This window comes from Salinivibrio sp. ML198, from assembly GCF_001996015.1.
Taxonomy (GTDB): domain Bacteria; phylum Pseudomonadota; class Gammaproteobacteria; order Enterobacterales; family Vibrionaceae; genus Salinivibrio; species Salinivibrio siamensis.
The window spans coordinates 1-88,966 of the sequence record NZ_MUEZ01000017.1 but is presented as its reverse complement, the minus strand read 5'-3'; the positions used below and the strand labels follow the sequence as shown (position 1 = coordinate 88,966).

The window sequence follows — 88,966 nt, the reverse complement described above, 5'->3', positions numbered from 1 at the left end:
TTATTCTGTGGGTGTGCCTATTAGTAACTTAATTGGCACCAACGAGCGAGTGGTGGAGTACCAGCGTCTTTGGAATATGATCCAGCGTTACATGGATGTAAGTCAACCGATGCCAGATCTGTTGGTGTTAGAAGAAGCTAGAGTCAAAGACCCTGTAACCGCTGCCCATGATCAACAGACTGGCCGCAATCCGCGTTACTGGCGAGATATGAGCGATGACACCTACAAGAAGACGCTAGCGGAAATAGCCGAAAAACAAAAAACATCACCCGCCACCGGCCCAAAAATCAATATCTTTGCGGATAGCTGATATGACTTTCATCACTGGTTTTCGTTATTGTACTCATAATTATCCCCATTAATAGGAGGCCTTTCTTTGTTGATTATATATACTATTCTTTTAATAGTTATGAGTGTGACGCTTTTCTCTTGGTTATATGATAATAGTGCCCGAAAAAAGGAGAGAGATGAATCTATTCTCAAATTTAGAGAACAGGTAGAAAAGTATAGCACTCTTTCTGATAATGATTTAACAAAAATGCGTAAACTATATAAGCGTAGGTTTAGTGAAAAATCAGTGTATCATTATCAGGGTAAATATAATTCTGTATGGTTGTCACCAGGTTTCCAAAATCGTTGGTTTGATCACTGTATTGATAATATACGAGTTGAATCTATATTCTGGCCGCCAAAAATTTATTCAGAACAAGAATCTCACATTAAGGTTAAAGGTCTTATTTATAAAGATGCTTTGTTTGCCACTCACATAAATGATATCGATCTGATTCATGAAAGGTTGAAAAGTGAACGATTGCCAAAAGAGTGGGTGATGAGGCCTGTTGATAAGGTCTATCTCGAGGCGTTTTTATTCTTACCTCTACCTATATCTATTTTTAGCCTCATTATGTCTACTGCTAACTTCCCTTTGGGGCTTTCTATTACATTGATATTTTTATTGATTGTGGTTGGATTAATAGCGTTTGCAATTATACGTATGCATCGATTAATGAAAATCGAGGGGGAGTGTAAACTTCCTCAGCGAAAAGAGGAGTTTGACTCTTATAAAGTTATTGATTCTATTCTTGTCAGAGATCCGCAAAAAAAATTATCCCCTGGCGAGTCATATATATTACACTGTTCTAAAACAAATGGTATAGCACTCAGCACTGAGTGTGTAAACTACAATGAATATATTAATGATGATAGGCTCTCACTTTTTGGAACGCCGTCATTTAAGTGTTTTTGGGCACTGCTTTTTCTCATTTTTCATGCGGCTTTTTTTTATAATGTAATATCTTCTCGCTCATACGATATATATAGTGCTGTTACTGAGTTTAAACAAGATATAAATATAGAAAAAGGAAACTTGGAAAGTATTGAATATACATCGGAAGGAGATTATATTCATATTCGAGGAGCACTCGCGATGCCGTTTAAATTTGGATTTATGTTCTGTATGAATGACTCTAGGATTAAGGATGACAACAATCTGTTGTCTGTCATTGGAAATGTTCGTGATAAAAGCTCAGGTTATCTCTCAAAATCTGATTATATTGAGAATTTGAAGTCTGAAAATATAGAGCAATGCCAGGTTAAAATTAAAATCAAGGAGCCAGTAAAAGATAATTCTCTGATGTCAGCAAAAGACATCTCTGATTGGATAATTTCTCTGCCTGATTCTAGAATAGATTATCACGTAATCAATACATTAATAGGATATATCTATGGAATTGAGTTTTCCAAAGACTACCCCTTGTCAGGACTGATAATAAGTAATCAAAATGATCATGATGGCTCCACTTTGATTACATTAGATAATACTCTTTCTCCGGTCACGGATGACAAGATCAAAAGCGTTAAATACAAGCTAATGATCCATGGTATATTGACGACTATTTACTTGATTTGTTTCGCTCTTTTTCTTTTAGGGATTGTTAGAGATAAACGCATGAGCCTGAATCAATATAATAAGTGAAACGCTCATAGTTAAACTGGAGAGATGAAGTCAACCACTGATAGTGATGCGCTTCTCATCGCTAAACTCAAGCGTGATTACCATGAGTTACCAGTAGTTGGTCGAAGGACAACGATATAAGTCTGGAATACTAAAGTACCGTAGGTTTAACTGCGATATTATACATAATAATAGACGCTGAAGGGCATTGCCGTTGAAATGCAGTCGGCTTCATACATCAGTATGATGGGCTTCATAAACGGTTATCAGGGTTAGGAGCATTAATATAATGAATTTCAGCCAGCGGGTTATTAGTTTTTGCCCACGAACCTATCGAACGCTTGCTCCGCACTCATGGGTTTGAAGAAATAGAACCCTTGAATTTCATCGACACGCCACACATTAACAATGCGCAGTTGTGAGGCGGTTTCGACACCTTCTGCTACGGTAGTCATTCCTAACTCTTGTGCCATGTTGATGATGCTGCGTACCAGTGTTTTTGCTTTTTCATTTGTCTCGATTTCACTCATATAAGATTTGTCGAGTTTGACAATATCGAGCGGGAAATTGCACAAAGAGCTGAAGGACGAGTAGCCGGTACCAAAGTCATCGAGTGCAAGCTGGACGCCAAGCGCTTTAAGATCGTGCATCCGTTTTATTGTTTCCTGATCGGCACCAAGCAAAATACTTTCAGTGACCTCTAATACCAGTTGTCCAGGCGCCAATTGATATTGCTGAATAAGCCGTTTGAGGTTGGTGACGAGGGATGTTGCGCCGAAGTGTGGGCTTGATAAATTGATGTGAATAGTCAGGCGATGTTGTGACTGTTTGCTCCAGTGTTGTTGAATTTGTTGTAAAAAGGCACAGGCTTTTTCTAGCACCAGCTCGTCGAGCTCAATGATGAGTTTGTGTTTTTCCGCTAATGGTATAAAGATACCAGGCGAAATCATGCCCAGGGCCGGATGATGCCAGCGAGCCAATGCTTCAAAGCCGATCACTTGATTGGATGTCGCATTGACAATGGGTTGAAAGAAAGCGGTAAACTCATGATTTTTGAGCGCCGCAACGAGGTTCCGGTTGATCACCAAGGTCTCTTGAGCTGCTTGAGCCAGAGCATCGTCTACGATAATGACATGTTGCTTGGGCCCATGCTGTTGTTCTATCGCATAAAAGCCACAGTGCACCAGTGCTTCGAAGTGCTCAAATTGAAGATGGGAATCAACGAACGCGGCTTTTAAACCAATATCAAACTCGGTATCGGTAATGGTCGAATGGTTAGTACTGTCTCTTAGCACATCGTTGGCTTCATTAATGAGTTTGTTATCGTCGTTGCTATGGCTAAAGATCACAAACTCATTTTCACTCAAACGCCCCACAGTAACGCCGTGAAAACGATGGCTCAGGCTGTCAGCAATGTGTTTCACGGCACCGTCATAAGCTGCATGGCCGTATATTTCATAGATTTCACGCAGCCGAGTGGCAATAAAGTAGATGGTGGATACTGGGTTAGGCCCTGATAAGGCCTCGTTTAATGCTTTAATGGTTGCGGGCCGATTGAGCAGCCCTGATAAGGTGTCATGTTGAGACAAGGTTTCAATCAAGGCGGCTTGTCGCTTCTGTTGACTCATGTCTTTTACGGCAAGCATTACGGCGCCGTTTTCTTGTCGTTCGAGGCGGATCACCTCTATGGCGCAATTTAAAGGTTGCCCAGAGGCACTTTGTAACGTGGTTTCAAAATGCGTTGTCTCACGCTCGGGGTGTTGCTCAAATTGCATTAGCTGTTTAAGTGCAGAGTCATCATTGATCACCAGTGTGGCAAAAGAGCGATGCAGTAAGGTATTACGCTGATGACCGAGCAATTGTAAAAGCGCCTGGTTGACATCAACAATCTTTTCTCCTTCTAAAACAATCATCCCCAAATGTTGGCTGTGATATAACGCATCGAATTTTGATAATGCTTCTTTTAATTGCTGCTCTGTTTGTGACGAAGACTGAGCTAGAGCTTCAATTTGCTGGGTAATGCGTTTGAATGTGTCTTTTGACTTGGATGGGGACGCAGTGTCTCCCAGTAGATCACTTACATCACGCTCGAAAGAGATAAACGGCTTAGTCACTTTTCGTCGATACAGGAGATACACCGAGCCGCCAATGAGCGCGCTGATGATAACCAACGCGAGAATCAAGTAATAAAACACTTGCTTACCTTGCTGGTAATAGCGGCGCGGCTCTTTTGTTTTTAAAATAGCGATAAGGTCGCCATTGAGATCGTGGAGCGGACTCAGGCGTGAAATGTAGGTATTATCCCGTGCGATGGAAGGAAGCTCGGTGTTTGCGTAAATTGACGTTGTTGTAACGAGGGTGTTTTTACCCGCCAAAATATTCTCATAGGCAGATGGAAAACGTCCCGTCAGTGCTTGGCCCCATATCATCCACCCAGCAGCTTCAGCCTGTCCTGAGCTGTCTCTGATTGGGCTGACACTGATCACCCATATTCTTCCGCGCAGTTCAAGTAAGCCAGCTAAGGATTGTCGTTGAGTTCTCCATCTTTGGGTGATGTGGTTGTGCACCGGCGCTGATTGATATATGTCGGAGATAAAAGCGTGCTCGTCCTTTTCATTCAATACTTTAGCTTCGATCACGTTCCCGTTTAAATCAGCAAACCCCATCAGGTTGAGTCCCAAAGACTCTAAGCTGGCGTCCTCTAGGTTTCTTGCTGCAAAGTCGGGATTGCGTCCGTTAACCAATTCGTAGGTATCGTCCCAATGCGCCCAATCGATAGCATATTCTGCTTGATTATTAATGAGCCGCTCGATAATGGCTTGAGCTTGATTATTGGATCGGGCAATCTCAATATCTTCTAAATGGCTGATACCGAACAGAAAAAAATACCGTGTCACCAGGAGGCTACTAATAAAAATGGCCAACAAGCCCAAAATAAAAATGAGTGCGGCTTTGCTATGCAGTGTGACAAACGGCTTACGAGTCATGCAAAAATCCAATTAAAAGAGGCAGGTGGCGAGTGCCATGGTTTGAAAATAGGCGAAGGGCTGCCAATGATCAATCTATTTGGTTTCACGGTGAGGAAAGCGTAACGTTTTACAGTGTAAACTGTTCAGAAGCGTGATTAACACGGCGCCACTGGGACGCCGCGTCGGAGTATCAAGACCGTCCACCCATTTATTTACGGCGGCAGAACTCTGCAATCACAAACAGGGTTTGGCCGTTTACTTTTCCTTGCACATGAGTAGGATCATCGGTCAAGTTAATGCCGCGTATCACCGTGCCTTGTTTGATCACTTGGCTTGAGCCTTTAACGGGCAAATCTTTAATCACGGTCACGTCGTCGCCTTTTTGCAGTGCCACGCCGTTAGCGTCCAATACTTTGACTTCTTCGATATCTTGACCGGTTTCTGCCCACTTACGGACATCGTCTTCCATATACATCATATCAAGATTATCTTGCGCCCAACTTTCGCTAGAAAGGCGAGAGAGCTGGCGATAGGCAACTACCTGTACCGCAGGCTCTTGGCTCCACATACTATCGTTCAGGCAGCGCCAGTGGTTCACATCCATATTGTCTGGGTGTTGCAGCTGGTCGTGACACTTGCTGCAAACCAATACGCAACTGTTCGCTGTGGTGTCGGGCGAGTACGGGACTTCATACACAGATAAGTTGTCTGGGCTGGTGCAGAGTTCACATTGGCCGCCACTGCGCGCCTGAAGCGTTTGTTCAATACTCATTGATTATCTCACGGTTGGCAGGGGATCCCTGCAGTTACAGTGCTGCAGAGTGTAATCGCTGAAATAATTTCTTACAAGTTGTAAGGGATTAGGTCATCGCATGACGTTGCTTTATGTAGGCTCAGTACGAACACAAAAATGCCACGCATGGGCGTGGCATGGGTAACGTCTATTGTTTTCAATAATTAGGCATTTGCCGTGTCTTGCTTCACCACTTCATGGTGATCGAAGATAGTCTTATCTTGGCCACCGGTCAATCGAGAGGTGAGGGTACCGGCCGTCATTGAGCCGCTCACGTTCACAGCGGTACGACCCATATCGATTAATGGTTCGATAGAAATCAACAGACCCGCTAGCGCGACTGGCATATCCAGTGCCGAGAGTACAATCAGTGCCGCAAAGGTCGCGCCGCCGCCCACACCGGCAATACCGAATGAACTGACAGTGACAATTGCAACCAAGGTGGCGATAAAGCCCGGATCGAGTGGATTAATGCCAATGGTAGGTGCAATCATGACCGCCAGCATAGCTGGATACAAGCCGGCACAGCCATTTTGACCCATGGTGGCACCGAATGACGCTGAGAAATTGGCGCTGGCCGGATCGTTACCCAAGTTCTTCATTTGCGAATCGATATTGAGCGGAATCGTGGCCGCGCTTGAGCGAGACGTAAAGGCAAACGTCAGCACAGGGAGCACTTTTTTGAGATATTGAATTGGGCTCATACCGACAAGGCCAATCAATACCAAGTGCATGACTAGGATGGCACCTAAGCCTACATAAGAGGCGGCAACAAAGTTGGCAAGTTCAAGAATTTCACTTACGTTTGAGCCAGCTACCACTTTGCTCATCAAAGCTAAAATACCGTAGGGAGTGAGGCCGATGATCATTCGAACCAACGTACGCACTAATTCTTGAGCCACATCCATAAAGCGCTCAAAACGCTCGCCAAGCTCAGGTTGAGTGCGCGACAATGTGACACCAGCGATACCCACGAGCGCAGAGAAAATCACCACAGCGATAGTCGAGGTTGGACGGCTACCGGCTAAATCTGCAAATGGGTTTTGTGGGAAGAAAGAGATAATCATATCAGCTAGTGATAAGTCTTCGACCGAGCCCAAGCGCTGCTCCAAGGCGGCACCACGCGCCATCTCTCGCGCACCTTGTACGATATCTTGCGCAGACAACCCAAATAGGTTGCTGACGAGTACACCAATGAGCGCAGACGCGGCGGTGGTGGCCAGCAAAATACCGATATTCAAGCTGGAAATTTTGCCCAGTGAGCCTGAGTCTTTCACTTTCAAAATCGCGCCAATAATCGACACCGTAATTAACGGCATGATGATCATCTTGAGTAGGCTGACGTAGCCTGAGCCGACGATATTGATATAGTTGATGGTCTCGCGCGTGATCGCGCCGTCAGCACCGTATAACGCTTGCAGCGCTGCGCCGAAGGCAACCCCCAAGCCGAGGCCAGTAAACACACGTGTGGATAAGGATTTTTGTTGCTTGTGCAATTTGACAAGCACCGCCAGCAACAGCGCAAAAGCGATCAGATTTAAAAGGATAACTGTCATAGTCGGCGTTCCAATCTAGAGAATTATAATGACGTGAAGCTCTAACCCCGTTCAATGTAATCGAGGATTAGCGATTGCTTGGCATCATATGCCGGAAGGTGCATGCAATGAAGACCTGTGTCACATTCTTGCTAGATAAAAAAAGCACTTATTAAAACCAAAAAGAATATGGCGCAAAATTTCAGCAATATTTGCTGAGTCAGTATGCAATAGCATGAAAGGTCTACCAATGTTGGAGGCGATGACACGGTCGGAGCGAATCTCAATTGGATAAAAACGAACGTTCGTACTATAAATGAAGGCATCGTTGGGTTAAAGTGAACCGACTGCGCCACTGTTATCAATAGATAGTGGCGTATCAACTCGGCTGCTTTGAGGGAGAGTGTCATGGCCGCTTCCGCAGACTCAACATACTCGCTGTCTAAGCGCGAGCAAACGAGATTGCGTATTCTCGAAGCCGCGTTTGAAGCTGCCAGTGTATATGGGTTGGAGAGCTTAACGATAGGTAGTTTGGCGCGCGACGTGCAAATGTCAAAAAGTGGTCTCTTTGCGCATTTCAACTCGCGAGAAAACTTGCAGATTGCGGTGGTGCATTTTGCCGGTGAGCGTTTTATCGAGCGGGTGATCACCCCGAGTCGTGAAGCGGACCACGCGAGTATTGAAGCCAAATTACAACACTTACTGCGTAATTGGATGGGTTGGCATCAGCACTTTCAGGGTCAGTGCTTGTTCTTAGATGCGTGGCATGAGCAGCGCGCGAGCAATGATCCCATCCATCAGGCGTTGCAGCGTGTTACTCGCCAGTGGCTCGATTACCTGGCCGCGCAATTTGAAAAGGGCAAACAAGCCGGAGAGTTTCGTGCCGACCTCGATACGTGGCAAGCTGTTTATCAGTTATATGGGCACTATTTGAGTAGCCAGTTATTTCTGCGTTTGTCACTTGAATCGCCGGAAGGAACACGTTTTTGGCATGGTGTCGAGCAGTTGCTCGCGCAAAGTCGCCGCTAATTTTCCCAATAAGACGAAGAGGGTGTCGGTATTGAAAACAACGACACTTTTCAGTGTAAAAACGAACACTCGTTCGATTTTAAGGATTCAATGACCATGAGTAAAAAAGTGTATTTTTCAACGCCGGGTCGCTTTAGCGCCAAACGCACGCTCGTGGGGGCGGTGAGCCGTTGTCATCACCGCTTGGCACCTCGACATGCTAGAAAAGTGGCGCGTAAGCTGTTTCTCACACCAACGCGCAGTCCAATGGTGAACGCAGAGCCTGAAGGTTTAGTGCGCTCTCAAGTGCAAAGCCAAGCAGGGGTCTTGCAAATGTATAGTTTGGGGGCGGGGCCAACTTGGCTGCTGACGCATGGCTGGTCTGGATCCGCCAGCCAGTTTTTCCCTCTGATGGCGCACATTGCCTCATTGGGCTTTCGTGCGGTGGCATTCGATCATCCCGCACATGGACAGAGTGAGGGGAATGAGAGCCATATTCCCGGTTTTGTACAGGCAATCAATGATGTATTAGATCAAGTCGATAATGTCTCTGGGGTGATTGCGCACAGTATGGGCGCTGCCGCGGTGTTGGAAAGCGAACACCCCCAGGTGGATGATTTACCGCTCTTTTTGGTCGCCCCCGTGTTGAATTATCGCGAGAATTTATACGCCACGGTCCGTAAATCGGGGTATTCACTGAAGTTATTTGATGAAATTGTCCAAGAAGTAGGCGATCAGCACGGGTATCCGATCGAGACCATTGAGCCGCTCGAAAAATTGTCGCGTCGCCGTCATCCGGTGGTGATTGCTCACGACAAAAACGACCGGTTTGCCTCCTTTGCCGTCACCGAAAAAGCCACTGACTACCCACATGTGACTGTGCTAGCTACCGAAGGATTGGGGCATGGACGTATTCTGACCAGTGACGTCGCCATGCAGGCATTTACCGACTTGGCGGCCAAGATGAATCCTGCGGTACACAGTGTGGAAGCACAAACCGAGAATAAAAAGGCATCAGCCTAAACCGATGCCTTTAGAAGATGCGCCGTTATTCACCCGCGATGGATAAGCGGGCGAAGCGGATGCGTGGCGCAAAGAAAGCGCGATCATAGTTGGGTAACACGGTATTGCCGATGGCATCTATCTCATTGAGCATGGTATAGAAGTTACCCGCCACCGTTATCCCGCGAACAGGACGAACGCGTTTGCCGTCCCGGCAGACAAACCCACTTGCACCGAAAGAGAAGTCGCCACTGATGGCATTCGCGCCTGAATGCACACCTTGCAGTGACACTAACTCAAGATATTCACCGGCATGCACGTCTGCATCACTATGTTTACCTGCGGCAATCACATCATGACGGGAGGTGACATCCAAACCGCCCTTGGGACTGCGGCCCGCGTTCGCCGTATGGGGAACACCAAAATGCTGTGCTGTGGCGCTGTTGTGTAAAAAGCCGACTAAGACGCCGTTTTCAATCAAAGGCGTGTCGGCGGTGGCAAAGCCTTCGCTATCAAAGGTTTTAATACGCATCCCGCCATCAAGTCTTGCCACATCGGTGATGGTGAGCGCCGTATCTGCAACGGACTTGCCGACTTTTTCACGCCACGGGTTAGTCCCGCGCTTAGCGGCATCGCCGGAGAAGCAGCTGCCAAAGGCGCCCAGCAATTCGCTGAGACAATCATGCTCAAAAATCACCGGATACGAACCGGTTTTCACTGGGCCACCCTCGAGCAAGGCGTCAGCGGTTTGGTAGGCCAGTTGAGTGGCATGGGCGCGATCAAGGTCAACAAAGCGGCGTGATACTGAGGCGCCGAGATGCATCGCTTGCTTACCGTCGTGATTGAGCAGTGCTGCGGTATAGCAGCTAAAGCTACGTTCGCTGTGGTAGCAGCGCGTGCCTAGAGTATTAGCAAGCAACTGATACTGGGTTTGCTCACTGTACCCATTGTAGGGCGCCCCCGTTGCGCGGGGTTGACTAACCACATCTTGCTCAAGGGCAAGCGCCAACGCGATCTTGTCTTCAATCGGGGTGTTATCTGCTTGCAGCAAGCTGGGATCTTGCTGCTCAATTTGCTGCCCCTCAGCGCGAATTTGCTGATCCGGGTCGGCTTTGGTAAAGCTTGCGTTGGTGAGCGCGGCGTTCACCATGCTGGCAAGGCTGTCGCTATCCAGCGATTCTGAATAGCTGGTGGCGACTTGATCCCCTTTGATCACTCGCACACCAATCACTTGACCGGCGGTGACTTTGTGCTCGGAGAGATCACCTTGGTCGGCTTTGAGTGACAAGCTTTCGCTGGCATTGGCAATCACGTCTGCTTGCGCACCTTGCTGTTTCACCAAGCTGAGGACCTGATCGACGGCATCGCTTAGGGTTGCTTTAATGGTTTGCTCACTCATGCGTTACCGCCTCCTACTAGGATATTGTCGACTTTCAATGCAGGTTGGCCCACGGTGGTGGGGACTGAGCCGCTTACCGAACCACACATACCGGCGGCGAGAGCAAGATCTTTGCCGGCCATGCTGATTTCTTTAAGCACCTTAGGCCCCGTACTGATTAAGGTGGCAGATTTGAGTGGCACGGTGATCTTACCGTCTTCGACCAAGTAAGCTTCTTGGACCGCAAAGTTAAACTCGCCGGTGCCGGGCTGTACTGAGCCGCCCCCCATCTTCTTGGCGTAGATGCCACGCTCCATGGAGCCAATCATGGCGTCTAAGCTGTCGTTACCGGGCTCAATAAAGGTATTTCGCATCCGCGAGGTCGGTGCGAATTTATAAGACTCACGTCGGCCAGAGCCGGTGCGCGCATAACCGGTTTTCAGGCTGCCCATGTGATCGACCATAAAGGAGGTGAGCTTACCGTCTTTGATCAACTGGGTATGCTGGGTTTCCATGCCTTCATCATCGATATTGATTGAGCCCCACGCATTCGCCAAGGTGCCATCGTCCACCGCGCTCACTACAGGGCTGGCAATCATTTCGCCCATTTGGTCATGGAAGACGGAAGCCTTTTTAGCAACCGAGGTGGTTTCTAACAAGTGGCCACAGGCTTCGTGGAAAATTACCCCACCAAAACCGTTGCCAATCACTACAGGCATTTCGCCTGATGGACAGGCTTGGGCACCGAGTTTAATCAGCGCTTGTCGTGCGACACGCTCGCCCAGCGCAACCGGATCGATATCCTGATGGAACTCCCAGCCTGTGAGTGCACCGGGGGCATCAAAGCCCGTTGACTGTTCTTCACCGTTAGTTGCGACCGCTGTAGCGGCAATACGCGTATAGTGGCGGGTATCTGTGACATGCAGGCCGTGAGAGTTAAAAATCTCGACCTGTTGCTCACGTTGGCCGACACGACCAATAATTTGGGCGATTTTATCGCTCTCGGCACGAATACGCGCATCCACTTGGCGTAAGAACGCCACCTTATCGGCCACATGTTGATCGGTCGATAACGGCTCAGACACCGGATGTTTGCCATTTAAATGGGACAAATTAAGTGGACCAGCGGTGGTGATTTGATCGCGCTTATCACGCGCACACAGCAAGCTGGTGACTTTTTTCAATTGTTCTTCATCGCGGCTGTTGGTGTAGCCATAAAGCACTTTGTGGCCGAAAAACAACCGGATACCGATACCAAAATCAATCCCTGAGCTGACTTTATCCACCTCACCAGACAACAGCTCCACGTTGCCTGAGTGATGGCGTTCGACAAAGAGTTCGGCGAAATCCGCGCCTAAAAACAGGGCATGGTCAATCACCGACTTTGCCGTTGATGGATTCAGCATACTTCCTCCTAAAGAAGTGTGTTAGCGAACCTTTTATTTTACCAAGCTTTTATGCGTAATGATCACCACTTGCAGTGAGTGCATGATATTTCATCATTTTTTGTGCTACTCACTGAGCTGCATATGGCTGGTTCAATGTGCTTTACCAAAAGGCGACGAGTGTGGCGCAATCCGTTACACTACGCCGATACAAGTAACGAACGGATAGAATCATGAGTCAGATCGCAGCCAATATTATCACTGGGTTTCTTGGCGTGGGGAAAACCACGGCGATTCGTCATTTACTCGCGAATAAACCCGAGCATGAGCGTTGGGCTATCTTGGTGAACGAGTTTGGCGAGGTAGGTGTCGATGGCGCGATCCTCTCTGAACAAGGTGCGCTGGTAAAGGAAGTGCCGGGAGGATGCATGTGTTGTGTGGCCGGCCTACCCATGACGGTGGGGCTAAATACCTTGCTTGCTGAGAAGCCGGATCGAATTTTGATTGAGCCGACGGGACTCGGTCATCCCAAAGATATTATCGGTAAGCTGACTCAGCCGCCTTTCGATACCACCTTGTTGCTGGGCGCGACCATTACTTTGGTGGATCCGCGTTGTATTGATGATGTGCGCTACCGTGAAAATCAAAACTTTCATGATCAAATCGCGCTCGCAGATGTGGTGGTGGCAAACAAGCTTGACCAGTGTAGCGAGGCGCAAATCGCCACCTTTTATGATTATGTCACCGCGTTTGATGGCGAGAAAAGCTTGATAACCGGCGTTGAACAAGGGGCGCTCGAGACCGCGTGGCTTGCGTTACCGCGTCACGATCGTCAAGCGCACTATCATCACCACCACAACGATGCCGAGCCCATGACCACATTAGCACTGGGTCCGGACGATACCTATACCCGCAAAGAAAACCAAGGGCAGGGCTATGTCAGCTGCGGTTGGTTGTTTGCCGCGCACTGTTGTTTTCCGTTTGATGCCTTGTACGGGCTATTGAGTAACATCAATGCCCAACGGATTAAAGCGGTGGTCAATACCGACGAGGGTTTTTACGCGTTTAACGTCGCTAATCAGGTGGTTACCGTAACGCCTATGTCGATTGAACAGGCCGAGTCGCGCATCGAAGTGATCGATACCGACGCCTTACCTTGGGATGAGCTGGAGTCGATCCTGCTTTCTTTTCTTACCCCGTCCAACTAACTGGCACCAACAGATCCTTGCCAGATAAAAAACCGGCCCAAGTGGCCGGTTTTTTGTTTGCTGAAACGGATCGTGTTTAGCTGGCATATTTAGCGGTGAGCACCTGCCAGCTACGTTTTTGTTGCTGAAAACGCACTTTCAGATCTTTGTACTGTTGCGCGAGCTCGGCGTTTTCGACTTTTTCGCGCAGCTTGTCACGCTCGAGCGCTAACAGCTGTTTTTTCAGCGTGTAGTAGTCCGCCATTTTAGTCACCAAGGCATCATACTCTTGTTGCAGGATTTGCAGACGATGCGATGCGTGTGGCTTGTCACTAAGCTGTTGTGTGACGCGCTGCAATTGCATGGTCGCACGCGCCTTTTCAATCTTCTCTTCGGGGGTTACGCGCAGTTTTTCCGCCAGGCCCAACCAAGATGCGGTTTTGATCAGCCATTTAGTCGGATCAAATTGCCACCAGCGAATGCCATTGCGGTAGTCGTTCTCAAAGATATGGTGAAAGTTGTGGTAGCCCTCGCCAAAGGTCATCAAGGCGAGCACGCCATTATCCCGCGCGGTGTTTTTATCGGTATAAGGCTGGCTGCCCCACACATGCGCCAACGAGTTAATGAAAAAGGTGGTGTGGTGGCTTAGCACTAATCGAGTAAAGCCGACCAGTAAGACAGCGCCCCAAAGATCGCCATGGAGCAAACCAAACGCGATAGGGAAGCCAAAGTTGGTTGCCAGTGTCAGCGCAAGGTAGTGCTTGTGTTGCCACATCACGATCTTATCTTTTTGCAGATCGCGACAGTTGCTGTAATCGCCATAGCGGCTGGGATGGTATTCGCGCAGCATCCAGCCAAGGTGTGAGAACCAAAAGCCGCGCTTGGCCGAATAGGGGTCAACATCGTTGTCATCGACATGGCGGTGGTGAATGCGGTGATCTGACGACCAATGAAGCGCACTGTTTTGCAGCGCAAATGCCCCACCAATGGCGAAGATAAAGCGCAGAGCTGGATGGGCCTGATAGGTTTTATGGGCCCACAACCGGTGATAGCCGGCGGTGATCGACAGGCCACAAAAGCTGAATGCGACGATCAGCGCAGTGATCTGCATCCAATCAAAACCATGGTGCCATGCCCATAGTGGCGTTCCTATCACCGCAATCAAAAAAGTGAGGGTAAACACGCTAATATTTAACCAGATTAAGCGTGGTTTCTGAGGGGGAGAGGTTGAAGCCTTGGTATCCATAACTCGTTATCTTTATTTAAGCGTACACTTGTACGCTAGAATAGGTGCGTGTTACCGCTTGGTCAAGTCCTCACTGTCGCCTTTGCGCGCAAAAATGTTTCAGGGTTTGTCGTGACTTGCCAAGTTAATGGAAGCACTATATTTTTTAGATTAGCTACATGTACGACGAATCAGCCACAGGTACGACGGCTTTTATCGCATTATTGTCCGCTCGGTACAGTTTCCCGTACGGAGGCCGATACCCTTCATAGGTGCTGGAGCACGCATTGATATCCGTGAACGATTGACACAAGGTTAGGAAACGATGATGTCCTATCCGGCCATTCCGCATTTTGTGAAAGCGATGGGCCACCGTGTGGTGAGTTACATCCTGAATGTCACAGAAGCGGAAGGCCGTTTAATTTTGATGCAAAAACTCGGCTTGAGCCGGATTCAGCGCGACACACTCAATCAATATATTGAGCTGTGTCGCCAGCTACGCGTGTCTGCGGTTGAGCAAGGGGAAAGTGAACAATCCTTCTTTTATCGTTTACCGCACGTGATGCAAAACGGCCGCCACGTCTTTAATGTTTGGCGTGCACAGCAGGGCGGTGAGCTGGCGACGCGAATTAACAGTTCAGACCCATTAACTAGTGCTTTTTGCCAACTGGCGGGTGAACTCTATCCTTTATTTCTTATTAAAGCGGGACAGCGGCCGCATCTTTTTTATCGAGGCGCCGGCTATCTCACCGCAGCCATTGAGCAATTCCCGGTCAGTAAGCAGGTTCAAAAACGCATGGCGGCAGACCCTGCTCTGTCTCGCCTATTCACAACGTCGGGGAAAGAGCCGCAGCAAACCTGTGGCGACTACAAAGATGCCAGTGGCCACCGCGGCGTGGTCAGCTTGGCCAGTTTACCCGTGTCGATTCTGGTTAATAGCTACGACCTGATGCGTATTCGTGGGGTTGTCAGCCCTGATACGTTCGTAGAAACGGTGCAAGAAATGTTGGAGATGGCACGTAGCTTAGCTGATGGTGAAGTCGCTCATATTCCGATGTTTGTGGGCTTTCGCAATGCGGCGCTCACGAACTTGGCCGAGCTGGATACCAAATGGGGCAGTGTGCGTCGCTATACCCCAGGGATTGCGGAATATGTCCTACAAGCGGCGAGTTTAATGGCTAAACGTCGCGATAATGGGTTCATGCTCGAGTCGGGGTATGCGTTTGCGATTAACTTTGGTGATTTTTTAGAGGACGATGATTGGCCAGAAGAGGTATTGGACGCCACGACTGAACAACAAACCACTGAGCTGAATATTGTTTTGTGTATGGCGCTTTGTTACCTCGGTGAACACAAAGCCTTTGTGGCGCCAGAGTGGGTTTGGCGTATCGATCCATTCTCGCTTGATAACCGGCGACAAGACTTTGGTTCAGTGGCAGAAACGGACGATCCTGTTGCTATCAGTGAGACAGACTTAGTCGATATTGAGCGTTGGAGTATGCTCGTGGATGACACCGACTCGAGGGGGATTCGCTTGGCAATGTCTCGTCTATATACCGCAGCGAAAAAGCCAGACACACAAGACGCATTGGTGGATGTGATTATTGCGCTGAGAAATATTTTTGCCGCGAGTGAAGATATTATCCCGATAAAAAAGGCCTTGAGCCATATTCTTGAGCGAGAGACAGACGTCACTCTGATCGATAGGCTTGCCGAGGATTGGCAAGCGTTACTGACCGGTGAATTTGACGCTTCGCCTGAGATCATCAGCGAAAAAGTGTACGAATGCGTTCAGCTTTGTTTAACATGTTTGCATTATTTCTACTTGCATGCGCCCAGCCTGATCAGTCGCTCTGATCGCCTTGCTCAATTATGCCAACGACAAGAGTAGCCCCCTGATATAAAAAGAATCATCGCATTTTGACTGGTTTGCCCTCATTCCTCGCGATATTGGTTTATGCTTACAGTGTTTACCCAGCCATACTCTCAGTAAAGATGTAGGAAAGGAGAGGCTTTTGACCACACAAATTCTGATCACTGACGATTCTGCGCTCGCGCGTAAGCAATTAGCGCGAACCTTACCCAACGATTTGGATGCCTACGTGCACTTTGCCGAAAATGGCAATGTTGCCCTGGATGTGTTGAGTAGTCAGCCGATCGACATCATGTTCCTTGATTTGACTATGCCGGAACTTGATGGGTATCAGACACTTGAAGCGATGCAAGAAGCCGGAATGACGGTGCCTGTCGTCGTGGTCTCAGGCGACATTCAGCCGCTTGCCCAGCAGCAAGTGCTGGAACGGGGGGCCAAAGACTTTGTTAAAAAGCCCATCAGTCGTGAGCGCGTCGATGCATTGATCAAGGCGTATTTACCCACTGCTTCTGCGTCAGAGACCGAGCGTTCACACGCGCCCAAAGAAAAACTCAGTCGCCGAGATATTTACATGGAAGTGGTGAACATTGCGATGGGGCAGGCAGCAGATAAACTTGCCCGACATTGCGGGGTGTTTGTCCACATGCCACTGCCACAGGTCAATGTGTTTGAAGTGACCGAGTTGACGATGACTATCCGGCACTTGGCCCAATCAAATACCATGAACGGTGTGTGTCAGGGTTTCAGTGGGGAGGGGATCGCTGGCGAAGCGCTGATGCTGATTAGTGATTCCAGTATTACCGAGATGGTGACATTGTTGGACTATCCCGAGGATGGGTCGGTCGACAACGAGCTCGAATTGCTGGTCGATATTAGCAATATTCTGATTAGTGCCTTTTTAAAGGGCTTAGGCGATCAAGGCGCGTTAGAGTTTTCGCAAAGCTATCCGGCGCTCTTGGGTCAGCACGCTGAAGTGGATCAGTTGATAGCGGCGATGAAAGGGTCATGGAAACGCACAGTGACCATTGAAGTCAGTTATCAAATTGATGGGACAGATATAAAATGCGATTTGTTACTATTGCTACTGGATGAGTCTTTGCCGCTGCTCGATGCGAAGTTGGCCTACCTAATGGATGAGGAGTAATGCGATGAGCACAGAAGATTTTGACCAATTCCATTGGATGCTCGATATGGTACAGCACATCGACATGGGATTGATTGTGTTAGACAGAGACTTCCATATCCAAATGTGGAATGGCTTTATGGTTCACCATAGCGGTAAACACGCTAAAGATGTGCAAAACCGCTCGTTATTCGAGGTGTTTCCGGAGATCAATGAGCCTTGGTTTCGTGCCAAGTCGCAACCCGTGTTCGATCTCCGTTGTCGCAGTTTTATTGTCTGGCAGCAACGCCCGTATTTGTTCCGTTGTCGTCATGTTCGCCCGATCACCGGTCAGCTCCCCTTTATGTATCAAAACGTCACCATGCACCCAATGGCGAATACGCGGGGTGAGGTCAATCACATGTTTATCTCCATCCAGGATGTGACTAATGAGGCGTTGGCGAGCCAAACGCCGCGTGCTACAGCACCATCACAACAAGCCGCGCCAAAATAAGCATCTCAAAATAGCCAACCGTGAGTGTCTAGAGTGATTGGTTCCCGCGGTTGTTATTCGTGGTTGCATGATTATCAGGGTCACAGACGGCATAAGTGCCGCCTTTTAGCGATTTCTTCGCATAATACATGGCGGCATCTGAGCAATTGAGCAGCTGTTCGACCGATTCTCCATGATCTGGATAGCAAGCGATGCCGATGCTGGCGGAAAGGTGTGCGTGTTGCTGGTCATCTATTGCAAATGGCTGATTGAGACTCGAGATAATTTTCTCGGCGACGCGTGCGGCGTCTTCTGAGTGGCTGGTATACTCTAAAATCACCGCGAATTCGTCGCCGCCCAGGCGAGCGAGGGTGTCTGAGTTACGGATGCTTTGGCCCATCCGCTTAGTCGTTTCCACTAACACACTGTCTCCGGCGTCATGGCCATAGGTATCGTTTATTTTCTTAAAGCCATCGAGATCGATAAACAGTAGGGCAAAATGTGCGCCTTGCTGACGTGCTTGCGCCAGCACAACATCCGCACGCTGCTTAAAGGCGACGCGGTTAAGCGCGCCTGTCAGGGTGTCGGTATGCGCCATATGCTCAAACTGCAGGTAAAGACGCTTGGTTTCGTTGATATCTTGGTGCGTGCCCGCCATGCGAATTGGGTTATGGTCGCGATCCCACTCCATGACTTTACCCTTGGCCAAGATCCAAACCCAAAACCCATCTTTATGCAGCATGCGAAACTCACATTCATAAAAAGGGTTAGAGTCGCTAAAGGCGGCATCAATTTCTTTAGACGCGCGCGCGAAATCTTCGCTATGACAAAGCTTTTTCCAGGTTTCAAATGAGGCAGGTATCAGCTCGTGTTTTTGATATCCCAAAATTTCTGCCCAGCGCTCATTAATAACCAGCTCTCCGCTAGGGATATGCCACTCCCAAGTGCCGACATGGGTACCGCGGATTATTTCATCTAAGCGTTTACGCTCCAGTTGCAGCTCATATTCGGTGCGTCGTGACTTAGCGAGAATAAACCACATTGTCGCGAGCCCTGCACCGAGCACAATGATAATCAAGGATGTAATAATCAGTTGGTGATTTTTTTGCGTGGCGATTTGCTCGGTCTGTTGTGCTACCATTTGCTCGAGTCGGTTTTGATAGTGCCACAGTGATGCCTGAGTGGCCCGATAATCACTGATATCGGTGATAATTGAAAAAAGGGTTGGTTCATCGCGGTAGATAATGGGTATCGAGGATACCCTTACGGTTTTGGTCGTGCCGTCCGATAATATATGGCTGAAAACGAAATAGTTTCGGTTTTCTAATTCCGCCAGCTTACGTTCTTCAGCGACGGCATCAGGGGGCAGGGCATTAATGCTGGCGATATTCATTTGGGTCAGCGTCTGCTGTGAATAGCCGTAAAAGTCGCTAGCTGCTGGGTTGGCGGCTTTGATTTCACCAGTATCTGGGTCAAGGAGAAGCATGACCAGTGCATGTTTCTCAAACAGCTGATCGAAAAGATCGTTTGTCTCTTGCGTCGTTGCGAACGCAAACGGCACCTGCAGTATAAAAAAAAATAAGATGAAAAACGGCTTCATCACGCGTGTCGTCACTCGTCCCCAATGAAAACTTAAGCGTAACATATAGGTTAATTTTTTGTGTGACGGGGACGGGCTGTTCTCACGCGACGACGCTTTGTCCGTGTTTGTATGCAGGCTTTGTGATGATGCTCACTATGTTAGTTAAATGTTTTTACTCTGTTTCTTTGATGGTGGTCGAGGGCACGACGATGTCAAGCGATGGGGCACGTTAGGCAGTTGATTGACACCTGTTTGTAACGCATTAATACGCGTGTCGGGTGATGGATGGGTTGAAAGCAACTCCGGCGGCGCGCCTTTGGATGCTTTTGCCATATTTTGCCACAGGGTAACGCTGGCGCTCGGGTCAAACCCTGCTTGATGCATTAACTGCAGACCAATCTTATCCGATTCTGATTCTTGAGCGCGGTTATAAGGAAGCAATATCCCCACTTGGACGCCAAGCCCAAGCCCTGCGAGGGCAAGATCGCCATAGGGGTTATCAGAAAGAGTGATGCCGGTAATGGTCAACCCCAAGGCAGTGAGTTGCGAGCGCGATAAGCGCTCGTTACTGTGATCGGCAAGGACGTGCCCAATTTCGTGGCCGATCACTGCAGCCAATTGATCGGGCGTTTTTGCAACGTCGAGCAGTCCGGTGTAAACGCCGATCTTTCCGCCGGGAAGTGCAAAGGCGTTGACTTGATCACTGTCGAATACCACCACTTCCCATTCCGAGAAGTTGGATTGCGGTGGCACCACTTTTAAGATGGCGGCGGTGACGCATTGCACGTAGGCGTTGATGGCTTTGTCGTCACTGATAGGTTGCGACTTTTTCATCTCCTCAAACGAACGCTGTCCCAGATTCGCCATGTCATCACCGGAAAAAAGCAATAACTGGTTTCGTCCCGTTGGCGAGTGAGAGCAAGATGAAAGCATAACCATCAGGCATAGAGATAGCATGACGGTTTTAGCAGTGCGTAGCATGGTCATTTCCTGTATCGTTTTGCGCCACAGTCGCAGTGAATATAAGCAAAGATATCAGAGTGCTAATGTACTGGCTTCTTGGCTTAACGTCTACTGGTGCGCGCAGGCAGCGTTAGGCGCGGCTTGATAGTCCGCGTTTCGCGCAGCGATTTCCTTTCCATCGGGATAAACAGCAATGGGTGAAAGTATTGTGAGTATTTGGAAAAAAGACATGTCGTTAGCGGGGTTAAATGCCTCTTCGACTAATACGTTGGTCGCGCATTTAGGGATTGAATATACGGCTTTTGATGCGCAGAGTTTAACGGGAACCATGCCGGTGGCACCGCATACGCATCAGCCGCTGGGCATGCTCCATGGTGGCGCATCTGTCGTGCTTGCTGAAACACTAGGCTCCTTGGCAGCAAACATGTGTGTGCCAGAAGGAAAGTACTGTGTCGGGTTGGACATCAATGCCAATCATCTGCGTGCGATGCGAGAAGGCACGGTGACGGGCGTGGCGACCCCAGTGCATCTCGGCGCAACCACGCAGGTGTGGAATATCACCATCCAAGATGAACGAGGCCGGGATGTGTGCGTGAGCCGACTCACTATGGCGGTACTCACTGATAAGCGCGCCGATAAATCCTTGGAGGACTGAGCAAGATGGTGGTCGATATAGAACACGGCAAGCTAATCGTGACCGCGCATGAGGTGGTGATCCAATTGCCCGCAATGAAATTGAGCATGCAGGTGCAATCTGACTCGTTACAGATTATCGCCGACGCCAATGTGCTGGTGGCTGATGCCGGTGATGTGCGTTGGTCACTGCCGTTAAGTGCACAACATATTGCGTTGATTTCAGATATGACGGGCATCCAACCTCAGTAGCCACCTTACCCATACCGTGCTAGTGGCAACGATCACTCGCACGGTTGGTTAGAGGCTAACTTGATGCGCCGTTAGCTGTGCGAGGTGCTGACTTCGTAGCTGGTGAATTTACGCACGTTAATCACGCCAGTATCGAAAATCAAATACTGTCCTTTAATGCCTTTCAAAACCCCACTCACCTCGGCATTTTTATCAAAGTTATGTGAACTTATTTTGGTTGGGTGCTCAGTGACAGGGTAACTAAAAGTGAGGGCGTCAAGTGCTGCAGGCAAGACCGCATCATTGCCAAATTGCAGACGGATATCCGCTAATTCTGGCTCGATCGCTTGGGTTAAACGTTCAGCCTCTGCGTGAAGATCAAGCGGGTCATTGTCGCCTTTTAGGAGCGCGCGCCAATTGGTTTTATCCGCGACATGTTTCGCCATCGCGACTTCAACTAGCCCGGAAATCTGGCGTGTTTTAACCCGAAACAACGGGAGAGCTTGCGTGGCACCTTGATCGTGCCAGCGTGTTGGCATCTGGTTAGCGCGGGTAATCCCCACTTTTAATCCCGAGGTGTTGGCGAGATAAACAATATGATCCGTCATGCAGAACTGTTCTCCCCACTCGGGCTCACGACAGGTTCCTTGCGCATAGTGGCAGGTTTCAGGCTTCATAATACACATATCGCAACGCGCGAGCTTTTTCATGCAGGGGTAACAATGGCCTTGCGAATAGCTTTTTTTGGTTTTTCGCCCACAGGCATCGCAAAAGATATTGCCAGTATGCGTCAGGGTTAATCTCTGCCCAAGCAATGGATTGAGGTGTAGCTCTTCATTACCCACCCGCAGAAAGTATTGTACGTCGGCGCCGGCTTCTGTGCGCATCTTATCTAGGGTTCCAATCACGACTTTGCTCATTATGGTTTTATTAAGAGCGGCAAGTGTAGCAAATGGGAGAGAGCGGAGTAAGGCAGAGAGGAAAACAGGCAAGCGACAACCTGCCTGTCTCGAAAACGGATTAGCCGAGGCGAGCTTCTATGCTTTTTTGTGTGTCTGTGGTGTGCTCACGATAAAGCGTAACGGAGACCACTAAGAGGTCTTTCTTGGTATCTTCGCTAACCTGATCGATCACGAAATAATCCGCCTCTTCTTTTTCCACCCCTCGTTCGGCCAGGCGTAAGACATCTTCTTGAATATCGCCTTGTATCTCCACGTTGGCCGTTTCTTCAAAATCACCAAACTCAAGCGTGGACTTGGCAATTAGCTCAGGCGCTGCAGAGGCGTGAAATGAAAAAAAAGAGAGAACAAATAGCGCAGTAGAGAGACCTTTTTTCATAAGACATCGGATACATTGGTGAATTTACTGACAACCTACTACGCAGCAGAAAAGGGGTTGTCAGCGTCATGTTAGAAACGTGATATCAACGCCTATCGTGTGGCGTCTTCGATATCGTCGCTAAATACGTCGTTGTCACTGCGTGCGTCTTGGCCTTGGAGCACGCCAATATCGCCGTAGTAGTCGGCTAATAGGTCGTCATCGGTTGGGATGACTTGATGTTGTAAACTATCCATTTCTTTCTCCTTGGGTGACTCTAACAGCCCACATGAAGGAAGGCTAACGACCCTTTATGTCATCACCATGACAGCTTGCTAGACTCTCGCAATCTTTTTGGTAGGTCAATGACTTTTAGCGCTTATTGGGGTTTGAACGTCGCCACGACGGGACAATGATCGCTGAGCCTGAATTTCATGACGTTATGATAGGCAAAATGATGCTGAAAACTATATTGCCACCGAGACGCCAACGATTCGGAGACTAAAACATGATCGATTAAGCGGCTGTACATCACTTGGTTCCAGGTCTGAGTCCGCCAGTTATAGCGTCGTGCTTTACAACGTGCGCGTACACTCTCTGTTACGTTGATGATGTTTGTTGGTCTCGAGGCATCGTCGAGAAGGGATTGGCGGAATTGTTGCCAAAACGGATCCTGCTTTTCACTGATATAGCGATTAAAGTCACCTGCAATGAGGATGTTTTTATCACCATGTTCACGCACCCAATCGGCTAACACACTGAATTGCTTGCGTAGCTTTTCGCAGCTTCGTGAGGCTTGCGCTTGCTTAAAACAGCCGGACTTAAGATGCACCGACAGCATATGAACCGGTTCTTGGCCCGGCGGTGTGACCACAACATAGGTGCCATATCGCAGAGAGGGCACGCCAAAAAAACCAGGTAGCGCGATTTGACGCAGATCGCGAGGGTCGTCTACTTTCCAGTCTTTACGGACGGCGAACCCCGTCAGTTGCTGACTTTGTGTGCTGTCTTTAAGGGCGGCATAACGATCGGAAAAATAGACATTATACGCCTCTGTGGGAATGACTCGTGCCAGTGCCTCAGGACTATCAACCTCCTGAAAAGCCAACACATCGGGGGCGAGTTGAACAAAGATCGACGAAAGCTGTTGATAATCGTCTTGATGACGGACGCCGGCTCGTTGATCACCCTTTAAGGTCAGCCACTCAAAATTCCATGTTGCCACTGTCAGTCCATAGCTAGGGGCTGAAAATACCCCAACAAGCACGAGCAGACCTAAAACTCGAAGTACGATGGTGGATACCTCATTATTACGCGTTCCACTGTGATCTTACTGGAAATGTTGCGCATGCAGTGGAGCATTGTAGCACTTTGCGGAGAACCTTTGATTTTAACTGATAACTATCATAACGAAGATCAGTGAGATTGCGGTACAGATAGGCATTTGATTCGTCAGTTGGACGTTATTCGAGACTTCGATGATCTGTGTCAACACAATGTGCCCCCTAGTTGCTATCTAATACCACATCTTGTGTTTTAGTGTATTTTGTATCCTATATATGGTGTGGAGGGCATATGCCAGCGGTAATTAAGCGCGATGGAACACGCGTCCCATTTGATGCAGATCGGATTGTCCAGGCGGTGACATGTGCGCGAGAGTCGGCGCAATCGATGCGAGAGGCTGAGCTGTGTCAACTGACCGACGCAGACATCCTCCGCTTAGCAGATACCATCGCGACGCAGTTTGCTGGCGAGGCCGAGGTGGATATTGATCATATTCAATATGCCGTTGAAGATTTCCTCATGACCGGACCGCATAAAGCGGTGGCACGTGCCTATATTGAATATCGCCATGATAGAGACATCGCTCGCGAGCGCCGTGGCCGTTTGAATCATGAAGTACAAGGGCTGGTCGGGCAAACTAACACTGAATTGCTGCACGAGAATGCCAACAAAGACAGTAAAGTCATCCCTACTCAGCGTGACTTGCTCGCGGGGATCGTCGCCAAACACTATGCCAAGCAACACATGTTGCCCAGTGCCGTGGTAAGAGCGCATGAATCGGGTGAAATTCACTATCACGATTTGGACTATTCACCTTTCTTTCCGATGTTCAACTGCATGCTAATTGACTTGGCTGGCATGCTGCAAAAAGGCTTTAAGATGGGCAATGCGGAAATTGCGCCGCCCAAGTCCATCTCAACCGCTACCGCGGTGACCGCCCAAATCATCGCACAAGTCGCGAGTCATATTTACGGTGGTACCACGATTAACCGCATTGATGAAGTGCTGGCCCCTTATGTTGAAGCCAGTTATCAAAAGCACTTGTTGGTGGCGCGTGAGTGGTCTGTCAGTGATCCCGACGCTTATGCCCGCGCCCGTGCTGATAAAGAGTGTTTTGATGCCTTTCAGTCGTTGGAGTATGAGGTCAACACGTTGCACACGGCGAATGGGCAGACTCCTTTTGTCACCTTTGGCCTCGGCTTAGGTAAGAGCTGGGCGGCACGTGCCGTGCAACGTGCTGTTTTAGCGAATCGGATTGCTGGTTTGGGTGAAAATCGAAAAACGGCCGTCTTCCCGAAATTGGTGTTTTGTATCCGAGAGGGCTTAAACCGTCGCCCGAGTGATCCCAATTACGATATCAAACAATTAGCACTCGAGTGCGCCTCTAAGCGTATGTACCCAGATATTCTCAATTATGACCAAGTGGTATCCGTCACGGGCTCCTTCAAAACCCCAATGGGGTGCCGAAGCTTTTTAAGCGCTTACGAAGAGGACGGTACACTGGTGCATGAAGGACGTAACAACTTGGGTGTCGTCAGCGTTAATTTACCTCGTTTAGCCATTGAGGCGGAGGGGGACGAAGACGAGTTCTATGCGCGCCTTGATGCAACGTTAAGCCTTGCGCGCCAGGCACTCGATACCCGGATTGCTCGTTTTAAAGGGGTGAAAGCGCGGGTGGCACCGATTTTATATATGGAAGGCGCATGTGGTATCCGTTTGAACCCAGACGATGATGTCAGTGATATTTTTAAACATGGGCGTGCGTCTATTTCGCTAGGTTACATTGGCCTGCACGAGACCATCAATGCGCTGTACGGTAGCGTGCCGCACATCTACGACAGCGTGGTGAAACAAAAGAAAGCCAAAGCGATTGTGGCTTATTTACATGATGCGACCGAGCGTTGGAAAGCCGAAACAGGTTATGGATTTAGTTTGTACAGCACCCCAAGTGAAAACTTGTGCAGTCGTTTTTGTCAGCTCGATACCCAGGCGTTTGGTGTGATTGAAGGGGTGACAGATAAAGGGTATTACACCAACAGCTTCCATCTGGATGTGGAAAAGCAGGTGACGCCTTACGATAAAATCGATTTTGAGATGGATTACCCGCGCTTAGCCAATGGTGGCTTTATTTGCTACGGGGAATATCCCAACATTCAACACAACCTAGAAGCGTTAGAGAACGTTTGGGACTACAGCTACGATCGCGTGCCATACTATGGTACCAACACGCCGATTGATGAATGCTACGAGTGTGGTTTTACCGGCGAATTTAATTGCACCAGTAAAGGCTTCACTTGTCCGGCTTGCGGCAATCATGACCCAGCACGTGTGTCAGTGACACGACGTGTGTGCGGCTATTTAGGAAGCCCTGATACACGACCTTTTAATCCGGGTAAACAGCAAGAAGTGATTCGTCGTGTGAAACACATGTAGGGGGAAGCGTGAACTATCACCAATACCTTCCCGTTGATGTGGTCAACGGGCCAGGCACACGTTGTACCTTGTTTGTATCGGGGTGCGAACACCAATGCCGTGGTTGTTACAACAAAGCCACCTGGCCGCTGAACAGCGGCCATCCTTTCACTGATCTGATGCAAGAGCAGATTGTTCAAGACTTACTCGATTCACGGATCCCTCGCCGAGGATTATCATTGAGCGGTGGTGATCCGCTTCATCCTGCTAATATCGACAGTGTAAAAGAATTGTTACAAGAGGTGGTGAGCCGCGCACCGAGCAAAGACATTTGGCTGTGGACAGGTTATACATTGGCAGAATTGTCATCAAAACAGCGAGATGTTGTCGATTTGGTTGATGTATTAATTGACGGCAAGTTTATCCAAGATGAAGCGGATCCTCATTTAGTGTGGCGGGGAAGTGCCAATCAATGCGTACACTTTCTGTCCGAGCGTGCCCGAAAAGGGCAAGAGAATCATGGTTAAGAGGTTGCCAATTTTCCCGCATGGGGTAGGGTATAGCGTATCTTGAGCATTCAGGCTTAAAAGGACGTAATACTATGTTAGATCTGCTCTCGCCTGCTCAGCAGGATCCGATTCTCTCCTTGTCATTGGCGTATCGTGATGATCCGCGTGAGCACAAAATGGACTTGGGCATTGGCGTATACCGTGACAGTCAGGGTCAAACGCCGATCATGCACGCCGTTAAAGCGGCGCAACAATCACTGGCACAAAGCCAACAAACTAAGGCCTATGTCGGGCTGGCGGGTAATGAAAATTTCAACCAAGCCATGGTTGACCTCTTGCTCAAAGGGACCGATGCTTACCACCGATGTGCGGCGGTGCAAACCCCAGGTGCGAGTGGCGCACTGCGCATGTTGGCTGATTTGATGAATCTGGCCAAGCCGGTGACCACTGTGTGGTTGACCGATCCTAGCTATGTGAATCACAAACCTGTCATGGAAGCGGCAGGCCTGACGGTCAAGTTCTACCCGTATTTTAATCGCGACACCAAAATGGTGGATACCGATGCCATGCTTAACGCGTTGTCGCAAGCTGGTGCGGACGATGTGGTATTACTGCATGGCTGTTGCCATAACCCCACGGGCGCTGATATCAGCTTGAAAGAATGGGAAGCGATTACCGAGCTTGCTAACCGTAATGGCTTTACACCGTTTGTGGATATTGCCTACCAGGGCTTCGGTGATGGTGTGGAGGAAGATGCGCGTGGTTTGCGTATTCTCGCCGACAACGTTGAGGAAATGTTGATTGCCACCTCGTGCTCTAAGAGCTTTGGGTTGTACCGTGAGCGCACTGGCGCAGCGATTGTGGTGGGTAAATCTGCTCAAGAAGCGCAAAATGCGAAAGGGCGTATCCTTCAGCTTGCGCGAAGCACTTATACCATGCCGCCTGATCACGGTGCCGCGATTGTTGAAACCATCCTCACCGACGACGCCCTCACCAAACAGTGGCGAGATGAAATTGAGGCGATGAACACTCGGATCAATACGTTACGTGAAGGGTTGACAGCAGCACTGCGCGACCGTACGGGCGATGGTTATTTTGATTTTATTCAGCACCACCGTGGTATGTTCTCTGTCCTCGGGTTAACGGTTGATCAGGTGAATCAGCTACGCGACCGACATGGCGTGTACGCAGTGGGTGATAGTCGGATTAACATTGCCGGCTTGGCTGAACGTCATATTGATAGACTGGCCGATGCGCTGGTGGATGTGACACGCAACGGCTAACTGCTGCGGCGCTAATGGTCGAAACTTAATAAAAAGGGGCTTTAAGCCCCTTTGTTCGTCTATATCTAAATCATCGCTTATTTTTGAGGTAACGTTTACGGCGGGCCTCTTTTTTAGCGGCTTTTTCTTGCTCTCGGCGGGCGTTGTCTTCTTCAACCTGTACCAGCTCGGTTTCAATCATATCCGGTTTTTCTAAAGTGAGGCCACCCAGCGCACCAGCGCGTAAGTCGTGCAACAGCACTTCTGAGGCTTTATGCAAGTCGACCCGTCCACCCGCGCGCAAACAACCACGTTTGGCACCAATCGCTTCCATTAACTCAATGTCTGTTTCGGGTAATACATCAAGCTGATAGCGTTCTTTAAGCCGCTCGGGATAGGCGCTCGCCAAGTATTCCACGGTATAAAAGGCGACTTCGTCATAATCCATTGCCGTGTCTTTAACGGCGCCGGTTGCCGCGAGACGAAAACCGCTGTGTGGGTTCTCAACCTTTGGCCATAAAATCCCGGGTGTATCGGATAGCACCACACCATTTTGCAGGTTGATCCGCTGTTGTTGGCGCGTCACCGCGGGTTGGTTACCGGTTTTTGCTATCACTCGGCCAGCAAGGCTATTAATAATGGTGGACTTGCCGACGTTGGGGATCCCCATGATCATCGAGCGAATGTTTTTTCCCATGGTTTCACGGTGTGGGGCGAGTGAGCGGCAGCGATCCATGATTTGATTGACTTCATGCGGGTGCGAGGTAGTGATTGCCATCGCCGACACGCCTTGCTCTTTTTCTAGGTGAGCCATCCACATTTCGGTCATCGTCGGATCGGCCAGATCGCGCTTATTAAGTACCTTGATCACCGGCTTTTCACCACGCAGCGTACTGATGAGCGGATTTTCGCTACTAAACGGAATGCGCGCATCGAGCACCTCGATGATCACGTCGATCTTAGGGATGACCTCTTCGATCTCCTTACGAGCTTTATGCATATGCCCAGGAAACCACTGGATTTTGTTGTTAACCATGTTTGTACAACCTTGCTGATGCCAGTGCGCCAACACGATATCAGTCAGTGGCGCAAGAATGGCGCGCATCATACCACTTAATCAGAGGGATGAGAAAAGCTGGGGCAGGTGTGACTAACTACGTATCTTTCTTTCTCGGGCTTAATTGCTTATCACACCATTTTTCAATAGAGGGGGCGTATAAGGTGAACAGGCCAATCATCATGGCGATGGCGCAGATTACATAGATAGCTGTCATTGCAACCCTCCTTATTGGTTAACTTTAGTATACACCTTGTTTCGCCTTTCCTCGGCCCCAGGTGCCGAGGAAAGGCGCGTGTTTGGATCAGGTCGATGAAGATGGTTTGGTATCTGTATCAAACTGCTTGATCAGGACCGAGGTGTCGCAACGTCCATAGCCGCGCGCTTGTAACTTGTTATACTGTTGATCCACCTGCTCGGTTAAGGGAAGTCCAACGCCTAACTTGGCGGCTTCTTCTAAACAAAAGCCCAGATCTTTACGCATCCAATCAATCGCAAAGCCAAAATCAAAACTGTCTTCTGCCATGGTCAAAGCACGATTTTCCATTTGCCAAGAGCCTGCGGCCCCGTGCTTAATGGCATTGATCATCTTTTCGATATCGAGATCAGCGGATTGCGCGAAGGTGAGTGCCTCGGATAAGCCTTGTAAGACGCCGGCAATACATATTTGGTTAGCCATCTTGCAGCGTTGACCACTGCCATGCGGGCCAATATGCTGGATTGCGCTGGCATAGACGTTCATTACTGGTTCAATGTCACCGAACACAGTCGGGTTGCCACCGACCATGATGGTGAGTGCGCCTTTTTCCGCACCGGCTTGGCCGCCTGAGACGGGGGCATCGAGAAAGCTCAGGCCTTGACGCTCGCATACTTGTGCCAACTCAAGGGCTAGCTCGGCAGAGGTGGTGGTGTGATCGACCAGCGTACTGCCTTTTTTCATATTGGCTAACACACCAATATCGCCATACACCACACTGCGTACGTCATCATCGTTTCCCACGCACATAAAGACGATGTCAGCATCAGCCACGGCTTCGGCTGGCGTTATTCCATATGTGCCTGAATAGGTGTCGCACCAAGCTTCGGCTTTGCCGGTGGTGCGGTTATAGACGCAAGTTGGGTAGCCGTGGCGCTGAAGGTGCCCAGCCATTGGAAAGCCCATCACGCCTAGGCCAATAAAGGCCACCTTGATATCGTTAACTTGCATGGTCATCTTGCTTCCTTGTCGTTTCGTTGTCGTTAATTTATCAGAAACTTAACCTTTCTTGCATGTGTCAATGTTAAGCTTGTATCATCCTTTTTTGTGTTGTAACACGGATAATTATGACAGCACGACAACCTTTCTCGTTAACGATTGCCCATATTAACGACACGCACTCTCACTTTGAGTCCACGCCTGTCTCGCTAAACTTGGATGATAATGCGACACCGGTTTATGCCAATAGCGGCGGGTTCGCACGCATTGCTTCAGCCGTGGCACATTTTCGTGAGCAGGCTAAGCAAGATGACCATGCATTCCTTTTTCTGCACGCAGGTGATTGCTTTCAAGGGACTCTGTATTACTCCTTGTTCAAAGGTAAGGCGAATGCAGATTTGCTGAATCGACTCGGTATTGATGCGATGGCGATTGGTAATCACGAGCTTGACCAAGGGAATGGCCCCGTGGCTGACTTTCTTGATGATATTCAATTCCCATTGCTTGCGGGGAATTGGCATGTGGCGGATGAGTCAAAAGACAAGGACAAGCGCGTCAGTGAGAAACCCGCTTTACTGCCATACATCGCCCCGGAGGAGCGCGCGAGTACACTCATTAAAACCTATGCCGGACACAAAGTGGGCATCTTCAGTTTAGCGGTTGAGCAAATGGCGGCATTGGCACACCCTGATCATGATACTCCTTTCTTGCCTGCAACACGCATCGCCGAAAACACCGTGGCTTTTTTGCGTCAACAAGGCGTGAACACCATTATTCTATTGAGCCACTTGGGTTATGACAAAGACAAGGAATTAGCGGCTGCGGTTAATGGGATTGATGTGATTGTGGGAGGACATACCCATGTGCTGCAGGGAGACTTTCAAAACCTTGGTTTGGCGAAAGAAGATCCCTACGGCTATAAAGTCAATGATACCTGGATTGTGCAAGCGGGTTGCCATGCGCAAGCCATCGGTCGCTTTACGTTATCTATCGATGAAAACGGTCGGCCAGTTGCCTTTGATGGTCAAAATTACTTGTTGCTCGGGCGCAGTCTCGCGATGGATGCCTCGCGGGAACAGCAATTGACTGAAGGCTCATATCAAGCAGTAAGAAGCTATCTTAACCGACAATACAATGTACTGATATTACCCAGTGATCTTGCATTGAAACAATATCTACAGCGCACCTACCGTCCCCATGTGGCGCAACTAGAAAGTGACGTTGTCACACATGTGCCGCAACGACTCCGTCATGTGCGCGTGCCTGACAGCGAGGGCGGCAGCGAAGTGGCGCCGCTGGTGACAGAAAGCTTTTTATGGGCGGCTCGTGAGCAAGGTATTGAAGCCGATTTTGCTATTCATAATGCGGGTGGCGTGAGAGTCAGTTTAAACGCCGGGCCGCTCTCGGCCGCTTTAATTGCAGGCGCGTTGTTACCGTTTGCTATCGACGTGATCGCCTACCAGGTAACCGGGGCACAGATCCGTCGTGCGATTGAAGGCGCAATCAACAATGCCACAGACAATGGCATGACGGGCCTCGGGTCAGGCAGTTTTCCGTATTGCGCCGATATACGCTATCGCTACGAAGCGTGGCAGCCGATGGGGGCGCGGGTAACACAACTCGAGATAAAGCGCGGTAATCACTGGATAGCCATAGATAATGAGCGACAATACACAGGTGTGTCGTCATCTTATACCGCCCAAGGAAAAGAAGGATACGATGCGATTCAAACCGGCCACCGTCGCTCGATTGGTTTATCCATGGCGGAGTGCTTTATTGACTATGCGCGTCAGCAGCCAGTGTTAGCGCTACCTACTGAGCCTTTAGTGTGTTACCTCCGAACGTCTAGTGAGAGAAAAACCTGCTGGGGTGAATAACTTGGCCTATCCCTTGCTTATTGATAGTCAGCTTGGTGTTTACGGCAGACAATTGCCGTTTAAGTTTTTGACAAGATTGTCGATACATAGAGTGAACCTGAATTGATCGACACATTATCGAAAGGTGAGGGGTTATGGAAAAACGTGATTGGTTTGATATCGGCTTGATCAGTTTTTGGTTGGTGGCTTGGGCATCGATTGTCTACTTTGTGCCGGTCATTTAACCCATTTACTGATCCGCGGATTGCGGGGGAACCTGTTTGAGCCGGGTTCCCCAACGCACTAACAATGGTTGTAAATAGATTGGCAGCTGTATCGCGCCGATTAATGGCAGAAATGCTGGCCCGAGCGCGGCACCGGCAACGGTGTACGTTAGCAGTACATTCCGATTGACCGCCGAAACGGCGGCGATCATGCTCGCCTCCCGCCCCCGTTTGCGATATAGCCCATACGCAATGATGAAAAAAAGTATGCAAATTGCAACTGAAATGGCTAAAAGTTCTAACGCATACCCAGAGTCGTTTTGCCACATTGCCCCGAATGGCCCTACTAGCCCTAATGGAAAACTGAACACCAGCACAATCGTAAACTGTGCCAGTTTGCTGTGAATGCGTTTGAGCTTTTCTGGTTTGATCAGCGCGTGAAAAAGCGCGGCAAACAGCATGGGCCCAAAAATGAAGATCACCAATCGCACGGCATAGCTTTGCAGGTCCAGTGAAAATGAGTCACCGGATAGCACCGTGAGATTAATAAACAAGACCACGGGCATCAGCAACGTTGAAGCAATGGTATATGCCATGGCGATGAGCGCATCCATTCCCAAAGAACGAATGATGGCTGGTGTTGCAAACAAAGATCCAGTAGCGCAAATACCACTGATGGCAAGTAACAAAGGTGCAGACGCGCCGAGTAGCCACGCGAGAGAACAAGTGAGTACGGTAAGTAGCACTGAGTGAACTAATGCGTACACCCAGACCTGCCATTGAGCTAACGCTTTCACTAATAGGCCTTGATGAATGCCAAGTAGGGTAAACAGCATCAAGGCGAATAGCACATAAGGTAAAAACGGAAATAAGGCTAACGAGACGCTCGGAAAGGCAAAGCCAATCAATGCGGCAATAAAAAGACACAACGCTGAATGTTTGGCGAGAAACGCGAGCATGGTCAACACCTTGGTCACATGTGTAACCACGATGTTATCAGGTTTACATAAGTAATCGAGTGAAAAATAGTCTTTTTCAATGATTAATACGCTTTGTCGTACAAAAAGTCAGACAGGATAAGGGAGCGAGCAGTGAATTCAAACAGACAAACTGAATTCATTGATGGTTTGTATGTCAGGTAAGTGATTAGCTTATTTTACTGCAACTTAACATAATGAATACGTGCTAACCGGCAAGCATGTTAGATTAGAAAAACTAATCCATTGATTTAATTTCCATCAGTTTAAATCTCGGGGCAGCCCCTTATAATTTGCGGCGAGTGATTAAGACAACAAAGCGAGGATCTTATGACGACTGCAACGGTTAATATGCCCCGTTCTCGTCGATCTTACGCGGTAACAATCAAAGGACTGATCGCTCACGCCATGGATGTGCTGTTCACTAGCAGCACACACGCCCCCGCTTATGATGCCAGTCGCTTACCGGCACATTTGCAGCGTGATATTGGTATAAACCGATAAGACGACTTAAAACGGATAGAACGCGAAACGCCACATCATCGAGATGTGGCGTTTTTTTTATGGTTTAATCGTTCTCGAATGTTTACGTAAAATGAGTGGCTTGCTAAGCCGACGAATGCGATCAATTGAGGAGTACAAAAGATGGGATGGTTCTCTGCACTGTTTTCCAAGGGAAGCGACAAACAACCACAGGTGTCAGTCACCCCCACAGAATACCAAGGCTATTTAATATACCCTGAATCGACCGCCGAAAACGGTCAATATCGTGTCAGTGGCCGCATTTGCAAACCGGTTGATGACAAGGTACTCACTCATACGTTTATTCGCTCAGATTTGCTGGGAAGTCAGGAAGATGCCAACAGCTTGATGGTCACAAAAGCAAAAATGATGATTGATCAAAACGGTGATCGGCTATTTGATTGAGGGGCGTCAACGAATCGCGCGATAGCAAAAATAATGCATAAATATGAGCAATTAATTCGGATAAAGTGTAGCCCAGATCACATTTATGCCCCAATGGCGATCCCCGCCCTGTGGTGATTAAGGAATAAACTCGTTAAGTTAACACTGTTGCGTTGCTAAGCACGAAATACTGACAACAGACCGCAACAGCGTGATAAGCGAATAAAACCGCTTGGAATGCTTATTTTTGTCAGTGAACCTATTTCAGGCCGCGGTTTTAGCGCCTGTGATAACCAAAAAAATTTCTTATAAGCCAACATTCAGGGAATAGCTATGCAGATTGGTGTTCCAAAAGAGAGGCTCGTTAATGAAACGAGGGTAGCTGCGACACCTAAGTCGGTTGAGCAGCTTATCAAGCTCGGTTTTGACGTCGTAGTAGAGAAGGGTGCAGGTGAAAAAGCAAGCTTTGAAGACACTGCGTACGAACAAGCTGGGGCGAACATTGTTGATACAGATGCTGCCTGGCAGTCTGACATCATCTTTAAAGTTAATGCACCAGGCGTGATTGAAGAGACAGGCCAAGATGAAGTGGCATTGCTGCAAGCAGGCACCACCTTGGTGAGCTTTATTTGGCCCGCTCAAAACGAAGAATTACTCGAACGTCTGTCAGCGCAGAACGTGAATGTGATGGCCATGGATGCGGTCCCACGTATTTCGCGTGCGCAGTCATTGGATGCGCTAAGTTCGATGGCGAACATCGCCGGTTATCGTGCGGTGGTTGAAGCAGCGCATGAGTTTGGCCGCTTCTTTACCGGACAAATCACGGCGGCGGGTAAAGTACCGCCTGCGAAAGTGTTTGTCGCGGGGGCTGGCGTTGCTGGGCTAGCGGCGATTGGCGCAGCCGGTAGCTTGGGGGCGATTGTCCGTGCTTTTGATGTTCGTCCTGAAGTGAAAGAACAAGTCGAGAGCATGGGCGCGGAGTTTCTAGAAGTCGACTTTAAACAAGACAACTCAGACAGTGGCGATGGTTATGCCAAAGAAATGTCTGACGAGTTTAATCAGGCGGCGGAAAAGCTTTATGCGCAGCAAGCAGAAGATGTCGACATTATCGTCACGACCGCACTGATCCCTGGTAAGCCAGCGCCCACGCTGATCACCAAAGAGATGGTTGACAGCATGAAGCCGGGCAGTGTGATCGTCGATCTCGCCGCAGCCAATGGTGGTAACTGTGAGTACACGGAAAAAGACCAAGTGATCACCACGCCCAATGGTGTAAAAGTGATTGGTTACACCGATATGGTCGGCCGTTTGCCCACCCAATCGTCACAGCTTTATGCGACTAACTTAGTCAACCTCACCAAACTGCTTTGCAAAGAGAAAGACGGCAACATCCAGATTGATTTTGATGATGTGGTCGTGCGCGGCGTTACCGTGATCAAAGAAGGCGAGGTCACCTGGCCTGCGCCACCGATTCAAGTCTCTGCGCAACCCAAAGCAGAGCATAAAGCGGAACCCGCTCCTAAGCCGGCACCCAAAAAAACCTCTCGTGCGACCAAGTATGGCCTGATGGCCGCTGCCGCAGGGGCGTTCGGGTGGATTGCCAACTATGCCCCCAGTGAATTCCTCTCACACTTTACCGTTTTCGTACTGGCCTGTGTGGTGGGCTACTACGTGGTATGGAATGTTACTCACGCGCTGCATACCCCGCTGATGTCCGTGACCAATGCGATCTCAGGCATCATCATCGTTGGGGCGTTATTGCAGGTAGGACAAGGCATTGGCTTTGTAACCTTCCTTGCTTTCATTGCCGTGTTGATCGCCAGCATCAATATATTTGGCGGCTTTACTGTTACAAAGCGCATGCTTGAAATGTTCCGTAAAGGGTAAGGAGAAAGAATGTCTGAAGGATTGGTACAAGCTGCGTATATTGTCGCTGCGCTTTGTTTTATTCTCAGTTTGGCTGGGCTATCAAAGCAAGAGTCAGCGCGCGCAGGCAACTATTACGGGATTACCGGGATGGCGATCGCTCTGGTTGCCACTATTTGGGGGCCGGAAGTGCAAGGTGTGGGCTGGATTATTCTGGCCATGGTCATTGGTGGCGCGATCGGTATTTATTACGCCAAGCGCGTAGAAATGACAGAAATGCCTGAGCTGGTGGCGATGCTACACAGTTTCGTGGGTTTGGCTGCGGTATTGGTGGGTTTTAATACCTACATCGATCACCCGCCGCTGACAGGCGCGATGCTTAATATCCACTTGGTCGAGATTTTCCTCGGTGTCTTTATCGGTGCGATCACTTTCACCGGCTCGATTGTCGCCTTTGGTAAGCTACGTGGCGTGATTTCTTCCAAGGCTTTGATGTTGCCACATCGCCACAAGCTTAACTTGGCTGCTGTCGTTGTCTCGTTCCTGTTGCTAATCAGCTTTGTCAACGCAGAAGGTTCAACAGCGGCACTGCTGATAGTGACCGTGATTGCGTTAGCGTTTGGTTATCACCTAGTGGCCTCGATCGGTGGTGCAGACATGCCCGTGGTGGTATCGATGCTGAACTCCTATTCAGGTTGGGCCGCCGCTGCAGCTGGCTTTATGTTGGCAAATGATCTCTTGATTGTGACAGGCGCGCTAGTGGGCTCATCGGGGGCGATTCTGTCTTACATCATGTGTAAAGCGATGAACCGCTCTTTCATTAGTGTGATCGCCGGTGGCTTTGGCTCTGATGGCACTGCGTCTTCTGGTGATGACGAAGTCGGTGAGTATCGAGAAAGCACAGCCGAAGAAGTTGCCGAAATGCTGAAAGAGTCTAACAGCGTCGTCATCGCCCCGGGTTATGGCATGGCGGTTGCGCAAGCCCAATACCCTGTTTACGAGGTGACAGAAAAACTCCGGAGTATGGGGATTGAGGTGCGCTTTGCGATTCACCCTGTTGCGGGTCGTTTACCAGGCCACATGAACGTCTTGTTGGCTGAGGCCAAAGTGCCTTATGACATTGTACTGGAGATGGATGAAATCAATGATGACTTCCCTGACACAGATACGGTTTTGGTCATTGGTGCAAACGATACGGTAAACCCTGCGGCGACGGACGATCCATCGAGTCCCATCGCTGGCATGCCGGTCCTTGAGGTTTGGAACGCCAAAAATGTGGTGGTATTTAAGCGCTCAATGAACACAGGTTATGCCGGGGTGCAAAACCCGCTGTTCTTCAAAGACAATAGCAGTATGCTATTTGGGGACGCGAAACAAAGCGTTGAAGCGATCTTTAAAGCATTATAAATGACGTCTATTGATTGGTGGCGTTGCTGAAAAGAGCCAGTTTCGACTGGCTCTTTTTTTTCGCCACGTCTTTTGGCGTGACGGAGAGTGCCGGGCGCGGCCTTGGAACTTACACGGCACTGACATTTTGATAAAAATTGATGGTAAGCTTGCGATCATGCGAATTCTGCTGCTACTCATTCTTACATTGACTGGCTGGCCAACCTTGGCCGCGAGCACGTTCTCGGAACAGATGACTGCCTTTCGTGCGCAGTTATTGCTTGCCGATCCCGTTGCACGCTATAACCTGATTGGTATTAACCGTGCGTTCCCTCGTGTGCTGCTTAGCCCCGATAGCTTGTTGCCGCAGAGCGCTAATTATCCTTTAAAAGATATTCGCCGCCTTTATCAAGCTGCACAAAAATGCCAAGGCCCGTGGCCCGTCAATCCGAAGGTGACAGAGCCGTTGGTGTTCACGCGAGCGATGTGTAATAACACCCAGCTTCCGGTGGCATGGTTCTCTCGGTCTGGCTTTATTCATCCCGGTGGGGGAAGTTACGCGGCAAGATATGCAGAGCAATTTCCTGAGCGGCGCAGCGAACTAATGCGTTTTTTTCATATTCAAGAGCGGCCTCAAGCAGAACCAGACAGCTTGTTGGGACGATTGCAGCGGATGGAGTCTAATGCCGTTGATGCTTTAAACAGCGGCGCTAAATCGTTAATCAGTCAGAATGAGATGTGGGTGCGCGTTGGCAGTTATTACCATTTATACCAAGCTTCGCAATGGCAGCCATTACTGGCCGAGTTTGATTTAAGGATCACCCCTCGTGGGGAGCAAGATTTCTGTTTGGCGCGAGTGGGCAACATTTGTTGGAATGAGGAAAAAGCGCCCAGTTATTGGCCCTACTTGGTCGGAGCATTAATCGTTATCAACCTTGTGGCACTGGGTGGTTGGGCGTTTAACCGTTGGACGGTGCAGCGCCGGTTGATGCAAGAGCGTATGCTGGTGTTGCAAATTCTCACCCATGAACTGCGCACGCCGATTGCGAGCCTCTCCATGACAGTGGAGGGCTTTCGGCGCAAATTTGATAGTTTACCCGATGAGTTTTATGAGGAGTTCCGCCGGCTTTGCGAGGATTCGCGACGCCTAAAACAATTGGCAGAGGCAAGTAAAGATTATTTACAATCCAACCAGAAACCTCTCAGTAAAGAGACGATCCCTTCTGTTGAAGAGTGGTTGGGTTATATTTGCGACGAGCACCAAGTTACGTTACACGTAAGCCAAGATGGTGCCGTGCGAGCGAATGTTTATTGGTTAGCAACATCGTTGAACAATTTGATTGCTAATGCGGTCAAATATGGCGTTGCACCCGTCGATGTTCATGCTCACGTGTCTGAGGATCGTTTTACGATCGCGATACGCGATCAAGGGGAACTCACGGCCAAGGACTGGAAACATATACGTAAACCTTTTGTCAGCCAAAGTGGACTTGGACTGGGGCTGACGATTGTAGAATCCATGATTGAGCGAATGGGGGGGAAGTTAATTTTATCTGGCCCACCCACCACATTTACTTTGGAGATTCATTGTGACGCAAGCGACGTTACTTCTGGTTGAAGATGATGCCAACCTGGCTGATGGTTTACTGGCAAGCTTGGAACAAGCAGGCTACCGCTGCTTATATGCAGAAAATGCGACAAAAGTGGCCGAATTATGGAGAGATGCCGATCTCGTGATCCTCGATCGCCAATTGCCAGAAGGCGACTCCATTGAGTGGCTAGCGGATTGGAATAAGCTTAAAACCATTCCTGTGATTTTACTGACGGCCATGGTCTCGGTGCGCGATCGTGTAGGCGGCCTGGACTCCGGCGCCACAGACTATATCACCAAACCCTTTGCGGAGGCCGAGTTGCTTGCGCGCGTGCGTGTGCATCTTCGCCATCCCGTGGGTGAGGTGGAAGTCTCGAGCGATGACCTCATTATCAATGATGTGCGTATTGATACCGCGAGCCGAGCGGTATTTTGTGGCGAAGAAGAGATGACTTTGACACGAACTGAGTTCGACCTTTTACACTTTTTGGCCAAGAATGCGGGACGGGTATTTACGCGTGATGAACTATTGGATCAAGTGTGGGGCTACAACCATTATCCCACAACTCGCACCGTCGATACGCACATATTACAGCTGCGGCAAAAGCTACCTTCGGTCAATATCGAAACCTTGCGTGGCGTTGGCTACCGTATGAAAGCATGATGAAAAAGTGGGTCGTTTCTGGAACATTACTGACGATTTTGACTGCAAGTGGTGTGCATGCAGCATGGTTTGATGGCAATGATGCATTAACCAGTGCCCATCAGCGCCTGTTAGAGGGGAAAACCGCGGCCAGTGTCGAATCGATGATTGAGGCGTGGCAACAGCCCAGTCTTTCAGCGTCGCGTCAGGATCATCTGGCTCAGTTATTGGCACTCGCCATTACTGAAGATTGTGGCCGTAGTTTGAGTCGTCAGACGTTGCCGGATTGGCTGAATAATGTCTCCATTCGTCGAGAAACGGTGCAGACTACCAGTCGCGTTTACTACCGCGTCCAAGTGGCGGGAGAGTCGCAGCCTGGTGTTGAGGCGTTTACACTGAAAAAATGGCCGGACGAAACCGTCATCAGTGACGATTTATCGACAGAGCAACAACATCGCTGGCGCCTTGTGAAAGATGGGCTATCAGAGCCGGTTTCTGAAGGGCTTTACCAGTTAACCGCTGAGTCAGTGGCGGGAGAGACATGGTCTAGCTGGTTATTGCTGACACAACCTCAGCCGCGTCAAACGCTGAGCTGGAAAGACACCCGCAGTTGGCACATTGCGCCTTTTGATGATTTTAACTCAACCTGCCAGCGTCCTTTTTTGACGCTTAACCTTTATCCGCAAAACCAAACTGATGGCGCACCGATTTGGTCGGCAGAGAAGCACAAACGACTCCCGACTCAGTTACCCATGCTGGATGTACCCAATGGACAGTATTGGTTCAGTGTTGCCTTGATTGAGCGTCGCTGGCAAGGCGCGTTATCGATAGAAGAAGTACAGCGCATCGGGCGTGCGATTGATCTGCCGGACTTGGACCCCGGCTCACTTGAGGCGATTGCGCCTGAGGCTGATAATCAGTAAAACGACGTTTAGATGTGTCGTAGTTTGATAAAGCTCACAGGTTTTAGTGAACGCTCTCCACCCATTGGGTTTTGCCTCTATTCTTGCTTTTAGTAGCGAGACAAACAATATAGAGGCCGCTCAATGACTTTTAAAACGAAAGCACTTGTTCTAGCGTTAGCCACGTGCTCTGCCAGTGCGATGGCTGCAACCAATCCCACCGATGCGCGCGGCAATGCGATGGGCGGAGTGGGTGTCGCATCGGGCGACTACCTCTCTGCTGGCTTTCATAATCCTGCTTTGGCGGCGCTTGACCCTGACAGCGCGTTTGGTGTCCTCGTGCCTTATCTTGGCGCTGAGGTGCGTGACCCTGATGAGCTGGTTGATGGGCTTGATGATGTAGCGGATGCGTTTGATACCAATGATGCCAATCAAATTGAACAATCATTGAGAGCGGTGCAAGGCGATAAAGCGTATCTCAATGCAGGCGTCGGTGCCGCAGTCGGCATTCCTACTGGCTCTGTCTCGGCCACCCTTTATACCTCAGGGTTGATTGAAGGCGCGGTGTTACCTGATATCGACACCAGTGATTTTGGTGTCACTTCCAACCCCAATTCAACTGCGACCATTATTGCCGCGGGTATTGGTGAGTTAGGGGTCGCGTTGGCCACTAACCTCGAGCTCGCGGGTCAGCGAGTGGCGGTGGGCGTGACGCCGAAACTACAGAGAATTACCACCTATAATTACGGTGTCGCGGTCGACGATTACGATACGGATGATTGGGATGATAGCCGCTACCGAGAAGAAGAAAACACGTTTAACCTTGACCTTGGCGCCGTCTGGCAGTCCGGCCCTTACCGGGTGGGGCTTGCAGGTAAAAACCTTGTTAGCCAAGATGTTGATACTGTGACTAGCGCGAGAACCGGTCACAGTTTCACCTATGAACTTGAGCCGCAAGTCACGCTGGGTTCAGCCTTTGTATCTGACTTTGTCACCCTCGCGGCGGATTTGGATTTGAACAAGAAAAAGGGCTTTAAAGGTACCCTGGATGTGGACGATGACACCCAGTTTTTCCGGGTTGGGGCAGAGTTTGATGCCTTTGGTCATGCGCAGTTACGTACCGGTTATCGCGCGGATCTTGAAGATAACGTCGACAATGCGTTTACGCTCGGTTTAGGGTTGTCTCCCTTTGGTGTGGCCAACTTCGATATTGCTGCCAGTATTATTGATAGCGACAGTTATGGCGGATCGGCTCAGCTGGCATTTACATTCTAGTCCTTTATTGATGATGACAAATGATGAGGCAGGCCCTAAAATGGCCTGCCTTTTTTGATCACGATTTACCACCAAGAGAGCTCCCTATGTTTGATGGCGTCACGTTAAACCATGAACAACAGCAAGAAGCGGCAGAGCGCATTCATGCACTGATGGCAGAAGGGATGAGCAGTGGCGAGGCCATTATGCACGTTGCTAATGAAATCAGAGCGCAAGCGGCGCAGGCATCTTCGTCTGAAGAGTGAGACAAGCTGCAAACAAATCGCCTTTTTATTTACAATTCCGCCAATCCCTGATTTATTTAAAGGAGATCAGTAAAAGGAGTGTCGGATGAGCAATCGGCTTGAAAAGGCGCGCGAGTGGGCGAGGGTGCGGCACGCACTGCAACGTTATGGTGCCCAGCCTTATCGTTGTCACCTTGATCATGTTGAGCGCATTGCCGCGCCCTTTGGTGAGCAAGCACGCATTGTGGCGCAATTGCATGACATTTTGGAAGATACCGCCACACGTGTTGACGAGATCTCAGCACTTTTCGGCCCAACGGTTGCCAGGGCGGTCATGCTCGTGACGGATCCCCGACGGCCAAGCCGGGAAGAGAGAAAGCGCGCATTGAACCAGCGTTTGATCGCGCTCGATCCGAGCGATGAAGCTGCGTGGCTAGCATTAGTGGTAAAAACCTGTGACCGTTTAGCCAATGTGATTGCCAGTAGTGAGCACAGTCCGCCGCGTTTTTTACAATATCAACGCGAGCATGGAGGCTTCCGGGTCGCGGTGTATCGGCCAGGGTTATGTGATCACCTCTGGCGTGAGCTTGATGGCTTGATTGATGCCGGCCAACAAGCAGACCGGCACCCAGATCATCAACTGCACGCATCCATTTCTTGACTCAGGCTAAGCTCGACACGCTTTTCTCTTCAATTCCCAAGACTATCAATCAGATATCGAGGTCATAAATTGTCGGAATCGGTTGACGTTTGTGCTGCGTGGCTTGGTAAACCTGTATGATTTTCTCCTTAACTGCGTTATCGACAGGCTTGCCCTCAAGAAAATCATCTATTTGCTCATAGGTCAGCTGTAGCGCATCTTCATCCGCTTTTTGCGGTGATAAGTCCTCTAAATCAGCGGTGGGCGTTTTATGCACCAAGATGTCTGGCGCCCCCAATGTGGCCGCGAGTTGACGAACCTGGCGCTTGCTTAAACCAAAGAGCGGCGCAAGATCACACGCACCATCGCCGAACTTGGTATAAAAACCCGTGATGTTCTCAGCTGAATGATCGGTACCGATGACCAGCCCTTGGGTTAATCCTGCTATTTCATACTGTGCCACCATTCTTGCGCGTGCTTTGACATTGCCTTTAGCAAAATCAATATGGCTATCATTATCGGGCAGTAGGCCAACGGTAGATACCGCGTCTAAAACCGATTGGTGGTTACCATCGACACCCGGCTTAACGTTTACTGTGACGGTTTTACTCGGCTTAATAAAAGACAGTGCGAGTTGCGCTTCGTCTTCGTCTTTTTGTTCGCCATAGGGCAACCTAACCGCAATGAATTGATAGTGGTCGTTGCTTACTTCTTGGTTAAGCTCTTCAACGGCTAACTGTGCCAGTCGTCCACATGTCGACGAATCGACACCACCACTGATACCTAACACGAGGCTACGTGTCCCTGAACGTTGCAACATGGTTTTGATAAAAGCGATGCGACGACGGATCTCTGTCTCAGGATCGATATTCGGTTGAACGCACATGGCTTCGCGGATCTGGTGTTCCATCTTATGTTCCTCTCAATCACTCTGGCATACGATGTAAATGAAGACGCTATGGGGTTATTGTGCATGATCTCTGTTGGCTTGGGTATAGCGCGAGTGAATCTCCTCACGTTGATGGTGACAGGTTAGGCTTTTGGTCAGATTCATGGCATCATCTCGCGTAATCCCTAAACGCGAGAATGACTTGGCGAAGAGCGTATAATGACAGAGCAAATAGCCGTATTTGGCAGTGCATTTAATCCACCCACTCAAGGTCACGCGTCTGTTTTGGCGCAATTGTGTCATTTTGACAAGGTGCTGCTAGTGCCAAGTTATAAACACGCATGGGGCAAAATGATGGCACCTTACGAGACACGATGCGGGTGGGTACAGGCATTGATTAATGATTTGCGCTTACCGAATCTACACGTGTGTCAGCGAGAGGCGTCGTTAGGGCAAAAAGGTGACGCTGTCACGACATACATGCTGCTTTCCGCGTTACAGCGCGATTACCCTGATGCAGCACTCACGTTCGTCGTTGGCCCTGATAATTTGCTCAAATTTGGCCAATTTGCGCATAGTGCGCAAATACTCTCTCGCTGGTCAGTCTTAGGGATGCCTGAGACGGTGGTGGTGCGTAGTACACATATTCGTGAACGACTGGCGCAAGGCTTACCGATTGATGATCTCACCACACCCAGTATCGCAGCACAGCTGAACGAGACGGTCTTTTGTCGCTAACGGCCTATCGGTGCGTTTTCAAGAACACGCGCGTTTAGCGTTCAAACACACAGGCATAGCGGGTATACAGGGTGTCAGCGTCGGCTGTGGAGAGTCCGGCCGACTCAGCCGCGCGCTGCGGTGTTTTACCGGACTTTATCGCCGCTCTGAGTTGTCGAACGGTAAAATACTCTTGCAGTTGTGCAATGGTTAGCTGGGTGAGTGCTTGTAATTGGTAGTGTTGCGCTGCGCTCACCGGTGGCTGACCTGTTTGGGCGCACGCCGCACAATCTGCCAGCGCTTGCGTGGGCGTATCGAGTTGTTGCGTCGGAGCCAGATGCATGATTTGGTCAAGCAGCACGGCTTGAATGTGATGCGATTGCTGTGCCGTTAATACGGGTGCTGTCGGCGTGCCAAGTTCTATCAAGCCAGCGGTCAGTAATGGAGGCAAAACAACATGCCCCACGCGCTCAGGGAGAGGGTGTTGTGTGCGTGGTGATACGGCCAATTGGTGTAAACGGGTATCGGGCGTGATGGTCAGTGCGTGAAGGCACTCAAAAGGTAGCCAGAACCCCTGACCGGTATAGACAGGGATATCTGTTTTTCCTAAGCGAACAAGCACCAAACCGTCCTCAACATAAAGCAGGTTCGCTGTGTAGCGACGTTTTCGAGGGGTGAATATCAATGAGGGTGTGTGATAAAGAGTGTATTCGCTCGTGTTCTTCATAACCGTGTCTCGATGTAATAAGGCGGCAATGGTGAGCACTTTTGTTGGCGAGGTCAAGTCAAGGACGGCAAGTGGAACTCTTAACCCGCTTGAAGGTCTGACCTCCAACCTGTGTAAAATTTCGGTGGGTTCACTTTGAATCCTTTGTTGACTGCGTAGAATGGCGCGGTTTTTACTCGATATAATGGAAGAAAGTGCAGACAGTTAACGATCCCTATCAAGAGATTCGTCCTTATCACGACGACGAAGTTCCCAGTGCGATTCAGCGCCTCATCCAAGATGATGAGTTCATTAATGCGATCTTGTCTTATCGCTATCCACATGCGTCTGGCCCACTTGGTTGGCTTTTAAAGCCAGCGCTGAAACTGTATCTAACCAAAAAGTGGAACAACATCAAAACAGTGCAGGATGTTCAACTGCATGTTGCCAGTTACATGCGCAAGATGATTAAAACAACGTGCGACAAAGTCACGGTTTCAGGCATAGAAAAGTTGGATCCGAATAAAGCGTACCTCTTTGTCTCGAATCACCGAGATATTGCCATGGATCCCGCGTTAGTAAACTGGTGCTTGCATCAGCAAGGGCTTGATACCGTGAGGATTGCCATTGGTGATAACTTATTGCGTAAGCCGTGTGCGACCGAGCTGATGAAGCTCAATAAAAGTTTTATCGTCAAACGCTCTGCCAAAGCACCACGTGAAATGATGAAGTCGCTATCACAGCTTTCTGCCTATTTACGCTTATCGCTGGATGAGGGGCAATCTATCTGGATTGCTCAGCGTGAGGGGCGGGCAAAGACCGGTCAAGATGTCACGGATCCGGCGATCTTAAAAATGTTCTTTATGGAAGGGCGAAAACGTAAGCAAGCGTTTGATGCCTACATGGAGGCACTGAATGTGGTGCCTGTGGCTATCTCTTATCAAAATGACCCGTGTGATGTGGACAAAGCGACTGAATTAGATGCGGTCAATCGCCTTGGCGCCTACGAAAAAAGCGAGTTTGAAGACATTCAAACCATTGTGAAAGGGATTGTCGGAGATAAACGGCATGTGCACGTGGCGTTTGGTGAACCTGTGACGTTGTCACAAGACACGCCCGAGTCAATGGCCGCGAAAATTGATGCGCAAATCCACCAGTTATACCGTTTATACCCCGCAAATTATATTGCCGCTGGGGTAGAACATGACAGTGTCACGCCAGCAGAGCAGCGCTTATATGAGCAAAAGCTTGCTCAGGCTCCCGACGCGGCACGTGATTACTTGCGCCAAATGTACGCAAACCCGGTACTCAACCAATCAAAGACGATGCCAACCTCCAATACGCCGACCAGCGGTCTCACTGCTGAGCAGCGATAAGTGACGGCGTCACAATTAAGGGCGATCCCAAGTCGGGGGATCGCCAATTTCTTGCAGCATAAAGTCGACAAACTCTCTCACTTTGGGCGCGAGATGCTTGCGTCTTGGGTAAACAATGTAAATGGGTAACTCAAGACAAGGCTTCCATTCAGGAATGAGCTCAATAAGCTCGCCTTTTTCTATTTCCTCGTTGATAAGGTAAGTAGCTAAATAGGCAATGCCAAGTCCCGCCTTTACCGCCTCTAGCACAGCGGGCGCGTTATTTATTGTGTACTGTCCGCTAACATGCACCACTTGCTCTATGCCCGCTTTTACAAACGGCCATTTATCATAGCGGCGTTCACGGCTTTGATAGGTAATGCAATCGTGCTGACGCAAATCACCCAGTTGTTGTGGTGTGCCTCTCGCTTCTAGGTAGCTGGGTGCCGCGACCAGTTTAAATTGGCAATCAGCCAGCTTTCGCGCCACCATGCCTTCAGGAGGATGTTCATGGATCGCGACCCAGCAATCATAGCCTTCCTCGACGAGGTTAGGGCGGTGGTCAAAAAGGTTAATGTTAAGATTAAGCGCGGGATAAGCTTGGCGGAATTTAGCGAAGTGGCGCGTCATTAATGTATTGCCAAACGACTGTGCGACCCCAATTTTTAGTTTTCCTGTCACTTCATTCCGATAGCCTGCCACCATTGCCTCAGCTTCATCCAACGTGGCGATCAGTTGGCTACCGTATTCTGCATATCTGTTGCCTACTTCGGTAAGCGATACGGAACGCGTGTTGCGCTGCACCAACTGCACACCGAGCCGATCCTCTAAATAGCGAACTTGTTTACTGACCTGGGACTTAGAAATTCCTAGTTTTTCTGCTGCGCGAGTAAAGTGCTGCTCTTGCGCAACAGCCGCTAGCACAACGATTTGTTGAAGGTAATCGAGCATTCTACGCACATCCATTTCATCAATAGGGTGAGACTACCACATAACGTCGGCTGTCAGGAATGTGTGTGACAATGTCACGCATTATGTTCGTCTGGGGTGGTCATCTATGCTGCCTCGAATCTATTTTATTAAATGCGAATATGTTGTGACATCGACACTTCTATGAGAGCACGACTTTTTGCCTTTGTAAGCGAGAGATGATCACCTTACCTTCATTATCACGATAATCATTACAACATACAAAATATTGTTTTATATGTAAAAATAATGACTGTTTCTCTGAGTAGACACTTAACTTTTAGAGTTGTAAGCACTCACTCTTGTTTGTGTTGTAAAATTACATATCACGATTATACGGCGCTACGCCTTGTTTATCTATTAATTTAATCGATTCATTTAATCGAAATGTCTTGTTTTTATTCATTGTTCTATTCGCATACACTCTTAGCAGGAGGTGAGCAATGATTGAGTTGATCAAACAGTTTTTTTTGTTGGGCTGTATGTCCTTTGGTGGGCCCGCCGCCCATGTGGGTTATTTTGAGCGGGTTTTTGTCAAAAATAAGCGATGGTTAAGCGAAGAAACATTTGCTTCGGGTCTGGCAATCAGTCAGTTTTTACCCGGTCCGGGAAGTAGCCAGTTAGGCATGTATATTGGCTATCAGCGTGCAGGGTACCTGGGGGCGTTCGGCGCATTTGTGGCGTTTACCTTACCTTCCTTTGCCTTATTGACAGCAGTGGCGGTACTAAACAGTGGCGCGCAGGCAGCAGACTGGGTGGCAACGATCATCAGTGCGGCGAAGTTATTGGCGGTGGTGGTCGTCATTGATGCGACGGTGTCGATGGGTAAAAAGTTTGTCAGCTCGTGGGTGACTGCCGCTGTCGCAGTTATAACGGCATTGTGGTTGTTACTGACGCCTTCAGGCGTGTTGTACCAAATTCTGCCCATTTTGGTCGCCGGCATGGTTGGCGCAATAGGGTTTGCAAAACCGCAGCAGAGCCACACTGCCGTGTCTATTGCGTGGCGTCGTAGTGCCATTATTATTGGCCTGTTTTTATTATTGCTAACGGTGCCTTGGTTGTTTAACCAGACACTTTGGGTACAAGTGTTTAATCTTTTCTATCAGGCAGGGAGCTTTGTGTTTGGTGGTGGCCATGTCGTGCTACCTTTACTTGAGCCCATAGTTGGTGACGTTGTCACAGATTCTGCGTTGATTGAAGGGTATGCGGCGGCACAGCTTGTGCCTGGCCCTATGTTCACGATGGCGAGCTACCTTGGTGCCAGTATTGATGGCTTGTCACCGCTTTGGGGCAGTATTATTGCCACTATCGCGATTTTCTTGCCTGGCGCGTTGCTGATGTTTGGTGTTTTACCTATCTGGGAGGCGGTGAAAACGCAGCCTCGTTTAGCCGGTGCGATCAGCCTCATTAATGCCAGTGTCGTGGGGTTACTCGCTGCCGCGCTTTACCAACCTGTATGGGTGTCTGCCTATACGCAACCCCTTGATTTATTGCCGATAGCGCTAGGTTTAATGGCACTTATCAAGTGGCGTGTTTCAGTGTTTTGGTTGCTCCTATTGATGATGGTGTATCAGTTTACTCTCGCGTAATACGCGCCGAATTTTGTAGCCCTGCCATGTTCTGGGCTACATTTTGGCATTATAATGCACTATAACTTTAGTGGTTGTTCGAAAAAAGCTCAGTCACATCTGTCAATGTAACTAAGCTTTATTCATCAATTGGTGAGGATCAGGCTTGGAACTGCCAGGGTTGGCGACTGCCCGTATCAGAGGCTGTTTGTGCCAGCTCAATGGCATAGATAACTTTGCTGGCGGAGATAGGGCAAACAGGCGAGGGTTGGTCATTTGTAATTGCCTGAGCTAACCCGTCGAATAGTCGATGGTATTGGCCATCTTCTAAGGTCAAGGGATCAGGTGTGACGCTGTCACCAATCTCTAGCATTCCCTGATACGCTTGTTCTCCGAAACCGGAGACGGTGACCATTAAACCGGCGCGTAGTTGATCCTCTTGGATATCTAAACCAAACGTACTAAAGGTCGCTTTTTCACCATGAACAACAAAACGCTCTGTGGTCCCAGATCGATAGGGGCTTGAGGAGAGAACCACCTCTTTGTCTGGGTAATGCAGGGTGACTTGAAAGTAATCTGTCGTCTCACTGCCTGGGCGGAGTGCGCGGCAACTGGCCGAAACCGCATTCGGATCCCCTAATAAGTGCAGTGCTTGGTCAATTAAATGTGAGCCCAAATCATACAAGATACCAGCGCCTTCACCTGGTTGCTCACGCCACCGTTGACGAACCTCTGGGCGGTAGCGATTAAAGCTAGAGTGCATGACTTTGATGTCACCGAGCTCGCCTGCAAGATGTAAGCCTTTCAGAGTGAGAAAATCACCATCCCAGCGGCGGTTATGGTAGGGGCACAATACTAAGCCTTTCTGTTTAGCCAGCGCGGCCAGCTCAAGGCCATCACGACTATTGGTGACAAAAGGCTTTTCCACTAAGACATGACAACCGGCTTCTAATGCTTGTTTAACATGTTGGTAGTGGAGATGGTTGGGCGTGGTGATCACCACCAAATCCGGGGCTTGTTGTGCTAATAAGGTGCTGAGATCATCAAAGCAGGCCGCTTTAGGTAACCGTTGTGCAACCTGATCGGGTTTACTGGACACGACAGCTGAGATAGCAAACTCAGAGATTGCGCTCAGAAAAGGAACATGAAATGTATTGGCAGAAAAGCCAAAACCCACCAAAGCTGTTTTTATCATAAAGCTCACTCGCATTGACGACGTATTATCAGCACTTTATCGGACATCGACATGCCAATCAATCCAAGCGAGATGAGGAGTGATAACGCGTCGCTGTTAAATGCGCTAAGGCATACAAAAGGGCGAAATCAGAAGAATGCTTTAGATCGTTGATATGGTTGCGAGGTTTGGTCAACCCAAGACGAAAAAATGTCGCGAGCTGTGTAAGGTTATCGGTCTCATTGTGGACAAAATTAAACATTAGGTCCACAATGAGAGTGTGCAAACATGAAATGGTGAATGATATGACAGCAGCACAAGCACTAAAAGCGGCAGACAAGAAGAGAATGGCTCAGGTCGGCTTCAAGGCTGCTGTAAACATAATGGAAGGATGGGGATGTACCGGAGCAGACATGCAACGAATTCTTCGCATACCAAGGTCTACGTTCCAAAAGTATAAGGCTAACCCAGACACGATATCTATGGATGATGATCAGCTTGAGCGTTTAAGCTACATCGCAAACATCCACGGTAGTCTTCGAATCATCTTCGATAACCAAGAGAACGTTCAGGGGTTCATGTCTATGGAGAACAAAAACGCTTACTTTGAAGGGCGGACTCCTTTATCTATTATTAGTAGCGGCAAGTTTGCTGACCTCTACGAAGTGTTCTGTCGTGTCGACGCGTTACGTTCAGGTCAGTGGGGATAAAATGCTGAATGCTCGAGAAAATCAAGCGGTAGGATATAGGCTTATTCCGTCTAAGTACCCGACGATTGACTTGTTTGATGATGTCCTCAACCCTGAGGACTTTGAGGTGATGTATCAACTGCAAGCATTGACGAATCCACGTATTCGCGATGAAGTGGGCGATGTATCCCTGATTAAGCCGGAAGAAATCCCGTACCACTGTGAGCGTGGGCGTAGCTATGCTGTCGCTGCCTTTACTCACATTAATCGTGATGGTTCACGTTTCGCTGATGGCAGCTTTGGAATGCTGTATATCGGCGACACCGAACAAACCGCTTTAAAGGAAGTCATGTATCACCAGCGCAAGTATTGGACTGATGTTAATGGGCTTCATTATGATCGCTTGGTGTTTAGGGCGCTTCGTTTCACATTTGATGACGATAAAGTGATTGATGTATGCGATAAGCCAATGACCGATCCAATCTACGACCTTATTGATTACTCCGCGGCACAGACGCTTGGTCGTCAGGTTCGGCAAGATGATACATTAACAGGGATCCGCTACAACTCAGTACGAAATGAAAAAGGGAGCTGTTGGGCGATGTCTACGCCACAAGTTGTTAGCGACGTCATACAATGCTTCCATGCAGAAATGATTTGGAACGGAAAAGAAATCAGTCAGGTCGAGAAGATTTACTCAATGGCGTAATCGACGCGATTGTATGTTAACAAACAAACCCTCAGTACGCATTATGTATGTTATGTTAAATAAAGTATTTAACAGGTGAATATTGGCATTGATAAGACAAGCGCCTTGACTCCTCACCTCCATTTTTCTCCCTCTTGAGTATTCTGACGCGACGATTCAACATAAGTGCCCATTTACCATAAAATAGCTAATCACCACTTTCTTTAATCAACTAAGTTCAAATGCTCCGCTTGACCTAAGCTGCTCCAAGCGCGCGGTGATGAGCCAAACAGATCTGCGTTATCTTATACTTTTACCGCATTGAAGCGTCAGCTCGTCAAAGTCATCGATCACTTTAATCATGTTGGGTGGCGTATCACGCCATCGCCAAAATACGATATTTTTCATCTCTCGGGTGGCGCCACGCGCAAAACTGGGCACAATAATGGCGTTGACCTTTGCACTGATAAGCTGTTTCGATAAGTGCCAACTATCGGGAGCTTGGCTCTGGGTCACTTGATCTAACCAAGCACAGCTTAGCGTCGAGGGCTTGATGCCACAGTTTAGCAGCACTGTCTCATCGGTCAGGTCGAGTACATTGTCACAGTCGATATCATACTGACATATTGTCAAAGGCAGAGCTTTAAAACGAAACCCCTGCTGAGCCTCTACCCATGCACCCGATTGAGACAATGAGGTGTACAGAGCGGCAACGCCTTTGGGGTTAAAGCGTCCACCATTGCGTCTTGCTCCTTCCCCACTGTTAGGCGCGTATGACCAGCGAGGGTTATGGCCACGAAATACCGCACCTTCAAAGCGAAATAGGTATTCCTGTAGCTTTTCTTTACGCATAACCGCCTTCGCTCGTATGGTTAAGGTAGGCTCTCAGCGCGTCCATTCGATCGTGTTTAACCAGTTGCTCTGCGGTTAATCCGCCAAACTCTGGTAATCCTTCGCTCCGATACCATGCGTAGGCATGAAATTCATTCCCCGTCCACGGAAGGATTCGGTTGATCACTTCAGTGCAGTTACGCAGTTGTTGCTGTGCCTTGATCGTTGAGTATCGCTCTGTGCGGCTTAACGTGGAATAAGGTAATCCAGACAAAGACGCGATTTCTTTCAAATTGGTATGGAAGAACGCGGCCATTTTGCTTGGTTCGACGATACCTTCTGCGTTCATGACTGCATCTAAAATGGATTGGTTCATTTCGCTCACCATGTCAACAATATTTGACTTATATACATCCAATATGATTGTCAGTATGGTTATTGTCAAGGCGAGTATGCGCTTTGCTTAACGTGCCAATCATGGCACGTGTAGGGCGACGGATTGTGAAAAGTCATCTTATCGGCGAATTCCACCTGTTAACCTTTTTAGTCTGCAGAAGGTTTGCTAAAGTCTCGCTAGTTCTAAACTGATTCGTTACATAAGGATAACCATGAAAGCGCACATTTGGGCTTGTTTGCTCGTGGCGTTGGCAAGCTTCAGTGTTATTGCTGAAGATGAAAACGATGTCAAGCATACCAAAGCGGCGAAAGAGCCGACGTCGTATGCTGAGCAAAGTATCTACGATAAGCCGTTGATGGAAAGATACGTTTTGGATGAAATCCGAAACTTAAGAACAGATTTCCAGGCGCTAGAAAAGCGAATGGTGACGGAAATTACCGATCGTGAGCTGGACGTAGCGGATAAGTCATTGAACTATGCCAACGTGACGGTGACCTACTTCTTTTATTTGATAGCCGGTGCGGCCTCATTGATTGCATTGGTTGGTTGGCAGTCGTTGCGCGATATAAAAACCAATACCAAAGAGTTGGCCGATCAACAACTGTCAGAGATTGCAGAGCAATATGAACGCAAGTTCCAAGCCTTGGAGCGGGACTTGAAGCGTAAAACACGCATTATTGCAGAAAACAATAAAGAGATTGAGCGTATCAACGAGATCCATAACTTATGGCTACGCGCTCAACACTCGCAGACGCCTGAGCAGCGGATGGAAATTTACAATGAAATCCTGAAAATCCGCCCTGGAGACCTCGAGGCGCTCACCCATAAGGCGGATGCGGCAATGGAAATGGGCGAATACCATTGGGCGCTTAGCATCAGTAACCGCGTACTGGAAGTGGATGAACGTAATGCCAACGCCCTCTTCCAGCGTGCGTGCGCCTATGCGCGATTGGGGGCTGAAGATCAGGCAGTGTCTGACTTAGAGCTGGCGGTTGCAGAAAGTGCGTCGCTGCGCGAAGCCGCCCGTGAAGAAGCGGACTTTGAATCATTGCATGGTAATGAGCGCTTTGATGCCTTGATTGATGCTGAAGGCCAAGTTTAAATAAGGCGGAATACAAAAAGGCAGCGTGGGCTGCCTTTTTTACTTCTATTAGGATGTGGTTTTTAACACCTAGCCACCTGCCAGTTTCACCGTATGGCCTTTCTTTTCTAGATGCGCCTTGAGGGTATCACGCTTGTCCCCTTGGATTTCAATGACGCCCTCTTTGACTGCGCCACCACACCCGCACACTTTTTTAAGCTCGGCGGCCAGCAGTTTCAGCGCGCCATCATCAAGATCCAACCCGGTTACCAGGCTGACGCCTTTGCCTTTGCGCCCTTTTGTTTGTCGCTGAATACGAACGATGCCATCACCTTTAGGTCGGCTTGGCTTTTCTGGCTCGGCTTTAATTCTGCCCGTTTCGGTCGAGTAAACTAAATGATTATTGTCAGACATAACTCTGTCTCGTTGAAGCGTTTGACCTCACTATATCAAAGCTGAATCAACTTAGCAGCCAGTGACAGAATGAGCAACTCGGTGACTATCCGTGTTAAGCACGGAGTTGCTCTGCATTTTTATCAATAAATTGTTTGAGCGCAGGCAGCGAGCCTTTCATCAAATTACCACGCACAATCATATACCAGCCTTTGCTGTCTTTATCAGGGTTATCATTCATGATACGAAAGCCCTTGTATTCCTCGACTTGGCGCGTTCCGGTGCCGTCTACATCTTCCTCCTCGAGATCCGCAGGATCAACCAAAGTACTGGTGTCCGCCCACCATTCAATTGATTTCTTCACCGCTTGTAGGCTGCCTGATATCACCTTTCCACCTAACCTAGCGCGGTATTCTTCTGTAATGTCTCCGCTGCCCTCGGTTTTCTCAATCGCATACCCGCGATGAAAAAGGCGTCGAGTCATGGCTCTCTCCTTTCGCGAACAATAATCCGATACCTATGTATGCAATGGATTACGAACATTCTTCATTTTTAGACTATTATCACGTGTTGTTCGAGCAATTTCATCAAGCCTAAGCCGCTGATAGACCGAGTAATAGGCAAATTGAGATATGTTTCAAACAATTTGCACTGATGTCTGATATATTAGTGCTAGCAATAAAAAGTTATAGTGCATTATGAAGAAATTATTACCATTAGACCCAAGTGACATTGAAGCAAGTCAAACTCGCTTTAACACTGGAGCATTAAGCATTGAAGAATGGTCGTCCATCACACAAAACGCCTACAGCAAAAACTCGCTATTGAGTTATCGCAACGACTGGCGCGTTTTCGTTGCTTTCTGTCAAGAACAAAACGTGACGCCCCTTCCTTGTGCCGTCACCACACTGCGACGTTTTGCTGAAATAACGGCGAACCAGCGCAAAATTTCTGCAGTGCGTCGAATGGTTATCACCGTCGGTTTGGTGCACAAGCTTCACCAATTCAAAGACCCGAGCAAGCATCGAGAAGTGAAGTACGCAATGACTCGCCTTCTGCAAGAGAAATTACCGGAAAGCCGCGAAGCCACACCTTTTCAAGCCTATCACTTAGCTAGCTTAAATCAGCAGCTTGCAAACTCTAAGCGCCTAAAGGATATTCGAGACCGCTTGGTTTGGTCGCTTTGTTATGAAGGATTATTAAAGCGAAGTGAATTAGCCGCCCTGTCGGTGGAGGACCTTGTCACCGCTGAAGGCCAAGCATTCATTTTGGTGAAAGAGCAACGCGTGCCGCTGTCTGAATCAGCCGCAACGCTGCTCATGGACTGGCTCGAAAAAACAGGGATCAGCCAAGGTCCCCTACTGCGTCGAATCAACAAACATGGTCACCTAGGAGAAGCGCCTCTCGACCCTTCCTCTATCTATCGCGTGTTCCGCCGAGCCAGTACACTTTTAGACGAGTCGGTCACTTTCTCTGGCCAGTCACCGCGTGTGGGAGCGAGCCGATCGCTGGCGAAACAGGGAATGTCCATTAAACAAATTCAGTATATGGGACGTTGGAAAAGCCCAGCCATGCCAGCGCAATATGTCGGTAACACGGTAGCCAGTGAGCAAGCCAAGTCGCGTTACCGACGCAAAAAGCTCACCGATTAATCAATTAACCCGTCGGCCCGTGGCCGTGCTAATACAGGATGCCAAATATTCATGGAATGCCAAGCCATGGTGCTCCATCAGTTTGGGGAACATAGAAATAGGTGTCATGCCGGGAAATGTATTAATCTCGTTAACTAAGATTTCGTTGTCTTCCGTTAAGAAGAAATCGATACGCGACATATCTTTTAAACGTAGTTGCTTGAATGCTTGATATGCGTATGAACGAATTGCCTCGACCTGCTCTTCGGTCAGATCTTCTGCCTCAATATAGGTATTACTGTGGCTACCCTCGCTATACTTTTCTTCGTAAGTGTAAAAGCTCCCTTCAGGGCAACGGATTTCCCCTGGCCGTGTCACGATTATTTCATCGCCCACTTGAAACGCCGCCACTTCTAATTCCCGCGGCTTGATGGCTTTTTCGATCAATACTTGGTCCGAGAAGGTGAATGCATCGGCAATCCGCGCTTGTAGCTGCGCTGCATCCGTTACGTGGTAACAACCCACACTGGAGCCTTGGCTCGCCGCTTTCACAAACACCGCCTGATGGTCGGCTAAAAACGCGGAGGCACGTGCTTGACTCTGCTCGCCTTGGTCGGTGATAAACACATAGGGAGTATTGGGGATGCCCAGTGCATCAAACCATAGCTTTGACGTTATTTTATTAAAACAAATCTGGCTGCCTTCCGCGTCACACCCCAAATAAGGAAGGCCAGTGATCGTCAGTAATGACTGAATATCGCCTGTTTCGCCCGGGAAGCCATGAAGGCAAGGCACGACATAGTGAATTTGCGTGTGTTCTACTTTACTGCACAGGTTGCCATCTGTATCGAGGTGACAGCGCATGCCATCATCAAGGCGCCACCCGTCTTGGGTCATTTCAACTTTGTGCACCTTAATGCGCGGTAATTTAGCCAATTGTGATTCAATATACTGAGCAGACACGAGGGAAATATCATGTTCTGCTCCGCCGCCGCCGCATAACAAAAGCAGGTTGAGTTTGGTCATTTTCTTCTCTCATCACGCGTCGAAACGCGCTATTCGGACATTAACGCCATAGTAGACAAATGCCGTTTCGCTTTCATCTATCAGAGACGTTTTATTGGTTGATTAGAGCCCATTTGCTGCAGGTTTGTTCAATCTGTGCTGCCAATGCGTCTCCACAATACAGGGATAAACGCCACGCAACAAAAAAGCTGGCATTCGCCAGCTCTTTTCAACCACACCAATTTGCGAATTAATTTACACGGATCATCTCAGGTGTTGAAGACCGTTTTATTTTACTAATATCGCGTACAAAAGGACCATATTGCTGAATCGTTTGTGGCAGCGCTTTAATCGCACGCTTGGCCGCATCACGGCTTGGGTACTCACCATACAACAAGGTGTACCAAGGCAAACCATCTACCATTTTTTTGTTGCTCCATAATGGCTGGTCGCTCGGAAGCCGTTTGGCATAATCACTGAACCCTCTATCATGGCTAAGGGCAACGACTTGGATGGTATACCCAGCGCCTTGCGTCGCTGATTTCACCGTTTGCTTTTTCGGTGCCGGCTTCGGCTCAGGCTTGGCCGTGTTCATCATTGGCTCGGCGTCTGCCGTTTGCGCGGTATCGCGCTTGTCAGTTGATTCAATTGTCTGACTGTAGATTTCAGTGGTAACGCCACCGCTACTGCACCCAGTTAGCAGTATCGCGATGGCCAGTAAGCCCAATTTTTTCATTGTGATTCTGTCAGTTATCCAAGTTTGCTTCATTGTGCCCCCGACCCAGTAGCCATTCAACCAAAAGTTATCCTCTTGCACGAGGTTTCCGGCTACAGCTCACAGATAGTCATGTTAAACGTCGTTTTTTAGTCTATCTCACGGTTCACTTTCTGCCATGCCGAGATCACATTGCGTTAAAAAAAACCGTTGAATTCAAGCGCGAACCGATAAACTGGCTTGTGAACACGCTTGCGCCATTGCGCACCACAAGCAAGCACTCGTCAAACCAACGGAGGGCATCATGGCCGGTATCGATCAACTCCTCAAGCCAAAGTCCATCGCGGTGGTGGGCGCCTCTGATCACAGTGGTCGTGCAGGCTACGTTGTTACACGCAATTTGCAATCCGGCGGCTTCCAAGGCCCTATCATGCCCGTGACACCCAAATACCAAGCGGTCGCCGGTATCTTGGCCTACAAAACAGTGGCAGATCTCCCCTTGGTACCTGATTTGGCCATCCTCTGTACGCGTGGCGAGATCACGCCTCCTCTTATTGAGCAGCTTGGCGAGCGCGGAGTAAAGCTCGTGATTGTGCTAGCAGCGGGAATGCGGGGGCAATTAAATGCTGAGGGGGTAAGTCAGTACGACGCGATGCAACAGATCGCGGCGAAATATACCATGCGGGTGCTCGGTCCCAATAGCCTTGGCATGATCTTACCTTGGCTCAATCTCAATGCGTCGTTTGCGCCAGTACCCGCCAATAAAGGCAATATTGCCTTTGTGTCTCAATCAGCCGCCGTTTGTACCACCATCTTAGATTGGGCGCGGAACAAACGCATCGGCTTTTCCACCTTTATCTCGCTCGGTGAAGCGAGCGATATCGACTTCCCAGAGTTACTCGATTTTCTTTGTCGCGACAGTAAAACCGACGCCATTTTGCTGTATGTCGACTCTATACGCGACGCGCGCCGATTTATATCAGCTGCTCGTGCCGCTGCCCGTGATCGACGAATTCTCGTGCTTAAAAGTGGCCGCACACGAGGTGGCTCTGTCGCACTCGAGCAGCTCAGTCATACCAACATTGGCTTAGATGCCGCTTATGATGCGGCTATTCGCCGCTCTGGGATGCTACGTGTCAACAATACCCACGAGCTTTTTGCCGCTGTTGAAACGCTTTCTCACTCGGTACCACTTCGCGGAGAACGCCTTGCGATTATTACCAATGGGGGTGGGCCGGCGGTGATGGCCGTCGATACGCTCATGGATGCCGGTGGCAAACTGGCCACGCTCAGCGAGCAGACGCTCGACGCATTGCACCAGGTCCTTCCCAAAAGTTGGTCGCAAACTAACCCCATTGACATTGTTGGTGACGCCGACATGCAAAGATATCAAGCGGTGATTGATATCGTACTAAACAGTGACGATGCCGATGCCGTGCTCATCATGCACTCTCCTTCTGTCACGGCACCAGGACTAGCGACCGCTAAGGCCATAATCCATTCACTCAAAGAAAACCCGCGCGCGCGTCGATTCAATATTCTGACCAACTGGCAAGGCGAAGGCGATGATGCCACGGTCGCGCGTCTCGCTTTTACCCACGCCGGGTTCCCGACCTATCGCACACCCGAAAGCGCCGTCACCGCCTACATGCACCTTGTAGAATACAGGCGCAATCAAAAGCAATTAATGGAAACGCCCACCTCAACCGGGAGTATGGACTACGACTTGCCCGCCGCTCGCGCCTTTATCGATCAAGCAGAAGATATCGAGCATTTGACCTTAACCACCCATGAAGTCCGTCCCTTGCTCGAAGCCTATGGCATGCAAGTGATATCGACATGGCTCGCCACCGATTCCGTCGAGGCGGCACAAATTGCCGAGCAAGTCGGCTATCCTGTGGCGGTAAAACTCCGCTCCCCAGATATTCGCCATAAATCCGATGTACAAGGCGTGATGCTCAATCTACGCACCGGCGCCGAAGTCGCAAATGCCGCCCAAGCAATTGTTGATCGCGTCGCGGTCACGTTCCCAGAGGCTCGAATTCAAGGCTTACTTGTTCAATCCATGGCTTCCCGCGCTGGCGCGCAAGAATTGCGGGTCACCATCAGCAACGATCCCGTATTTGGTACCATTATTCTGCTGGGTGAGGGAGGCTCGGATTGGGATGTGACCAAAGATGCCGCCGTTGCGATCCCGCCATTAAACATGGCATTGGCACGTTATCTGGTCATTGGCGCGATAAAGAGCGGCAAAATCAAACAACGTGGTTTTCCGATCTCCATTGATATTGCCAGTTTGTGTCGCTTTTTAGTGACCCTGTCACAGATGATCATTGATTGCCCCGAAATTGATGAACTCGATATTCATCCTTTATTGGTGTCTGGCAATGAGCTGACTATTTTGGATGCATCCCTACGATTGCGCGATTACGCAGGTAGTCAACAAAAGCGGTTAGCGATACGCCCCTATCCGAAAGAGCTTGAGCAGTCTATCCAGCTCAAAAACGGGCAGACCATTCTGCTGCGCCCCATCCTCCCCGAAGACGAGCCGACGCACAAAGCCTTCGTAGAAAAAGTGTCCGAAGAAGATTTGTATCGTCGATTTTTTTCTGACGTCGGCGAGCTCAACCATGAAGCGCTCGCTAATTTAACCCAAATTGATTATGACCGTGAAATGGCACTCGTGGCTACTTGTCATCTTGCGTCTGGCGAAGAAGAGATTTGGGGGGTAGCACGCTTGCTGGCTGACCCACAAAATACCGACGCTGAGTTTGCCGTGCTCGTGCGCTCCGACCTAAAAGGAGTGGGGTTAGGTCGCGTGCTCATGCAAGCCATCATCGATTATGGTCGTCAAGCGGGGTTGTCGCGGATCACCGGGATGACCATGCCCAATAACCGTGGGATGATCGCATTGGCACAAAAATGTGGTTTTAGTATTGATGTGCAAATGGAAGATGGCATTGTCGATATGCAACTGTCTTTGCACCCAAACCCGCCGATTAACGATTAAGAGCGTCTCGGCGGTCTTCGACTGTGTTCGTACGCCGTGCGATCGGACTCACTGATCGCGGCTAAAGACGAGCGAGCGTCCCCCTATTTCATCGACTTGTCAGCAATAGGCATATCCCCAGCTTGTAAGTAGGGTTCAAGTAGCTTGGGAAGCTGGCGTACTAACCATGACTTAGCATTGCCCATTCGGTTGCGTTTCCACGCCAGCCCGAGCGTTAACTCGAATGGCTCTCCGCCTTTTAAACGTTTCAAACGACCCGTATTAAGGTCATCTTGTATCCAGAACCAAGGTAAGGTACCGATCCCTTGTCCGTTTAAGATGGCTGCGTACTTATCGTGCATTGAGCTGACAGTAAGCCGTGGTTGGTCTTCTAACACATTGAAGGTTTTAGGTTGCATACCTCGCGCGGTATCCGCCACCGCCACCCCGCGATATTTGGCTCGTACATCAGGCTCTACGGGACGCGCTTCTTTGTGAATAGGATGGTCGGGCGCTGCCACCCAGTAGGCACTCATATCGCCCAAAGGCTGAACTTTGATGCCCTGCGGCACTGTGTCGGGAATGGGTGCCACCAACACATCGGTGCGGTCTTGAGCCAGCGCTTCCCAACATCCTGCCAATATTTGTTCCGACAGCTTAAGGCGTGTATTACTTTTTTTCGCCAAGCGCTCAATCAAGGGAAAAAAGAAATGGCTTTTAAATAACCCGTCATACGCTAAGCAAATTTCTAATTCCCAACCATGCGCCAGAGAAGCGGCGTCGGCCACCATTTCATCTGCTGCGTTCAACAGCATGCGCCCGCGTTCAACTAATAAATACCCGGCATCGGTGAAGGTTGCACGATGCCCTGAACGGTCAAAGATGACTAAACCGAGCTCGTCTTCCAACTTCTGAACCTGATAGCTCAGCGATGATGGCGCACGATTCAATGATTCAGCTGCCGCGGCAAAACTTCCTTTTCTCTCAATGGCATCAAGCACTTGCAAAGCTTCAAATGATAGCATGACGGTCTCTTAGTCGTTGCCCATTAGGGGCGAGATAACTCATGTTAAACACTATATCAGGGTTTGGCTCACCGCCATATCGCAAATCTGGCGCTAACATGCGCTCGCTTAAATGCAATAAATCAGGCATATAGCACAAAACCATCACGGGTTTGGTTTCCTTTTTAGTGAAGGTGTCATACTGTAAAACAGAGGTGACGATGAGACTAGACCGAATTGAAATAGCAGGCTTTCGTGGTATCAATCGCCTGTCACTGCAAGTAGATGAACTGACCGTTTTAATCGGCGAAAACGCATGGGGAAAATCGTCTCTGCTTGATGCGCTAGAAATTGCATTGCACCCAAGTGGCGATAAACCCCAGTTTAAACGGTCGGACTTTCACGTTGACCATGTCTTAGGTGTCTTGCCTGAACAACAGTTTCAAATCATCCTTCGCTGGCAAGAGAGCTTTCCCGGTGAGCATAAAGCGCGCCGCTATCGTCGTTTTAAACACGTTTGGAATGGGAGCAACGCGGGGTGTCGAACCCTTGATTATTGCTTAAGCGCCACCATCCAAGAAAGTAAAGTCGCGGTACGGAGAGAGTTTTTATCCTCACAAGGCGATATTATTGAGCAAGCAGACAGCGACGCGCTCGCCAGCCACCTAATGCAAATTCACCCAGTCGTTCGTGTGCGTGATGCCAGACGCATGCGCGTGCCAGGGCAAGCAGTGACAAAAGATAACACCCGCCTTGAGCAGCGGTTAGACAACACCTATCGCCGCCTGTTGATGATGCCCGGCCATGTGAATAAAGGCGAGATAAAAAGTGGCCTGCATGCCATGCGTCAATTGCTCGATCACTATTTTGCCGCCTACGAGCATGACCGCGATCCTTATCCCATTCATGCCCCGGGCGCATTAGCCATCACTCATAACCAAATGCACCCGCTCGAAGCGGTGGCCGCCAATACCTCTAATCAAAGTCGGCTCGTGCTCATGGGCTTATTGAGTGCATTTGTCCGGGCGCGCGGGCCAAAACAGCTCAAACGTAATGCGCGGCCAGTGATGTTATTTGAAGATCCAGAAGGGCGACTTCATCCAACCTTACTGAATCAAGCGTGGCGCTTGATTCAGTTGATGCCGATGCAAAAGTTGCTCACCACAAACAGCGGTGACTTGCTCGCGGGCGTACAACTGGATCATATTCGCCGACTGGTGCGACACCCCACTGAAACGCATAGCCACCAAGTACCGCCTCACCTTCTTAGCAAAGACGAGCGCCGCCGCGTGACCTTCCATGTCCGTTTTCACCGACCCAGTGCGCTATTTGCACGCTGCTGGTTGCTGGTGGAAGGAGAAACGGAGATATGGCTGTTTAACGAGCTAGCGCGATTGCAAGGTTATGACTTAGCTGCAGAGGGTGTACACCTTATCGAGTTTGCCCAAAGTGGATTACGCCCGCTTATCAAGGCTGCAAAAGCATTAGGTATTGAATGGCATTTGGTGGCGGATGGTGATATGGCTGGTAAGAAGTATGCTGCGACGGCGCGCGGGCAAATAGAGCATCAACCAGAGGGCGCGCGTTTAACCGTACTGCCTGATAGAGATATTGAGCACTACTTGTACAACAACGGTTATGAGCCTTTGTTTCGCGACATGGCCGGCGTCACCAGTCAACAGCCCCACATGAATGACAAACGTATTATCGCCAAAGCCTTAAAACGCTATGCCAAGCCTGACGCCGCGTTGGCGATCATCGCCTATACCGAGAATGAGTTAAAAGCCCCCATTCCCAAGCTGCTGCGCTGGATTATTCAACGCGCAATCGGTTTGGCCAGAGGTGTTGGTTAACGCCTCTGACTCGTCCTATTCGCGAACTATTGCTCCACCCGCTCAAAAAACAGCGTGACTTTGCCTACTTCAATCCCCCACTTGCGCATTGAGGTAACGTTAAAAAGGCGATCTTGGTCTTGCCGAAACATCCAGTCATCAAAGTGAAGCTGATATTCGCTATCGCCGACGGGAACCACTAAATCATAACGCCAATTTAGCGCATTGCCAGCCACAACACCTGTTGCTGTCCCGACGATATCGCCCGCCGTCCCCGTGTAAGTGCCATCAGAGTGACGTTTAATCGTCCAAACCCGGGTTTGCGTTTCGCCATCTGCATACACAAAGGATTCATCCAGTGTCAGTGTGTCGCCTTCTACCACACCGTCGATATCGACAACGAAGCGTCGGGTTTGCTCGCCGGTAAAATCTTGTACCATGCCCCACGCTTTTGTTTGTCCTTCAAAGTACTCAAACAAGTTAAAGTCTGGTTTGCGCCCTTGATAGTCTTCAATATCGGCAGAGCACGCCGCCAATAGCACAGCACTCACCAATACCGTCAGAATTTTGCCTATCGTCTGCGTCACTTTTCTCATGGCGTTTCTCCTAATAATGCTCGACGATGATCTGGATAGTCAGTGTCTTCTGATAACCAGATTGCGAGAAAGGCATCTGCCAACTCGATGTCCTTGACCGTCAAGGTCTCTTCCCAGTCTTTCCCTTTTGGCTGAGCGTAAAAAACGCCCTTTTGCGCGTGGCGAACAAACGCAAGACGATCGCCCTCTGTTATCTCTCCCCATGCGTTGTCCAGCGCTTGTTGCCAACGCGTTCGTTGTGCTTCCGAAAAGCCCAAGTGCTCCCATTGATCGTTTGTTGCTTTCATCAGTCGTTGGTCACTGATATCGCGCGCGTAGGTAATCACTAAAGCATGAGGCGTTTGCGCTTGATAACGCCCGGTCGGTGAGCGCAGTGATGACTGATATATCGTCCACCAGCCCCAAGTTAGCGTCGCTTCGCCAACTTGGGGCCAGCTTTGCCATGTCATTGAAGACGAGGTCGCCCCCATGGTGGCGTAAGGCGTTGCGAGCGCGAGCATTAATACAAGGTGTTTCACCCACTTATTCATGGCTCTCTCCTTGTCGCGGCAGAACGGACATCTAACTGGTGTTGCAGCCATTGCATCAGATTAATCAGGATGATGCTGTAGACTAACCAAGTGCCAATCAGCACCGCGCCAGTGACCCATATGGACTCTGGGAAGCTTAAAACCCCTAAACGCTCTCCTGCCCAGTAACTGCTTGCGCCACCCAAACTGCCCAGCGCCGCCATAAACCAAAATGCGCGTGCGAGGATAAGCTCACGCATTAACCACGCAAAGCTGCAAAACCCTAGCCAGAGTAATAGTAGCCACAGCGGCATCACAACGTACTCGGCCTCAACAGCCAACCACTGTGTGTGGAGTAATAAGCTATCTCCAATCAACCCAACGGGCGTAAGCACGGCAATGGCCCACATCACGCTGCGGTCATAAAGGATCGCGCCCAGTAGCATCGCGACCATTAACCACTGAAAGCTCGGCGGGCCAAGCGCCGCCGAAAACCAGTAAACATTGAACAATAAAGAGATAACGACAAAGCGCACAGATTATGCCTCTCGCCAAGCAGGACGGCTTAGGAGTAGCTGGACCGCACTGATCGTACGTTCCTTAAAGCCGCCCTCACAATAACAAAAGTAATAGCGCCACAAACGTGCAAAACGATCGTCATAGCCGTAATCGCGCAGTACCTCCGTCTGCTGATTGAAGCGTGTGTGCCAATCAGCCAAGGTTTGTGCGTAATCCAAGCCGATGTCTTTTAGATCTCTGATCACAAAATCGGTTTGAGCGGTGAGGTGAGACAACAATACGCTCACTGAGGGTAAAAACCCTCCGGGGAAAATATGCTTTTGAATAAAGTCGACGTTACGGCTGTAATGCTCGTAGCGCTGATCAGCAATGGTGATCGCTTGGATGGCCATTAAACCACTGGGCTTAAGCAATGACTGGCATTGACGGACAAAGGTATCTAGATACTCTTTCCCCACCGCTTCAATCATTTCAATCGAAACCAGTTTATCGTATTCACCGGTCAGATCACGGTAGTCTTTTTGTAGCAACGTGATCCTATCTTCCAGCCCTTCTCGCTCGACACAGGCTTTTGCCCAAGTATATTGCTCTTGTGAAATCGTGGTAGTGGTCACGCGGCAGCCGTAATGCTTAGCCGCGTAGACCGCCATTCCTCCCCAGCCAGTGCCAATCTCGAGCAAATGATCGTTTGAGGTCAGCGCCAGCTGTCGGCACAGCCGGTCCATCTTTTCCACTTGGGCCTGCTCTAGGGTCATTTCTTTGTCAGTGTAAATAGCACTGGAATACAGCATTTGCTCATCAAGAAAATGACGGTACAAGTCGTTGCCGAGGTCATAATGTGCTGCGATATTGCGGCGTGCGGTCTCTTTTTCATTGCGATTGCGCCAGTGAGCCAGCTTGTTCCCTAGTCCCACCAGCCAGCCAGTGTGCTTTTCAATTCTGTCGATAGCAGGAAGGTTGCGAGCAAATACGCGAATAACGTCGGTCAAGTTCGGTGATTCCCACCAACCATCGATGTAAGCCTCGGCCGCCGCAATGCTACCGCCGGTTAAAATCCGGGTGTAAAAACGTGGGTCGTGTACCAGCACGGATGCATGTAATTGTGCCTGAGGATCACCACACTGTAAGGTTTGGCCTTGCTCATCAACCAGAGAAATACACGCTTCATCAACATGTGCTAGCAGGGTATAAACCAACTGTTTAGCGTAGTGCTCTTTACGTGTCAGTGTGCGTTGACTCTGAGGTACGTCCGTTGCAGACATAATTACTCCTTCTTCGCACTCGGGTGCGGATAAAACGGTGCGCCCTTTATCCAAAGTTTGAGCGCTTGCCAATAAATACCAATGACAACTTTTACTGTTTCCATCGGCGTCCGGATCAATAACTTACTCAGTGTTTTTGATGTAAATGGACGTCGCTGCAGTCCAAGTGTGGCGTCGAATTCTTTCTGTTGTCGGTGAGCCTCGAGGTGCAAGTGAACCCGCGTACCTAAAGGGCGAAGACGCCAGTGATAACGTTGCTTAATGGGATTAAACGGTGAAACATGAAACGCTTTGTCATGCTCATACCGCTGACCCGCAGGCACGGCATAATAATGCCGCTCTCCCCACGGGGTATTACTCACTTCGGCTAATAAATAACGCCAGTTATGGGCTTGGTCATAGAGGTAATAAAAGTTGGCCGGACTGAAATACACGCCCAAATAACGTAGCTGGCACAACGCATACACTTTCCCCTCAATGCGCTCGCCCGTCAGTTCCTGAACCTTATCGATGCATGCCGATTTGGTGTCGGCTTGTCCATTCAAATAATCGCGATGATCAAAGGCAGCTAACCCCCACTTACCCAAGCGAAAACCTTTGACCTGTGATGCCAGCAAACTGAGCTCATCAAGATCAATCACAGGCATAAACACTGTGTAATTGAACGTGTGTTTTATCGGGCTAAAACGCCGATGCCGCACTTGCCCGACATACAACCCGCTATTTAGTGCTGAAACCGACTCACTCACGAATTGATCCCCTCCACGACATCAAGCGCACTCCGCACACCATCCTCGTGAAAGCCGTTATACCAATAGGCGCCACAGAACCAGCTGCGTTGCTGGCCATTAACCCGATGGCGCTGCTGCTGTGCGGCAACACTGTCGGTATTAAACACGGGGTGAGCATAGACAAATTGCTTAAGAATTTTACTCGGCTCGATCCTGTCGGTTTGATTTAACGTCACGCAAAATGTCTCAGGCGCCTGAATTGACTGCAATATATTCATATTGTAGGTCAAAGCCGCTGGTTCTGTGTCTATTTTGTCTGACAAAGGTAAATGATAATTCCAACTTGCCCACGCGCCTTGACGCTTAGGCAACAGCGACGTATCAGTGTGAAGCACAACCTCATTGTCTTGATAGGGAATCCCCCCAAGCACCTGTTGTTCCGCTTCACTGGGATCAGCCAGCATGGCCAAGGCTTGGTCACTGTGACACGCAAAAATCACCTGCTCAAACGCCTGCTCACCGGCTTCTGTCGTCACCCACACCGCATCAGGGGTGCGGCGGACCTTTGTCACGGGTGAATTCAGATAGATCTTATCCTCAAAGGCAGGCGTGAGCTTTTTGACGTACTCGCGTGAGCCTCCGGGGATCACATACCATTGCGGCCGATTCGCGATATCCAACAAGCCGTGGTTTTGGAAAAAACGCAAAAAGAACGCCAAGGGGAAGCCACGCATATCTGACAAGGTAGATGACCAGATAGCCGCGCCCATGGGGAGAATATAGTTTTGACAAAAATAATCACTGAACCCATGTTGATTGAGAAAATCGCCCAGGGTATTGAGTGCGCCTTGCCGCTCCGCTTCACCCGTCTCATGTGCGTCGCGCGCGAGGCGATTGAATCGCATGATCTCCGCCAAAAAGCGGTAGAAGCGTACATTGATGACATTACGCTTCTGCGCAAATAACGAGGACAGGCTGTGCCCGTTATACTCCAGTCCATTCGCATCATTGCGAACACTAAAGCTCATCTGAGAAGGTTGGCGACCCACTCCAATTTCATTGAGTAAACGTTCATAATTTGGGTATGTGCGATCGTTAAAAACGATAAACCCGGTATCAATCGCGTACTGTCCACTGGCGACGTCGACATCGACCGTGGCCGTGTGGCCCCCCAAATAATCATTCGCTTCAAACAAGGTGATGTCATGCTGTTTATTGAGATAATGAGCACACGTCAAACCGGCAATGCCTGATCCGATGATGGCAATTTTCATGATTTAGTTCCTTGTCATACGTCGTGCGAGAGCTCGCTGCCACGCCATAGGCAATAGCGCGAGAAACTTGAGAATAAAGGTAAATTTTCGCGGAAAATGTATTTCCGTTTTTCCTTTTGCCAATCCTTGTTGAATCGCCGCCGATGCTTGCTCCACCGTGATGCGCATTGGCATCGCAAAGTCATTTTGGTCTGTCAGTGGTGTCTTTACAAACCCTGGCGAAATAAGTGACACCGTCACTCCTTGTTGCGCCAGATCTGCCGATAAGGTGTTGGCTATGTAGCTAATCGCCGCCTTCGATCCGCCGTATGCCTCCGCACGTGGCAGCGGCATGTAACTGGCCGACGAGCCGACAATGGCAAGATGCGTACTGTGGGTGAACCGACTCTGTAGCGCTTCAATACAGTGGAGGACGCCGAAGACATTGATCTCAAAAACGCGTTTAAACAGCGCCACATCGACTTTGCCATGGTCGATATATTCACACGTCCCAGCATTTAGAATAATTAAATCGGGAAAGACGCTTAGGTTACTCAGCGCTTGATGCGTTTGTTCGCCATCCGTGGCATCAAACGCCAATGCATCTAATGATGCGTGATCGCGAGCCATGGTGTTGAGCTTGTCTTGGTTTCGCCCACAGGCCGTCACCTGCCAACCTTGGCGTGCATAGTCTCTTGCCAATTGCTCACCAATTCCCGACGTGGCGCCGGTGATCAATACGTGTTTCATTGTCCTAGCCTCGTTTTGATATGTTTGAGCAGGCGACCTATCACAGGTAGCGCCTCGTACAGCATTTCACCTAAGTCGAAGTAATCACGATGGCGAATGATTTTGCCGTCATAAAAACGTAAGTGAGAGCAGCCCTGAACTTGTCGCGTTTTCCCCCCATCCAACTTGGGATGCGATAACATCATGGTCCAGGTCACAAAGGCATCGTCTCCATCTACCGCGGTCGTGTGTATATGAAATTGACAATCGGTCACGTTTTCGTACAGCAGCGAAAAATACTGGATAAACGCTTCTAAGCCGGTTATCTCATGCGCTGGGTCGACAAACACAATCTTGGGGTGATAAATCGTCGCCAGTGATGACAAGTTATCTTTATTAAGCGCTTGATAGGTCGTCACAAATTGCGACACACCGACATGGGTTGGGGAGCGAGTCATGGTGTTTGCTCCTGAGGCTGATTCTTCGCCGCTTCAAAAATAGCCAGCGCCTTTTTGCGCTGAGTGGCGTGATCCACCACCGGACGCGGATAATCTAGCGTCTGGGCGTAGTGATCTGCCCATTGCCAAGGCTGGTGAATATGCTTGCCCGGCACCTGTTTAAGCGCCGGTAGCCAGCGACGAATAAAGCGCCCATCACTATCAAACCGCTCTCCCTGTGTGGTCGGATTAAAGATCCGAAAGTAAGGTTGAGCATCGGTCCCTACCGACGCAGACCATTGCCAGCCCCCGTTGTTAGAGGCAAAATCGCCATCAATCAGCTTGGACATGAAGTAATCTTCTCCCCAGCGCCAATCGATAAGTAGATCTTTGGTCAAAAAGCTGGCCACAATCATTCTCAACCGGTTATGCATCCAGCCCGTTTGATTAAGCTGGTGCATGGCCGCATCAACAATGGGAAAGCCCGTTTTGCCCGCCTTCCACGCCTCAAACAATGTAAGGTCGTTATCCCATACCACTGACTCGCCCCAAGCTAAAAAGCTATACTTTTTGCTGATTGCCGGATTTTGTGCACTCACTTCCTGATAGAAATCACGCCAAATAAGTTCCGAAAGCCAGGTAGCTGCCCCTGTATCGGGCTCACGCCAATCGGCATGCTCTTGTTGTAAACGTGCCAAGCATTGACGTGGGGATAACGCGCCAATGGCCAAATAAGGAGAAAGTTGACTGGTGGCATCAACAGCGGGAAAGTCACGCTGTCTCTTATAATCAGCCACTTGCTCGCGGCAGTAACGACGCATGTGCGCGAGGATCCCTTTCTCATCGGACGCCCAGTCCGCGACATCCTCCGTCGGATAATCAAAGTGAATCGGTTTAAGCTGTGAAAAGATCGCGTCGACGGCCGAATTTGTCTCGCGTTTGGGTGGCTTTTGACGCGGTGAGGCATCCATGCCGTCTAAGGCACGTAAGCAGGCCTTTTTAAAGGGAGTAAACACCTTATACGGTTCACCTTTTCCCGATTTTATGGTGTCCGGTGCAAACAAATTGCGGTCATCATAGGCATACCATGCGATGCCTTTGTCCGCTAACGCCACGCGCGCCTGTTCATCACGCTTGCTTTCATTGAGCTCGTACTCCTTGTTGGCAAATACCGCTGCTGCACCAATGCGGTGGGCATAGTCAGCCACTTTTTCCGCCGATTGAGAAAAATCAGCCGCACGTTCAACCACCAACGGAATGTTTTGCGCGCGAAGCTCTTCACGTAACGCCTCTAGCCGTGCTTTGATAAGGCCCGCTTGTTTGGGGGCAAGATGGTGCGATGCCCACTGTTCCGGTGTCTCAATAAATATCCCGACCACGGGAACGGACGCTTCGCTGGCTGCGCTCAAAGCACGGTTATCCAGCCCACGTAAATCGCGCCGAAACCAGACTAGATGCATAACGTTTTGTTCTCCTTAAGTTCTTCGAGCTCGTCACCGTGTACGGAGCAGATAAAAGCTTGGCTCACAACGTCAATGTCATTTTGAGCAAGACAAAGGCGTACTTGATTGATTTGGGCGCGATCGAGACGACGATTAGCCATTAAGGCCAATGTTGTCACCCCCTGCTCGCGCATCACCTCAACCACCAAATTCAATTGCTGATGCGGACTGGATAATATTGTGACACTGTAACCCTTCTCGTTGAGTGCCATCGCCATAAGCACGCGTTGGTATTCGCTGGTTACCGTTAATGAGACAAGCCAGCATCGAGACTGGGCATGTCGTTTGGCATTCGCCGCCAGCGCCGTTCTGCATCGGTCAATCACGGCGCTTTGCCACAGGTCGCGCTGCAATACACGAACCGCTTCATCCTCGTCACCTAACCATTGGTCGACCGGTGTAAAGGCATGTTCAACTAACCAATAAAAGGGGTACTCTTTTAAAATCATATCCAGGGCTTTCCCAAGCCGTTTGACTGAGAATGTATGAATACAGTCAATCAGCTCTTGTGCCACGCTGTCGTCTTCCGCCTCGGCCGACGTGGGACTGTGAGCAAGCAGAGGTTTGACCTTGCTGATCGGTACGCCTTTATCTAACCATTGAAGAATATGAGCGATAGTCTCTACATCTTCTTGGCGATAAAGCCGATGCCCCTTAGCCGTTCGCTCAGGCGCAAGCAATCCATAACGTCGCTGCCAAGCACGCAATGTCACGGGGTTAACCCCTGTTTGATCCGCTACCTGACTGATAGTTAGAGTGTGAGGCGTCTTATAGGCCATAGCGAAGCCTCAGCGCATCAGGATAAGGCTTGAGATAAGCTTGGTTAGCTAAGTACGCATCAGGGTGATTATGAAGATGATGCGAAATCAACGTCAGCGGTGCCAATAAGGGCATCGTGCCCTGACGATACGCATGGATAAGATTCGCTAACTCAGCTTTCTGGCGTTTATCGAGGTTGTTTTTAAAATAGCCTTGCAGGTGCATTAACACGTTGGTGTGTTTTTTACGCGTCGCACGAATGGCAATGGCTTGCATAAACGCGGTGCGGTACTGTTCGAAAAAACGATCAAGGTCATAATGGCCGATGTTGGCCATAAATCGCCCCAGTTCACGGTATTTTTCGGGCGAATGCGCCATCAGTACCAACTTATAGCGCGAGTGGAAATCAACGAGGGCTTTCTTGGTCACCCCTTGCTCGACACTCTTGTAAAGATCATCAAGCGCAAAAAGGCGAAAAACAAAGTTCTCTTTGAGAATAGGATCGTTAAGCCGGCCGTCTTCTTCAACAGGCAACCAAGGCATGCGCGCCATCAGTGCCTGCGTGTAAAGCCCTACCCCGGAAATATCTGAGGCGTAACCATTCTCGCGGTAGACTTTCACCCGCTCCATGCCACAGGTCGGTGACTTGGCACAGACAATGTAGCCACGCAGTGCTTTGTGAGCGAGCTCTTCCGCTTTCTGTTCACTGAACGCTGTCATTTTCTCGGTGTAGTCTTTTTGCTGATCTTTGGTTTCTACCAACCTCACTGATAGGTCGCCTTTGTCGACTAACCGAATAGCGGGGCGCGGCACGGGGAGTCCAATCCCGACTTCAGGGCACACTGGCACGAAGTCGACATACGGTGCCAACTCTTTGGTGACAAATGGGCTACGCTTATGACCACTGTCAAATCGTACTTTTTCGCCAATAACACAGGCGCTAACACCTACAGGGAATGACATGTCTCACCTCTACACTGACCGCGCAGCATCGGCTACGGAGTTGTACATTTATAATATGTTGTACAACTAAGAGTAGAAGATAGATCAAAATTGTACAAAAAAAATTATTTGTACAAGTAAGTGCCCTGTCGCATCCACGTCAGTTACTGGGTTAACGCCGAGATTTTGTTGGCAGCAAGCGGCCGATCACTGTCTCAGTATTGATACGCGCAATCCCCCATTCTTAGCACTACACTGGAACTATCTGGTTGTCACCATAAGCCTTACGCGCAGGCCCTATGCCTTTATCAACATTCAATGATCACAACGAGGATCCACTCACACTTGCCAGGCGGTCGGCACAGCCTCGTGGCCGTGCGATCATTTTCATCGCACTCGTCTGTTTTGGTGTGCTCGTCGCGACGTTTTTGTTGTATCAGGCTGCCCAGTCACAACAAGCGCAACGCACAGAAAAGCTTCTCAATGTGGAAGTTCAAGCCTTGTCCAGCGCCGTCGAACGCAGCATTAATACCCAACTCACACGGCTTAGTTCATTAGCCAGTAACATCGAGTTGGATGTGCCCTCGACCTTCTCGACATGGCAAGCTTTGGTGCAACAAACCCAACAAGACAGTGCCTATATTTCATCATTGTTTTGGGCGGACAGTCGAAAGGAAATAAGTTGGCAAACACACGCAGATACCAGCCATAATAAACCGCGTTTTTCGTTTGACGTAGTGGGCGAGCCAGAGGGCCAGCTTGAAACGGATCAGCCCGATCTCACCCGTTGGCGAATTGCTTACCCGATTTACAGTCATAGCCGCGCCGCGCCAAGTTACTATCTTGGCGCAGTCGTTAATCTTGACGCGCTTGTTGGCGAGGTTGCGTCCGACTATCTCAATAAACATCAACACCTCACCATGACCCGCTGGACAAACGACACCGTGTTGATTGGTGACACCATCTCGCCGTTTGCCGCGGTTGGGTCGGCACCTTTAACCTTAGCAGGCACGCAACCCGCTATGCAGCTCGCGCTTTGGCAAGAGCCAGGCGCCAGTCAATTTATCTCATTACCCATTCTGATTTATATCGCCGGCATGCTTGTGGCTCTTTTATTGGGCGTCGCGTTGTATTTAGCTGAGGTGAATTTGATGTCTCGCCGGGCGGCGCAGACCACGATTGACTATTTAAAAAATGAAATTGAGCAACGCAAAGACGTCGAGCAGCAGCTACATTTTATCGCGAATCACGACGCCTTGACGTACCTGCCCAACCGTCATGCCCTCACTCGCTATATTCAGCAGCGTGTACATGAATCTAACGCGCACCCCCACGATCTGGCGTTAATCTGTGTGGACATTGATAATTTGAAAGAGATTAATGATTTGTACGGGCAAGCGGTGCATGACCAGCTTTTAGTTGAATTGGCACAACGTCTACAACGCGTGAGGCAAACCGATGACTATATTGCCAAAATCAGCGACGACCAATTCGCGATTGTCGGCAGCGAGCTTTCACCGCTAAAAGCGGAGATTTACGCGAAACAGATCCGAAAAGCCATTGAGCAGCCCTTCTTCCACGACGCAGAGGAGATTATTGTGACCTGTGCCGTCGGCATTAGTTATCGCTACGATGCCTCCATGCCCGCTCAGGAACTGTTGCGTCACGCAGACACCGCGGCGCATCGCGCTCGTCAACTCTCTCATCACAGAGTCGTGGTGTTTCAAATGGCAATGCGAGACCACCTGCATCAGAAAAAGGATACCGAGTACGCCATCCGCAAAGCGATTCAAGGTAACGAGTTGAGCTTACATTTTCAGCCGCAAATCGATCTAAAAGATCACAGCATTGCGGGGATTGAAGCCCTGGTACGCTGGCAAGATACAGAGGGCGCGGTGATTTCGCCTGATACCATCGTCCGCACCGCAGAAGACACAGGGCTTATGCGGCAGTTAGGCACTTGGGTGGTCAATGAGGCATTAGAGACCTATGCAACCTTGCTGGCGCAGCACTGTGCCCCCCCATTTATCGCGATAAATATCTCTGGGCATGAATTCCAAGACAGCTTCCTTGCTGATACCATTCTACGCGCCATTGAACGCCATCAAGTCCCGCCCGAACGTGTGCAAATTGAACTGACAGAACAAGTTTTCATTGAGAACCTTAGCCAAAACCAACATACCTTACACACACTCGCGGCAGCAGGTGTTTCTTTGGCGATTGACGATTTTGGCACCGGATACTCATCTCTAGCCTATCTTAAGCATTTCCCGGTGGACACCGTCAAAATCGATCGCAGTTTTGTCGCCGATCTGCCTCACTGCAAAGACGACATCGTGATTTGCCAAGCCGTCATTAACATGGCGCAATTGCTGAAATTAAAAGTGGTCGCAGAAGGTGTGGAACGTGAAGATCAACGTGACTTTTTGTTTGACCTGGGGTGCCGCTATGCGCAGGGGCACCTTTATTACCCCTCAATGAATATCCATCAGTTGACTGCGCTCCTCACGCAATCACAACCCATCACTCGTTTATTTAATTAATCAACACCATTGTCACGCACACAACAAAAGCGTGCACATAGCGCTTCCTTACGCTGCTTCGGCCATTGCTTTATTTGCCATTCGCGCTGCATCGCCGTTCGCTTTTCCATCGGTTGCGATTGCCACGCCAGTGACAGCGGTCCTTTCCCTCGTAGCGCACGTGCACCTTTACCTTGGCGATGTTGTATCAACCGGCGGCTAACATCCGTTGTTACGCCACAGTAAAGCTGCCCTTGGCGCGTTCGAATCAAATAAACAAACCAAGGCGTATCCATAGGTGTTATCGCTCCAAAACAGCCTCTAACATCTGACGTAATTCCGCCACTTCTTGCTCCAACGCACTCACTCGCGTCACCAAAGAGGCATCGGTGGTCGGTTCTGGTTCCGCTTGCGGTGCTGAGTTCGTCGGCATATTAACGCCGTCAGTAAATAGGTGTTGATAGCGCGACTCGCGCTTCCCAGCCTCACGCGGCAATTTTTTTACCCAGTTTGACGTAATCATGTCAGCCAATGTGCGCTCGACATCTTCGACACGATTAAAGGCATAGAGGCGCTGTGTACGGGTTCTCAACTCCCCGGGCGTCTGAGCGCCTCGCAATAACATGACACAAAGGATCGCTTTCTGTGGCTCACTGAGGGTTAGGTCGCCAAATTGTGTATTACAGAAACGATGTTGATACTTGGCAACACGCCCACCGCTTCCCTCTTGCGGGCTAACCAGACGCATCTCAATCAAGGTCTCTACGATATCTAATACCTCTGAATCGGCCATCTCATAGACAGGATCACGGTTGCTTTTTTGATTCACGGCGGTGGTCAGCGCATTGAGTGTGAGCGGGTAATGATCCGGGGTGGTGACTTCTTTCTCAAGTAAACAACCGATGACACGTTGCTGATACGGTGAGAGTGTCCTTGACATAGCGATGATCCCATTTAGTCGATTTCATCGAGTTATATCAACTGAATGTCGTGCAAGCAATCACTGCGCCGATAACCGCGCAATAATCCACCCAAGGCGACGATCACCAATACTGGTAGCAGGATCACATCTTACGCATCGGGTTGTACACCAGAGCGCCACCATCTGTGCACAGCTAATGATATACTTGACCAAAATGATGTATGTGGAGTGCACGACATGGGTCTGTTTAGTTCAAAGTCTACCCCGAATCATGGCTTATCGATCGTCGCCAGAAACTGTAAAGTGGTCGGTGATATTGATCTTGAGGGTGATATTCAAATTGATGGATTTGGGGAAGGCAATATAACCCAGGCTAACGCCGTTGTTATCTCAGCATCTGGCCACTTTCGCGGTACCATCAACGCTAAGCATATCACCATCAATGGCTTGGTAGAGGGGCAATGTGATGCAGACGCTATCGATATTCTCTCGCAGGGAAAGATGAAAGGCGTGCTAAACACCGAGCAACTGACCATTGAAAAAGGTGGGCTTCTTGCTGGTGAGAACCGTGCCACTCTATCAACAGACACAGTGGTACCCTTAGCGGAACAAGCAAGATCAGACGATAAAGCAAGCAAAGACAAAAAAGCTCATCCACCCTCCTCGAAACAGTCGTAAGGAAGCCTGTGAATGTCCGACTCTAATCAATCCCCGGTCAGCTTTGATAGTTTTTCTCCTGAGCTACAATGCGTGATTCGTTATGAACAAGCCCCTGAAGCTATGTACACGATGATCGCCTCGGTACATGATGCGTCCAGTGCCAGTGTCAAAGAAGCGTGGGAAAAACTGCCTGCCAGTGCGCAAAACATTCTCGACAACTATGATCAATTTCACGCACTCGTCGCCATAAGTCAAAGCTATGCGGGTATCGATGCGCTGAGCGAGCTCGAAAAGGTTGACTTAAGTGATATGTCTGATGAAGGGCGCGACAACTACAAAGCGCAAATTCTTGATGATGTGCTCAGCTCTTGTGTCAAAGATTTATCGAAGCAACTGAAACAAGCACGTTTAAAGCCTGGATTAAAACGCGAGTTTCAAGCTATTTTCCAAAAATAAGAAAGGCCAGTGCCATGCACTGACCCCTGTGATTCGCCCCCACCGGTTGGGGGCTTCTTGTGACTAAACAGACGCAATTAAGCGGATTCACTGAGCGGCGTCGTCTTTTCACGACGTGCACGCACAGAGGCGGCCAATTGATGGAGCACTCTCTCCGTATCTTCCCAACCAATACAACCATCCGTAATGCTTTGACCATAGGTAAGCGACTGACCGTCCGTTAAATCTTGGCGACCTTCGACGAGATGACTTTCGATCATCACACCAAAGATGGCTTTGTTGCCTGCTGCAATTTGCCCCGCCACATCTTCGCTGACGTCTTTCTGCTTTTGATATTGTTTGCTGCTATTGGCATGGCTCAAATCAATCATCAATTTTTGTCGTAACCCAGCATCAGCCAGCGCCCCACAGATCTGATCGACATCACCCGCGTAATAATTAGGCGTTTTGCCTCCACGTAGAATCAGATGACAATCCTCATTACCTGCGGTTGCGACGATCGCAGAGTGTCCATACTTGGTCACTGATAAAAACTGGTGCGGTGAACTCGCTGAGCGAATGGCATCCGTGGCAATTTTGATATTCCCATCTGTGCCATTTTTAAATCCAACAGGACACGATAGCCCAGAGGCAAGTTCGCGATGCACCTGAGACTCTGTAGTCCGTGCCCCAATCGCGCCCCAACTAATTAAATCGGCCATATACTGTGGCGTGATCATGTCAAGAAATTCACCCGCCGCAGGCAAACCAGAATCCGCAATATCTAGCAGTAAGTTACGCCCTAGTCGCAGCCCATCATTAATTTTGAAACTGTTGTCTAAATACGGGTCATTAATTAGGCCTTTCCAACCAACCGTCGTGCGCGGCTTTTCAAAATAAACCCGCATCACCACTTCCAAGTCGGCACTTAATGTCTCACGCAGCTGTTTAAGTTTTTTGGCGTAGTCGCGCGCAGCATTAGGGTCGTGAATAGAACAAGGCCCTACAACGACAACCAAACGATCGTCTTGGTCGTTTAAGATCTTATGGATCGCCTGACGTGCATTAAATACGGTGTGTTCCGCCGCTTCGGTCGCTGGAAATTTTTCTAGTACAGCGATAGGTGGAAGGAGTTCTTTTATTTGGTCAATTCTAACGTCATCGGTTGGGTGTACACTCATGGGCTAATCCTGTGTTTGCGTGTCGCTGACTCACGTAGCTGATTGCCACGTTTTCGTTATTCGACTCCTACGCTAACCTGCCACATTCTTTTGTGCAAATATTTTTTTACGCAATAGCAAAAGCCTAAATCAAACAAAACATTGACACATCAATCCTCGTGAATTATTGACGCAATGTGCGCTGTGGTTTAAATATGGGCGCAAGATCGGCTAAGTTATTGCACTGACTACGTTGAAGCTATTACACTGATGTTAAATGCAAATGGAGTAAATGCTGTGATCACACGCCTCAGTAAAGCGGCACTATTGGCCATGACCCTGTCCGTACCCGCTGCACATGCGACCAATTTTGATTACAACCATATTCAGGTCAACGTCCTTGCAAATCCTAGTGGGATTGGCGGGTTGGGACGTTTTGCATTTACGGAAGGCGCACACTTCGTCGCTAAAGGGGATACGCAATTCGAAGGTGACTGGTATACCTCGGGCGGTGTTGGCTTTCATGCCCCAATTAACCAGTTTGTCGATGTGTATGGCGAGCTGGAAGGTGCATGGTTTCGGCGGCCAGACGACGACAAGCACGATACCGGTGATTTTGCCACTGTGATTGGTGCCGGATTGCGCGGCTGGGTAGCCCCACCGATTGAGGCCAATTTGTATGTCGGTTCTATCATTTTTGATCAAGACGACACCACCAGCTTAGTGGAAATTGGCGGGCGCTTTCACTCCACTGAAACCTTGTCGTTAGGCGCAACGTGGCGTGCCAATGGCTTGGAACAAAATCGCTTGATTTTTTCTGTCAGATACCTGTATTAATAGCAAACGGTAACCATCTCACTCCCTTGTGTTACCGTCCAGTGTGACCTCTCTCACTGGTTATCTTGTCAATCTAAACTAAGTTTAAGGTATGGACGTAATCGCTGTTACAAGGCGGGCGTCTTAGTGCGTGGTGCAACTCCCACAGCGATGCTCGTTGTGATTGTGCGTGGGAACTGTCGGAGGGTATAACGATGGTGATGACTCAACGTATTGATGAATTTGAAAGAAAAATCCAAGAGGCCTATCAAGAAGGCAACATTGAAACCGCTCATCGCTTGGAAGAGCAAGTAACGATGTTACGGCGACGTCAACTCAAGCCTGCTGCTGACTTCCAAGCCGCCAGCCAAGTAGAAGACTTTCATGAAGTGTCAGACGGCGACTATTACGACAACTGACGCCGAGCATCGAAACACGTAAGCATAAAAAAGCCTTCTCCATGGAGAAGGCTTTTCATTTTTGCTGAATAAAACGAGTGTGTATAAAAGGGCTCAATCAGCAGATTATTGTGCAGCACGTTCACGGCGAACAATCCACGCCGCAGCAGTGATAAAAGCAACGACCAGTGCAGTTTCCACAGCAATTTTCCCAGTTTAAAAATGATAGACAGAGTGATACGCGTTTCCAGCAGCTCAAGTTGTTCAAAGGATGAGCGCTTTCCAACAGATGGACGTAGTTTACGGATAAATCACTGTAAAATCAGCCTTAGAATCGATCTCACGCAAAGAAAAGTGAGTTTTTTGGCCAACTAGACAGTTGAACGCATAAAGTTTCATCACTTAACACCTTGTGGTGCGACAAAGCGCAGCTTTCACTGTTAGCGATACATCACATTTAACCAATGACGCCTTTAGCTAGGGAAGTTGCCACGATATTGAGGCAAAGACAGAGATAAATCGTGGAGAGAGGTTTGATACTCGGCCTATGTCTTAAAAGTAACAGTAAAGTGGCAGAGCAATCGTTATATTGCGTAGTCGAGAGGCTCCGCTACACCATTTGGCATAGCGGAAGCGTCAGTGTTTAATGGTCAGCGCCAACACGCTCAGCCATTACAGCTCGATTAAGACTCGGGTTTGGACTTCTTTTTTACCAAAGGCGCATCACCAACCGGCACATTGGTATAAAAGCTTCTATCTCGCTTTTTTGGCGCCTTTTTCTTGTTCTTAACGGGTGCTTTTTTGGGTTTAGCTGATCTTGAAGGTTTTGCTTTTTCAGCTTTTTTCTCTTTAAAGCCTTTGAACTTTCCTTCAAAGCCTTCAATCTTAGTAAAGTCGAGTTTTTGCTGTAAAAAACCTTCGATATTTTTAAAACTACGCCAATCTTTAGGCCCTACCAGTGAGTAAGCCAATCCTTGCTGCCCAGCACGACCGGTACGCCCTACTCGATGAATGTATTCTTCCGCATGCTTTGGCATATCAAAGTTGATCACCAAAGACACATTCATTAAATCCAAACCTCGCGATGCCACGTCCGTGGTCACCAAAACCTCATGAAATCCACGCTCAAACTCGTTCATGATCCGGCTGCGTGTGGCTTGGTTCAATTCACCACTGAGTGCAATCGCTTGGTAGCCAGCCTGAGAAAAACGTTCAGCTAAACGCTCTGTGTCAGCGCGTGTCGCGGTAAAAATCATGACTTGCTTATGCGCATTAGCTTTTACCAGTTCCTCAAGCAGCGCATGTTTATGGTCGAGGTGATCACTCAGCACAAAATGTTGCTCAATATCGCTATGTAGCGCTTCAATTTCCCCTACGGCAATACGTTTAGGAGACTTGAGCATCCCCGCGGCGATGTCTGTCACTTGCTGATGATCCAAAGTGGCAGAAAACATCAGTGTCTGCCTTAAACGGTGATCCGCATGTTGGTTAACTGCGTCGAGCTGCGCTTTAAAGCCCAGGTCAAGCATACGATCCGCTTCGTCCAAAATCAGCATTTCCAATCCCGACAAAGACAAGTGGCGTTGTTCAAGATGATCAGCTAATCGACCTGGCGTCGCGACCACAAAGGTTGGCGACTGGCGAAACACCTTCGCTTGCTCGTTAAAATTCTCGCCACCGAGTACCAAGGCCGGTTTGTGGCTGGTGCCGCTGGTCAACATACGCAGCTGACCATACACCTGTTTTGCTAGCTCACGGGTCGGCGCCAAGATCAAGACACGCGGATCGCGACGACTGAGGGGCTTAGAACGCAACACACGCTGCATAGCTGGCAACAAAAACGCCAGCGTTTTCCCCGATCCTGTTTTTGAAGAGGCCAGTAAGTCTTTGCCTGCCATTACAACGGGGATGGCTTGACGTTGAATGTCTGTTGGCTGTTCAAATCCACGGTGGGCAATAAGCGATAGTAAGCGTCTATCGAGTACCAGATCGTCAAATTGCAAGGTATCACTCCAAAGGTCAATCAAAAGCAAAAGGCGTGCACACGCCAATTAAGGCGGCGAATGCTATCATACTTTAGCAAAAAACACCGCACCAAAAATATTGATTACGCCACGAATGGAGAGCCACGCTAACATGAATGACACACTACGCTACCAGTGGAAAAAGCTCAGCTTGGTGGAAACCCATACACAGACACCTGATGGTCTGCACCACGTACACCACGTCATACGCCACCCTGGTGCCGCCGTGATATTACCTCTGTCAGAAGATGGCAATATACTGCTGCTCAAACAATTTCGTCCTGCCATCAATCAATGGATTATCGAAGCGCCTGCGGGCACACTGGAAGCGAAGGAGCCACCGCTAGAAGCCGCCAAAAGAGAGTTAGAAGAAGAGGCCGGTTATGTGGCGACTCGCTGGCATTTTCTCGGCATCGCTCACCCTGTGCCCGGGTTTTGCGATGAAGTGCAGTATTTTTATATTGCCCAAGCGCTCACTCCCACCCAAACGCAATTAGATGACGATGAGTTTATTGCGCCTTATTGGGTGAGCCCTTCCCAGTTACAGGCGCTCGTTGCAAATGGACAAATCACAGACACCAAAACCTGCGCCATTATTCTCCGTGCCCTATTTAATGGGTTGATCCCGACAATGGGCGTCTAACCTCTGAAAAATAAAGTACTAGGCCACAACTTTGTTAACAAGATGTTGACGACAAATTGAACACCAAGGTAGCGTAACAGGTACGACCAGATAACAAGGAGTGTCTATGTTCTCGTCTCCGTTAGCACGCGCTAATCAACATTTGTCGTTGTTTGGCTTTTTAAAAGTACCCATGATCGGTTGGTGTCGGCCCAAGATCCTCTCCATCGACGATAAGCATGTCACGATGCGAATCCCGCTGGGGCGACGTACCAAAAACCACCTCAACAGTATGTATTTCGGCGCGTTGGCAGTTGGCGCTGATGTCGCAGGTGGCTTTCTTGCCATGGCCATGGCCGAGCAACGCGGGGTTAAAATTAGCTTAGCGTTTAAATCCGTCAACGCTGATTTTCATAAACGACCAGAGGATGACGTGGTGTTTACGTGTCTTGATGGAGACAAGATTAACCAGATGATCAGTGAATCAATCGAAACGGGTCATCGCGTGAATCAGCCTGTCACCATTGTGGCCACATGCCCAAGCTTACACGGGGATGAGCCAATGGCGACCTTTGAATTGACGCTATCGGTTAAAAAAATCGGCGAATAATCCCCCATCACCGCACTTGTCTCTTTTTATTGTTTGTCACGCCTTCAGCCAGTCTGTCTCGTCAATAGACTGGCTTGGTTATCACTACACTATAATCAACCAGTTACATAATGCCTAGCATCATTGTGACTTTGGTTCTGAATTCTCCGTTATATTATTGACTTTACACAACGCCGATAAAATCGCGAGATTGCGGTTAAATTCACCGAGTTATCAACCGTTTTTGTGGATGAAATTCAAGTTATACACAGGCGCTTTTGTCTTAAGGTTGAAACAAAAAAGCACCGTCAAAACGGTGCTTAAGGTGGGATTATTCAGGGTGATAGCGAATTTGGTAGAAGATACGATATAGCACAGGCACCACAATCAACGTCAGCACGGTGGCAAACCCGAGCCCAAACATAATCGTCACCGCCATCGGCCGGAAGAAAACATCCGGCAATAAAGGAAGCATCCCTAAAATAGTGGTAATGGCCGTCATGCACACTGGGCGTACCCGGCTCACCGCCGCATCGACGACGGCTTGATAGCGCTGCTTACCACTGGCCACTTCGATATTGATCTGATCGATCAATACAATACCGTTTTTGAGCAGCATCCCACTCAAGCTTAAAAAGCCCAAGAGCGCCATAAAACCAAACGGGGTATCCAACAACAGCAATCCTGTGGTGACCCCAACCACCGCCAAGGGAACCGTCAGCCAAATGATCAATGACTCTTTCACGGAATTAAACAGCAATATCGTGACCAAGAACATAAACAAATAACCAAGCGGCATAATGCTAAATAAGCCCTCTTTCGCCTCTTTGGAAGACTCGTACTCCCCGCCCCACTCGATGCTGTAACCTTCAGGCAGAGGAATTGACTCAATATCAGTGCGCACGCGGCTTAGTAAGGTCGCCGCGGTGGTTTCCCGTAACGGATCGGGGTCGGCCAACACGGTGAGCATTCTTTTGCGGTTTTTGCGCATGATAATCGGATCTTCCCAACGCATGTCGTAATCGAGAATGACTTGCTGCAAAGGAATGTAGTCTTTCAATACCGGGCTCCATATTTTCATCCCTTCTAGGGTATTGATATTCACGCGCTCCTCATCGGGCAATCGAGCAACAATCGGCATAAGGTTGGTCCCATCTCGATAAACACCAATCCGTTTGCCGCTGAATGTCATTGTCAGTAACTCGTCGACATCTTTTTTGGTGATGCCATAGCGCCGTGCCTGACTTTCATTAAACGCCGGTTCAAGGACTTTGGTGCGATTACGCCAATCATGGCGGATATTTACCGCATCAGGATCCTGATGCAATCGCGCTTCTACTTGTTTAGCAATCGCGCGTAACTTGGTGGGATCTGAACCAAAAATACGCGCCTCAATTTTCGAGCCGGTAGCAGGGCCTAAGGAAATAGGCTTCAGTTTAAGCTGCGCATCTGGGTACTGGCTACGAACATGCTCTCGCACCATGCCCATAGTGGGTTTAACATGATCGTATTGATCAACGCGGACGATCAGCTCGCCATAAGCGGCGTATGTTTTCTCCGGTGAATAGGTCAACATAAAACGTTGCGAACCTTGTCCGGCACTGGTAGAGACATAGTTGACGCCTTGTTGTTTACTCAGCCAGCTCGACACCTCATCCAGTGTACTTTGTGTGGCACGAATATCGGTGCCCTCTGGCAACCAAACGTCGACCATAAACATGGGCGTGGTGGAGTCAGGGAAAAACGACTGCTTGAGGTGACCAAAGCCATAAATACTGGCCCCCAGTGCCACTACCATCACCAACAAGGTGATATAGGCGTGATGCATGCAGGCGGTAAGAAAACGTTTATACACCACAAACAGAATCCCGTTGTAGGGATCACTGCCCTCATCCCCTTCTTCAAGCGGTGTTTCTTTGAAGAACACGCTGGCAAAGAAAGGCGTTAACGTGATAGCGGTAAACCAACTTAACAGTAAGGAGATTAATAACACTGTAAATAAGGTGCCGCAGTATTCGCCCGTTGCATCCTCTGACAAGCCAATCGGGGCAAAAGCCGTTACCGCGATCACCGTCGCTCCAAGCAAAGGCCACTTGGTTTGCGTCACTATGTCGTGAGCCGCCTGTAGACGGGTTCGTCCTCGCTTTAAGCCCACTAGTATCCCTTCGACGACCACGATGGCATTATCCACCAACATCCCTAGGGCAATGACTAACGCCCCGAGAGAGACGCGTTGCAGATTAATCTCGAAGTAGTACATGAATACAAACGTACCCAGTACCGTCAGCAATAACACCAAACCAATGAGTAGTCCTGAGCGCAGGCCCATAAAGAAGAGCAGCACGATAATCACAATCGCCACCGCTTGGCCTAAACTGGAGACAAATCCGCTGACTGAGCTATCGACCTCATTGGGTTGGTTATAGACATGATGGACATTGATTCCCACGGGCTGATCACTGTTCAACGCCGCGAGACGCTGATCCACATTGTCGCCGACTTCTACCACATTCACACCATCAGCAAACGATATTCCTACCTGTAGCGCTTGTTTGCCGTTGTACGAAATGATCTGCCGCGGTACCTCTTGATATCCACGTTTTACCTCGGCAACGTCACGTAAGTAAATCAGCCCCTGTGACCCAGCTTCGGTCAGGATCAAGTTGCCCAACTCATCCACGGAGGAAAACTCCCCGGTTGGGTGAATGCGAATGTATTCATCACCCACACGCAATGCCCCTGCGTTGCTCACGAGGTTTTGCGTCGCCAATAAATTAAACAAGGTGTCCGGTGAGATCCCTAAGCTACTTAACCGTTGAATCGAGACCTCAATGAAGACTTGCTCTTGCTGCGTGCCACTGACTTGTACCTTGCCTACGCCATCAACAAGCTCAAGCTCGCGGCGCAAAAAGTCAACATAGTCTTTCAGTTCGCTGTAGCCGTAGCCTTCGCCAGTGACGGCTAGCATGATCCCAAACACATCACCAAAATCATCTTTCACCTGTGGCGGATTGACACCGGGAGGGAGCGACCCACGCGCATCATGGACTTTTCGTCGCAACTCATCCCAAATTTGTGGCAAATCATCGGCGCGGTATTTGGGTTTCATTTTGACCGTGATTTGGGACAAGCCACGACTGGAGATCGAACGCACTTCATCCACATAGGTCAGCTGCTGAACCGCTTTCTCCAGCGGATAAGTGACTTCTTCTTCCACCTGTTGGGGGGTGGCACCTGGATAGCTGGTCACCACCATCGCATCTTTGATGGTGAAAGCAGGGTCTTCCAACCGCCCTAACCCCAAAAATGCAAGGGTGCCACCAATCAGGAAAATCAACGTGATCATCCAGCTAATCACTTTATTTTGAATAAAATATCCCGCTACACCCTGCTTCATGATGCATTTTCCTCTTTCGATGCCAGCGTCACTTTTTGCCCCTCAGACAGGTGATTGGTTCCTCCCACCACGATACGATCTCCTTTAGACACACCCTGGGTTATTTCTAGCCGCTGACCATGAATGCGCCCCATCGTTACCCGCTGTTTCGCCACGGTTTGTGTGGTGCTGTCGTAAATCCATACATAACTGTGGTCTCGATCCAGTGGATCCCCGTCTTGGTTAAACACCGCTTCGATGGGCACGGAAAGTCCGGTGCGTGTCAGTTGTAACCCTTCCCTCGCAATACTGACCTGTACGGGCATGCCATCTAAAATAAACTGCTCCTTTGGCATGGGCATGGTTAGCGTCACCACAAAAGCACCACTGCTCGGATCCGGCTCTGCCGTGTATTCATCAATCGTGGCTGGGTAAGACTGCCCTTGCTGAGTTAAGACTTTCGGTTGTAGCCGATCTTGCACTTCTTCTGCACTCGCGCCCGTATTTTGGGTGAATAACACATCCGGCACTTGCACACGAATATCAGCACGCGAGGCGTCATGAATGTTCATGATCCCTTGTCCTGGCGCTATGGTTTCAAATGGCTCAACATTGAGCTTAGATATCACCCCGTCAGCTGGCGCTCTGAGCGCAACATAAGATAAACGAAGCTTAGCCAGTGCCAATTCCGCTTGCGCTATTTCGCGCTGCGCTTTTAACTCATCAAATTGCGACTGGGCAAGCATGCCTTTCTCTACCAAGGGGGCTGAGCGCCGATACTGCGCATCGGCCACGTCAAAACGTGCACTGGCATTCTCTACCGCTAAGCGGTAATCCGTAGGCTCCAAACGTGCCAATACCTGTCCCTGCGTCACGCGATCGCCCGCTTTGACATTAATGGCTTGGATCTCACCTGGCACGCGAAAAGCAAGTGTCGCTTTATCAGCCGCTGCTGCCACCGCGGGAAAAGAGATTCGTTCATTCAGTTGCTGTTGGCTCACCGTAAATGTGGTTACCACAGGCAAAGGCGCCGGTTGAGCATCGGTTGCGGGCTCGCATCCAAACAGCGCATTAACTGCGAGCAGACCGAACATGGCTTTTATCGCTCTCATAGTCCTCTCTCCTTCACCCATGCTTTCACACGGTCACCTTCTTTAAGCGCACTGACGCCAGTTGCGACAATGACATCGCCATTTTCAAGGCCTGAAACAACCTTTCCTTCACGCAAGGTTACTGGGGTCAACTTAACGGTTCCTTGTCGACTGACACGCCACACGGCTTTCTCACCGTTTGCGTCGAGCAAAGCAGAGTCCGGTATTTGCGTTTGTGACTCGGTAGGAATGGTGGCATGCACTTTTGCTGCCATGCCTGGCAATACATTGATGGCATCAGGCCGATTTAAACTCACCGTGACATGGTAAGAGGCGGTTTTAGGATCCGCCTCTGTGTCGATTTCTTTAAACTGTGCAGGAAACTGTCGCGATGGATGAGTATCAAATGACACCTTCGGCACGAGTGTGTCAACATGCTGAGCAAAATAGTGAAAGTAGCGCTCTGGTAATTGGAAACTGACATTAATAATATCTTTAGATTGAATGTGTAACACTGGCGCTTGCGCTTGAGCGAATTCATTACGCTCTTTCATTCGGAGTGAGACAGTTCCCGCATACGGCGCTTTTAGTTGCGTATAATTCACATTAGTCTGCGCTTGCTCTAGGCCAGCCGCCGCTTCACTGAGTGCCGAGCGGGCTTCATCAAACCTTTGTTCGGAAATCACTTTATCGTTATGCAGGCGTTCGGCACGATTAAATTGTACCTGAGCAAGCTGATATTGCGCACGCGCCTTATCTAATTGCAGCTGATACTGCTGGCTGTCTAACGCCGCCAGCACTTGCCCTTTCGCGACATCCATACCTGCTTTGATCGGCATTGACTCAATCACCCCTGACACTCGGAATGAGAGCAAAGCTTTATCATCCGCTTCAGCTTGAGCTGGAAATTGGCGGGCAAGCCCATCTTCATTGGTGACTACGGTCAGTAACTTGGCGGGTCGAGGCGGTGTTTCAGACGGTGCTGACACCTGGGGTTCACCACAGCCAGCGAGGGCGAGAGCGAGGCAACCGCTCAATACAAAACGCTTTATCATCAGCTTTTCCTTACAATAAAACCCAGGATCCGACAGCGTTTGCCAGGCCCTAGGTCTTTGATGGGTCATTGTTTTTATCTTATTCCGCGCTAACCGCTATGCTAACCAGTGCCGAATAATGTATCAAGATGTTTCAGATAGATGCTCTGCCTGTTGAATCACGCGTGTTGTCTGATCCTCTATCGGCTGGAGGTAGGGGTGTAGCGCCTCCAACTCATCATGCGGTGATTTCTCCAACTCAAGACATGTTTGTGATAGCTCTTTGGCTCCAATCATTGCCGCTGCCCCCTTCATTTTGTGGGCAAGCTTTTTGATCTTGCCGATATCTTGCTCTGCAAACGCGGCCTTCAACGCCTCTAAATCATTCGTTTGGTTTTTTACATACTTATCAAGCAGCATTTTTACCAAGTCCATGCTATCACCGATCTGGTCTTTGACATGCTGGATATCAATTGGGGGTGAGGTATCGCTCATTGTGCTCCCTCCGGATGACTGCTCTGGTTCTGGTTCTGGTTCTGGTTCTGGTTCTGGTTCTGGTTCTGGTTCTGGTTCTGGTTCTGGTTCTGGTTCTGGTTCTGGTTCTGG

The 88,966-nt window shown here is 49.3% G+C and carries 83 protein-coding genes and 2 pseudogenes; 40 read left to right on the top strand and 45 right to left on the bottom strand.

From position 1 onward, the window contains the following. Both BZG25_RS12600 and BZG25_RS12595 read left to right on the top strand, forming a co-directional pair. A pseudogene (locus BZG25_RS12600) lies at positions 1 to 310 on the top strand (hypothetical protein); the annotation flags it as partial. A 66-nt stretch (positions 311 to 376) separates the two neighbouring features. Further along, the gene (locus BZG25_RS12595; protein ID WP_077639171.1) at positions 377 to 1,975 is read left to right on the top strand and encodes a hypothetical protein; all 1,599 of its coding nucleotides are present in this window, start codon (positions 377 to 379) and stop codon (positions 1,973 to 1,975) included. A gap of 290 nt (positions 1,976 to 2,265) precedes the next feature. On the opposite strand, the gene BZG25_RS12590 is transcribed toward BZG25_RS12595, so the two are convergent. The 3 genes from BZG25_RS12590 to BZG25_RS12580 all read right to left on the bottom strand — a co-directional run bounded on the left by BZG25_RS12590 (position 2,266) and on the right by BZG25_RS12580 (position 7,272). Beyond that, the gene (locus tag BZG25_RS12590; RefSeq protein ID WP_077639170.1) at positions 2,266 to 4,941 is read right to left on the bottom strand and encodes an EAL domain-containing protein; all 2,676 of its coding nucleotides are present in this window, start codon (positions 4,939 to 4,941) and stop codon (positions 2,266 to 2,268) included. Positions 4,942 to 5,131: 190 nt separating this feature from the next. After that, the gene (locus BZG25_RS12585; protein WP_077639169.1) at positions 5,132 to 5,695 is read right to left on the bottom strand and encodes a PhnA domain-containing protein; all 564 of its coding nucleotides are present in this window, start codon (positions 5,693 to 5,695) and stop codon (positions 5,132 to 5,134) included. Between the two features lie 185 nt (positions 5,696 to 5,880). Continuing rightward, on the bottom strand, positions 5,881 to 7,272 hold the full coding sequence (locus BZG25_RS12580) for an L-cystine transporter (RefSeq protein WP_046075893.1): 1,392 nt from the start codon (positions 7,270 to 7,272) through the stop codon (positions 5,881 to 5,883). A gap of 417 nt (positions 7,273 to 7,689) precedes the next feature. On the opposite strand from BZG25_RS12580, the gene BZG25_RS12575 reads away from it, so the two are divergent. Both BZG25_RS12575 and BZG25_RS12570 read left to right on the top strand, forming a co-directional pair. Next, the gene (locus BZG25_RS12575; RefSeq protein ID WP_077639176.1) at positions 7,690 to 8,280 is read left to right on the top strand and encodes a TetR/AcrR family transcriptional regulator; all 591 of its coding nucleotides are present in this window, start codon (positions 7,690 to 7,692) and stop codon (positions 8,278 to 8,280) included. A 96-nt stretch (positions 8,281 to 8,376) separates the two neighbouring features. Beyond that, complete coding sequence (locus tag BZG25_RS12570; protein ID WP_077639175.1) at positions 8,377 to 9,282, top strand: alpha/beta hydrolase; 906 nt, start codon at positions 8,377 to 8,379, stop codon at positions 9,280 to 9,282. 25 nt (positions 9,283 to 9,307) lie between these two features. On the opposite strand, the gene BZG25_RS12565 is transcribed toward BZG25_RS12570, so the two are convergent. Next, a complete protein-coding gene (locus tag BZG25_RS12565; RefSeq protein WP_077639168.1) occupies positions 9,308 to 10,660 on the bottom strand; it encodes a TldD/PmbA family protein in 1,353 nt (450 codons plus the stop codon). Further along, positions 10,657 to 12,045 carry a TldD/PmbA family protein gene (locus BZG25_RS12560; RefSeq protein WP_077639167.1) on the bottom strand — a complete coding sequence of 463 codons (1,389 nt, stop codon included), beginning with the start codon at positions 12,043 to 12,045 and terminating at the stop codon, positions 10,657 to 10,659. Before BZG25_RS12560 ends, BZG25_RS12565 begins: the two co-directional genes overlap by 4 nt. Positions 12,046 to 12,257: 212 nt before the next feature. Between BZG25_RS12560 and BZG25_RS12555 the strand changes: the two genes are divergently transcribed. Next, positions 12,258 to 13,232, top strand: coding sequence for a GTP-binding protein (locus BZG25_RS12555; protein ID WP_077639166.1), 975 nt, complete (start codon positions 12,258 to 12,260; stop codon positions 13,230 to 13,232). Positions 13,233 to 13,308: 76 nt separating this feature from the next. Here BZG25_RS12555 and BZG25_RS12550 read toward each other — a convergent pair whose 3' ends face one another. Continuing rightward, positions 13,309 to 14,457, bottom strand: a complete 1,149-nt coding sequence (locus BZG25_RS12550; RefSeq protein WP_077639165.1) for a fatty acid desaturase — start codon at positions 14,455 to 14,457, stop codon at positions 13,309 to 13,311. Positions 14,458 to 14,761: 304 nt separating this feature from the next. Here BZG25_RS12550 and BZG25_RS12545 point away from each other — a divergent pair, with 304 nt between their 5' ends. The 3 genes from BZG25_RS12545 to BZG25_RS12535 all read left to right on the top strand — a co-directional run bounded on the left by BZG25_RS12545 (position 14,762) and on the right by BZG25_RS12535 (position 17,925). Then, a complete protein-coding gene (locus BZG25_RS12545) occupies positions 14,762 to 16,327 on the top strand; it encodes a hypothetical protein (protein WP_077639164.1) in 1,566 nt (521 codons plus the stop codon). Between the two features lie 124 nt (positions 16,328 to 16,451). Continuing rightward, entirely contained in the window at positions 16,452 to 17,453 is a 1,002-nt protein-coding gene (locus tag BZG25_RS12540) for a response regulator (RefSeq protein ID WP_077639163.1), read from the top strand. A gap of 4 nt (positions 17,454 to 17,457) precedes the next feature. Beyond that, positions 17,458 to 17,925 (top strand): PAS domain-containing protein, encoded by a 468-nt coding sequence (locus BZG25_RS12535; RefSeq protein WP_077639162.1) that lies wholly within the window; start codon positions 17,458 to 17,460, stop codon positions 17,923 to 17,925. A gap of 28 nt (positions 17,926 to 17,953) precedes the next feature. Here BZG25_RS12535 and BZG25_RS12530 read toward each other — a convergent pair whose 3' ends face one another. Further along, complete coding sequence (locus BZG25_RS12530) at positions 17,954 to 19,549, bottom strand: sensor domain-containing diguanylate cyclase (RefSeq protein ID WP_077639161.1); 1,596 nt, start codon at positions 19,547 to 19,549, stop codon at positions 17,954 to 17,956. A gap of 99 nt (positions 19,550 to 19,648) precedes the next feature. Further along, positions 19,649 to 20,473, bottom strand: a complete 825-nt coding sequence (locus BZG25_RS12525; RefSeq protein ID WP_077579166.1) for a M48 family metallopeptidase — start codon at positions 20,471 to 20,473, stop codon at positions 19,649 to 19,651. Between the two features lie 184 nt (positions 20,474 to 20,657). On the opposite strand from BZG25_RS12525, the gene BZG25_RS12520 reads away from it, so the two are divergent. Both BZG25_RS12520 and BZG25_RS12515 read left to right on the top strand, forming a co-directional pair. Further along, positions 20,658 to 21,104 (top strand): hotdog fold thioesterase, encoded by a 447-nt coding sequence (locus BZG25_RS12520; RefSeq protein WP_046076078.1) that lies wholly within the window; start codon positions 20,658 to 20,660, stop codon positions 21,102 to 21,104. A gap of 5 nt (positions 21,105 to 21,109) precedes the next feature. Then, complete coding sequence (locus BZG25_RS12515; protein ID WP_046075886.1) at positions 21,110 to 21,334, top strand: DUF3389 family protein; 225 nt, start codon at positions 21,110 to 21,112, stop codon at positions 21,332 to 21,334. A gap of 71 nt (positions 21,335 to 21,405) precedes the next feature. On the opposite strand, the gene BZG25_RS12510 is transcribed toward BZG25_RS12515, so the two are convergent. From BZG25_RS12510 to BZG25_RS12500, 4 genes are all read right to left on the bottom strand, one after another. After that, positions 21,406 to 22,233, bottom strand: coding sequence for a DUF2797 domain-containing protein (locus BZG25_RS12510; RefSeq protein ID WP_077639160.1), 828 nt, complete (start codon positions 22,231 to 22,233; stop codon positions 21,406 to 21,408). Positions 22,234 to 22,333: 100 nt separating this feature from the next. Beyond that, entirely contained in the window at positions 22,334 to 22,651 is a 318-nt protein-coding gene (locus BZG25_RS12505) for a hypothetical protein (protein WP_077639159.1), read from the bottom strand. A gap of 92 nt (positions 22,652 to 22,743) precedes the next feature. Next, a complete protein-coding gene (locus BZG25_RS15985) occupies positions 22,744 to 22,887 on the bottom strand; it encodes a hypothetical protein (protein WP_158010265.1) in 144 nt (47 codons plus the stop codon). Positions 22,888 to 23,009: 122 nt separating this feature from the next. After that, on the bottom strand, positions 23,010 to 23,855 hold the full coding sequence (locus BZG25_RS12500; RefSeq protein WP_158010264.1) for an endonuclease/exonuclease/phosphatase family protein: 846 nt from the start codon (positions 23,853 to 23,855) through the stop codon (positions 23,010 to 23,012). A gap of 350 nt (positions 23,856 to 24,205) precedes the next feature. Here BZG25_RS12500 and nrdD point away from each other — a divergent pair, with 350 nt between their 5' ends. The 3 genes from nrdD (at position 24,206) to BZG25_RS12485 (ending at position 28,118) form a co-directional block, all read left to right on the top strand. Then, the gene (nrdD, locus tag BZG25_RS12495; protein WP_077639157.1) at positions 24,206 to 26,347 is read left to right on the top strand and encodes an anaerobic ribonucleoside-triphosphate reductase; all 2,142 of its coding nucleotides are present in this window, start codon (positions 24,206 to 24,208) and stop codon (positions 26,345 to 26,347) included. A gap of 8 nt (positions 26,348 to 26,355) precedes the next feature. After that, a complete protein-coding gene (gene nrdG, locus BZG25_RS12490) occupies positions 26,356 to 26,853 on the top strand; it encodes an anaerobic ribonucleoside-triphosphate reductase-activating protein (RefSeq protein WP_077606620.1) in 498 nt (165 codons plus the stop codon). 74 nt (positions 26,854 to 26,927) lie between these two features. Next, on the top strand, positions 26,928 to 28,118 hold the full coding sequence (locus tag BZG25_RS12485) for an amino acid aminotransferase (RefSeq protein ID WP_077579160.1): 1,191 nt from the start codon (positions 26,928 to 26,930) through the stop codon (positions 28,116 to 28,118). Positions 28,119 to 28,188: 70 nt separating this feature from the next. Here the strand turns inward: BZG25_RS12485 and ylqF are convergent, their stop codons facing one another. Next, entirely contained in the window at positions 28,189 to 29,133 is a 945-nt protein-coding gene (gene ylqF, locus BZG25_RS12480; protein ID WP_077579189.1) for a ribosome biogenesis GTPase YlqF, read from the bottom strand. Between the two features lie 325 nt (positions 29,134 to 29,458). Continuing rightward, positions 29,459 to 30,370: pseudogene (locus BZG25_RS12475) on the bottom strand (NAD(P)-dependent oxidoreductase); the annotation flags it as partial. Between the two features lie 107 nt (positions 30,371 to 30,477). Here BZG25_RS12475 and BZG25_RS12470 point away from each other — a divergent pair. Next, positions 30,478 to 32,226 (top strand): bifunctional UDP-sugar hydrolase/5'-nucleotidase, encoded by a 1,749-nt coding sequence (locus BZG25_RS12470; protein WP_077639155.1) that lies wholly within the window; start codon positions 30,478 to 30,480, stop codon positions 32,224 to 32,226. A 229-nt stretch (positions 32,227 to 32,455) separates the two neighbouring features. Here BZG25_RS12470 and BZG25_RS12465 read toward each other — a convergent pair whose 3' ends face one another. After that, a complete protein-coding gene (locus BZG25_RS12465) occupies positions 32,456 to 33,388 on the bottom strand; it encodes a hypothetical protein (RefSeq protein WP_172969897.1) in 933 nt (310 codons plus the stop codon). Positions 33,389 to 33,736: 348 nt separating this feature from the next. Between BZG25_RS12465 and BZG25_RS16080 the strand changes: the two genes are divergently transcribed. The 10 genes from BZG25_RS16080 to BZG25_RS12420 all read left to right on the top strand — a co-directional run bounded on the left by BZG25_RS16080 (position 33,737) and on the right by BZG25_RS12420 (position 42,860). Continuing rightward, positions 33,737 to 33,910: a hypothetical protein gene (locus BZG25_RS16080; protein WP_167369760.1), complete on the top strand. Its 174-nt coding sequence runs from the start codon at positions 33,737 to 33,739 to the stop codon at positions 33,908 to 33,910. A 141-nt stretch (positions 33,911 to 34,051) separates the two neighbouring features. Next, positions 34,052 to 34,333, top strand: coding sequence for an HlyU family transcriptional regulator (locus tag BZG25_RS12460; protein WP_077579157.1), 282 nt, complete (start codon positions 34,052 to 34,054; stop codon positions 34,331 to 34,333). A gap of 312 nt (positions 34,334 to 34,645) precedes the next feature. Further along, positions 34,646 to 36,199: a Re/Si-specific NAD(P)(+) transhydrogenase subunit alpha gene (locus BZG25_RS12455; protein WP_077639154.1), complete on the top strand. Its 1,554-nt coding sequence runs from the start codon at positions 34,646 to 34,648 to the stop codon at positions 36,197 to 36,199. A 9-nt stretch (positions 36,200 to 36,208) separates the two neighbouring features. Then, complete coding sequence (gene pntB / locus BZG25_RS12450; protein WP_046075871.1) at positions 36,209 to 37,585, top strand: Re/Si-specific NAD(P)(+) transhydrogenase subunit beta; 1,377 nt, start codon at positions 36,209 to 36,211, stop codon at positions 37,583 to 37,585. Positions 37,586 to 37,742: 157 nt separating this feature from the next. Next, positions 37,743 to 39,182 carry a DUF3404 domain-containing protein gene (locus BZG25_RS12445; RefSeq protein ID WP_077639174.1) on the top strand — a complete coding sequence of 480 codons (1,440 nt, stop codon included), beginning with the start codon at positions 37,743 to 37,745 and terminating at the stop codon, positions 39,180 to 39,182. Beyond that, entirely contained in the window at positions 39,154 to 39,819 is a 666-nt protein-coding gene (locus tag BZG25_RS12440) for a response regulator transcription factor (RefSeq protein WP_046075870.1), read from the top strand. Before BZG25_RS12445 ends, BZG25_RS12440 begins: the two co-directional genes overlap by 29 nt. Then, a complete protein-coding gene (locus BZG25_RS12435) occupies positions 39,816 to 40,721 on the top strand; it encodes a DUF2861 family protein (protein WP_231637471.1) in 906 nt (301 codons plus the stop codon). The genes BZG25_RS12440 and BZG25_RS12435 overlap by 4 nt, the downstream gene beginning before the upstream one ends. Before the next feature lie 123 nt (positions 40,722 to 40,844). Beyond that, the gene (traF, locus tag BZG25_RS12430) at positions 40,845 to 41,975 is read left to right on the top strand and encodes a conjugal transfer protein TraF (protein ID WP_046075868.1); all 1,131 of its coding nucleotides are present in this window, start codon (positions 40,845 to 40,847) and stop codon (positions 41,973 to 41,975) included. Positions 41,976 to 42,061: 86 nt separating this feature from the next. Beyond that, positions 42,062 to 42,220 (top strand): YoaH family protein, encoded by a 159-nt coding sequence (locus BZG25_RS12425; RefSeq protein ID WP_077579155.1) that lies wholly within the window; start codon positions 42,062 to 42,064, stop codon positions 42,218 to 42,220. 85 nt (positions 42,221 to 42,305) lie between these two features. Beyond that, positions 42,306 to 42,860, top strand: coding sequence for an HD domain-containing protein (locus BZG25_RS12420; protein ID WP_046075867.1), 555 nt, complete (start codon positions 42,306 to 42,308; stop codon positions 42,858 to 42,860). A gap of 49 nt (positions 42,861 to 42,909) precedes the next feature. Here the strand turns inward: BZG25_RS12420 and nadE are convergent, their stop codons facing one another. After that, the gene (gene nadE, locus BZG25_RS12415; protein ID WP_077639153.1) at positions 42,910 to 43,749 is read right to left on the bottom strand and encodes an ammonia-dependent NAD(+) synthetase; all 840 of its coding nucleotides are present in this window, start codon (positions 43,747 to 43,749) and stop codon (positions 42,910 to 42,912) included. A gap of 198 nt (positions 43,750 to 43,947) precedes the next feature. Between nadE and BZG25_RS12410 the strand changes: the two genes are divergently transcribed. Further along, positions 43,948 to 44,466 (top strand): nicotinate-nicotinamide nucleotide adenylyltransferase, encoded by a 519-nt coding sequence (locus tag BZG25_RS12410; protein ID WP_077639152.1) that lies wholly within the window; start codon positions 43,948 to 43,950, stop codon positions 44,464 to 44,466. A gap of 34 nt (positions 44,467 to 44,500) precedes the next feature. On the opposite strand, the gene BZG25_RS12405 is transcribed toward BZG25_RS12410, so the two are convergent. Continuing rightward, positions 44,501 to 45,172 (bottom strand): hypothetical protein, encoded by a 672-nt coding sequence (locus BZG25_RS12405; RefSeq protein WP_077639151.1) that lies wholly within the window; start codon positions 45,170 to 45,172, stop codon positions 44,501 to 44,503. A 194-nt stretch (positions 45,173 to 45,366) separates the two neighbouring features. Here BZG25_RS12405 and BZG25_RS12400 point away from each other — a divergent pair, with 194 nt between their 5' ends. Beyond that, positions 45,367 to 46,527, top strand: coding sequence for a 1-acyl-sn-glycerol-3-phosphate acyltransferase (locus BZG25_RS12400; RefSeq protein WP_077639150.1), 1,161 nt, complete (start codon positions 45,367 to 45,369; stop codon positions 46,525 to 46,527). A gap of 15 nt (positions 46,528 to 46,542) precedes the next feature. Here BZG25_RS12400 and BZG25_RS12395 read toward each other — a convergent pair whose 3' ends face one another. Continuing rightward, positions 46,543 to 47,457, bottom strand: coding sequence for a LysR family transcriptional regulator (locus BZG25_RS12395; protein ID WP_046075863.1), 915 nt, complete (start codon positions 47,455 to 47,457; stop codon positions 46,543 to 46,545). 461 nt (positions 47,458 to 47,918) lie between these two features. Here BZG25_RS12395 and chrA point away from each other — a divergent pair, with 461 nt between their 5' ends. After that, positions 47,919 to 49,064, top strand: a complete 1,146-nt coding sequence (gene chrA, locus BZG25_RS12390) for a chromate efflux transporter (protein ID WP_077639149.1) — start codon at positions 47,919 to 47,921, stop codon at positions 49,062 to 49,064. A gap of 139 nt (positions 49,065 to 49,203) precedes the next feature. Here chrA and BZG25_RS12385 read toward each other — a convergent pair whose 3' ends face one another. After that, positions 49,204 to 50,238 (bottom strand): Gfo/Idh/MocA family oxidoreductase, encoded by a 1,035-nt coding sequence (locus tag BZG25_RS12385; RefSeq protein ID WP_077639148.1) that lies wholly within the window; start codon positions 50,236 to 50,238, stop codon positions 49,204 to 49,206. Positions 50,239 to 50,522: 284 nt separating this feature from the next. Here BZG25_RS12385 and BZG25_RS12375 point away from each other — a divergent pair, with 284 nt between their 5' ends. Together BZG25_RS12375 and BZG25_RS12370 are read left to right on the top strand one after the other, a co-directional pair. Continuing rightward, positions 50,523 to 50,927, top strand: a complete 405-nt coding sequence (locus tag BZG25_RS12375; protein ID WP_046076072.1) for an antitoxin Xre-like helix-turn-helix domain-containing protein — start codon at positions 50,523 to 50,525, stop codon at positions 50,925 to 50,927. After that, positions 50,893 to 51,615, top strand: a complete 723-nt coding sequence (locus BZG25_RS12370; RefSeq protein WP_241828718.1) for an RES family NAD+ phosphorylase — start codon at positions 50,893 to 50,895, stop codon at positions 51,613 to 51,615. Before BZG25_RS12375 ends, BZG25_RS12370 begins: the two co-directional genes overlap by 35 nt. Positions 51,616 to 51,894: 279 nt before the next feature. On the opposite strand, the gene BZG25_RS12365 is transcribed toward BZG25_RS12370, so the two are convergent. Both BZG25_RS12365 and BZG25_RS12360 read right to left on the bottom strand, forming a co-directional pair. Further along, the gene (locus BZG25_RS12365; protein WP_077639146.1) at positions 51,895 to 52,446 is read right to left on the bottom strand and encodes an RES family NAD+ phosphorylase; all 552 of its coding nucleotides are present in this window, start codon (positions 52,444 to 52,446) and stop codon (positions 51,895 to 51,897) included. Next, positions 52,439 to 52,801 carry a hypothetical protein gene (locus tag BZG25_RS12360; RefSeq protein WP_046075841.1) on the bottom strand — a complete coding sequence of 121 codons (363 nt, stop codon included), beginning with the start codon at positions 52,799 to 52,801 and terminating at the stop codon, positions 52,439 to 52,441. Before BZG25_RS12360 ends, BZG25_RS12365 begins: the two co-directional genes overlap by 8 nt. Positions 52,802 to 53,033: 232 nt before the next feature. On the opposite strand from BZG25_RS12360, the gene BZG25_RS12355 reads away from it, so the two are divergent. Then, positions 53,034 to 53,924, top strand: a complete 891-nt coding sequence (locus BZG25_RS12355; protein WP_077579138.1) for a TPR end-of-group domain-containing protein — start codon at positions 53,034 to 53,036, stop codon at positions 53,922 to 53,924. Between the two features lie 69 nt (positions 53,925 to 53,993). On the opposite strand, the gene yciH is transcribed toward BZG25_RS12355, so the two are convergent. Both yciH and BZG25_RS12345 read right to left on the bottom strand, forming a co-directional pair. Next, positions 53,994 to 54,317: a stress response translation initiation inhibitor YciH gene (yciH, locus tag BZG25_RS12350; protein ID WP_046075840.1), complete on the bottom strand. Its 324-nt coding sequence runs from the start codon at positions 54,315 to 54,317 to the stop codon at positions 53,994 to 53,996. 94 nt (positions 54,318 to 54,411) lie between these two features. Then, positions 54,412 to 54,780: a DUF3319 domain-containing protein gene (locus BZG25_RS12345; protein WP_046075839.1), complete on the bottom strand. Its 369-nt coding sequence runs from the start codon at positions 54,778 to 54,780 to the stop codon at positions 54,412 to 54,414. A gap of 214 nt (positions 54,781 to 54,994) precedes the next feature. Between BZG25_RS12345 and BZG25_RS12340 the strand changes: the two genes are divergently transcribed. Further along, positions 54,995 to 55,948, top strand: coding sequence for a tyrosine-type recombinase/integrase (locus BZG25_RS12340; RefSeq protein WP_077639145.1), 954 nt, complete (start codon positions 54,995 to 54,997; stop codon positions 55,946 to 55,948). Here BZG25_RS12340 and BZG25_RS12335 read toward each other — a convergent pair whose 3' ends face one another. Both BZG25_RS12335 and BZG25_RS12330 read right to left on the bottom strand, forming a co-directional pair. Beyond that, positions 55,949 to 56,953, bottom strand: coding sequence for a D-alanine--D-alanine ligase (locus tag BZG25_RS12335; protein ID WP_077639144.1), 1,005 nt, complete (start codon positions 56,951 to 56,953; stop codon positions 55,949 to 55,951). It abuts the gene before it with no gap. 229 nt (positions 56,954 to 57,182) lie between these two features. Continuing rightward, positions 57,183 to 57,668, bottom strand: a complete 486-nt coding sequence (locus BZG25_RS12330; protein ID WP_198535227.1) for an SPOR domain-containing protein — start codon at positions 57,666 to 57,668, stop codon at positions 57,183 to 57,185. A gap of 283 nt (positions 57,669 to 57,951) precedes the next feature. On the opposite strand from BZG25_RS12330, the gene BZG25_RS12325 reads away from it, so the two are divergent. Next, the gene (locus tag BZG25_RS12325; protein WP_077639143.1) at positions 57,952 to 60,657 is read left to right on the top strand and encodes a bifunctional acetate--CoA ligase family protein/GNAT family N-acetyltransferase; all 2,706 of its coding nucleotides are present in this window, start codon (positions 57,952 to 57,954) and stop codon (positions 60,655 to 60,657) included. A gap of 83 nt (positions 60,658 to 60,740) precedes the next feature. Here the strand turns inward: BZG25_RS12325 and BZG25_RS12320 are convergent, their stop codons facing one another. Then, on the bottom strand, positions 60,741 to 61,661 hold the full coding sequence (locus BZG25_RS12320) for a LysR family transcriptional regulator (protein WP_046075835.1): 921 nt from the start codon (positions 61,659 to 61,661) through the stop codon (positions 60,741 to 60,743). A 200-nt stretch (positions 61,662 to 61,861) separates the two neighbouring features. Between BZG25_RS12320 and BZG25_RS12315 the strand changes: the two genes are divergently transcribed. Beyond that, the gene (locus tag BZG25_RS12315) at positions 61,862 to 63,493 is read left to right on the top strand and encodes a DUF2813 domain-containing protein (protein ID WP_077579132.1); all 1,632 of its coding nucleotides are present in this window, start codon (positions 61,862 to 61,864) and stop codon (positions 63,491 to 63,493) included. A 26-nt stretch (positions 63,494 to 63,519) separates the two neighbouring features. On the opposite strand, the gene BZG25_RS12310 is transcribed toward BZG25_RS12315, so the two are convergent. From BZG25_RS12310 to BZG25_RS12260, 11 genes are read right to left on the bottom strand one after another with little or no spacing between them, the layout of a single operon-like run. Further along, a complete protein-coding gene (locus BZG25_RS12310) occupies positions 63,520 to 64,068 on the bottom strand; it encodes a DUF3833 domain-containing protein (RefSeq protein WP_108743044.1) in 549 nt (182 codons plus the stop codon). Next, complete coding sequence (locus tag BZG25_RS12305) at positions 64,065 to 64,598, bottom strand: hypothetical protein (RefSeq protein WP_077579131.1); 534 nt, start codon at positions 64,596 to 64,598, stop codon at positions 64,065 to 64,067. The genes BZG25_RS12310 and BZG25_RS12305 overlap by 4 nt, the downstream gene beginning before the upstream one ends. Next, positions 64,595 to 65,113 (bottom strand): DUF2878 family protein, encoded by a 519-nt coding sequence (locus BZG25_RS12300; protein WP_077579130.1) that lies wholly within the window; start codon positions 65,111 to 65,113, stop codon positions 64,595 to 64,597. The genes BZG25_RS12305 and BZG25_RS12300 overlap by 4 nt, the downstream gene beginning before the upstream one ends. 3 nt (positions 65,114 to 65,116) lie before the next feature. Next, complete coding sequence (locus tag BZG25_RS12295) at positions 65,117 to 66,358, bottom strand: cyclopropane-fatty-acyl-phospholipid synthase family protein (protein ID WP_077579129.1); 1,242 nt, start codon at positions 66,356 to 66,358, stop codon at positions 65,117 to 65,119. 2 nt (positions 66,359 to 66,360) lie between these two features. Then, the gene (locus BZG25_RS12290) at positions 66,361 to 67,107 is read right to left on the bottom strand and encodes a DUF1365 domain-containing protein (protein WP_077579128.1); all 747 of its coding nucleotides are present in this window, start codon (positions 67,105 to 67,107) and stop codon (positions 66,361 to 66,363) included. After that, a complete protein-coding gene (locus BZG25_RS12285; RefSeq protein ID WP_077579127.1) occupies positions 67,104 to 68,363 on the bottom strand; it encodes an NAD(P)/FAD-dependent oxidoreductase in 1,260 nt (419 codons plus the stop codon). The genes BZG25_RS12290 and BZG25_RS12285 overlap by 4 nt, the downstream gene beginning before the upstream one ends. 3 nt (positions 68,364 to 68,366) lie before the next feature. Further along, positions 68,367 to 69,092: an SDR family NAD(P)-dependent oxidoreductase gene (locus tag BZG25_RS12280; protein ID WP_077579126.1), complete on the bottom strand. Its 726-nt coding sequence runs from the start codon at positions 69,090 to 69,092 to the stop codon at positions 68,367 to 68,369. Then, on the bottom strand, positions 69,089 to 69,529 hold the full coding sequence (locus BZG25_RS12275) for a nuclear transport factor 2 family protein (protein WP_074214723.1): 441 nt from the start codon (positions 69,527 to 69,529) through the stop codon (positions 69,089 to 69,091). The genes BZG25_RS12280 and BZG25_RS12275 overlap by 4 nt, the downstream gene beginning before the upstream one ends. Next, the gene (gene phrB, locus BZG25_RS12270; protein ID WP_077579125.1) at positions 69,526 to 70,968 is read right to left on the bottom strand and encodes a deoxyribodipyrimidine photo-lyase; all 1,443 of its coding nucleotides are present in this window, start codon (positions 70,966 to 70,968) and stop codon (positions 69,526 to 69,528) included. Before phrB ends, BZG25_RS12275 begins: the two co-directional genes overlap by 4 nt. Further along, a complete protein-coding gene (locus BZG25_RS12265; RefSeq protein ID WP_077579124.1) occupies positions 70,959 to 71,789 on the bottom strand; it encodes a MerR family transcriptional regulator in 831 nt (276 codons plus the stop codon). Before BZG25_RS12265 ends, phrB begins: the two co-directional genes overlap by 10 nt. Then, positions 71,779 to 72,732, bottom strand: coding sequence for a DUF523 and DUF1722 domain-containing protein (locus BZG25_RS12260; protein WP_077579123.1), 954 nt, complete (start codon positions 72,730 to 72,732; stop codon positions 71,779 to 71,781). The genes BZG25_RS12265 and BZG25_RS12260 overlap by 11 nt, the downstream gene beginning before the upstream one ends. Positions 72,733 to 73,010: 278 nt before the next feature. On the opposite strand from BZG25_RS12260, the gene BZG25_RS12255 reads away from it, so the two are divergent. Further along, on the top strand, positions 73,011 to 75,254 hold the full coding sequence (locus tag BZG25_RS12255) for a bifunctional diguanylate cyclase/phosphodiesterase (protein WP_077579122.1): 2,244 nt from the start codon (positions 73,011 to 73,013) through the stop codon (positions 75,252 to 75,254). Here BZG25_RS12255 and BZG25_RS12250 read toward each other — a convergent pair. Continuing rightward, positions 75,251 to 75,529, bottom strand: coding sequence for a GIY-YIG nuclease family protein (locus tag BZG25_RS12250; RefSeq protein ID WP_077579121.1), 279 nt, complete (start codon positions 75,527 to 75,529; stop codon positions 75,251 to 75,253). The two genes, BZG25_RS12255 and BZG25_RS12250, sit on opposite strands and share 4 nt — an antisense overlap. Positions 75,530 to 75,534: 5 nt before the next feature. Then, positions 75,535 to 76,173, bottom strand: a complete 639-nt coding sequence (locus BZG25_RS12245) for a YceH family protein (protein ID WP_077579120.1) — start codon at positions 76,171 to 76,173, stop codon at positions 75,535 to 75,537. 219 nt (positions 76,174 to 76,392) lie between these two features. On the opposite strand from BZG25_RS12245, the gene BZG25_RS12240 reads away from it, so the two are divergent. Both BZG25_RS12240 and BZG25_RS12235 read left to right on the top strand, forming a co-directional pair. Then, entirely contained in the window at positions 76,393 to 76,833 is a 441-nt protein-coding gene (locus BZG25_RS12240) for a polymer-forming cytoskeletal protein (RefSeq protein ID WP_046075823.1), read from the top strand. Positions 76,834 to 76,845: 12 nt separating this feature from the next. Next, complete coding sequence (locus BZG25_RS12235; RefSeq protein ID WP_046075822.1) at positions 76,846 to 77,271, top strand: DUF3069 domain-containing protein; 426 nt, start codon at positions 76,846 to 76,848, stop codon at positions 77,269 to 77,271. Between the two features lie 77 nt (positions 77,272 to 77,348). Here the strand turns inward: BZG25_RS12235 and aroG are convergent, their stop codons facing one another. After that, the gene (gene aroG, locus BZG25_RS12230; protein ID WP_077639142.1) at positions 77,349 to 78,431 is read right to left on the bottom strand and encodes a 3-deoxy-7-phosphoheptulonate synthase AroG; all 1,083 of its coding nucleotides are present in this window, start codon (positions 78,429 to 78,431) and stop codon (positions 77,349 to 77,351) included. 276 nt (positions 78,432 to 78,707) lie between these two features. On the opposite strand from aroG, the gene BZG25_RS12225 reads away from it, so the two are divergent. After that, a complete protein-coding gene (locus BZG25_RS12225) occupies positions 78,708 to 79,247 on the top strand; it encodes a hypothetical protein (protein ID WP_231637467.1) in 540 nt (179 codons plus the stop codon). Positions 79,248 to 79,447: 200 nt separating this feature from the next. Then, on the top strand, positions 79,448 to 79,645 hold the full coding sequence (locus BZG25_RS12220) for a hypothetical protein (RefSeq protein ID WP_131825352.1): 198 nt from the start codon (positions 79,448 to 79,450) through the stop codon (positions 79,643 to 79,645). Positions 79,646 to 80,307: 662 nt separating this feature from the next. On the opposite strand, the gene BZG25_RS12215 is transcribed toward BZG25_RS12220, so the two are convergent. Further along, positions 80,308 to 81,627, bottom strand: a complete 1,320-nt coding sequence (locus tag BZG25_RS12215; RefSeq protein WP_077639172.1) for a DEAD/DEAH box helicase — start codon at positions 81,625 to 81,627, stop codon at positions 80,308 to 80,310. Between the two features lie 133 nt (positions 81,628 to 81,760). Here BZG25_RS12215 and BZG25_RS12210 point away from each other — a divergent pair, with 133 nt between their 5' ends. After that, positions 81,761 to 82,291 carry an NUDIX hydrolase gene (locus BZG25_RS12210; RefSeq protein WP_158010037.1) on the top strand — a complete coding sequence of 177 codons (531 nt, stop codon included), beginning with the start codon at positions 81,761 to 81,763 and terminating at the stop codon, positions 82,289 to 82,291. 106 nt (positions 82,292 to 82,397) lie between these two features. Beyond that, complete coding sequence (locus tag BZG25_RS12205) at positions 82,398 to 82,880, top strand: PaaI family thioesterase (RefSeq protein ID WP_046075817.1); 483 nt, start codon at positions 82,398 to 82,400, stop codon at positions 82,878 to 82,880. 310 nt (positions 82,881 to 83,190) lie between these two features. On the opposite strand, the gene BZG25_RS12200 is transcribed toward BZG25_RS12205, so the two are convergent. The 4 genes from BZG25_RS12200 to BZG25_RS16075 all read right to left on the bottom strand — a co-directional run. Next, entirely contained in the window at positions 83,191 to 86,256 is a 3,066-nt protein-coding gene (locus BZG25_RS12200) for an efflux RND transporter permease subunit (RefSeq protein WP_077579116.1), read from the bottom strand. Beyond that, positions 86,253 to 87,347, bottom strand: a complete 1,095-nt coding sequence (locus tag BZG25_RS12195) for an efflux RND transporter periplasmic adaptor subunit (RefSeq protein ID WP_046075815.1) — start codon at positions 87,345 to 87,347, stop codon at positions 86,253 to 86,255. Before BZG25_RS12195 ends, BZG25_RS12200 begins: the two co-directional genes overlap by 4 nt. Continuing rightward, a complete protein-coding gene (locus BZG25_RS12190) occupies positions 87,344 to 88,381 on the bottom strand; it encodes an efflux RND transporter periplasmic adaptor subunit (protein WP_108743421.1) in 1,038 nt (345 codons plus the stop codon). The genes BZG25_RS12195 and BZG25_RS12190 overlap by 4 nt, the downstream gene beginning before the upstream one ends. Before the next feature lie 123 nt (positions 88,382 to 88,504). Further along, on the bottom strand, positions 88,505 to 88,966 hold a 462-nt coding region (locus tag BZG25_RS16075), incomplete at its 5' end, for an Hpt domain-containing protein (protein ID WP_198535226.1).

Bases quoted from the DNA above. Each gene is read 5' to 3' on its own strand.
- BZG25_RS12590 (WP_077639170.1), bottom strand. From the start codon at position 4,941: ATGACTCGTAAGCCGTTTGTCACACTGCATAGCAAAGCCGCACTCATT.
- BZG25_RS12585 (WP_077639169.1), bottom strand. From the start codon at position 5,695: ATGAGTATTGAACAAACGCTTCAGGCGCGCAGTGGCGGCCAATGTGAA.
- BZG25_RS12580 (WP_046075893.1), bottom strand. From the start codon at position 7,272: ATGACAGTTATCCTTTTAAATCTGATCGCTTTTGCGCTGTTGCTGGCG.
- BZG25_RS12570 (WP_077639175.1), top strand. From the start codon at position 8,377: ATGAGTAAAAAAGTGTATTTTTCAACGCCGGGTCGCTTTAGCGCCAAA.
- BZG25_RS12565 (WP_077639168.1), bottom strand. From the start codon at position 10,660: ATGAGTGAGCAAACCATTAAAGCAACCCTAAGCGATGCCGTCGATCAG.
- BZG25_RS12560 (WP_077639167.1), bottom strand. From the start codon at position 12,045: ATGCTGAATCCATCAACGGCAAAGTCGGTGATTGACCATGCCCTGTTT.
- BZG25_RS12555 (WP_077639166.1), top strand. From the start codon at position 12,258: ATGAGTCAGATCGCAGCCAATATTATCACTGGGTTTCTTGGCGTGGGG.
- BZG25_RS12550 (WP_077639165.1), bottom strand. From the start codon at position 14,457: ATGGATACCAAGGCTTCAACCTCTCCCCCTCAGAAACCACGCTTAATC.
- BZG25_RS12545 (WP_077639164.1), top strand. From the start codon at position 14,762: ATGATGTCCTATCCGGCCATTCCGCATTTTGTGAAAGCGATGGGCCAC.
- BZG25_RS12535 (WP_077639162.1), top strand. From the start codon at position 17,458: ATGAGCACAGAAGATTTTGACCAATTCCATTGGATGCTCGATATGGTA.
- BZG25_RS12530 (WP_077639161.1), bottom strand. From the start codon at position 19,549: ATGTTACGCTTAAGTTTTCATTGGGGACGAGTGACGACACGCGTGATG.
- BZG25_RS12525 (WP_077579166.1), bottom strand. From the start codon at position 20,473: ATGACCATGCTACGCACTGCTAAAACCGTCATGCTATCTCTATGCCTG.
- BZG25_RS12515 (WP_046075886.1), top strand. From the start codon at position 21,110: ATGGTGGTCGATATAGAACACGGCAAGCTAATCGTGACCGCGCATGAG.
- BZG25_RS12510 (WP_077639160.1), bottom strand. From the start codon at position 22,233: ATGAGCAAAGTCGTGATTGGAACCCTAGATAAGATGCGCACAGAAGCC.
- BZG25_RS12505 (WP_077639159.1), bottom strand. From the start codon at position 22,651: ATGAAAAAAGGTCTCTCTACTGCGCTATTTGTTCTCTCTTTTTTTTCA.
- BZG25_RS15985 (WP_158010265.1), bottom strand. From the start codon at position 22,887: ATGGATAGTTTACAACATCAAGTCATCCCAACCGATGACGACCTATTA.
- nrdD (WP_077639157.1), top strand. From the start codon at position 24,206: ATGCCAGCGGTAATTAAGCGCGATGGAACACGCGTCCCATTTGATGCA.
- BZG25_RS12485 (WP_077579160.1), top strand. From the start codon at position 26,928: ATGTTAGATCTGCTCTCGCCTGCTCAGCAGGATCCGATTCTCTCCTTG.
- ylqF (WP_077579189.1), bottom strand. From the start codon at position 29,133: ATGGTTAACAACAAAATCCAGTGGTTTCCTGGGCATATGCATAAAGCT.
- BZG25_RS12470 (WP_077639155.1), top strand. From the start codon at position 30,478: ATGACAGCACGACAACCTTTCTCGTTAACGATTGCCCATATTAACGAC.
- BZG25_RS12465 (WP_172969897.1), bottom strand. From the start codon at position 33,388: ATGCTCGCGTTTCTCGCCAAACATTCAGCGTTGTGTCTTTTTATTGCC.
- BZG25_RS16080 (WP_167369760.1), top strand. From the start codon at position 33,737: ATGACGACTGCAACGGTTAATATGCCCCGTTCTCGTCGATCTTACGCG.
- BZG25_RS12460 (WP_077579157.1), top strand. From the start codon at position 34,052: ATGGGATGGTTCTCTGCACTGTTTTCCAAGGGAAGCGACAAACAACCA.
- BZG25_RS12455 (WP_077639154.1), top strand. From the start codon at position 34,646: ATGCAGATTGGTGTTCCAAAAGAGAGGCTCGTTAATGAAACGAGGGTA.
- pntB (WP_046075871.1), top strand. From the start codon at position 36,209: ATGTCTGAAGGATTGGTACAAGCTGCGTATATTGTCGCTGCGCTTTGT.
- BZG25_RS12445 (WP_077639174.1), top strand. From the start codon at position 37,743: ATGCGAATTCTGCTGCTACTCATTCTTACATTGACTGGCTGGCCAACC.
- BZG25_RS12435 (WP_231637471.1), top strand. From the start codon at position 39,816: ATGATGAAAAAGTGGGTCGTTTCTGGAACATTACTGACGATTTTGACT.
- traF (WP_046075868.1), top strand. From the start codon at position 40,845: ATGACTTTTAAAACGAAAGCACTTGTTCTAGCGTTAGCCACGTGCTCT.
- BZG25_RS12425 (WP_077579155.1), top strand. From the start codon at position 42,062: ATGTTTGATGGCGTCACGTTAAACCATGAACAACAGCAAGAAGCGGCA.
- BZG25_RS12420 (WP_046075867.1), top strand. From the start codon at position 42,306: ATGAGCAATCGGCTTGAAAAGGCGCGCGAGTGGGCGAGGGTGCGGCAC.
- nadE (WP_077639153.1), bottom strand. From the start codon at position 43,749: ATGGAACACCAGATCCGCGAAGCCATGTGCGTTCAACCGAATATCGAT.
- BZG25_RS12410 (WP_077639152.1), top strand. From the start codon at position 43,948: ATGACAGAGCAAATAGCCGTATTTGGCAGTGCATTTAATCCACCCACT.
- BZG25_RS12405 (WP_077639151.1), bottom strand. From the start codon at position 45,172: ATGAAGAACACGAGCGAATACACTCTTTATCACACACCCTCATTGATA.
- BZG25_RS12395 (WP_046075863.1), bottom strand. From the start codon at position 47,457: ATGCTCGATTACCTTCAACAAATCGTTGTGCTAGCGGCTGTTGCGCAA.
- chrA (WP_077639149.1), top strand. From the start codon at position 47,919: ATGATTGAGTTGATCAAACAGTTTTTTTTGTTGGGCTGTATGTCCTTT.
- BZG25_RS12385 (WP_077639148.1), bottom strand. From the start codon at position 50,238: ATGATAAAAACAGCTTTGGTGGGTTTTGGCTTTTCTGCCAATACATTT.
- BZG25_RS12375 (WP_046076072.1), top strand. From the start codon at position 50,523: ATGACAGCAGCACAAGCACTAAAAGCGGCAGACAAGAAGAGAATGGCT.
- BZG25_RS12365 (WP_077639146.1), bottom strand. From the start codon at position 52,446: ATGCGTAAAGAAAAGCTACAGGAATACCTATTTCGCTTTGAAGGTGCG.
- BZG25_RS12360 (WP_046075841.1), bottom strand. From the start codon at position 52,801: ATGAACCAATCCATTTTAGATGCAGTCATGAACGCAGAAGGTATCGTC.
- BZG25_RS12355 (WP_077579138.1), top strand. From the start codon at position 53,034: ATGAAAGCGCACATTTGGGCTTGTTTGCTCGTGGCGTTGGCAAGCTTC.
- yciH (WP_046075840.1), bottom strand. From the start codon at position 54,317: ATGTCTGACAATAATCATTTAGTTTACTCGACCGAAACGGGCAGAATT.
- BZG25_RS12345 (WP_046075839.1), bottom strand. From the start codon at position 54,780: ATGACTCGACGCCTTTTTCATCGCGGGTATGCGATTGAGAAAACCGAG.
- BZG25_RS12340 (WP_077639145.1), top strand. From the start codon at position 54,995: ATGAAGAAATTATTACCATTAGACCCAAGTGACATTGAAGCAAGTCAA.
- BZG25_RS12335 (WP_077639144.1), bottom strand. From the start codon at position 56,953: ATGACCAAACTCAACCTGCTTTTGTTATGCGGCGGCGGCGGAGCAGAA.
- BZG25_RS12330 (WP_198535227.1), bottom strand. From the start codon at position 57,668: ATGAAAAAATTGGGCTTACTGGCCATCGCGATACTGCTAACTGGGTGC.
- BZG25_RS12325 (WP_077639143.1), top strand. From the start codon at position 57,952: ATGGCCGGTATCGATCAACTCCTCAAGCCAAAGTCCATCGCGGTGGTG.
- BZG25_RS12320 (WP_046075835.1), bottom strand. From the start codon at position 61,661: ATGCTATCATTTGAAGCTTTGCAAGTGCTTGATGCCATTGAGAGAAAA.
- BZG25_RS12315 (WP_077579132.1), top strand. From the start codon at position 61,862: ATGAGACTAGACCGAATTGAAATAGCAGGCTTTCGTGGTATCAATCGC.
- BZG25_RS12310 (WP_108743044.1), bottom strand. From the start codon at position 64,068: ATGAGAAAAGTGACGCAGACGATAGGCAAAATTCTGACGGTATTGGTG.
- BZG25_RS12305 (WP_077579131.1), bottom strand. From the start codon at position 64,598: ATGAATAAGTGGGTGAAACACCTTGTATTAATGCTCGCGCTCGCAACG.
- BZG25_RS12295 (WP_077579129.1), bottom strand. From the start codon at position 66,358: ATGTCTGCAACGGACGTACCTCAGAGTCAACGCACACTGACACGTAAA.
- BZG25_RS12285 (WP_077579127.1), bottom strand. From the start codon at position 68,363: ATGAAAATTGCCATCATCGGATCAGGCATTGCCGGTTTGACGTGTGCT.
- BZG25_RS12280 (WP_077579126.1), bottom strand. From the start codon at position 69,092: ATGAAACACGTATTGATCACCGGCGCCACGTCGGGAATTGGTGAGCAA.
- BZG25_RS12275 (WP_074214723.1), bottom strand. From the start codon at position 69,529: ATGACTCGCTCCCCAACCCATGTCGGTGTGTCGCAATTTGTGACGACC.
- phrB (WP_077579125.1), bottom strand. From the start codon at position 70,968: ATGCATCTAGTCTGGTTTCGGCGCGATTTACGTGGGCTGGATAACCGT.
- BZG25_RS12265 (WP_077579124.1), bottom strand. From the start codon at position 71,789: ATGGCCTATAAGACGCCTCACACTCTAACTATCAGTCAGGTAGCGGAT.
- BZG25_RS12260 (WP_077579123.1), bottom strand. From the start codon at position 72,732: ATGTCATTCCCTGTAGGTGTTAGCGCCTGTGTTATTGGCGAAAAAGTA.
- BZG25_RS12255 (WP_077579122.1), top strand. From the start codon at position 73,011: ATGCCTTTATCAACATTCAATGATCACAACGAGGATCCACTCACACTT.
- BZG25_RS12250 (WP_077579121.1), bottom strand. From the start codon at position 75,529: ATGGATACGCCTTGGTTTGTTTATTTGATTCGAACGCGCCAAGGGCAG.
- BZG25_RS12245 (WP_077579120.1), bottom strand. From the start codon at position 76,173: ATGTCAAGGACACTCTCACCGTATCAGCAACGTGTCATCGGTTGTTTA.
- BZG25_RS12240 (WP_046075823.1), top strand. From the start codon at position 76,393: ATGGGTCTGTTTAGTTCAAAGTCTACCCCGAATCATGGCTTATCGATC.
- BZG25_RS12235 (WP_046075822.1), top strand. From the start codon at position 76,846: ATGTCCGACTCTAATCAATCCCCGGTCAGCTTTGATAGTTTTTCTCCT.
- aroG (WP_077639142.1), bottom strand. From the start codon at position 78,431: ATGAGTGTACACCCAACCGATGACGTTAGAATTGACCAAATAAAAGAA.
- BZG25_RS12220 (WP_131825352.1), top strand. From the start codon at position 79,448: ATGACTCAACGTATTGATGAATTTGAAAGAAAAATCCAAGAGGCCTAT.
- BZG25_RS12210 (WP_158010037.1), top strand. From the start codon at position 81,761: ATGAATGACACACTACGCTACCAGTGGAAAAAGCTCAGCTTGGTGGAA.
- BZG25_RS12205 (WP_046075817.1), top strand. From the start codon at position 82,398: ATGTTCTCGTCTCCGTTAGCACGCGCTAATCAACATTTGTCGTTGTTT.
- BZG25_RS12200 (WP_077579116.1), bottom strand. From the start codon at position 86,256: ATGAAGCAGGGTGTAGCGGGATATTTTATTCAAAATAAAGTGATTAGC.
- BZG25_RS12195 (WP_046075815.1), bottom strand. From the start codon at position 87,347: ATGAGAGCGATAAAAGCCATGTTCGGTCTGCTCGCAGTTAATGCGCTG.
- BZG25_RS12190 (WP_108743421.1), bottom strand. From the start codon at position 88,381: ATGATAAAGCGTTTTGTATTGAGCGGTTGCCTCGCTCTCGCCCTCGCT.